This is a genomic window from Caulobacter sp. X, assembly GCF_002742635.1.
In the GTDB taxonomy this organism is placed as follows: domain Bacteria; phylum Pseudomonadota; class Alphaproteobacteria; order Caulobacterales; family Caulobacteraceae; genus Caulobacter.
Genome location: NZ_PEGF01000001.1, coordinates 1,414,506 through 1,524,575, shown reverse-complemented (window position 1 = coordinate 1,524,575; position 110,070 = coordinate 1,414,506). Strand labels below are relative to the sequence as shown.

At 68.5% G+C, this 110,070-nt stretch carries 110 protein-coding genes and 5 pseudogenes (2 of these 115 running past the window's edge); 67 read left to right on the top strand and 48 right to left on the bottom strand.

Annotated features, from left to right (window positions below; genetic code table 11):
* The 4 genes from uvrB to CSW60_RS07040 form a co-directional block, all read right to left on the bottom strand.
* Positions 1-1,328: the 5' portion of an excinuclease ABC subunit UvrB gene (uvrB, locus tag CSW60_RS07055; RefSeq protein WP_099536548.1), read on the bottom strand. 934 nt of this gene lie to the left of the window's left edge; 1,328 of the gene's 2,262 nt are visible here — the first part of the coding sequence; its start codon is at positions 1,326-1,328; the stop codon falls past the left edge of the window.
* A gap of 87 nt (positions 1,329-1,415) precedes the next feature.
* Positions 1,416-2,279 (bottom strand): DNA/RNA non-specific endonuclease, encoded by an 864-nt coding sequence (locus tag CSW60_RS07050; protein ID WP_099536547.1) that lies wholly within the window; start codon positions 2,277-2,279, stop codon positions 1,416-1,418.
* Between the two features lie 26 nt (positions 2,280-2,305).
* A complete protein-coding gene (locus CSW60_RS07045; RefSeq protein ID WP_099536546.1) occupies positions 2,306-2,725 on the bottom strand; it encodes a hypothetical protein in 420 nt (139 codons plus the stop codon).
* 18 nt (positions 2,726-2,743) lie between these two features.
* Complete coding sequence (locus CSW60_RS07040) at positions 2,744-3,163, bottom strand: hypothetical protein (RefSeq protein ID WP_099536545.1); 420 nt, start codon at positions 3,161-3,163, stop codon at positions 2,744-2,746.
* Positions 3,164-3,536: 373 nt separating this feature from the next.
* Here CSW60_RS07040 and CSW60_RS23615 point away from each other — a divergent pair, with 373 nt between their 5' ends.
* Complete coding sequence (locus tag CSW60_RS23615) at positions 3,537-5,642, top strand: HWE histidine kinase domain-containing protein (protein ID WP_201722981.1); 2,106 nt, start codon at positions 3,537-3,539, stop codon at positions 5,640-5,642.
* A gap of 22 nt (positions 5,643-5,664) precedes the next feature.
* Here the strand turns inward: CSW60_RS23615 and CSW60_RS07030 are convergent, their stop codons facing one another.
* Positions 5,665-6,012: a cytochrome c gene (locus CSW60_RS07030; RefSeq protein ID WP_099536544.1), complete on the bottom strand. Its 348-nt coding sequence runs from the start codon at positions 6,010-6,012 to the stop codon at positions 5,665-5,667.
* Positions 6,009-7,043, bottom strand: a complete 1,035-nt coding sequence (gene adhP / locus CSW60_RS07025; protein WP_099536543.1) for an alcohol dehydrogenase AdhP — start codon at positions 7,041-7,043, stop codon at positions 6,009-6,011. Before adhP ends, CSW60_RS07030 begins: the two co-directional genes overlap by 4 nt.
* A gap of 180 nt (positions 7,044-7,223) precedes the next feature.
* Here adhP and CSW60_RS07020 point away from each other — a divergent pair, with 180 nt between their 5' ends.
* The 3 genes from CSW60_RS07020 (at position 7,224) to CSW60_RS07010 (ending at position 10,115) form a co-directional block, all read left to right on the top strand.
* The gene (locus CSW60_RS07020; RefSeq protein WP_099536542.1) at positions 7,224-7,553 is read left to right on the top strand and encodes a PadR family transcriptional regulator; all 330 of its coding nucleotides are present in this window, start codon (positions 7,224-7,226) and stop codon (positions 7,551-7,553) included.
* Positions 7,554-7,585: 32 nt separating this feature from the next.
* Positions 7,586-8,557, top strand: a complete 972-nt coding sequence (locus CSW60_RS07015) for a hypothetical protein (RefSeq protein ID WP_236634229.1) — start codon at positions 7,586-7,588, stop codon at positions 8,555-8,557.
* A 409-nt stretch (positions 8,558-8,966) separates the two neighbouring features.
* Positions 8,967-10,115, top strand: a complete 1,149-nt coding sequence (locus tag CSW60_RS07010; protein ID WP_099536540.1) for a cell wall hydrolase — start codon at positions 8,967-8,969, stop codon at positions 10,113-10,115.
* On the opposite strand, the gene CSW60_RS07005 is transcribed toward CSW60_RS07010, so the two are convergent.
* On the bottom strand, positions 10,075-10,875 hold the full coding sequence (locus CSW60_RS07005) for an SDR family oxidoreductase (protein WP_099536539.1): 801 nt from the start codon (positions 10,873-10,875) through the stop codon (positions 10,075-10,077). The genes CSW60_RS07010 and CSW60_RS07005 overlap by 41 nt on opposite strands.
* 140 nt (positions 10,876-11,015) lie before the next feature.
* Here CSW60_RS07005 and CSW60_RS07000 point away from each other — a divergent pair, with 140 nt between their 5' ends.
* The 4 genes from CSW60_RS07000 (at position 11,016) to CSW60_RS23430 (ending at position 12,835) form a co-directional block, all read left to right on the top strand.
* Positions 11,016-11,573 carry a DUF1003 domain-containing protein gene (locus tag CSW60_RS07000; RefSeq protein WP_099536538.1) on the top strand — a complete coding sequence of 186 codons (558 nt, stop codon included), beginning with the start codon at positions 11,016-11,018 and terminating at the stop codon, positions 11,571-11,573.
* Positions 11,574-11,597: 24 nt separating this feature from the next.
* Complete coding sequence (locus CSW60_RS06995; RefSeq protein ID WP_099536537.1) at positions 11,598-11,963, top strand: VOC family protein; 366 nt, start codon at positions 11,598-11,600, stop codon at positions 11,961-11,963.
* A gap of 26 nt (positions 11,964-11,989) precedes the next feature.
* Positions 11,990-12,607, top strand: a complete 618-nt coding sequence (locus CSW60_RS06990) for a DJ-1/PfpI family protein (RefSeq protein ID WP_099536536.1) — start codon at positions 11,990-11,992, stop codon at positions 12,605-12,607.
* Between the two features lie 63 nt (positions 12,608-12,670).
* Positions 12,671-12,835 carry a hypothetical protein gene (locus CSW60_RS23430; protein WP_161495627.1) on the top strand — a complete coding sequence of 55 codons (165 nt, stop codon included), beginning with the start codon at positions 12,671-12,673 and terminating at the stop codon, positions 12,833-12,835.
* 7 nt (positions 12,836-12,842) lie between these two features.
* Here CSW60_RS23430 and CSW60_RS06985 read toward each other — a convergent pair whose 3' ends face one another.
* The gene (locus CSW60_RS06985) at positions 12,843-13,784 is read right to left on the bottom strand and encodes a GlxA family transcriptional regulator (RefSeq protein ID WP_099536535.1); all 942 of its coding nucleotides are present in this window, start codon (positions 13,782-13,784) and stop codon (positions 12,843-12,845) included.
* Positions 13,785-13,880: 96 nt separating this feature from the next.
* Between CSW60_RS06985 and CSW60_RS06980 the strand changes: the two genes are divergently transcribed.
* A complete protein-coding gene (locus tag CSW60_RS06980) occupies positions 13,881-14,561 on the top strand; it encodes a DJ-1/PfpI family protein (RefSeq protein ID WP_099536534.1) in 681 nt (226 codons plus the stop codon).
* 124 nt (positions 14,562-14,685) lie between these two features.
* On the opposite strand, the gene ygiD is transcribed toward CSW60_RS06980, so the two are convergent.
* A complete protein-coding gene (gene ygiD, locus CSW60_RS06970; RefSeq protein WP_099537586.1) occupies positions 14,686-15,456 on the bottom strand; it encodes a 4,5-DOPA dioxygenase extradiol in 771 nt (256 codons plus the stop codon).
* A 102-nt stretch (positions 15,457-15,558) separates the two neighbouring features.
* Here ygiD and CSW60_RS06965 point away from each other — a divergent pair, with 102 nt between their 5' ends.
* The 6 genes from CSW60_RS06965 (at position 15,559) to CSW60_RS06935 (ending at position 21,733) form a co-directional block, all read left to right on the top strand.
* Positions 15,559-16,701 carry an acyltransferase gene (locus tag CSW60_RS06965; RefSeq protein WP_099536533.1) on the top strand — a complete coding sequence of 381 codons (1,143 nt, stop codon included), beginning with the start codon at positions 15,559-15,561 and terminating at the stop codon, positions 16,699-16,701.
* A gap of 44 nt (positions 16,702-16,745) precedes the next feature.
* Positions 16,746-17,123, top strand: a complete 378-nt coding sequence (locus CSW60_RS06960; RefSeq protein ID WP_099537585.1) for a hypothetical protein — start codon at positions 16,746-16,748, stop codon at positions 17,121-17,123.
* 69 nt (positions 17,124-17,192) lie between these two features.
* Positions 17,193-17,966 (top strand): tyrosine-protein phosphatase, encoded by a 774-nt coding sequence (locus tag CSW60_RS06955; RefSeq protein WP_099536532.1) that lies wholly within the window; start codon positions 17,193-17,195, stop codon positions 17,964-17,966.
* A gap of 81 nt (positions 17,967-18,047) precedes the next feature.
* Positions 18,048-19,502, top strand: coding sequence for an MFS transporter (locus tag CSW60_RS06950; protein ID WP_099536531.1), 1,455 nt, complete (start codon positions 18,048-18,050; stop codon positions 19,500-19,502).
* A gap of 138 nt (positions 19,503-19,640) precedes the next feature.
* The gene (pabB, locus tag CSW60_RS06940) at positions 19,641-20,981 is read left to right on the top strand and encodes an aminodeoxychorismate synthase, component I (RefSeq protein ID WP_099536530.1); all 1,341 of its coding nucleotides are present in this window, start codon (positions 19,641-19,643) and stop codon (positions 20,979-20,981) included.
* Complete coding sequence (locus CSW60_RS06935; RefSeq protein ID WP_099536529.1) at positions 20,978-21,733, top strand: aminotransferase class IV; 756 nt, start codon at positions 20,978-20,980, stop codon at positions 21,731-21,733. The genes pabB and CSW60_RS06935 overlap by 4 nt, the downstream gene beginning before the upstream one ends.
* On the opposite strand, the gene CSW60_RS06930 is transcribed toward CSW60_RS06935, so the two are convergent.
* The 6 genes and pseudogenes from CSW60_RS06930 to CSW60_RS06905 all read right to left on the bottom strand — a co-directional run bounded on the left by CSW60_RS06930 (position 21,730) and on the right by CSW60_RS06905 (position 26,147).
* Positions 21,730-22,287, bottom strand: coding sequence for a TadE/TadG family type IV pilus assembly protein (locus CSW60_RS06930; RefSeq protein ID WP_099536528.1), 558 nt, complete (start codon positions 22,285-22,287; stop codon positions 21,730-21,732). The genes CSW60_RS06935 and CSW60_RS06930 overlap by 4 nt on opposite strands.
* Entirely contained in the window at positions 22,284-22,865 is a 582-nt protein-coding gene (locus CSW60_RS06925) for a TadE/TadG family type IV pilus assembly protein (protein ID WP_099536527.1), read from the bottom strand. The genes CSW60_RS06930 and CSW60_RS06925 overlap by 4 nt, the downstream gene beginning before the upstream one ends.
* Before the next feature lie 85 nt (positions 22,866-22,950).
* Positions 22,951-23,322: pseudogene (locus tag CSW60_RS06920) on the bottom strand (pilus assembly protein N-terminal domain-containing protein); the annotation flags it as partial.
* A 9-nt stretch (positions 23,323-23,331) separates the two neighbouring features.
* The gene (locus CSW60_RS06915) at positions 23,332-24,858 is read right to left on the bottom strand and encodes an IS66 family transposase (protein WP_099536525.1); all 1,527 of its coding nucleotides are present in this window, start codon (positions 24,856-24,858) and stop codon (positions 23,332-23,334) included.
* Between the two features lie 72 nt (positions 24,859-24,930).
* A complete protein-coding gene (tnpB, locus tag CSW60_RS06910) occupies positions 24,931-25,284 on the bottom strand; it encodes an IS66 family insertion sequence element accessory protein TnpB (protein ID WP_062095312.1) in 354 nt (117 codons plus the stop codon).
* Entirely contained in the window at positions 25,281-26,147 is an 867-nt protein-coding gene (locus tag CSW60_RS06905; RefSeq protein WP_062095314.1) for a transposase, read from the bottom strand. The genes tnpB and CSW60_RS06905 overlap by 4 nt, the downstream gene beginning before the upstream one ends.
* Positions 26,148-26,588: 441 nt before the next feature.
* On the opposite strand from CSW60_RS06905, the gene CSW60_RS06900 reads away from it, so the two are divergent.
* From CSW60_RS06900 to CSW60_RS06855, 10 genes and pseudogenes are all read left to right on the top strand, one after another.
* Positions 26,589-26,783, top strand: a complete 195-nt coding sequence (locus CSW60_RS06900; protein ID WP_099536524.1) for a Flp family type IVb pilin — start codon at positions 26,589-26,591, stop codon at positions 26,781-26,783.
* Positions 26,784-26,965: 182 nt separating this feature from the next.
* Complete coding sequence (locus CSW60_RS06895; protein ID WP_099536523.1) at positions 26,966-27,142, top strand: Flp family type IVb pilin; 177 nt, start codon at positions 26,966-26,968, stop codon at positions 27,140-27,142.
* A 131-nt stretch (positions 27,143-27,273) separates the two neighbouring features.
* Positions 27,274-27,786 carry a prepilin peptidase gene (locus tag CSW60_RS06890; protein WP_099536522.1) on the top strand — a complete coding sequence of 171 codons (513 nt, stop codon included), beginning with the start codon at positions 27,274-27,276 and terminating at the stop codon, positions 27,784-27,786.
* A 174-nt stretch (positions 27,787-27,960) separates the two neighbouring features.
* On the top strand, positions 27,961-28,830 hold the full coding sequence (cpaB, locus tag CSW60_RS06885) for a Flp pilus assembly protein CpaB (RefSeq protein WP_099536521.1): 870 nt from the start codon (positions 27,961-27,963) through the stop codon (positions 28,828-28,830).
* Positions 28,827-30,467: a type II and III secretion system protein family protein gene (locus CSW60_RS06880; RefSeq protein WP_099536520.1), complete on the top strand. Its 1,641-nt coding sequence runs from the start codon at positions 28,827-28,829 to the stop codon at positions 30,465-30,467. Before cpaB ends, CSW60_RS06880 begins: the two co-directional genes overlap by 4 nt.
* A 7-nt stretch (positions 30,468-30,474) precedes the next feature.
* Entirely contained in the window at positions 30,475-31,164 is a 690-nt protein-coding gene (locus CSW60_RS06875; protein ID WP_099536519.1) for a CpaD family pilus assembly lipoprotein, read from the top strand.
* Complete coding sequence (locus CSW60_RS06870; RefSeq protein WP_099536518.1) at positions 31,164-32,549, top strand: CpaE family protein; 1,386 nt, start codon at positions 31,164-31,166, stop codon at positions 32,547-32,549. Before CSW60_RS06875 ends, CSW60_RS06870 begins: the two co-directional genes overlap by 1 nt.
* A 1-nt stretch (position 32,550) precedes the next feature.
* Positions 32,551-34,032 (top strand): CpaF family protein, encoded by a 1,482-nt coding sequence (locus CSW60_RS06865; RefSeq protein ID WP_099536517.1) that lies wholly within the window; start codon positions 32,551-32,553, stop codon positions 34,030-34,032.
* A 6-nt stretch (positions 34,033-34,038) separates the two neighbouring features.
* Positions 34,039-35,013: a type II secretion system F family protein gene (locus CSW60_RS06860; RefSeq protein ID WP_099536516.1), complete on the top strand. Its 975-nt coding sequence runs from the start codon at positions 34,039-34,041 to the stop codon at positions 35,011-35,013.
* 8 nt (positions 35,014-35,021) lie between these two features.
* A pseudogene (locus CSW60_RS06855) lies at positions 35,022-36,002 on the top strand (type II secretion system F family protein); the annotation flags it as partial.
* A gap of 363 nt (positions 36,003-36,365) precedes the next feature.
* Here CSW60_RS06855 and CSW60_RS06845 read toward each other — a convergent pair.
* The gene (locus CSW60_RS06845; RefSeq protein WP_099536515.1) at positions 36,366-38,456 is read right to left on the bottom strand and encodes a glycosyl hydrolase family 5; all 2,091 of its coding nucleotides are present in this window, start codon (positions 38,454-38,456) and stop codon (positions 36,366-36,368) included.
* 45 nt (positions 38,457-38,501) lie between these two features.
* Positions 38,502-39,281, bottom strand: coding sequence for a tetratricopeptide repeat protein (locus tag CSW60_RS06840; RefSeq protein WP_201722980.1), 780 nt, complete (start codon positions 39,279-39,281; stop codon positions 38,502-38,504).
* 87 nt (positions 39,282-39,368) lie between these two features.
* On the opposite strand from CSW60_RS06840, the gene CSW60_RS06835 reads away from it, so the two are divergent.
* From CSW60_RS06835 to CSW60_RS06825, 3 genes are read left to right on the top strand one after another with little or no spacing between them, the layout of a single operon-like run.
* Positions 39,369-40,778: a M17 family metallopeptidase gene (locus CSW60_RS06835; protein ID WP_099536513.1), complete on the top strand. Its 1,410-nt coding sequence runs from the start codon at positions 39,369-39,371 to the stop codon at positions 40,776-40,778.
* On the top strand, positions 40,775-41,614 hold the full coding sequence (locus CSW60_RS06830; protein WP_099536512.1) for an NlpC/P60 family protein: 840 nt from the start codon (positions 40,775-40,777) through the stop codon (positions 41,612-41,614). The genes CSW60_RS06835 and CSW60_RS06830 overlap by 4 nt, the downstream gene beginning before the upstream one ends.
* Positions 41,611-42,396: an alpha/beta hydrolase gene (locus CSW60_RS06825; RefSeq protein WP_099536511.1), complete on the top strand. Its 786-nt coding sequence runs from the start codon at positions 41,611-41,613 to the stop codon at positions 42,394-42,396. The genes CSW60_RS06830 and CSW60_RS06825 overlap by 4 nt, the downstream gene beginning before the upstream one ends.
* A 4-nt stretch (positions 42,397-42,400) precedes the next feature.
* Here CSW60_RS06825 and CSW60_RS06820 read toward each other — a convergent pair whose 3' ends face one another.
* Together CSW60_RS06820 and CSW60_RS06815 are read right to left on the bottom strand one after the other, a co-directional pair.
* Positions 42,401-42,919, bottom strand: a complete 519-nt coding sequence (locus CSW60_RS06820; RefSeq protein ID WP_099536510.1) for a co-chaperone YbbN — start codon at positions 42,917-42,919, stop codon at positions 42,401-42,403.
* Between the two features lie 126 nt (positions 42,920-43,045).
* A complete protein-coding gene (locus tag CSW60_RS06815) occupies positions 43,046-43,738 on the bottom strand; it encodes a cytochrome c family protein (RefSeq protein ID WP_099537582.1) in 693 nt (230 codons plus the stop codon).
* 157 nt (positions 43,739-43,895) lie between these two features.
* Here CSW60_RS06815 and CSW60_RS06810 point away from each other — a divergent pair, with 157 nt between their 5' ends.
* The 3 genes from CSW60_RS06810 (at position 43,896) to CSW60_RS06800 (ending at position 46,118) form a co-directional block, all read left to right on the top strand.
* Positions 43,896-44,633 carry a 3-deoxy-manno-octulosonate cytidylyltransferase gene (locus CSW60_RS06810; RefSeq protein WP_099536509.1) on the top strand — a complete coding sequence of 246 codons (738 nt, stop codon included), beginning with the start codon at positions 43,896-43,898 and terminating at the stop codon, positions 44,631-44,633.
* On the top strand, positions 44,630-45,481 hold the full coding sequence (locus CSW60_RS06805) for a prephenate dehydratase (RefSeq protein ID WP_099536508.1): 852 nt from the start codon (positions 44,630-44,632) through the stop codon (positions 45,479-45,481). The genes CSW60_RS06810 and CSW60_RS06805 overlap by 4 nt, the downstream gene beginning before the upstream one ends.
* A 220-nt stretch (positions 45,482-45,701) precedes the next feature.
* Complete coding sequence (locus CSW60_RS06800) at positions 45,702-46,118, top strand: MAPEG family protein (RefSeq protein ID WP_099536507.1); 417 nt, start codon at positions 45,702-45,704, stop codon at positions 46,116-46,118.
* Positions 46,119-46,161: 43 nt separating this feature from the next.
* Here the strand turns inward: CSW60_RS06800 and nadC are convergent, their stop codons facing one another.
* Genes nadC through nadA form a run of 4 tightly spaced genes read right to left on the bottom strand, consistent with a single transcriptional unit; the run spans position 46,162 to position 50,153 of the window.
* Positions 46,162-47,010, bottom strand: coding sequence for a carboxylating nicotinate-nucleotide diphosphorylase (gene nadC / locus CSW60_RS06795; protein ID WP_099536506.1), 849 nt, complete (start codon positions 47,008-47,010; stop codon positions 46,162-46,164).
* Positions 47,007-48,554, bottom strand: coding sequence for an L-aspartate oxidase (locus CSW60_RS06790; protein ID WP_099536505.1), 1,548 nt, complete (start codon positions 48,552-48,554; stop codon positions 47,007-47,009). The genes nadC and CSW60_RS06790 overlap by 4 nt, the downstream gene beginning before the upstream one ends.
* Complete coding sequence (locus CSW60_RS23055; protein WP_143324130.1) at positions 48,551-49,006, bottom strand: hypothetical protein; 456 nt, start codon at positions 49,004-49,006, stop codon at positions 48,551-48,553. Before CSW60_RS23055 ends, CSW60_RS06790 begins: the two co-directional genes overlap by 4 nt.
* A 46-nt stretch (positions 49,007-49,052) precedes the next feature.
* A complete protein-coding gene (gene nadA, locus CSW60_RS06785; RefSeq protein ID WP_201722979.1) occupies positions 49,053-50,153 on the bottom strand; it encodes a quinolinate synthase NadA in 1,101 nt (366 codons plus the stop codon).
* Positions 50,154-50,827: 674 nt separating this feature from the next.
* On the opposite strand from nadA, the gene CSW60_RS06780 reads away from it, so the two are divergent.
* Positions 50,828-53,740: a TonB-dependent siderophore receptor gene (locus tag CSW60_RS06780; RefSeq protein ID WP_236634228.1), complete on the top strand. Its 2,913-nt coding sequence runs from the start codon at positions 50,828-50,830 to the stop codon at positions 53,738-53,740.
* A 79-nt stretch (positions 53,741-53,819) separates the two neighbouring features.
* Here CSW60_RS06780 and CSW60_RS06775 read toward each other — a convergent pair whose 3' ends face one another.
* Entirely contained in the window at positions 53,820-54,494 is a 675-nt protein-coding gene (locus CSW60_RS06775) for a LysE family translocator (RefSeq protein WP_099536502.1), read from the bottom strand.
* A gap of 106 nt (positions 54,495-54,600) precedes the next feature.
* Between CSW60_RS06775 and CSW60_RS06770 the strand changes: the two genes are divergently transcribed.
* Positions 54,601-55,983 carry a PLP-dependent aminotransferase family protein gene (locus tag CSW60_RS06770; protein WP_099536501.1) on the top strand — a complete coding sequence of 461 codons (1,383 nt, stop codon included), beginning with the start codon at positions 54,601-54,603 and terminating at the stop codon, positions 55,981-55,983.
* Between the two features lie 116 nt (positions 55,984-56,099).
* Here the strand turns inward: CSW60_RS06770 and CSW60_RS06765 are convergent, their stop codons facing one another.
* The 3 genes from CSW60_RS06765 to CSW60_RS06755 all read right to left on the bottom strand — a co-directional run bounded on the left by CSW60_RS06765 (position 56,100) and on the right by CSW60_RS06755 (position 59,596).
* Positions 56,100-57,935, bottom strand: coding sequence for a methyl-accepting chemotaxis protein (locus CSW60_RS06765; protein ID WP_161495626.1), 1,836 nt, complete (start codon positions 57,933-57,935; stop codon positions 56,100-56,102).
* A gap of 275 nt (positions 57,936-58,210) precedes the next feature.
* Positions 58,211-58,987 carry a hypothetical protein gene (locus CSW60_RS06760; RefSeq protein WP_099537581.1) on the bottom strand — a complete coding sequence of 259 codons (777 nt, stop codon included), beginning with the start codon at positions 58,985-58,987 and terminating at the stop codon, positions 58,211-58,213.
* Between the two features lie 81 nt (positions 58,988-59,068).
* A complete protein-coding gene (locus CSW60_RS06755; protein WP_099536499.1) occupies positions 59,069-59,596 on the bottom strand; it encodes a GNAT family N-acetyltransferase in 528 nt (175 codons plus the stop codon).
* Positions 59,597-59,678: 82 nt separating this feature from the next.
* Between CSW60_RS06755 and CSW60_RS06750 the strand changes: the two genes are divergently transcribed.
* Positions 59,679-60,209, top strand: a complete 531-nt coding sequence (locus CSW60_RS06750) for a class I SAM-dependent methyltransferase (protein WP_099536498.1) — start codon at positions 59,679-59,681, stop codon at positions 60,207-60,209.
* An 8-nt stretch (positions 60,210-60,217) separates the two neighbouring features.
* On the opposite strand, the gene CSW60_RS06745 is transcribed toward CSW60_RS06750, so the two are convergent.
* Positions 60,218-61,429: a YihY/virulence factor BrkB family protein gene (locus CSW60_RS06745; RefSeq protein ID WP_099536497.1), complete on the bottom strand. Its 1,212-nt coding sequence runs from the start codon at positions 61,427-61,429 to the stop codon at positions 60,218-60,220.
* Between the two features lie 106 nt (positions 61,430-61,535).
* On the opposite strand from CSW60_RS06745, the gene CSW60_RS06740 reads away from it, so the two are divergent.
* Entirely contained in the window at positions 61,536-62,297 is a 762-nt protein-coding gene (locus CSW60_RS06740) for an MOSC domain-containing protein (protein WP_099536496.1), read from the top strand.
* A gap of 3 nt (positions 62,298-62,300) precedes the next feature.
* On the opposite strand, the gene CSW60_RS06735 is transcribed toward CSW60_RS06740, so the two are convergent.
* Positions 62,301-62,591, bottom strand: coding sequence for a type II toxin-antitoxin system RelE/ParE family toxin (locus tag CSW60_RS06735; protein ID WP_099536495.1), 291 nt, complete (start codon positions 62,589-62,591; stop codon positions 62,301-62,303).
* Positions 62,588-62,854: a type II toxin-antitoxin system ParD family antitoxin gene (locus tag CSW60_RS06730; protein WP_099536494.1), complete on the bottom strand. Its 267-nt coding sequence runs from the start codon at positions 62,852-62,854 to the stop codon at positions 62,588-62,590. Before CSW60_RS06730 ends, CSW60_RS06735 begins: the two co-directional genes overlap by 4 nt.
* Positions 62,855-62,929: 75 nt before the next feature.
* On the opposite strand from CSW60_RS06730, the gene prmC reads away from it, so the two are divergent.
* The 7 genes and pseudogenes from prmC to CSW60_RS06700 all read left to right on the top strand — a co-directional run bounded on the left by prmC (position 62,930) and on the right by CSW60_RS06700 (position 70,545).
* Positions 62,930-63,799 carry a peptide chain release factor N(5)-glutamine methyltransferase gene (gene prmC, locus CSW60_RS06725; RefSeq protein ID WP_099536493.1) on the top strand — a complete coding sequence of 290 codons (870 nt, stop codon included), beginning with the start codon at positions 62,930-62,932 and terminating at the stop codon, positions 63,797-63,799.
* Between the two features lie 72 nt (positions 63,800-63,871).
* Positions 63,872-64,062 (top strand): annotated as a pseudogene (locus CSW60_RS23050) (hypothetical protein).
* Complete coding sequence (locus CSW60_RS06720; protein ID WP_099536492.1) at positions 64,059-65,153, top strand: DUF4167 domain-containing protein; 1,095 nt, start codon at positions 64,059-64,061, stop codon at positions 65,151-65,153. Before CSW60_RS23050 ends, CSW60_RS06720 begins: the two are co-directional and overlap by 4 nt.
* Positions 65,154-65,328: 175 nt before the next feature.
* A complete protein-coding gene (locus tag CSW60_RS06715) occupies positions 65,329-66,099 on the top strand; it encodes a M48 family metallopeptidase (RefSeq protein ID WP_099536491.1) in 771 nt (256 codons plus the stop codon).
* Positions 66,100-66,194: 95 nt separating this feature from the next.
* Positions 66,195-68,774 carry an ATP-dependent chaperone ClpB gene (gene clpB, locus CSW60_RS06710; RefSeq protein WP_099536490.1) on the top strand — a complete coding sequence of 860 codons (2,580 nt, stop codon included), beginning with the start codon at positions 66,195-66,197 and terminating at the stop codon, positions 68,772-68,774.
* A gap of 351 nt (positions 68,775-69,125) precedes the next feature.
* Positions 69,126-69,458 carry a hypothetical protein gene (locus CSW60_RS06705; RefSeq protein ID WP_099536489.1) on the top strand — a complete coding sequence of 111 codons (333 nt, stop codon included), beginning with the start codon at positions 69,126-69,128 and terminating at the stop codon, positions 69,456-69,458.
* A 103-nt stretch (positions 69,459-69,561) separates the two neighbouring features.
* Entirely contained in the window at positions 69,562-70,545 is a 984-nt protein-coding gene (locus CSW60_RS06700; RefSeq protein ID WP_099536488.1) for a lipase family protein, read from the top strand.
* Between the two features lie 10 nt (positions 70,546-70,555).
* On the opposite strand, the gene CSW60_RS06695 is transcribed toward CSW60_RS06700, so the two are convergent.
* The 3 genes and pseudogenes from CSW60_RS06695 to bla form a co-directional block, all read right to left on the bottom strand.
* Positions 70,556-70,933 (bottom strand): hypothetical protein, encoded by a 378-nt coding sequence (locus tag CSW60_RS06695; protein WP_099536487.1) that lies wholly within the window; start codon positions 70,931-70,933, stop codon positions 70,556-70,558.
* Positions 70,934-71,023: 90 nt separating this feature from the next.
* Positions 71,024-71,186, bottom strand: a pseudogene (locus CSW60_RS24350) (hypothetical protein); the annotation flags it as partial.
* Positions 71,187-71,213: 27 nt separating this feature from the next.
* Entirely contained in the window at positions 71,214-72,116 is a 903-nt protein-coding gene (gene bla / locus CSW60_RS06690) for a class A beta-lactamase (protein WP_099536486.1), read from the bottom strand.
* Positions 72,117-72,212: 96 nt separating this feature from the next.
* Between bla and CSW60_RS06685 the strand changes: the two genes are divergently transcribed.
* Both CSW60_RS06685 and CSW60_RS06680 read left to right on the top strand, forming a co-directional pair.
* Complete coding sequence (locus tag CSW60_RS06685; protein WP_099536485.1) at positions 72,213-73,082, top strand: LysR family transcriptional regulator; 870 nt, start codon at positions 72,213-72,215, stop codon at positions 73,080-73,082.
* A gap of 179 nt (positions 73,083-73,261) precedes the next feature.
* Complete coding sequence (locus CSW60_RS06680; protein WP_201722978.1) at positions 73,262-73,831, top strand: OmpA family protein; 570 nt, start codon at positions 73,262-73,264, stop codon at positions 73,829-73,831.
* Between the two features lie 115 nt (positions 73,832-73,946).
* On the opposite strand, the gene CSW60_RS06675 is transcribed toward CSW60_RS06680, so the two are convergent.
* Positions 73,947-74,741, bottom strand: coding sequence for an SDR family oxidoreductase (locus tag CSW60_RS06675; RefSeq protein WP_099536484.1), 795 nt, complete (start codon positions 74,739-74,741; stop codon positions 73,947-73,949).
* 99 nt (positions 74,742-74,840) lie between these two features.
* Here CSW60_RS06675 and CSW60_RS06670 point away from each other — a divergent pair, with 99 nt between their 5' ends.
* Positions 74,841-75,341 (top strand): helix-turn-helix domain-containing protein, encoded by a 501-nt coding sequence (locus CSW60_RS06670; RefSeq protein WP_099537579.1) that lies wholly within the window; start codon positions 74,841-74,843, stop codon positions 75,339-75,341.
* 75 nt (positions 75,342-75,416) lie between these two features.
* Entirely contained in the window at positions 75,417-76,796 is a 1,380-nt protein-coding gene (locus CSW60_RS06665) for a M20/M25/M40 family metallo-hydrolase (protein WP_099536483.1), read from the top strand.
* Here CSW60_RS06665 and CSW60_RS06660 read toward each other — a convergent pair.
* The 3 genes from CSW60_RS06660 to CSW60_RS06650 form a co-directional block, all read right to left on the bottom strand.
* The gene (locus CSW60_RS06660) at positions 76,793-77,062 is read right to left on the bottom strand and encodes a GNAT family N-acetyltransferase (protein WP_099536482.1); all 270 of its coding nucleotides are present in this window, start codon (positions 77,060-77,062) and stop codon (positions 76,793-76,795) included. The genes CSW60_RS06665 and CSW60_RS06660 overlap by 4 nt on opposite strands.
* Before the next feature lie 81 nt (positions 77,063-77,143).
* Positions 77,144-77,626: a hypothetical protein gene (locus CSW60_RS06655; protein WP_099536481.1), complete on the bottom strand. Its 483-nt coding sequence runs from the start codon at positions 77,624-77,626 to the stop codon at positions 77,144-77,146.
* Between the two features lie 83 nt (positions 77,627-77,709).
* Entirely contained in the window at positions 77,710-78,897 is a 1,188-nt protein-coding gene (locus CSW60_RS06650; protein WP_099536480.1) for an acetyl-CoA C-acyltransferase, read from the bottom strand.
* Between the two features lie 231 nt (positions 78,898-79,128).
* Here CSW60_RS06650 and CSW60_RS06645 point away from each other — a divergent pair, with 231 nt between their 5' ends.
* Positions 79,129-79,629 carry a helix-turn-helix domain-containing protein gene (locus tag CSW60_RS06645; protein ID WP_099536479.1) on the top strand — a complete coding sequence of 167 codons (501 nt, stop codon included), beginning with the start codon at positions 79,129-79,131 and terminating at the stop codon, positions 79,627-79,629.
* Positions 79,626-79,841, top strand: a complete 216-nt coding sequence (locus CSW60_RS06640) for a hypothetical protein (protein WP_099536478.1) — start codon at positions 79,626-79,628, stop codon at positions 79,839-79,841. The genes CSW60_RS06645 and CSW60_RS06640 overlap by 4 nt, the downstream gene beginning before the upstream one ends.
* Here the strand turns inward: CSW60_RS06640 and CSW60_RS23610 are convergent.
* Genes CSW60_RS23610 through flgK form a run of 5 tightly spaced genes read right to left on the bottom strand, consistent with a single transcriptional unit; the run spans position 79,838 to position 84,793 of the window.
* Positions 79,838-79,984, bottom strand: coding sequence for a hypothetical protein (locus CSW60_RS23610; RefSeq protein WP_201722977.1), 147 nt, complete (start codon positions 79,982-79,984; stop codon positions 79,838-79,840). The genes CSW60_RS06640 and CSW60_RS23610 overlap by 4 nt on opposite strands.
* The gene (locus CSW60_RS06635) at positions 79,981-80,430 is read right to left on the bottom strand and encodes a DUF4126 family protein (RefSeq protein WP_099536477.1); all 450 of its coding nucleotides are present in this window, start codon (positions 80,428-80,430) and stop codon (positions 79,981-79,983) included. The genes CSW60_RS23610 and CSW60_RS06635 overlap by 4 nt, the downstream gene beginning before the upstream one ends.
* Before the next feature lie 59 nt (positions 80,431-80,489).
* Positions 80,490-81,710, bottom strand: coding sequence for a tRNA 2-thiouridine(34) synthase MnmA (mnmA, locus tag CSW60_RS06630; RefSeq protein ID WP_099537578.1), 1,221 nt, complete (start codon positions 81,708-81,710; stop codon positions 80,490-80,492).
* Positions 81,711-81,754: 44 nt separating this feature from the next.
* Positions 81,755-82,678: a flagellin gene (locus CSW60_RS06625; protein ID WP_099536476.1), complete on the bottom strand. Its 924-nt coding sequence runs from the start codon at positions 82,676-82,678 to the stop codon at positions 81,755-81,757.
* Between the two features lie 3 nt (positions 82,679-82,681).
* Positions 82,682-84,793 (bottom strand): flagellar hook-associated protein FlgK, encoded by a 2,112-nt coding sequence (gene flgK, locus CSW60_RS06620; protein ID WP_099536475.1) that lies wholly within the window; start codon positions 84,791-84,793, stop codon positions 82,682-82,684.
* A 401-nt stretch (positions 84,794-85,194) separates the two neighbouring features.
* On the opposite strand from flgK, the gene CSW60_RS06615 reads away from it, so the two are divergent.
* The 12 genes from CSW60_RS06615 to CSW60_RS06550 all read left to right on the top strand — a co-directional run bounded on the left by CSW60_RS06615 (position 85,195) and on the right by CSW60_RS06550 (position 99,794).
* Positions 85,195-87,075 (top strand): flagellar hook-length control protein FliK, encoded by a 1,881-nt coding sequence (locus CSW60_RS06615; protein WP_099536474.1) that lies wholly within the window; start codon positions 85,195-85,197, stop codon positions 87,073-87,075.
* A 9-nt stretch (positions 87,076-87,084) separates the two neighbouring features.
* A complete protein-coding gene (locus tag CSW60_RS06610; protein ID WP_099536473.1) occupies positions 87,085-87,804 on the top strand; it encodes a flagellar hook assembly protein FlgD in 720 nt (239 codons plus the stop codon).
* A gap of 119 nt (positions 87,805-87,923) precedes the next feature.
* On the top strand, positions 87,924-89,696 hold the full coding sequence (flgE, locus tag CSW60_RS06605; RefSeq protein WP_099536472.1) for a flagellar hook protein FlgE: 1,773 nt from the start codon (positions 87,924-87,926) through the stop codon (positions 89,694-89,696).
* Between the two features lie 167 nt (positions 89,697-89,863).
* Positions 89,864-90,145 (top strand): CtrA inhibitor SciP, encoded by a 282-nt coding sequence (sciP, locus tag CSW60_RS06600; RefSeq protein ID WP_013080463.1) that lies wholly within the window; start codon positions 89,864-89,866, stop codon positions 90,143-90,145.
* A 265-nt stretch (positions 90,146-90,410) separates the two neighbouring features.
* Entirely contained in the window at positions 90,411-92,060 is a 1,650-nt protein-coding gene (gene fliF / locus CSW60_RS06590) for a flagellar basal-body MS-ring/collar protein FliF (RefSeq protein WP_099536470.1), read from the top strand.
* Between the two features lie 5 nt (positions 92,061-92,065).
* Positions 92,066-93,082: a flagellar motor switch protein FliG gene (fliG, locus tag CSW60_RS06585; RefSeq protein ID WP_099536469.1), complete on the top strand. Its 1,017-nt coding sequence runs from the start codon at positions 92,066-92,068 to the stop codon at positions 93,080-93,082.
* 10 nt (positions 93,083-93,092) lie between these two features.
* Positions 93,093-93,728 carry a flagellar assembly protein FliH gene (locus CSW60_RS06580; protein WP_099536468.1) on the top strand — a complete coding sequence of 212 codons (636 nt, stop codon included), beginning with the start codon at positions 93,093-93,095 and terminating at the stop codon, positions 93,726-93,728.
* Between the two features lie 15 nt (positions 93,729-93,743).
* Entirely contained in the window at positions 93,744-94,076 is a 333-nt protein-coding gene (gene fliN / locus CSW60_RS06575; protein ID WP_099536467.1) for a flagellar motor switch protein FliN, read from the top strand.
* A gap of 68 nt (positions 94,077-94,144) precedes the next feature.
* Complete coding sequence (gene flbD / locus CSW60_RS06570) at positions 94,145-95,512, top strand: sigma-54-dependent transcriptional regulator FlbD (protein WP_099536466.1); 1,368 nt, start codon at positions 94,145-94,147, stop codon at positions 95,510-95,512.
* Between the two features lie 137 nt (positions 95,513-95,649).
* Positions 95,650-97,752 carry a flagellar biosynthesis protein FlhA gene (gene flhA, locus CSW60_RS06565; protein ID WP_099536465.1) on the top strand — a complete coding sequence of 701 codons (2,103 nt, stop codon included), beginning with the start codon at positions 95,650-95,652 and terminating at the stop codon, positions 97,750-97,752.
* A gap of 433 nt (positions 97,753-98,185) precedes the next feature.
* A complete protein-coding gene (locus CSW60_RS06555) occupies positions 98,186-98,515 on the top strand; it encodes a multidrug efflux SMR transporter (protein WP_099536463.1) in 330 nt (109 codons plus the stop codon).
* Between the two features lie 235 nt (positions 98,516-98,750).
* Entirely contained in the window at positions 98,751-99,794 is a 1,044-nt protein-coding gene (locus tag CSW60_RS06550) for an NAD(P)-dependent alcohol dehydrogenase (protein WP_099536462.1), read from the top strand.
* Between the two features lie 54 nt (positions 99,795-99,848).
* Here the strand turns inward: CSW60_RS06550 and CSW60_RS06545 are convergent, their stop codons facing one another.
* Positions 99,849-101,177: an oxygenase MpaB family protein gene (locus CSW60_RS06545; protein ID WP_099536461.1), complete on the bottom strand. Its 1,329-nt coding sequence runs from the start codon at positions 101,175-101,177 to the stop codon at positions 99,849-99,851.
* 117 nt (positions 101,178-101,294) lie between these two features.
* Between CSW60_RS06545 and CSW60_RS06540 the strand changes: the two genes are divergently transcribed.
* From CSW60_RS06540 to CSW60_RS06530, 3 genes are all read left to right on the top strand, one after another.
* Complete coding sequence (locus tag CSW60_RS06540) at positions 101,295-101,909, top strand: TetR/AcrR family transcriptional regulator (protein WP_099536460.1); 615 nt, start codon at positions 101,295-101,297, stop codon at positions 101,907-101,909.
* An 81-nt stretch (positions 101,910-101,990) separates the two neighbouring features.
* Entirely contained in the window at positions 101,991-102,530 is a 540-nt protein-coding gene (locus CSW60_RS06535) for a hypothetical protein (protein ID WP_099536459.1), read from the top strand.
* A 115-nt stretch (positions 102,531-102,645) separates the two neighbouring features.
* Entirely contained in the window at positions 102,646-103,041 is a 396-nt protein-coding gene (locus CSW60_RS06530; protein WP_099536458.1) for a DUF4282 domain-containing protein, read from the top strand.
* Positions 103,042-103,044: 3 nt separating this feature from the next.
* Here the strand turns inward: CSW60_RS06530 and CSW60_RS06525 are convergent, their stop codons facing one another.
* Complete coding sequence (locus CSW60_RS06525; RefSeq protein ID WP_099536457.1) at positions 103,045-103,491, bottom strand: MarR family winged helix-turn-helix transcriptional regulator; 447 nt, start codon at positions 103,489-103,491, stop codon at positions 103,045-103,047.
* 10 nt (positions 103,492-103,501) lie between these two features.
* The gene (locus tag CSW60_RS06520) at positions 103,502-103,918 is read right to left on the bottom strand and encodes an organic hydroperoxide resistance protein (RefSeq protein WP_099536456.1); all 417 of its coding nucleotides are present in this window, start codon (positions 103,916-103,918) and stop codon (positions 103,502-103,504) included.
* A gap of 97 nt (positions 103,919-104,015) precedes the next feature.
* Between CSW60_RS06520 and CSW60_RS23885 the strand changes: the two are divergent.
* Positions 104,016-104,150: pseudogene (locus CSW60_RS23885) on the top strand (hypothetical protein); the annotation flags it as partial.
* Positions 104,151-104,156: 6 nt separating this feature from the next.
* Here the strand turns inward: CSW60_RS23885 and CSW60_RS06510 are convergent.
* Complete coding sequence (locus CSW60_RS06510) at positions 104,157-104,855, bottom strand: DnaJ domain-containing protein (RefSeq protein WP_099536455.1); 699 nt, start codon at positions 104,853-104,855, stop codon at positions 104,157-104,159.
* A 106-nt stretch (positions 104,856-104,961) separates the two neighbouring features.
* On the opposite strand from CSW60_RS06510, the gene pdxH reads away from it, so the two are divergent.
* Entirely contained in the window at positions 104,962-105,630 is a 669-nt protein-coding gene (gene pdxH / locus CSW60_RS06505) for a pyridoxamine 5'-phosphate oxidase (protein WP_099537577.1), read from the top strand.
* Here the strand turns inward: pdxH and CSW60_RS06500 are convergent.
* Positions 105,627-106,517, bottom strand: a complete 891-nt coding sequence (locus CSW60_RS06500; protein WP_099536454.1) for an MBL fold metallo-hydrolase — start codon at positions 106,515-106,517, stop codon at positions 105,627-105,629. The genes pdxH and CSW60_RS06500 overlap by 4 nt on opposite strands.
* Before the next feature lie 72 nt (positions 106,518-106,589).
* Between CSW60_RS06500 and CSW60_RS23045 the strand changes: the two genes are divergently transcribed.
* A complete protein-coding gene (locus CSW60_RS23045) occupies positions 106,590-106,736 on the top strand; it encodes a hypothetical protein (RefSeq protein WP_143324129.1) in 147 nt (48 codons plus the stop codon).
* A 3-nt stretch (positions 106,737-106,739) separates the two neighbouring features.
* Here CSW60_RS23045 and CSW60_RS06495 read toward each other — a convergent pair whose 3' ends face one another.
* Complete coding sequence (locus tag CSW60_RS06495; RefSeq protein ID WP_099536453.1) at positions 106,740-107,147, bottom strand: TIGR01244 family sulfur transferase; 408 nt, start codon at positions 107,145-107,147, stop codon at positions 106,740-106,742.
* 607 nt (positions 107,148-107,754) lie between these two features.
* Between CSW60_RS06495 and CSW60_RS06490 the strand changes: the two genes are divergently transcribed.
* Positions 107,755-110,070 carry the 5' portion of a carboxypeptidase regulatory-like domain-containing protein gene (locus CSW60_RS06490; protein ID WP_099536452.1) on the top strand. 831 nt of this gene lie beyond the right edge of the window, so only the first 2,316 of its 3,147 coding nucleotides appear in the window; it begins with the start codon at positions 107,755-107,757; its stop codon lies off the right edge, out of view.

Genomic DNA, 110,070 nt, shown 5'->3' with positions numbered 1-110,070 from the left:
GCCGGCGTGGCGCTGACATGCACCGATTGGGGCCGCATGGCGTCCCACTCCTCGAACTTGAGCGGGCGGTTATCCAGGGCCGAGGGCAGGCGGAAGCCATATTCCGCGAGCGTCCATTTGCGGTTGCGGTCGCCCTTGTACATGGCGCCGATCTGCGGAACCGTCTGGTGGCTCTCGTCGGTGAAGAGGAGGGCGTTGTCGGGGATGTATTCGAAGAAGGTCGGCGGCGGCTCGCCGGGTTTGCGGCCCGACAGGTAGCGGCTGTAGTTCTCGATGCCGGCGCACGAGCCGGTGGTCTCGATCATCTCCAGATCGAAGGTCGTGCGCTGCTCCAGGCGCTGGGCTTCCAAGAGCTTGCCGTTGGCGGTCAGCCACTCCAGGCGCTCCTTCAGCTCCTTGCGGATCTCGATGATCGCCTGGCGCAGGGTGGGGCGCGGGGTGACGTGGTGGCTGTTGGCGTAGACCTTGATCATCTCGAGGTCGGCCGTCTTCTTGCCGGTCAGGGTGTCGAACTCGGAGAGAGCCTCGACCTCGTCGCCGAACATGGTCACGCGCCAGGCGCGGTCCTCGTAGTGGGCGGGGAAGATTTCGATGGTGTCGCCCCGGCGGCGGAACGTGCCGCGCTCGAAGGCCTGGTCGTTGCGCTTGTACTGCTGGGCGACGAGGTCGGCGATCAGCTGCTTCTCGTCGACCCGCTGCCCGACCTCCAGGGTGAAGGTCATGGCGGTGTAGGTCTCGACCGAGCCGATGCCGTAGATGCAGCTGACCGAGGCCACGACGATGACGTCGTCGCGCTCCAGGATCGCCCGGGTGGCCGAGTGGCGCATCCGGTCGATCTGCTCGTTGATGGACGAGTCCTTCTCGATATAGGTGTCGGTCCGGGGCACGTACGCCTCGGGCTGGTAGTAGTCATAGTAGCTGACGAAGTACTCGACCGCGTTCTCCGGGAAGAACGACTTCATCTCGCTATAGAGCTGGGCCGCCAGGGTCTTGTTGGGCGCCAGGATCAAGGCCGGGCGCTGGGTGGCCTCGATGACCTTGGCCATGGTGAAGGTCTTGCCCGAGCCGGTGACGCCCAGCAGCACCTGGTCCTGGTCGCCGCGCTCGATGCCTTCGACCAGATCGGCGATGGCGGTCGGCTGGTCGCCGGCGGGCTGGTACTCGCTGACCAGCTTGAATTTCTTGCCGCCTTCGGTCTTGTCCGGACGCGCGGGCCGGTGCGGCGTCCACAGCATGGGCATGACGCCCGCCGCGACATCGCCGACGGTGGTGTCCATGACGAAGGGCGCGGAGACGTCCGAAACGCCGGGGGTCTGGCTGCGAGGCATGACCCCAAGTTAGGCGCGCGGGGGGCTGACGGCTAGGGGGCCTGCTGACAGGGGATGGCGGCAGAGTGGCGGGAGGGACTTCGCGGCCTACTCCTTCACCGTGTTCGAGCAGGCCTGGCCGTGGCCCCAGAAGACGCCCTTGCGGCGCTCCAGCAGGTTCTGGTCGCGGCGGGACAGGCTGGCGAAGAAGTCGAGGCCGGTCTCGACCTCGAGGTCCGCGATCGGGGCGATGAAGGTGTCGGTGGGCGTCTTCTTGTAGGCCTTGTTGTCCAGGCGGAAGCCCACGGCCCGGCCTGTCCGGACGTCGTAGAGAATCTTGAAATAGGCGGCCGGCGACAGAATCTTGGTCTTGTTCCGCCCGATCCAGGTTCCGCTGGAGCCATAGATCGGGCCGGTGATGACGATGACGTCCTCATGGCCGCCGCACAGCACCGCGGCCCGGACATCCTCTTCTAGGAACCGCCACTGGGCGCGGTTGAAGCCGGCGCCCACCTGCGGCGACATGTTGGTCATGTAGAAGCTGTCGTTGGTCTGGGGCTGGCTGAACTTGAAGTCGGCCGCCGGCGCCTGGTGGCCCCGGTCGCGCGGATTTGCGGGGTCGCTGTAGTCCTGCGCCGTAGGGCTGTAGCCCTGGGCGGCGAGGTCGGTCAGGAACTTGTCGGACCGCTTGGCGGTCCCCTTCAGCGCCGCGGGCGTCAGGCGTTCGACGACCCAGTCGGGATTGCGGGTGATCTTGTTGAACGACAGCGCATAGCCTGGACGGCAGATCAGGATCTGCTGGCCCGCCACGTCGTCGCCCCGGTGGACCGGCAGGGCCACGGGCGTGAACCGCGACAGGCAGGCGGCCGTCGGAGCGCCGTCGGGCGCGGCGTTCTGCGCGACCGCCGGCGAGGAGAGCCCGGCGACCAGGGCGGCGGCGAGGACGGCGCCGCCGAGAAGCGAGCGGATCATGGCGTGTCTCTCCCGGGCCGAGGCCGCTAATTGCTGCTGTTGGAGATGCCCTTGGAGATCACGAAGCTGCCGCCGCTGAGGCCGATCAGGCCCAGGACCGTCGGCGGCACCTCCACGAAGGCCCCGGCCTCGATCGACAGCAGCAGGAAGAGCCCCGCGACCACGAAGGTGAAGATCAGGAACTGGAAGCGCGACAGGCTGGCCTTGGCCGCGGTGCTGCGGATGGCGGTGGCCACCTCGCTCGGGCTGGCCGCCGGATTGGCGGCCTTCAACGCGTCGGTGACGGCCTTGACCACCTCGGCGTCGGTCGGCTCGGCGATCAGGCCGTCCAGCACGCCTTTCGTGGTGATCAGTCGCCAGACCACGACCGCGGCGAAGCCGAGGATGATCACGACGACGGCGATGCCGACGATGTAGGCGAGAGCGGCCCAGGGCGTGGCGAGCATGGCGGGTCTCCGTCAGGGTCAGGGTTTGGCGTCGCCGCCCGATTTGCGGCGGCGGGGCGGTTTGCGGCGGGTCTGGTTGTCGTCGGTGCTGTCGGTCGTCCTGGCCCGACGCGGGCGTTCGTAGAGCTTGCCGCCCAGATGGACGCCCAGGCTGGCGCCCAGGGCCGACAGCGCCTCGGGCCGGATATCCGGCAGGCTGGTCTGACCGCGCGACAGCGCGCCCAGACCCTCGGTGACGTAGTAGCCGGCGAAGGCGAGGGTGATCGCCAGCGCCTGCACGCGGGCGGGGCTGGGGCCGCCGCCGTAAGGACCGGCCACCAACTGGCGCAGCCGGCCGCTCGCCAGGCCGCGATACAGCAGCACGGCGGCCAGCGCGGCCAGCACGGTCAGAAGACCGTACTCTCCGATCTGCGCGACCTGCTTGAGCAGCATGCTCATCGGCGATCCGTGTGGAGGAAGGAGCGGACGCGGAACCTCACGCGCGCCATGGCGAAGCCATGCGCGGGCGAAGGCGACTGGACGCGGACTGAGTCGGCTACTTGTCGGGTACAGGCGCAAGACGACGGAGAATCTTCAGCTGGACGACGTCCAGCGCGACCCCACGCCCCCGCGCACTCCAAGCTTTGCGCGAATTAACTTTACTGTCAACGTAGGGATGCAGCGTCTGGCGCGACTTCGACAGGGCCGCCGCCGACTTTTCGCCGTCTCGGGAGAACGTCGCTGGCGACGCGGCGCCGGAAGGGCGTAGATTGACAGCGGTGGCTTGAGGGGACGGCATCTTGCGAGTGGGGACGGGCCGGGAGCGGAACGCGTGACGTCGTTACTCGGCGGACTGGAGCGCGCGAACCTCACGCCGCGTACGCTTCGCGAATGGCTGCTGGTCGCCAGTCTGGCGTTGATCTATTGCGTCGCCGCGGTGGTCAGTCTGCGCTGGGCCGTGGTGCCGGGCGCGGGGACGGCCTTCTGGCCCTCCGCCGGCGTCGCGCTCGCCGCGATCGCCTATTATGGCCCGCGGGTCTGGTTGGGCGCGCTGCTCGGCCGCCTGCTCACTTTCTGGGTGATGGCCGCGCCCCAGCCTCTGTGGAGCCAGTTGGCGATCGCCACGGCCACAGCGCTGGGCGCTCTGGTCCCGGTGCTGATCCTCAATCGGCTGAAGACCAACGCCAAGCTCGACAGCCTGCCCTCCGCCCTTTGGCTGGTGATCGGGGCCGGCGCCGGCGGGGCGACCATCTCGGCGGGCGCCGGGGCCTTGATGCTGCTGCTGAGCGGCTCTCCCGCCGGCAAGGTCGATCAGGCCTTCATCAACTGGTGGTTTGGCTTCCTGACCGGCGTCCTGACCTTCGCGCCGGTGTTCATGACCTGGCGCGGGGCGCTGGAGCGCTGGACGCCGACGCGCATCGGCCATCTGACGCTGATCTGCGTGGCCACCGGAGCGCTGGCCTATCTGATCTTCCTGCGCGGCGAGGGCGCCTATTCGCGGGCCTGGTTCGTGTTCCCGCTGCTGGTCTGGGCGGGCTTGGCCTTCGACGCGCGCGGGGCGGCCCTGGCCTCGCTGCTGGTCAGCCTGTGCGCCTTTCTCGGAACGCTGCAGGGCTTTGGCCCCTTCCACAAGGCCGGGCCGTCGGGGGCTATCCTGCTGACCCAGCAGTTCGTGGCGGTGATGGCCTCGACCACCCTGATCCTGGCGGCCGTCGCCAGTGAGCGGCGCGGCCGCGAGGCGCTGGAGCGCAGCGAGAGCCGCTATAGGGCCGAGAGCGCCGCCCTGGCCGTTCTGAACGAGACCGGCGCGGTGATCGCCGCCGAGCTCGACCTGGAGCGCGCGGTGCAGGTGGTGATCGACGCCGGCGCGGCCCTGACCCGCGCGCGCTACGCGGCCTTCTTCTACAAGGCTCCGGACGCCCACGGGCAGGCGATGATGCTCTATGCGCTGTCGGGCGCCCCGCGCTCGGCGTTCGACGCGTTCGGCCACCCGCGCCCCACCGATATCTTCTCGCCGACCTTCGAGGGCAGCGGGACGGTGCGTTCGGGGGACATCACCCAGGACCCCCGCTACGGTCACAACCCGCCGCATTTCGGCATGCCCAAGGGCCACTTGCCGGTGCGCAGCTATCTGGCCGTGCCGGTCCGTTCGCGCTCGGGCGAGATCATCGGCGGCCTGTTCTTCGGCCACTCCGATCCGGACGTGTTCGACGAGCGCGCCCAGTGGCTGGCCGAGGGCGTGGCCTCGCACGCGGCGATCGCCATCGACAATGCTCGCCTCTACCAGTCGGCCCAGACCGAACTGGCCCAGCGCCGCCGCGCGGAGGAGCTGCAGCGGCTGCTGATCAACGAGCTGAACCATCGGGTGAAGAACACCCTGGCGACGGTCCAGTCCCTGGCGGCCCAGACCCTGCGGTCGTCCGACGACCTGGCGACCGCGCGCGAGGCGTTTGATCGACGGTTGATGGCCCTGTCGGCGACCCACAACCTGTTGACCCAGTCCAGCTGGGCCAGCGCCGAGCTGGGCGACCTGGTCCGCCAGGCGGCCGAGCCGTTCGTGGCCGATCGGTTCATCGCCCAAGGGCCGCCGGTCAGCTTGTCGCCGGCCCGGTCGCTGGCTCTGTCGATGGCATTGCACGAGCTCAGCACCAACGCGCTGAAATATGGCGCGCTGAGCGTCGCCGACGGCGTCGTGCGCCTCACCTGGCGCGTGACGGGCGGCCAGCTGGAGCTGGTCTGGGCGGAGGAGGGCGGGCCGCCGGTCGTCGCGCCCGCGCGCCGAGGCTTTGGCACCCGCCTGATCTCCCAGGCCCTGGCTCGCGAGCTGCGCGGCCAGGTGCGGCTGGAGCACGACCCGGCCGGGGTCCGCTGCGAGATCAGCTTCCCGCTCGAGGCCGAGGACGCGCCGGGGCCGGCGCCGGAGATGCCGGAGGTCTAGGGGAGGGGGCGTTCGCGGCCCTCTACCGCTTCGGCTCCAGGCTCTTCAGATAGGCTTTCAGGTCCGCCCGCTGGTCGTCGTCGAACTTGGCCATCGGCATGCGCGGATGGGTGCGGGGCGAGCCCTCTTCGGGCGGCAGCGGCGGGGCGAGCATGCCCTCGTCCAGCAGGGCGTCAAGACCGCCCTTGCGATAGCGCTCATGCAGGCGCGCGAACGGCGGCGCATCGGCAAGCGGGCTCTTGGTCCCCCGCACCGCGTGACAGCCGCCGCACGCGCGCTGCGCGATCCGTTCGCCATTGGCGGCGGACGCCTGGGCAAGGGCGGACGAGGCCGCCAGCGCCAAGCTCGCGGCCAGCAGCGCGGTCCTCACGCCACGGCCTCGAAATCCAGCACCACGCGGCCCTCGATAGCGCCCTTTTCCATGCGGCTGAAGATGTCGTTGATCGCGTCCAGGCCCTCGGTCGAGACCGTCGCCTTGACCCGGCCGTCGGCGGCGAAGGCCAGGGCTTCCTGCAGGTCCAGCCGCGTGCCGACGATTGAGCCGCGCACGGTGATCCCGCGCAGCACGGTGTCGAAGATCGACAGCGGGAAGTCGCCGGGCGGCAGGCCGTTCAGCGACACGGTTCCGCCGCGCCGGACCATGCCCAGCGCCTGGCTGAACGCCGTGCGCGAGACCGCCGTCACCAGCACGCCCTGCATGCCGCCGACCTTGGACTGGAACACCGCGGCGGGATCCTCGCGGCTGGCGTCGACCGTCAGCTCGGCGCCCAGCTCGCGGGCCAGGCGCAGCTTGTCTTCCGCGACGTCGACGGCGGCGACCTTGAAGCCCATGGCCTTGGCGTATTGCACGGCGAGGTGCCCGAGGCCCCCGACGCCCGAGATCGCCACCCAGTCGCCGGGCTTGGCGTCCAGCACCTTCAGGCCCTTATAGACCGTGACGCCGGCGCAAAGGATCGGCGCGGCCTCGACATACGACAGGTTGGCCGGGATCAGACCGACATAGTCGGCGTCGGCCAGGACGTATTCGGCGAAGCCGCCGTCGACCGAGTAGCCGGTGTTCTGCTGCTTCTCGCAGAGGGTCTCCCAGCCGGCCAGGCAGTGGACGCAGCGGCCGCAGGCGGTGTGCAGCCACGGCACGCCCACCCGGTCGCCGATCTTCAGATACTCGACATCCTCGCCCAGCTCCACCACGGCGCCGACGCCCTCGTGGCCTGGCACGAACGGCGGGGAGGGCTTGATCGGCCAGTCGCCATGGGCGGCGTGAAGGTCGGTGTGGCAGACGCCGCAGGCGGCGATCTTGACCAGCACCTGGCCGCGCCCGGGCTTGGGTCGCGGCCGATCCTCGATCACCAGCGGCTGGCCAAAGGCGCGCACCACGGCGGCCTTCATCATCGTGTCCATGGCGTTCTCCGTCGGGGCGCTGCTCCCCCAGGGGCGGATAGTACGCCGCGCGCGCCACGATCGGAGTCGGGACGACTACCTACGGTTAGGCCGCAACCGCCAACTTGACTCGCTTTCATACTGTGTGACATACAGTGTGTGTCACACACCATGTGATGCACACTATGTGGCGCATAGCGAATGCCGACCGATACGGACATCTTTGAATCGCTCCGTCAGGAGCTGCGGCGGGGGACGCTGATCCTCGCCGTCCTCGCCCAGCTGCGGGAGGAGCGCTACGGCTACAGCCTGCGCCAGGCCCTGGCGTCGGTGGGCGTCGAGATCGACGAAGGCGCGCTCTACCCCATGCTGCGCCGGCTCGAGGCTCAGGGCCTGCTGGCCAGCGAGTGGCGCGAGGAAGACAAGCGCAAGAAGCGTTTCTACCAGCTGTCGGACGAGGGCAGGGCCGTGCTGGCCCGCCTGGCCGACGAATGGCGCGGCATCAACGCCGCCCTGGAGCCGTTGCTGTGAGCGCGGCGACCCTTTCCAAAGGACCCCATGACATGAGCGATCTTGTCGATCGTTACCTGGGCGCCGTGGCCGCCCTGCTGCCCAAGGGCTCGCGCGAAGATATCGTCGCCGAGCTGCGCGACCTGATCCTGAACCGCGTCGAGGACGCCGAGGCCGCGCGCGGCCGGCCGCTGGACAAGCGCGAGATGGAGGACCTGCTGCGCGAGATCGGCCACCCGATCGCGGTCGCTGGCCGCTATGGTCCCGCGCGGGCCTTGGTTGGGCCCGAGATCTATCCGTTCTGGCTGTTCGGCGTGAAGGCGCTGCTGGCGGTGGCGGCGTTCGCGGCGGCGATCCCCGCGATCCTGGCGGTGCTCATGGATCACGGCGACGCCCGGCTGGTCTTCCGCGCGGTCAACGACTTCATCCCGACGGCGCTCAGCCTGGTCGGCGCGGCGACCCTGATCGCGGCCGCGATCGAGCGCGGCTGGATCAAGACCGACAACCTGCGGCGCTGGAAGGTCAGCGAGTTGCCGCGCATGTCGGACGGGAAGGGGCTGTTCGTGAGGAGCCGGTTCGACGGACTATTCGAGCTGGTCGCGACCGGCCTGTTCATCGGCTGGTGGACCGGGGTGATAAGCTTCCCGTTCGGCCCGGTGATCCATTCGGGTCGCGGCGATGCGGTCCTGGCGATCTCGCCGGTGTTCCAGCAGCTGTATTGGCCGATCCTGGTCCTGGCGATCCTGCAGGCGGTCTCGTCGCTTCTCCTGGTGGTCAAGCCTGGCTGGACCGCGGCGCGGAACCTGGCCGAGATCGTCGGCGCGGTGGGCGGCGTAGCGCTGGTCTGGGCCCTGTGGCCGCATCAGCCGCTGGTCACGGTGGTCGCGCCGGACGCCTCGGCGGCGGGTCTGGCCAACCTGCAACGCTCCCTGAACCTCACCTTCGAGATCACCCTCTGGGCGGCGGCGGCCATCAGCCTGATCAAGGTCGCCGTCCATGGCTGGCGCCTGGCCCGAGGCCGCTGAAAAGGCGCCTTCTGGAAAGCTCAGCTTAAGGTTCCGTATTAACCTTTTTATCGCGACGGCTGCGGCGGGCGAGGTCGCGGCTCCAGCGCCACCATGGGTGGAAATCAGGCGGCGTAAGGGTTTTGAGGACGAAAAAAATCGTCGATCGCTCCTGTCGAGCTTTTTACGCGGATTCAACGGATTAACGATTTGACCCCGCGACGCGAGCGCGCAGCGGGGCTTTGGACGGGGGCGGAGCGCTTGCGAGTCGGTCACCAATCGTTCATAAGCCGCTAACAGCGGGATCTTGGCCACGTCGTGATACGGCCAATCCCCCGCTTCGAAGGCCTCCCCGACAGTGCTTTTCCGGGGATCTCGAAGCGGTTTTTGTCGGGGGGCCGGAGCGCCCTCGCCGCGCAGGACACGAGTTTTGTATATCAAGTCGCAGACGCGCGCGGACGCGCGCGGGCTGGTCGGCGCCGTATTGGTCGGATCCATCACGGGTCTGGCCCTGGGCGGCGTTTACCTGATGGGTGGCCTGGCCCAATCGGCCTCCACGCACGCCCGCGTCGCCCGCTTGGCCGATGGCGCCTCCGGAAGCTTTTCGGACGCGGCCCTGGTCAGCGCGGCTACGCGTATGGACCCCGGCGCCCTCGCCGTGGCCAAGCGTCATGATCCCTTCCTCTTCGCCGCCGTCGATCAGCGCGATCGTCAGTCGGCCCAGCTGGCCGCCCGCCTCGAAGGCGCCGGCGCCAGCCTGATGCCCGGCCAGAGCGGCCGCACCGGCCCCTTGATGCTGCGGGCCAGCTTCGGTTCGGCCTTTGGCCCCGGCGCCGCCGGTCCCTTCCAACTGGGCAACGCCCTGGAAAGCTCGCGCGAGCTCGAGTGCCTGGCCGACGCCGTCTACTACGAAGCCCGCGGCGAGACCCCCAGCGGCCAGGCGGCCGTGGCCCAGGTGGTCATGAACCGCGTGCGCCACCCGGCCTTCCCGAAGTCGATCTGCGGCGTGGTGTTCCAAGGCGCCTATAACCGCACCGGCTGCCAGTTCAGCTTCGCCTGCGACGGCTCGATGCGCCACGCCCGCGACGTCAGCGCCTGGAACCGGGCTCGCAAGATCGCCGCTCGCGCGCTGTCGGGCGCGATCAGCAACCAGGTTGGTTCGGCGACCCACTTCCACACCACCAACGTCTCGCCGGGCTGGGGCCCGCGCCTGCTGCGGGTGGCCCAGGTGGGCATGCACATCTTCTATCGCTTCGGGCGTCACAACGCCTCGGCCGCGCACCTGCCGACCGTGGACGACATCGCGCCTTCGGACATCGCCAGCCTGACCGCCGACGGCAAGCCGCCGGTCGTCTACGCGGCCAGCGCCATCGCCCATGTCGAGCCGGCCTCGACGCAGGGCCAGGGTGGTCCGCTGGGTCCGGCGACCGAGCCGGCCTCGGCTCCGATCGCCACCTCCAGGGCGCTGTCGCCGGCGGCCGACAAGCCGGTCGCCAAGCCGATCCCGATCTCGGCCGACCGCGCGCCGCTGGAAGGCCTCAAGTCGACAGTAGGGGCCGGGAGCGGAGCTGCTTCCTAACCACGCCCGGCATGTGGCTGGTGGCGAAGCGCATCTGCTTGGCCCGCTTGCCCACGAAGTAGTGCAGGGCCTTGCCCTGCGCCGCCTCCCAGACGACCTGGGCGGCGTCCTCGACCGGATAGACCTCCAGGCCTCCGGCGCGCAGGGCGTCGCTCATGTGCTCGTTCGTGCCTGACGCGCCCGCGTTCAGGATCGGCGTCTCGATGAACCACGGCATCACGCAGGCGACGCTGACGCCGTGGCGGCCGTATTCGATGTCGAGCGCTTCGGAGAGGCCCCGCACCGCGAACTTGGTGGCCGAATAGACCGCCAGCTTCGGCGAGCCATAGAGCCCCGCGCAGGAAGCGACATTGATCAGCCGCCCGCCGGCCGCCTTCAGCAGCGGAAGTCCGGCCCGGGCGCCGTTGATCACGCCCTTGATGTTGACGTCGATCTGGATGTCGCAATCGGCGTCGGACATGTCCTCCAGCACGCCGAAGCGGGCGACGCCGGCGTTGTTCAGCAGCACGTCGGCCTTGCCGCCCGTCTCGCGCCCGAAGTCGCCCAGGGCGTTCTCCCAGCCTTCCCGGTCGCGGACGTCCAGCGGGTGGATCGAGCCGTTGGCGGCGCCGACCGCCAGCAGGGCCGCCTTCAGCCCGGTCTGGTCGATGTCCGCGAGGCCGACGAACCAGCCCTCGGCCGCGAAGCGCTTGGCGCAGGCCAGGCCGATGCCGCTGGCCGCGCCCGTGATGAAGATGCTCTTGCGACCGTTGGCGGCCATGATCTCGCCCCCTCCCAATATCCTTGTTATCACTGATCAGATGCCGAGCCGCGCAAAGGGTCAAGCGCTCGTCGCGCGATCTTGCCAGGCTTGGCCTTGGGCGGGAAACATCCCGCCGATCGCCAGCCTCCGAGCCCCGCATGACGCACCAACATCTCGACCAGCTTTCCCAGGATCTCTTGGGCCGTTCCTATGACGAGCTCAACGACGTGCAGAAGCGGGTCATCGACCTGATCCTGGCCGAGCAGCCCTCGGACCCGCGCCTGTTGTTGGACGAGGAGGGGACGTTCTGGACCCGCCTGGCCGACCGCGTGGCGGCGGTGGGCGGTTCGTGGGGCTTTATCGGCGGCTTCAGCCTGGCCTTGGCGTTGTGGATCGGCTGGAACGTCCTAACCAGGCCGCTGGGCCTGGTGTTCGACCCCTATCCGTTCATCTTCCTGAACCTGATGCTCTCGACCGTCGCGGCCATCCAGGCCCCGGTGATCATGATGAGTCAGAACCGCCAGGCGGCGAAGGATCGCCTGACCGCCGAGCACGACTACGCCGTCAACCTGCGGGCCGAGCTGGAGATCATGCGGGTCATCGACAAGCTCGACGCCCTGCGCAGCGACGAGCTGATGGTGCTGTGCCGCGAGCACGCCGCCCGGTTGGCGGTGCTGCAGGACGAGGTGGCCCGGCTGCGGGCCGAGCGGAGCTAGAGCTGAACCCGAGGGAGCTGTCGCATGGCCATACTGGCGATCGAGCACGTGCAACTGGCCATGCCGGCGGGCGGAGAGGACGCGGCGCGGACCTTCTATCGAGACCTGCTGGGAATCGCCGAGAAGGCCAAGCCGCCGCGCCTGGCCAAGCGCGGCGGCTGCTGGTTCGAGGACGGGGCGGTGAAGATCCACCTCGGCGTCGAGGCCGACTTCCGTCCGGCCCGCAAGGCGCATCCGGCCCTGGTGGTCGATGACGTCCTGACCCTCGCCCAGCGGCTGAAGGCGGCGGGCGTCCGGGTGGTCCAGGATGAGCCGCTGGAGGGCTGGGATCGCGTCTACGCCGACGATCCGTTCGGCAACCGCATTGAGCTGATGACGGCGCGGTCGTAGTTAAGCGGCGAAGAGGAAAGCAGACCATGCGTATCGCGGTGCTGACGTTCGACGGCTTCAACGAGCTGGATTCCTTCGTGGCCGCGTCGATCCTGAACCGCATGAAGGCCAAGGGTTGGAAGGCCGAGATCGCCTGTCCCGCCGAGACGGTGACCTCGCTGAACGGGGTGACGATCCAGCGCCAGCAGCCGCTGGAGTTCGCCGCCGAGGCGGACGCGGTGCTGATCGGCAGCGGCTCCAAGACGCGAGAGATCGCCGCCGACGCTGAACTGCTATCGCGCATCCGGCTCGACCCGTCGCGCCAGCTGATCGGCGCCCAGTGCTCGGGAACGCTGATCCTGGCCAAGCTGGGTCTGGTCGGCGACCTGCCAGCCTGTACGGACCTGACCACCAAGCCCTGGGTGATCGAGGCCGGAGTCCAGGTGCTGGACGCGCCGTTTGTCGCCCACGGCAATGTCGCCACCGCCGGCGGATGCCTGGCCTCGCAATATCTCGCGACCTGGGTCATCGCCCGCGCCGCCGGACGGGCCGAGGCCGAGGAGGCGATCCGCTATGTCGCGCCGGTCGGCGAGAAGGACGCCTATGTCGAGCGGGCGCTGGCGGCGGTCTCGCCGTTCCTGCCCGCCCAGGCCGACGCCGCGTGATGGAATTCGGAACGGACGCGCGCCTCGGGTCTTAGTCCCCGCGTGTTGCGTGGGAGATTTCCGATGACCAAGCCGAACGAGGACGAGACGCGGGACGTCTTGGAGAAGGCCCCGACCGACCGCCAGGACCAGGGCGACATCGCCGCCGACGACGCCGGCGCCACGGCGATTGGCCACCGCCTCCAGGAGGCCCTGGAGGACGATGACGAGGTTCATTGCACCGACTGACGGCGCGCTATCCCGCTTTCGCCGCCCGCCTCAGCGCTTGCGGCGGCTGGCCGAACGCCCGCACGAACGCCCGTCGCATTCGCTCCGGGTCGCCAAAGCCAGTCTCCAGCGCCACGTCCTCGACCTGCAGCGGCTGGCTGTCCAGCAGGGCGCGGGCGGCCTCGACGCGCAGGCGCTCGATGGCCTTGGCGGGCGTGACGCCGGTCTCCTGGGCGAACAGGCGGGCGAAGTTGCGCGGGCTCATGGCGGCGCGGTCGGCCAGTTGCTCGACGCTGAGGGGCTCGGCGAGGTTCTGGCGCGCCCAGGACAGCAGGGCGTCGAAGCGGCCGGGGCGCAGGTCGATCAGCGCCGAGTGTTGCGATTGGCCGCCCGGGCGGTGGTGATAGACCACCAGTTGCTGGGCCGTGCGGCGGGCGATCGCCTCGCCCAGATCCGCGCCGATCAGGGCCAAAGACAGGTCGATGCCGGCGGTGATGCCGGCCGAGCTCCACATCTTGCCGTCCTGGATCCAGATGCGATCGGGCTCGAGCCGGATGTTCGGATAGCGGCGCTGGAAGTCCTGGGTCCGGCTCCAGTGGGTGGTGGCGCGCTTGCCGTCCAGCAGGCCCGCCTCGGCCAGGACATAGGCCCCTGAGCAGACCGAGGCGACGCGGCGCGCTTCGCGGCCGGCCTTGCGGACGAAGGCCAGGGTCTCGGGGCAGGCGGCCGGAACCTTCACCCCGTCGCCGCCCGCGACGATCAGGGTGTCGAGCGTCGGAGCGTCGCTCAAGGCCGTGGTCTGCACGACGAGGCCCGAGGAGCTGGGCGTAGGCTCGCCGCGCAGGGAAAGGAAATGCAGGCTGTAGGCGCCGGGCGAGAACCGCGCCGCGATCTCGAACGCGGCGATCGGGCCGGTGGCGTCCAGCAGCTGGAAGCCGGGATAGACGAGGAAGCCGATCGCGCGGGGCATGGGAAGCGCCTTGGCTGAATTCGCGGGAACTATGTCATTTCCGCCAGACGCTAATCGAACCATGTTCTCTCCGTCAATCGTGACGGAGACAATCGCATGAGCCAGCCGCTATCGATCGTGATCGCCCTGTTCCCCGGCGTGACCCATCTGGACTTCACCGGCCCGCACCAGGTGCTGTGCCGCCTGCCGGGCGCCAAGGTCACGGTCGCCAGCCTGGCGGGCGGCGAGATCGAGGCCGACGGCCTGGTGTTCGCGCATCTGCCGAAGCTGTCTGACATCGAGACGTGCGACGTGCTGATCGTGCCCGGCGGCTTCGGGACCACCGAAGCGATGGGCGACCGCGACTTCATCGCCGAGATCCGCCGGCTGGCGGATGGCGCGCGTTATGTCTGCTCGGTCTGCACGGGTTCGCTGGTGCTCGGGGCGGCCGGTCTCCTGAAGGGCAAGCGCGCGGCCTGCCACTGGGCTTGGCGCGATCAGCTCGCTTTGTTCGGCGCGATCCCCGACCCTTCGCGGGTGGCGCGGGACGGGCGCTACATCACCGGCGGCGGGGTGACGGCGGGCATCGACTTCGCCCTGACCCTGATCGCCGAACTCGCGGGCGACGAGGTCGCGCAAGGCATCCAGCTGGCCGTGGAATACGCGCCCGCGCCGCCGTTCGACTCCGGCCGTCCCGAGACCGCGCCGCCGAAGGTGCTGGGGCGGATCACGGCGCTCTACGGCGCGGCGATGGGAGAGCGGGTCGCGGCGGCTGAGAAGGCGGCGGCGGCTCTATAAGATCCTCCCCCGCGATGCGGGGGAGGTGGCCCAGAGGGCCGGAGGGGGCTAACGCAGCGTTCGCCCAGCTCGCCCCCTCGGTCGCTCCGCGACAGCTCCCCCGCATCGCGGGGGAGCAACTTACTCACCCCACCTTCACGCCCGTCATCGAGATCGCCGCCCAGACATCGTCGGTGAAGAAGCTGATCGGCTCGTCCTTCCCCGCCGCGCCAAGCACATAGAGCAGCGGCAGGTAGTGCTCGGCGCTGTTGATCGAGGCCTCGGCGTCGGGGCCGAGGCCGCGCCAGTCGATCAGGGCGTCGTGGTCGCCGGCCAGGATCAGGGCCTTGGCGCGGTCGTTGAAGCGCTCGGCCCAGGGCAGGGTCTCGGGACGGCGGAAGTCGATGGCGCGCAGATTGTGGACGATGTCGCCGCTGCCCAGGATCATCACGCCCTCGTCGCGCAGCGGAGCGAGGCGGCGGCCAGCCTCGTAGTGCCAGCGGTCCGGACGACCGCGATCCAGGCTGAGCTGGACGACCGGGATGTCGGCCTCCGGATACATCGGCTTCAAGACGCCCCAGGCGCCGTGGTCGAGGCCGCGGGTCGGATGCTGGACGACCGGGTCGGGCGACAGCAGCTCGGCGACCCGCGCGGCCAGGGCCGGATCGCCGGGCGCGCGATACTGGACGTCGAACAGCGCCTGGGGGAAGCCGCCGAAGTCGTGGATCGTCTCGGGCGCGGTCGCGGCGCTGACCGCCGAGGCCCCGCGCGTCTCCCAGTGGGCGCTGACCATCAGGATGGCGCGCGGACGCGGAAGCTCGCGGCCCAGGCGCGCCCAGTCGCGGCTCCAGGCGTTGTCCTCGATCGCGTTCATCGGCGAGCCGTGGCCGAGGAAGAGGACGGGGGTGCGAGACATGGTCGAGCTCATTAGAAACAAGATGAGTTACAGATAGGCGTCGCCGCCCCGCGTCGCAAGCAGGCGCTTTCCCGGCGCGAGCGGCTTTGGTATGCGCGAGCCGTGACCGCGCCGCCTACACCCCCCGCCTCGACCTCGTCGGAAACCGCCTCCGCGCCGTCCGGCAAGGAGGCCGTGCGCGGCGGCGCCTTGGATTTCCTCCGGTTTCTCGCCTCGCTGCTGATCGTGGTCTACCACTACGGCGCCGAGAGCCCGATGCGGATCGAGCGGTTCGCCCAGGTGTTCTCGCGCGGGTTTCTCGCCACGGACTTCTTCCTGATGCTGTCGGGCTATGTGCTGGGCCGGGCCTATGGCGGCTCGGTGCTGAAGGGGCACATCAGCACGCCGCGCTTCTGGGCGCGCCGCGCGGCGCGCGTGTGGCCGGGGCATCTGGCGGTGCTGGCGATGCTGGCGGTGCTGGTGCTGATCCTGAACAGCCTTGGCACCGACGCCCACAAGCCCAGCCGCTTCGCCTGGGACCAGCTGCCGAGCCAGGCCCTGCTGATCCATGCCTGGGGCTTTCCCAGCGACGGGTGGAACCTGCCGAGCTGGTCGCTGTCGGCGCTGATCGTCTGCTACGCCCTGTTCCCGCTGTTCTGGCGCAATGTCAGCAAGATCCGCCACGCCTGGCTGCTGCCGGTGATCGGTCTACTGATCCTGGCCGCCTTCGAGGTGCTGGCCGAGGTCGTGTTCAAGCATGCCCTGGCGGACCTGCAGTTCCAGTTCGGCGTGGTGCGAGCCCTGCCTCTGTTCATCCTGGGCGTCTGCCTGGCGCGAGCGGTCGACATGCGCTGGCCCTCCGAGGGCGCGGCCAAGGGCCTGCTGTGGGGCGGCGTCGCCCTGCTGGTCGTCACCCAGCCGCTGGACCGCTACGCCCTGCCGGACGAGTGGATGTTCGACGCGCCGTCGCTGCTGGCCATCGCCATGATCGTGCTGGGCGCCGGCCGCCTGCCCGTGAAGCGCCCCCAGGCCTGGATCGAGGAGGGCGCCAAGCTGTCCTTCGCCCTGTTCATCACCCACATCTTCGTGGGCGTCATCTACTGGAGCGCGGTGCACAAGCTGATCGACACCGTGCCGATCGGCATCGGTTGGCAGTGGCTGATGTGGCTGGCCGGCTTCCCGCTGGCCTATGGCGCGGCCTGGCTGTTCCACACCTATATCGATCAGCCGATCCAGGACCGGCTCCAACCTCTGCTTCGGCGATAGCGTCCAAGACGCGCTCTGCTGCGTAACGACGTTATTCCTCGTTGCTGGAGACGCCCATGCTCGCCCTGCTGCTCGCCGTTTCACTCCAGGCGGCCGCGCCGCTGGCCGGCGACTGGGTCGTCGATCTCTCGGCCAAGCCGGACCAGCCCTATTTCAAGGGCATGAGCCTGCGCCTTGAGGCCGATGGCCGCGTGACCGGCAGCTTCTATGACAGCGAGATCCAGGCGGGGCGTTGGAAGACCTCGAAGGGGCGGACCTGCGCCAGCTTCCGCACGACCGACGGCCAGGGGCCCTATCACACCAGCGTCTGCCAGGTCGCCGAGGGCCTCGAAGGCCAGACCTGGGCCGAGCATCGAAATTTCGTCTTCATCTGGCGCGCCAAGCCGGCGACCGAGGCGGACCGCAAGGCCAAATGGTGGTGAGCGGAAGAGGGGCGACTTTCCCCCGCGTCCCTCTCGCCATCCGGCCGCGTCGCCGCTAAATCCCCCGGCATGACCAGACTGATCCCCCTGCAAGGCGTCGAGAACTTCCGCGACTTCGGCGACTACGCCGCGGGGGCGGGACGGCTGAAGAAGGGCGTGCTGTTCCGCGCCGCCCATCAGGCCGAGGCCACCGACGAGGACCTCGACGCCCTGGCCGCCCTGGGGATCGTCACCCTGGTGGACCTGCGCCGACCCAACGAGCGCGAACGTTCGCCGTCGCGCCGGTGGCGGGGCTTTTCCGCCCAGGTGATCGACAATGATCTGGGCGTGACCGGGACCGATCCGTGGATCGAGTTCATCACCAGCACGGACCTCACCGAGGACGCCGTCCATGACTATATGGACGAGTACTATCGCCGCCTGCCGTTCAAGGAACGGCACATCGACCTCTTCCGCCGCTTCTTCCTGGCGCTGGCCGAGGGCAAGGGTCCGGCGCTGATCCACTGCGCGGCGGGCAAGGACCGGACCGGCGTGCTGGCGGCCCTGACGCACCACATCGCCGGCGTCGCCGACGATGACGTCATCGACGACTACCTTCTGACCAACGACCCCACGCGCTTCGAGCGTCGCGGCCACATCTTCATGGACCACATCCAGGACCTGACCGGCCGCCGTCCCGACGAGGCCGCCATGCGCGCGGCCATGGGCGTCGAGGCGCGGTACTTGGCCGCCGCCTTCGCGGTGATCAAGGAACAGTGCGGCTCGCTGGACGGCTATCTGGAGCAGGTGGTCGGGCTGGACGCCGGCGCGCGCGAGCAGGTGCGGGCGCATATCCTGCTCTAATCGGTAAGGTGACAAACGCTCGTTTAAGGTCCAGCCTCGTCGCATGGCCCCGTCAGAGGGCCGGCGACATTAGGGTGCTGTATGAGCGAGCTGGCGGGGACGCCTCCGGGCGTTAGCGAGGTGCTGGGTCAAGCGGGGGCCGAGGACGTCCTGGTTCCGGCGCCGCGAAAACGGCTCTCGCGCGGGGCGCTCAGCTGGATCCTGCACCAGGGCAGCCGCGACCCCTATGTCATCCTGGTCACCATCTATGTGTTCGCGCCGTACTTCTCGCGCGTGCTGGTCGGCGATCCGGTCAAGGGCCAGGCGGTCGTGGCCGACATCTCCACCGTCTATGGGATCATCACCGCCCTGACCGCGCCGCTGCTGGGCGCCTCGATCGAGCGCTACGGGCCGCGCAAGCCGTTCATGGCCGTGATCCTGGCGGTCATGCTGCCGATCCTGCTGATGCTGTGGTTCGCCAAGCCCGGCGGCCCCTCGGTCGCCCTGATCGGCGCGGCCCTGATCACCCTGGGCGTGGCCTATAACCTGGGCGACGTGCTCAACAATTCGCTGCTGTCGCGGGCGGCCGAGCCTGGACAGGAGCCTGTGCTGTCGGGCCTGGGCTACGCGGTCGCCAACGGGCTTTCGGTGTCCCTGCTGATCTTCGTGATGTGGGCCTTCGTGCTGCCTGGCCAGGTCCCGTGGTCGTTCGTCCCCGCCACGCCGCTGTTCGGCCTCAGCCAGGCCGACAACGAGCCGAGCCGCCTGGCCGGTCCGCTGTCGGCGGTGGTCATGCTGCTGGGCGCGATCCCGTTCTTCCTGTGGACCCGCGACGCGGCCCGCACCGGCGTGTCGATGCTGGCGTCGCTGAAGGAGGGCGTGCGGCTGATCATTGACACCTTCGCCAACCTCAAGGGCCACGCCGAGGCCGCCAAGTTCCTGGCCGTGCGGATGTTCTACTGCGACGGCATGACGGCGATGATCATCTTTGGCGGCCTGTTCGCCGCGGGGCTGATGCAATGGGGCGAGCTGGAGATGCTGGCCTACGGCATCCTGCTGTCGATCTTCGGCGTGCTGGGCGGCCTGGTGGCGCCGGTTCTGGACCGGACGCTGGGGCCGCGACGCGCGGTGCAGGCCGAGATCATCGGCTGCATCCTGATGCTGCTGGGCATGATCGGAACCAACCGGGAGAAGGTCCTGTACGTCTGGCCCTGGCCGACCGCGTCGCATCCGCCCGTATGGAACGGCCCGCTGTTCCAGAGCCTGCCGGAGCTGGTCTATCTGGGCTGCAGCCTGCTGATCGCCGTGTTCGTCACGGCGCAGTACGCGTCGAGCCGGACGCTGCTGGTGCGCCTGGCGCCGCCCGACCGCATGGCGGCGTTCTTCGGCCTGTTCTCGCTGTCGGGCACGGCGACGGTGTGGCTGGGCTCGCTGCTGGTGGCCCTGGCGACCAAGATCTTTCAGGCTCAGGTGGCGGGCTTCATCCCGATCGCCGCGCTGATGCTGATCGGGCTGGTGGGGCTGTCGACCGTGAAGGGCGGGGGACGGGAGGGGTAGAATGAATCCTCCCCCCAGCGGGGGAGGTGGTCGCGAAGCGATCGGAGGGGGAAGTTCTTCCGGTCCTGTCTCTTCCCTCTCCGTCGCCTGCGGCGACACCTCTCCCGCTAGGGAGAGGATTTTGATACTCCGGCCCCCATGCGCCGCGTCGCCATCCTCACCGCCCCGTGGCGAGAGCCGGTCTGGGCCATGGCGCCCTTCCGGGATGAGCCCTACGCCTGCGCCCTGATGTCGGGCGGGCAGGGCGGGCGGTGGTCGTATCTGCTGCGCGCGCCGGACCAGACGTTCAGCCTGACCGCCGACGACAAGATCGATCCGTTCAAGGCGCTGTCGGACCTGCTGGGGCCGCGCCAGGCGAGCGACCCGGACGGGCCGCCGTTCCAGGGGGGCGTCGTAGGCCTGGCGGCCTACGAGCTGGGCGACCGGATCGAGGCGCTGGGCCTTGCGCGCTCCGACTGGCCGGACCTGGCCTGCGCCCGCTATCCGGCCCTGCTGGCCTTCGACCACCACGCCCGCCAGGTGCTGGCGATCGGCCGGGGCGCGAGCGAGGGCGAGGCGGACGCCCGCGCCCGCGCGGCCCTGGCCTGGCTGGACGCGCCGGCGTCCGCGCGTCCGGAGCCCAAGGTCCCTTTGTGCCCCGACCTCGCCGCCGACGATCCGGCGACCTACGAAGCGGCCGTGGCCGAGGTGGTCGAGCGCATCCTGGCCGGCGAGATCTTCCAGGCCAACATCGCCCGGGCGTGGAAAGGGCGGCTCGCGCCCGGCGCCGATCCGTTCGACCTGTTCACCCGCCTGCGCGGCCAGAGCCCGGCGCCGTTCTCGGCCTATCTGCGGCTGCCGGGCCGGGCGATGGTCTCCAACTCGCCCGAGCGGTTCCTGAAGGTCTCGCCCGACGGGGCGATCGAGACCAAGCCGATCAAGGGCACGCGGCCCCGCCACCGCGATCCGGCGCGGGACCTGGCGCTCGCCGCCGAGCTCCTGGCCAGCGACAAGGACCGGGCCGAGAACCTGATGATCGTCGACCTGATGCGCAACGACCTGGCGCGGGTCAGTCCGCCGGGCAGCGTTCGGGCCCCGGAGCTCTTCCGGATCGAGAGCTTCGCCAACGTCCATCACCTGGTCTCGACGGTCACCGCGCGGCTGGCGCCGGGGCGGGGCGTCGCCGACCTGCTGCGGGCCGCCTTTCCGCCAGGCTCGATCACCGGCGCGCCCAAGGTCCAGGCCATGAAGGTCATCGCGGGCCTTGAGCCGCCGCGTGGCCCCTATTGCGGCTCCCTATTCTGGGTGGGTCATGATGGCGCACTCGACTCCAGCGTGTTGATCCGGACCGCCGCCTTGGTCGAGGATGCCGCCGGCTGGCGGGTCGAGGCGCGCGCTGGCGCGGGGATCGTCGCCGACAGCGACCCGCGCGCCGAGCGGCTCGAAACCGAAGCCAAGATCGCCGCCATCCGGCGCGCGCTGACGGAGAGCCTTGGATGATCGCTCACGACGCCATTCCCTTCGACGATCGCGGGCTTTTGCTGGGCGAGGGTCTGTTCGAGACCCTGCTGGCCTTGGACGGCGAGATCCGTCACCTCGACGAGCACCTCGATCGCATGGCCGGAGGCTGCGCTGTGCTGGGCCTGCCCTTTGATCGCGCCGAGGCGGAGGGGCTGTGTCGCCGCATGGTCCCGGCGACGGGCCGCGTGGCGCTGCGCTTGACCTTGAGCGGCGGATCGGGCGGCCGTGGCCTGGACCGTCCCGCCGACCTGACGCCCCGCCTGTTCGCGCGAGTCGCGGCGGTGGCGCCGGTGACGACGCCGGCGCGGGCGATCATCTCCAGCGTCCGCCGCAACGAAGGCTCTCCGGCCAGTCGCCTGAAGACCCTTTCCTATATCGACAGCGTGCTGGCCCGGACCGAGGCGGTCGCCGCCGGGGCCGACGAGGCGGTGATGCTGAACAATCGCGGCCATCTGGTCTGCGGCGCGGCGGCCAACCTCTTCTGGGTCGCGGGCGGGCGGCTGTTCACGCCGGCGCTCGACTGCGGCGTGCTCCCCGGGATCACCCGGGCGCGGCTGCTGGCGGCGCAGGCCGTCGAGGAGGTCGCCGCGGGGCCCGAGGCGCTGGAGCGCGCCGAGGCGGTGTTCCTGACCAACAGCCTGATCGGCGTGCGTCCCGTCTCGCGCCTGGGCGATCGGGCCTTCGAGGCCCATCCGCTGGTCGAGCGCCTGCGCTCGGCGCTTCCGGCCTAGCTCGCCGCCGACCACAGCACCGCGTCCACCCGGCGCGGGCGCAGATAGAGCGTGCGGTTGAAGGTCAGCGGCTTGGGTAGGACCAGCTGGATCGGCGAACTGTAGACATAGGCCACGCGCGCCAGGATCACGCTCTTGTTGGCGGAGAGCACGGCCTTCGGCACGTCGGTCAGCACCGCGCCCTGCGCGGGGCAGTTGGTCATGCCCGCCTCGGAGGCGCGCGACCAGGCCACGGTGTTCTTGCCATTGGCGTCGGACACGATGCTGGCGAGGCACATCTTCAGGCCGCTCGTCGGGAACGGCGTCATGATGATCGCGCCGATATTGAAGATGTCCGTCGTCCGAGCCGGCCCCGTCTGCGACGCCTGGGCGGTCAGGTCGCCGATCGAGGAGGTGATGTTCGACACCCGGCGCTGGGCCATCATCGCCTGGGTCAGCTCCGCCATGCCGCAGTACATGAGGATCAGCACCGGCGCGATCAGGGCGAACTCCACGGCCGAGGCGCCGCGCCGGTCGCGCCAGAAGCGCCGCGGGGATGGCCGGCGGGACCTCATTGCTCGTAAGGCTCGTTCATGAAGGCGGTGGCGGCGTAGATGATCCGCTTGCCATTGGCGCTCTGCAGGCCGGTGTTCATCAGCGGCGTGACCAAGGGCCAGGTGTAGTAGCCGCGCACCAGGACGATCGAACCGGCCTTGCCGGGATCCCAGGAGACGGGGTCGGGCACGGTCCCGCTGGCGTTCGAAGTGCTGACGCTGGCGAAGTCGGCGTAGGTGCGGACGTCCAGCGACAGGGCGCCGGCGCAGCGATCGCCCAGCCAGTTCATCCTGGCGCAGACGGCCGTCTTGAAATCCGCCGCCGTGATCTTGGCGCTTTGGGCCTCGCCGGTCCGGATCGTGCGGCCGGCGTCGATGATGGCGTTCTCGAGAGTCAGCGAGACCAGAAACACCAGCCCCAGCTCGATCATCGCCATGACCAGCAGCAGGAACGGGATCGAGACGAGAGCGAACTCGACGGCGGTCGCCCCGCGCTCGGCGCGCGCGAACCGCGTCGCGAGGCGGACAGGGCGCAGGCTCGCCAGCCGGCGCCCGACACGCTCAGCAAGCGCGCGATCGAGAAAGGGGCGATGGGCCATGCGGAGCGGCGCCTCGTGAACGAACCGCGAGCCTAGGCGGAACGACCCTAATCACTGGTTAGAAAGGGACGGCGTTTTCCGCCGGTCAGGGCGGAGATCCGGCCGCCGGCGGGCCAAGGCGCGTGCACTGACGACCGCAGGCGTAATTGCTGGCCGACGCGCCGCGATAGACGGTCACCGCGCCGCCGCCGCCTTCCGACACCACGACCTGGCGATCGGTCAGGGGGCGGCCGCCGGGCCCGAACGCCAGCAGGCTGGTGACGCCAGGCCGCTTGCCCAGCACGACCAGGGTGCGGTCGCTGACGACGCTGACGTCGGCGATGTCGGGGTCGCCGATGACCACGTCGCGCACCGCGCCCTCCATCGACAGGGAAATTGCCTGTCCGGCCGCGACCGGCAGGGGGCGCGACTGCGCCGAGGCGTCGACGCTCCAGGCGGCCGTAAGCGTCCGGCCGCTGCACGTCGGTCAGGTGTTGACGTGATTTCCGCTCTTCCAGGCCCAGGGCAGCAGCTCGTCGAGGCGGTTGACGGGGTGGCCGTCGACCATGCGCTCGAGCACATCGCGCAGGTAGGCGAAGGGCTCGACGCCGTTCATCTTGGCGGTCTCGATCAGCGATCCGACCACGGCCCAGCGGTCGCCGCCGCCGTCCGAGCCGGCGAACAGGTGGTTCTTGCGGCCCAGGGCGATAGGCCGGATCGCGCGCTCGACGGGGTTGTTGTCGAGGTCGCTGCGGCCATCGGGGAGGAACAGGCTGAGGGCGTCCCAGCGGCCCAGGGCGTAGCGAATGGCCTCGGCCAGGGCGCCGCGCGGCGGCACGCGGGTGAGCTGACGTTCGAACCAGGCGTGCAGGGCATCGACCAACGGACGGGAAGACTCCTGACGCGCCGCCCGTCGCAGCGCCGCCGACTGGCCGCGCACCTGGGCTTCGATGGCGTAGAGCTCGCCGATCCGGCGCAACGCCTCGACGGCCACGGGCGCCTTGGTGGACTCGGCGATCTCATAGAACTTGCGCCGAGTGTGCGCCCAACAGGCCGCCAGCTTGACGTCCCCGGACGCCGTCAGCGGTTCGAAGCCGGCATAGCCATCGACCTGGAGAACGCCCTTGAACCGGCCCAGATGGGCGGCCGGGCGCTCGCCCTTTCGGTCCGGCGCATAGACATAGACCGTGCCCGGCGGCTCGGGTCCGCCCCAGGGTCGATCATCACGGGTGTAGGCCCAGAGGCGCCCGGTTTTGGTCCGGCCCCGGCCAGGATCCAGCACCGGGATCGGCGTATCGTCGGCGAACAGATGGCCGCTGGCGAACAGGTTTTCGGCCAGCCTGTCGTGCAGGGCTTGCAGCCACCAACAGGCTCCGCCGACCCAGCCGGCCAGTGTCGAGCGTTCCAGATCCACGCCATGCCGAGCAAAGATCTTGGACTGCCGATAGAGCGGGGTGTGGTCGCAGTATTTGCTGACCAGCACCTGGGCCAGCAACGCTGGCGTGGCCAGGCCGCCGTCGATCGGTCGCTCCGGCGCCGGCGCCTGGACCACCGTGGCGCAGGCCCGGCAGGCATACTTGGGGCGCACGATCCGGATCACCCGCATCTGCGCGGGGACCCAGTCCAGCATCTCGCTGACGCTCTCGCCGATGCTGTGCAGCGCGCCACCGCAGGCGCAGACCGGGCTGGCGATATCGATCAACCGGTCTTCGCGCGGCAGGTGGTCGGGGAGCGATTTGCGCTTGGGCTGAGCCCTCGCGGGCGCCGGCAGGATGTCGGGCCGGCGCGCTTCGGCGGCGGCCAGATCGGTCTCGACATCCTCCAGGGCCAGCGCCAGTTGATCGGCGTCCAGGCGCTCGGACCGGCGGCCAAACTGGGCGCGCTGGAGCTGCTTGATGATGGCTTTGAGCCGCTCGATCTCGCCGTCCCGCTCACCGACGAAGCCAGCCATTTCGCGCACCAACTGATGCAGCAAGGCCGTGTCGGTAGGCAGGTTTTCGAGATCCAGCCGCATGCCCGATTCTACTATTTTCGGAGTCCGCGACCAAGCACTTTCCCCTTATTTGACAGGGGTTTTGGCGTGGTTTCAGCCGGCGATGGCGGGCCTCCAGGTGCGCTCTGGGAACCGCCAGTCGATGCCTTCGATCAGCATGGCCAGTTGTGCGGGCGTGAGCACGACGCAGCCGCCTGGCGTGGTGATATGGGGCCAGATGAAGCGCCCGCGTTGCAGTCGCTTGGTGAACAGGCACAGCCCCGTTCCGTCCCAGTAGAGCAGCTTGATGGTGTCGGCCTTTCGTCCCCGGAAGGCGAACAAGTGGCCCGAGAACGGGTCTTCCTTCAGCAGGTCTTGCACCAGCATCGACAGGCCGTCGAAGCCCTTGCGCATATCGGTTTGACCCAGCGCCAGATGCACCTTCACGCCGGAGGGGATGATCATCATCGCGCCGCCTCCCGCTGGGCCACGTACCGTCGGACCTCGTCCGGATCGCTCCCGGGCGGCGCGAAGACCCGGCGTCCGTCGCCAAGATCGACCGCCACCGCGCCTTCGGGAATGGGCAAGGGGATGCCCGCCGTGGGCGCCTGGCCCGCTGCCTTGAGGCCTTCGCCAACCAGGCGAACGCGAGCCAGCCGGGCGCGCTGGTCCTGGCCAAGGCCCATCTGGGCGCGCCACCGGAACACCATGCTGGTGACCACGCCGTGCTTCCTGGCCACCGCGCTGACCGTGGCGCCGGGCGCCTGTGTCTCGGCGACGATGGCGCGCCTTTGCTCGTCGTTGAACGTCCGGCGGCTACTCCGACCATCACCGTCGCGGACGGTCCTGGTCGCGCCCGTCAAGCCGGATTCCGGCGTCCGGGCCTTAGCACTAGTGCTTCGTCTGGGGCCCACATACGGGCGGGCGCTGGGATGAACGAGCTCTCGCCAATCGATCCCAAGGGGGTCTTCGTCCAGGCGTTGACGCCACTGACGCAGCGACGACGGTGTCAGTCGATGGGCGCTGGCGTACTCTGCGGCGCTCAGTCCGCTCCACAGTTGGGCCTCGACGTGCATGGCCCAGAACGCCTGCACGGCCCTGTTGCGGACCTCGCTGGCGGAGCGTCGCGGCGGAGGCTTTCGCTTGCTCGAAGGCTTGTGCTGCAAGGCGTCGGCGTCACCGATCTTCTTCAGCCAACTGCTGAAGACGCCGGGTTTGAGCTGGTGCTCGCCGCAGTACGCCGCGCGCGACAGACCGCTCAGCCGCCAGGCCTCGATGTGGACCGCCCAGTAGGTCCGCAGTCCTCGGTTTTGGTAGCGCTTCGACGCCACGGCCGACCTCCCTCGATCATCAGGAGCCCGACATGGTTCGTCTCATGGAAGGAGAACAAGAGTGCAACAACCGAACGCAAACAGGCGGCCAGAAGCGCGGCAAAGATGAACAAGGAGCGACGCATGGAGTGCCTTGGACGGGAGCAAACGCCCATCAGGATCGGACGGATTGGTCAATAAAGGCCTAAGGGGCGCCTTGCGGCACGCCGCGCATCTGCCGGAAAAGCCTCGATGAATCAGGCTCTTGGTGTCGATTTCTGCCTTATGGTTAAGTCCTGATAATAGTAAATTCCAATAAACTTAGCTAAATATGAAATAAACCATTTCTAATTTACTACCAATTAAGTGCAGGGCGAGAAGTTGGTCGTGTTCTCGGAGGGGTGGCAAGTCGAGCTGACTTGGAAACCTCAACTCACAAGCTCTGGTTTTGGAGACCAAGTCATGACCAAGTTCGTCACGCGCTTCCTGAAGGATGAATCCGGCGCCACGGCCATTGAATACGGCCTGATCGTCGCCCTGATCGCCGTTGTGATCGTGACCGCCGTCACGAGCCTCGGCACGAAGCTCAGCAGCTCGTTCGGCAAGGCCGGCGAGGCGATCGAAAAGACGTCGACGTCGACCCCGGCCGCTGGCTAAGCAAAGATCTAAAAGATCCGCACTGAAAAGGGCTGGGTTTATCCCGGCCCTTTTTATTTGTTCGAGCTCCAAAGTGTTTCGAACTCTATTCGGTAACTCGCAATTAACCTCGGTGAATAACGTGAAATTCACGGCGTGGGCGTAGGTTGAGCGTCATCGGATCACTCTCTGGAAAACGCGTCGTGACCCAACTGATCAAGGCCTTCGCCAAGGATGAAGCCGGCGTCGCGGGCATCCAATATGGCCTGTTCGTCGCCGTGATCGCGGCCATCACCATGGTCTGCGTGACCGGGCTGGGCGTCGTGTTCAGCCCCGGCGCGCGCGTCACCGGCGTGGGCGTCGGTCTGGGCGGCGAATAGACTTCAAGACTTCGCTCGGCAGCGAGAGGCCGCGACGTTCAGGCGTCGCGGCTTTTTTTGTCTTTGGGGAAACCCTTACTTCACGGGTCTCATCGCACGATGCGGCGGTTCCCATTCAGGCGCGCGACGCAATGCAGGCTCTCCAGATCTCGCTGCTGATGGTCTTTCCGGCCCTGGCTATCGTGGGGGCGTTGAAGGACCTGACCAGCTACACGATCCCCAACTGGGTTTCCCTGGCCCTGATCGTCGCCTTCGTTCCGGCCGCTCTCGCCAGCGGCGCCGGCCTTTCCGCGATCGGCCTTTGCCTGGCCGTCGGCTTCGGCGCGCTGGTGCTGGGCATGGGCATGTTCGCGGCCGGCTGGATTGGCGGCGGCGACGGCAAGCTGCTGGCCGCCTGCGCGCTGTGGATGGGCTGGCCGGCGGTCGCTCCGTTCCTCCTCTACACCGCCCTGGCCGGCGGGGCGCTGACCTTCGCGGTCCTGGCTCTGCGCTCGGGCTGGGTCGCGCCGCTCGTGGCGGGAGGCCCGGGTTGGGTGCGTCGACTGGGCCAGCAGGGCGGTGATTTGCCCTACGGCGTCGCGATCGCCGCGGGCGCCCTGATCGCCTTCCCAAAAGCGCTTTTGGCTCAAGGCGTTCTGGGCTGAGGCCGCGACAGCCCGCCGCGGGGGGACGGGCTGGCGTTAACCGGAATTTCAGTCCTCGTTAACTATAAGCGGACGACCATGCGCTTCGGCCAGAACGGCCGAGACTGAATCGCGCGTGCTCGCCCGGAGGCGGCCCCCGGTTTTCCAGAGTGACCGCACGAGTTCCGCCCGCGCATGAGCCCCGTCCGCCTCCTGATCGTTCTGATCGCCGCCGTCTCGGCCATCGGCATGGCCGTGGTGCTGCAGCGGGCTTTGGGCGGCAAGGCTGAAAAGCCCGGCGCCGTCGCCGCGCCGACCGCCGCGCCGGCCAAGCCGATGGTCCAGGTGCTGGTCGCCAAGCACGATCTCGCCGTCGGCGCGCGCCTGGGCGAGGCCGATATCGGCTGGCAGGCCTGGCCCTCGGACTCCGTCAACGCGGCCTTCATCACCAACGGCGCGACGCCGCCCAAGGCCGAGGGCGCGGTCGCCCAGGCCAAGGCCGCCGTGACCAGCCAGATCATCGGCGGCGACCCCGCCAAGGCGCTGGACGGCGCCATCGTCCGCGATCCCATTCTGTCCGGCGAACCGATCACCACCCGCAAGATCGTGCGAGGCGGGGAAGGCGGCTATCTGTCGGTCGTGCTCACGCCGGGCAAGCGGGCCGTGGCCGTGCCGGTTTCGGCCGACACCACCGCCGGCGGGTTCATCCTGCCCGGCGACCGGGTCGATGTGATCGCGACGCGCGACACGCCGATGGCCGCGGGCGGCGGGCGCGTGATCGTCGGCGAGACCGTGATGCGTAATGTCCGCGTCCTGGCCCTCGATCAGAAGACCGCCGCCGACAAGGACGCCAAGACCATGGTCGCCACGACCGCCACGCTGGAGGTCGGCGGGGCGGAGGCCGAAGCCTTGGCCGCCGCCAAGGCCGGCGGTCCCGTTACCTTGGCCCTGCGCGCCTATACCGACGCCGGCGCGCCGTCCGGCGGCGTGGCCGCGCCGGCCGAAGCCGCCGCCGTGCGGATCAATCGCGGCGGCCAGACCACTGTCATGGCGGTGCGACCGTGAGCCGCCGTCTGCTGACCATTCACCTCGCGGCGCTGCTGGGCCTGAGCACGGCGACGCCCGTCCTGGCCGACGGACCGGCACCGGGCACGCATGTCTATCCGACGGCGCCGCGCGCCGTGTCGCGCTCGGCGCCGCCCGCCGCCGCGCCGGCCGTCACGAACGGCCAAGTCTCGCGCGTCGTCCTGACCGCCGACCAGACCGCCGCGACCCTGGAGCTGGCCAAGGGCAAGTCGGCGATCGTCGAACTGCCCTCCGACGTCCGCGACCTGCTGGTCACCAGTCCCGCCGTCGCGGACGCCGTGCTGCGCGACCGCCGCCGCGTCTACATCGTGGGTCTGGCCGAGGGCGTCACCGACGCGGCCTTCTTCGACGACGTCGGCCGCCGGATCCTGTCGCTGTCCATCAAGGTCGCCCAGCCCGTCGACCAACTGGCCGACACCCTGAACCGCGTGCTGCCCGAGGCGAAGATCGAGGTCCGGCCGATCCGCGACAGCGTGGTCCTGAGCGGCGTGGTCCGCACGCCGGCCCAGTCCGAAGCGGCCGCCCGCATCGCCGCCCAGTTCACCGGCTCGCCGGACAAGGTGCTGAACATGCTCAGCATCGCCGGCAAGGACCAGGTGATGCTGCAGGTCCGCATCGTCGAGGTGCAGCGCAACGTCATCAAGCAGCTGGGCGTCTCGACCGACAATCTGCTGAACGACGGCTTCAAGTCCTACACCGTGGGGCGGGAGAACACCTTCGGCGTCAACGGCGCCTTGCTGGGCGGCGGCGGCGCCTGCTACGGCCGCGACAATCTTCGCAAGAGCAATTTCAGCAACAGCAGCAACGGTTCGACCCAGACCACGGTCAACGCTTCGACCGGCGACGCCGCGAACGGGACGACCAGCGCGGTGAGCAACGCGGTCAGCAGCGCGGCCTCCGCCGCCTGGTCGGCCACCACGGGCAACAGCCTGGGCGCCTGCCTGGCCGCCTTCGAGCGGGTGGGCCTGGTGCGCACCCTGGCCGAGCCGAACCTGACGGCGGTCTCCGGCGAGGCCGGCCACTTCCTGGTCGGCGGCGAGTTTCCGGTGCCGACCGGCAGCGACAACACCGGCCGGATCGCGATCGAGTTCAAGCCGTACGGCGTGGGCCTGGGCTACACGCCCGTGGTGATGTCCGGCGGCCGCATCTCGCTGAAGCTGTCGACCGAGGTGTCGGAGCTGTCCAGCCTGGGCGCCTTCACGCTCAGCAACGGTACGGCGTCGCGGTCGCTGACCGTGCCAGGCCTGTCGGTGCGCCGCGCCGAGACCACGGTCGAGCTGCCCTCCGGCGGGTCGCTGATGATCGCCGGCCTCCTGCAACAGACCACCAGGCAGGCGATCGACTCCCTGCCGGGCATGACCAACATGCCGATCCTGGGCTCGCTGTTCCGGTCGCGCGACTTCCTGAACGGCGAGACCGAGCTGGTCATCATCGTCACGCCCTACATCGTCGACCCGACCAAGCCGCGCGACCTGCAGACGCCGGCCGACGGCCTGGCGATCGCCGGGGACATGAGCACGGTGCTGATGGGTCGGCTGAACCAGGTCGTCAAGGCGCCGCCGGGCGCCAATGCGGGGCGCGCCTACCAGGGCCCCGTGGGCTATGTGATCGAGTAGGGCCGCCATGACGCGTCGCTTCCCCGTCAAGACCGTCCTGAAGACCAGCCTCTGGCTCGCCGCCGTGGCGGGCCTTTCGGCCTGCGCCTCGGCCCCGTCCGTCGCGCCCGCGCCCCAGGCCGCGACCGAGACGCAGGTCTGGGCCGAGCGGGTCAAGGTGACGCCGGCCGCGGACGAGATCCTGCTGGCGGTCCACGCCACCGGCCTTTCGGACAATCAACGCGCCGCCCTGCAGGCGCTGGTCGGCCGTTGGCTGCAGGCCGAAGGGCGCGAGCTGACGATCACCGCGCCCGCCAACGCCGGCGCCATGGCCGTTCAGGCGCGCGAGCGTCTGATCTTCCTGGGCGCGCCCGCCGCCCAGGTCCGCATCGTCGGCGCCGATCCGGCGGCGGCCGCCGAGCCTGTCCTGCGCGTCGGCTTCACGCGATACGAGGCCCAGATCCCCAAGTGCGGCCAGGCCTGGGAGAGCCTGACCGCCACGCGCGACAACAAGGCCTACGAGAACTTCGGCTGCGCCGTCGCCGCCAACATGGCCGCCCAGGTCGCCAACCCCGAGGACCTGGTCCGGCCGCGCGAGGCCACGCCGGTCGACGCCGGCCGCCGTGACGTCGTGATGGGCAAGTATCGCCGCGGCGAGATCACCAGCTCGCCGCGCGACAGCCAGGCCGACGGCTCGATTTCCAAGGCGATCCCCTGATGGCGCCGGCCGACAACGATCCCTTCAACCTGGGGCTCGAGGACGCCGAGAGCTATACGACGGGCGCGTCCGATCCCTGGCGAGCCTCCGCGCCGCCGGCGTTGGAGCCGACGATCGGGGGCTTCGAGGATCCGCTGGCCCCGCGCGGCGAGACCAGCATCCCGCAGCCCATTCCCGAAAGCGGCGTGGCCGAGGCGCTGATTCCGCGCGTGACGATCCACGCCTTCTGCGCCCGCTCCGAGACCGCAGGGGTGCTGGAGCAGGCCGCCAAGGACCGCCGCATGGCGCGCGCGACCACGGTGGTCCGGATGGGCGGCCTGGCCGCGGCCGTCGACGAATACCAGGACCATCCGACGCCCTCGCTGGTGCTGGTCGAGTGCCTGGACGACGCCCAGCGCCTGCTGCACCGCCTGGACGCCCTGGCCCAGGTCTGCGACGCCGGGACCAAGGTCGTGGTGATCGGCCAGGCCAACGACATCGCCCTCTATCGCGAGCTGATGCGGCGGGGCGTCAGCGAGTACCTTACCCCGCCGCTTTCGGCCCTGTCGGTGATCCGCGCGATCGCCGACCTGTACGCCGATCCGTCCGCGCCCTTCGTCGGCCGCCAGGTGGCGTTCGTCGGCGCCAAGGGCGGGGTGGGGGCCTCGACCCTGGCGCATAACTTCGCCTGGACGATGTCCGAGCGGCTGCAGACGGCGACCGTGCTGGCCGACCTTGATCTCGCCTTCGGCACCGCCGGCCTCGACTTCAACCAGGACCCGGTGCAGGGGGTGTTCGACGCCCTCAGTCAGCCCGACCGCCTGGACCCGGTGCTGATGGACCGGATGATGGTCCGCTGCGGCGACCGCCTGTCGCTGTTCGCCGCCCCCGCGACCCTGGACGACGACTACGAGATCGGCGCCGACGCCTTCGACGAGGTCACCCACCGCATCCGCGCCGCCGCGCCCTATGTGGTGCTGGACATGCCGCACGTCTGGAGCGCCTGGACCCGCAGGGTGCTGCTGGGCTCGGACGAGCTGGTGGTGGTGGCCACGCCCGACCTCGCCAGCTTGCGCAACGCCAAGAACATGATCGACCTGGTGCGCGCCGCCCGCCCCAACGACGCCCCGCCGCGCCTGGTGCTCAATCAGGTCGGCGTGCCGGGGCGCCCGGAAATCCCCGTGAAGGACTTCGGCGACGCCCTGGGCTTGCAGCCCTCGCTGGTGTTGCCGTTCGATCCCAAGCCCTACGGCCTGGCGGCCAACAACGGCCAGATGCTGGCCGAGATCGCGCCGCGCTCGAAAGCCGCCGAGGGCATCGAGCAGCTGGCGCGGCTGATCAGCCGCCGCGAGCCGCCGACGACCCCGAAGGCCTCGCTGCTGTCGGCCCTGTTCAAGAAGGGCTGAGATGTTCGGCAAGCGCGCCCCGTCCGCCGAACAGAAGGCGCCGCCGCCCGCTCCGGCGGAAGGCGCGGCGATCGCCACGCGCCCGCGTCGCGTCGAGGTCGACGCTCCGGCGCCCGCGCCCGTCGCGCCGCCGCCCAAGGTGACCGGCCCGCCGCCGCGCGCGGTCGCCAGCCAGGCCGCGCCGTTGGCCGCGCCGATCGTCCGTGAACAGAGCGACTACTACCACGTCACCAAGACGACGATCTTCAACGCTCTGCTCAACACCATCGACCTGTCGCAGCTGGCCCAGCTGGACCAGCGCCAGGCGGCCGAAGAGATCCGCGACATCGTCGCCGAGCTGGTGGCGATCAAGAACGTTTCGATGTCGGTCTCCGAGCAGGAGGCCCTGGTCCAGGACATCACCAACGATGTCCTCGGCTATGGTCCGCTCGAACCGCTGCTGGCCCGCGACGACATCGCCGACATCATGGTCAATGGCGCGCACCGGGTGTTCATCGAAGTCGGCGGCAAGGTCCAGCTGACCAATGTCCGCTTCCGCGACAACCAGCAGCTGATGAACATCTGCCAGCGGATCGTCAGCCAGGTCGGCCGCCGCGTCGACGAGAGCAGCCCGATCTGCGACGCCCGCCTGCCCGACGGCAGCCGCGTCAACGTCATCGCCCCGCCGCTGGCCCTGGACGGCCCGACCCTGACGATCCGGAAGTTCCGGCGCGACAAGCTGACGATGAAGGATCTGGTGGAGTACGCCTCCATCAGCGCCGAGGGCGCGCGGGTGCTGGGCGTGATCGGCGCCTGCCGCTGCAACGTGATCATCTCGGGCGGCACGGGCTCGGGCAAGACGACCTTGCTCAACACCATGACCGCCTTCATCGACCCCACAGAGCGGGTCGTGACCTGCGAGGACGCCGCTGAACTTCAACTTCAGCAGCCGCACGTCGTGCGCCTGGAGACCCGGCCGCCGAACCTGGAAGGGCAGGGGGCGGTGACGATGCGCGACCTGGTTCGCAACTGCCTTCGCATGCGGCCCGAGCGGATCATCGTCGGCGAAGTGCGCGGTCCCGAGGCCTTCGACCTGCTGCAGGCAATGAACACCGGCCACGACGGCTCGATGGGCACGCTGCACGCCAACAGCCCGCGCGAGGCGCTGAGCCGGGTCGAGAGCATGATCACCATGGGCGGCTATGGCCTGCCGTCCAAGACCATCAAGGAGATGATCGTCGGCTCGGTCGACGTGATCATCCAGGCCGCCCGCCTGCGCGACGGCAGCCGCCGCATCACCCACATCACCGAGGTGGTCGGGCTGGAAGGCGACGTGGTCGTGACCCAGGACCTCTTCGTCTACGACATCACCGGCGAGGACGAGCACGGTCGCGTGCTAGGCCGCCATCGCTCGACCGGCATCGCCCGCCCCAGGTTCTGGGATCGCGCCCGCTACTACGGCCTGGAGCGCGAGTTGGCCGAAGCCCTCGACGCGGCGGAGTAGGCGGCGATGCTGTTCATCCTCGCCGGGGTCCTGGGCTTCATCACCATCGCGGGCCTGGGCTTCGCGTTCGTGGGCGGCGACAGCCAGGCGGCCAAGGCCTCCAAGCGCGCCCAGACGATCGGGGCCGGCGGCGTGGAGCGGACGGCGCGCGGCAAGGCCGCTCCGAATCCGACCGACGTGCGGCGCCAGACCATCCTGAAGGCGCTGAAGGAGCAGGAGCGCAAGCAGAAGAAGGCGACGCTCAGCATCGCCGCGCGGATGCAGGCGGCGGGGCTGGGGGCGAACGTGCGCCTGTTCTGGCTGGTCAGCCTGGGGCTCGCCGGCGGCGTCATCCTGATCGTCCTGGCCCTGGGGCAGAGCCTGTGGATCGCGCTGGGCGCGGGCTTCGCGGCGGGCCTGGGCCTGCCGCGCTGGGTTCTGGCCGTCCTGGCCCAAGGGCGCATCCGCAAGTTCACCGAGGCCTTCTCGGACGCCATCGACATCATCGTGCGCGGGATCAAGTCGGGCCTGCCGCTGCACGACTGTCTGCGCATTATCGGCCAGGAGAGTCCCGAGCCTCTCGCCGGCGAGTTTCGCATGCTGACCGAGAACGTCGCCATGGGCGTGCCCATGGACGCCGCGCTGGAGAAGATGCACGAGCGCATGCCGACCAACGAACTGCGCTTCTTCGCCATCGTGCTGTCCATCCAGCAGAAGACCGGCGGCAACCTGGCCGAGGCCCTGGGCAACCTCTCGGCCGTGCTGCGCGCGCGCAAGATGATGAAGGAGAAGATCAAGGCGCTGTCGGCCGAGGCCATCGCCTCGGCCATGATCATCGGCGCCCTGCCGCCGGGGGTGGTGGTGCTGATCAGCGTGACCTCGCCGGCCTACATGCAGCCCATGTTCGTCGACCCGCGCGGCCACCTGATGCTGCTGGCGGCGGCGATCTGGATGAGCATCGGCGTCTTCGTTATGCGCAAGATGATCAACTTCAAGTTCTGAGGGGGGACATGACGCTCGTCGAGACCCTGACCGATCCCTCCAACCTCCTGACCGCGTTCATCGCCGTGGTGGTGTTCGCCACCATCATCACCCTGGCCTCGCCGCTGATGCGCGACAACGGGCTGGAGGGGCGGTTGAAGTCGGTGGCCAACCGCCGCGAGGAGCTGCGTCGGCGCTCGCGGGAGGCTCTGGCCCAGCGCCCTGGCGCTGGAGGCGTGACCAGCGCTCTGCGCCACCAGGACGAGGGCCTCTACAAGAAGGTCGTCGAGCGCCTGCAGCTGTCGCGCCTGCTGGAGGATCCCAAGGTCGTCGACAAGCTGGCCCAGGCCGGCTTCCGCGGTCCCCGGCCGGTTACGACCTTCTACTTCTTCCGCTTCGTGGCGCCGTTCGTGTTCGCCGCGGTGGTGGCGGCCTATCTGTACGGCGTCAACGACTTCGACCTGCTGCCGATCCAGAAGCTTTGCGCCTGCGTCGCGGCCCTGGCGTTCGGCTACTACGCGCCCAACGTCTACATCACCAACATCGCCCAGAAGCGTCGGGAGTCGATCGTCGCGGCCTTTCCCGACGCCCTGGACCTTTTGCTGATCTGCGTCGAGAGCGGCATGTCGGTCGAGGCCGCGATCCAGAAGGTCGGCTCGGAGGTCGGCGCCCAGTCGATGGAGCTGGCCGAGGAGCTCAGCCTGCTGACCGCCGAACTGTCCTACCTGCCCGAGCGCCGCCAAGCGTACGAGAATCTGGCCCGTCGCACCAACCATCCCGGCGTCAAGTCGGTCGCGACGGCCATGATCCAGGCCGAGCGCTACGGCACGCCGCTGGGCGCGGCGCTACGGGTGATGGCCAAGGAGAACCGCGAGCTGCGCCTGTCGGCGGCCGAGAAGAAGGCCACGGCCCTGCCGGCCAAGCTGACCGTGCCGATGATCCTGTTCTTCCTGCCGGTGCTGTTCATCGTCATCCTGGGTCCGGCGATCATCAAGGTGCAGGACGTCTTCGCCAGCACTGACGACGGGGCGTTAGACGGCGACCTTGCAGTCGGTCCGCAGCATGGTGGCCTTGCGGTAGTGGAAATAGCCGGTGCAGCGCTGGCCGTTCTGGACGGTCTCGTGCGGGATCACGTCGGTCGCGGTGATCACCTCGTGCAGCTCGGTGCGGCCGTCGCTGTTCCAGTCCATCACGCCCCAGTGGTAGCCGCGATCCAGAACCGTGCTGACGATGAAGGCCGCATACAGCACGGGCGGCGCCGCCAGGAGCAGCGCGATGAAGGTGAGCAGTTTTCGCATCGAGGTCCCCGGACGAGCGGGCGCTTACTACACTAATCCGGGATTGAACAAGCCGAGCCTTTTGCCGCAGGGGGCCTAAGGCGCCAGGCGACCGCGAACCACGGTCAGCGACCACGGCGGCAGGATCACGTCGCGGCGGCCGTCCTGGCGCGTCTTCAGCGCCGGAAGGGTCAGCGAGGGTCGGCTGTTCTCGCCGTCGTCCTTCCAGGCGTAGCGCGTCCTGTCGTAGCGCCAGACATCGACCTGGCCCGCCAGACGTCGTTCCTTGCCGTTCGCGTCGCGGAACGCCAGGCTGGCGGCGTGAGCCGCCTGGGCGTCGCGGTTGACCAGCATCAGCGCCCACTGGCCGTCCGGCCGCTTGACGGCGTAGGCGGCGACCGGCGCGCGGCCCTTGTCGTCGCGCACGGTCGAGGCGGCGGGCCAGACCTGGTGCAGGCCGTTCCCGGGCTGGCTCCAGGCGCTGGTGAGCAGGCGGGCGGCCTGGAAAGTCGGGCTGGGCCACTTGGCCTGGCCGTTCTCGTCGGTCTGCCAGGTCATCATGTTGCCATAGCCGGCGCAGGCCTGGTGCTGGTTGATCGGCTGGTTGGGCGTGTAGCCGAACAGGAAGGCCTGCTTGCCGCCCTTGGTCAGGAAGCGTCCGACGATGTCGGCGTTCAGCAGGGCGGCCGGGATTTCCGACATCACCCGCCCCGAATAGGCCGAGAAGCCGTACTCGCTGATCACCAGCGGCATGTCGGCCGGGACGCCATCGGCGCGCAGCCGGGCCAGGTCCCGGTCCAGCATGGCGTCGTGGTCCAGCAGCTTCTCGTCGATCCGGCCGCAGACGTCGTCGAACGGATAGCGCTCGAACGAGAAGAAGCCGAGGTCGGCTATTCGGCCCTGGTCGTCGAGCGCGCGCAGGAAGCGGCGGGTCCAGGAGCGATCCTCGCCGGCGGCCGAGGCCCACATGTCGGCGGGGGCGGCCTGCAGGCTTGGCCCGCCGGTGACGAGATGCGGATCGACGGCGTGGACGGCCCTCGCGACCTGGACGTAGAGCGCGGCGTAGTCCTCGGGCGAATTGTATTGGCCGTCGGCCTCCTCGCCGATCTCGACCTCCTTCAGGGGATAGCCGCGCCGCTTGTACCATCGGATCAGGGCCGCGGCGTTCTCGGGCGTGTCGTAGAGGGCGCCGACCGGCAGCATCATCGGCAGGCCGTTCGTCAGGCCGCTGCGAACCACCAGGTCCAGGCCCGGCTGTTCCAGGTCGCGGTTCAGGTCGACGGCGCGGTGCCAGGGATCGGTCGAGGACACCCGCATCATCGTCTGGGTTTCGCGCGAGCGACCCTTGCGGACGAGGTCGACGAAACGCCCGTCCTCCATCCGCCCGAACCCGACCTCGGCCACGGCGTAGCCCAGGCGGTCGCGGACGTCGGTCGAGCCCTCGGGCGCGGTGTTCGAGCCGCGGCTCATCACCACCCGGACCATCTGCGTGCGGATGGGCGCATCGGCCAGGCGCAGCAGGGCGACCCCGCCGCTCGCGCCTCGGATGTCGCCGTGCGGGAAGGTCACCCAGCGACCGTCGGGGTCCCAGTCGTCGGCGCCGGTCCAGTATTGCACCTGGTAGTCGATGGCGTAGGGCGTGGCCCAGACCAGGCGCGCCGTGTCGATCTCTTCGGCCGCGTCCAGCCGCGCCGCCAGCCATTGCGGCCGCGCGGGCGCGTGGGTGTAGCGGCTGTCGAGATAGGGATTCGACTTCCAGAAGGTCGCGTCGTCGCCGTCGTCCAGGCGCGAATAGCCATTGTTATTGGCGTTGTCGTTGGTCATGCCCCGGCGCGGCAGGTCGTAGCCGTGGGACAGCAGGATCGGCGCGCCCGGCTTGTCGTCCGAGGTCCAGTAGCCCTGGGCGTGGGCGGGATCGCTCCAGCGGCCCTCGGGATTCCAGTGCCAGGCCTGGCCGCCCAGCTCGGTGCGCAGGCGATAGCTGATCTTCTTGAGGCCGGCTTGCCGCATCGCCGCGACGTTGTGGGGCGTGTAGGTCGTCGCGACCTCGCCCCGCCCGGTCCCGTCCAGCCCGCCGCCGAACGCCTCGTCAGGTCGGAAGGTGTTGGCGGGCTTGCCGGCCGACAGGTCGACGACAATCCGATCCGCAACTGGCGCGGCGGCGAGGAGGGCGAGGAAGGCGATCACGGGGCGGCTTACGCCTCAGCTTTGCGGCGGATTTTGGGGCGCGCCCTACTGCCCGCCGCCGCTCTTCAGCGAGTCCCACGTCCGGCCGCTCCCCGCCTGGCCCAGCGCGGCGCGCAGATAGGCCAGGTTGTTGGCGACTTGCTCGGGCGGGAGATCGGCGCGGGCCAGCTTCTCGGCTTCGGGCAGGCGGCCTTGCAGGCCGACGACCAAAGCCAGGTTCTGGCGGGCCTGGATCCCGGCCGAGGGCAGGGCGACGGCGCGGCGCAACTGGGCCTCGGCGCCGACGAGATCCCCGCGCGCGGCCAGGTGCATCGCGTAGTTGGTCAGCGGCGCGGCCTCGTTCGGCGCCAGCGCCAGGGCCTGGCGGTGGGCGGCCTCGGCCTCGTCGTCGCGCTGCGCCTGCTCATAGGCCACGGCCAGCAGGGTCAGCGGACGCCAGTCCCGGGGCGACAGGCTGGCGGCCTTGCGGGCCGGTTCGATGGCGTAGAAGCCCTGGCCGCGGGCGATGTGGGCGCGGGCCAGCTCCAGCAGAAGGGGGACGTCGTCCGGACGGGCGACCAGCGCCTTGGCCGCGACCTCGGCGGCTTCGTCATTGCGGCCAAGGCCTCGCAGCGCCTGGGCCAGGCCCGCGCCCGCCTCGGCGTCGGCCGCGTTGGCCTGGAGCTCCGCGCCCCAGAACGCCGCGCGCGCCAGCGGATCCAGCCGGCCGGCCTCCGCGCGCTGTTGGGCGTCGGCCGCCAGGGCCGCGCCGCTCGCGCAAAGGCTCGCCAGCGCCAGGGCGGCGGGGGCGAGAACGGTTGCGAGGCGCGCGCGCTTGCGACACATGAAGGAGGCGTCTCCGGAAAAGAGCCCGGCCATGATCGGCCAGGCCCTTAAAGGAAGCGTTAAGCATAATTTTCGAAGAGGCCGCCGATGTCCGACGCGACGCATCCGATCCTCACCCAGGCCGAAGCTGGAACCATCCCGGTCCATCCGCTGGCGGAGGGCGAGGTCGAGGCCTTCCTGGCCCGCAAACGCGGCCCGGTGCGGACGTTCGCGGCCGCCAACAAGTTCACCGGCAAGCTGGGTCAGGTCCTGGCCGTCCCCGGCGCCAGCGGCGCGGTCGAGCAGGTGCTGCTCGGTCTGGGAAGCGGCCGCGTCGATCCGTCGCTGCTGCGCACCCTGGCCGGCAAGCTGCCCGCCGGGGACTACGCCCTCTCCAAGCTGCCCAAGGGCCTGGACGCCGAACAGGCGGCCCTGGCCTTCGCGCTCGGGACCTATCGCTTCGACCGCTACAAGAAGCACGGCGAGCCGATCGCCCGCCTCGTCGCGCCCAAGGGCGTCGACGCCGCCGCCGTCACCGCCATGGCCCACGCCTGCGCCCTGGCCCGCGACATGGTCAACACCCCGGCCAACGACATGGGGCCGCTGCAGATCGAGACCATCGCCGGCGAGATCGCCCAGAAGTACGGCGCGACCCTGTCGGTCGTGCGGGGCGATGATCTCCTGAAGGAGAACTACCCGGCCGTCCACGCGGTGGGCCGCGCCGCCGTGGCCTCGCGCGCGCCGCGCATGATCGAGGTGACCTGGGGCGACGCCTCGCACCCGGTCCTGGCGCTGGTGGGTAAGGGCGTGGTGTTCGACACCGGCGGCCTCGACATCAAGCCCTCGGCCGGCATGCGGCTGATGAAGAAGGACATGGGCGGCGCCGCCCACGCCCTGGCGCTGGGCCGAATGGTCATGGAAGCCAATCTGCCGGTGCGCCTCGTCATCCTCACCCCGGTCGTGGAGAACGCCATCGCCGGCGACGCCATGCGGCCGGGCGACGTGCTGGCCACCCGCGCGGGGCTCTCGGTCGAGGTTGGCAACACCGACGCCGAAGGCCGCTTGATCCTGGCCGACGCCCTGACCCGCGCCGCCGAGCTGAAGCCCGCCCTGACTCTGGACTTCGCCACCCTGACCGGCGCGGCGCGGATCGCCATGGGCCCGTTCGTGATCCCGTTCTGGACCCCCGACGACAAGCTGGCCGGCCAGATCGAGGCGGCCTCGAAGGCGGTCGCCGATCCGCTGTGGCGCCTGCCGCTGACCGAGGCCTATCGCGACGCCCTCGACAGCGACATCGCCGACCTGAAGAACGACCCCGACGGCTGGGCCCAGGCGGGCGCCACCACGGCCGCCCTGTTCCTGCAGCGGTTCGCGCCGTCAGGGGAGGAGGTCGGGCCGTGGGCGCACTTCGACGTCTTCGCCTGGAACCCCAAGAGCCGGCCCGGCTATCCGGTCGGGGCCGAGGTCCAGGCCATCCGCGCCGCCTTCGCCATGCTGCGCGCGCGGTTCGCCCGATGAGCTCCGGTGATCGCCGCCTGACGCTGCTGCGCGACGGCCTTGCTGACCGCCGCCTGGAAGGCCTGGTCGCGGCCGACCGCTTCGCCGACGTCACGCCGATGCAGGTCAGCGCCCCGGTCGCCGGCCTGCGCAAGGCGCCCTCGGCCGACGCCGAGCAGGAAGACCAACTGCTGTTCGGCGAAGCCTTCGACGTGTTGTTCGAGACCGGCGAGTTCGCCTTCGGCCAGGCCCGCCGCGACCGCTATGTCGGCTATGTGCCGATCGAGGCGCTGTCGGCGCCGGTGCTGACGCCCGAGCATCGCGTCTCGGCCCTGCGGACCTACGCCTTCGCCGAGCCGGACATCAAGTCGGCCATCGTCGGCCTCTACAGCCTGAACGCCCTGGTCACGGTCCAGGCGCGGGAGGGGCGCTTCGTGAAGGGCGCGCGAACCGGCTGGTTCGTCGAGCATCACCTGGCCCCGATCGGCCGCTTCGAGACCGACTATGTCGCCGTGGCCGAGCGGTTCCTGGGCGCGCCCTACCAGTGGGGCGGCCGCGAGAGCCTGGGCCTGGACTGCTCGGGCCTGATCCAGCAGGCGCTCTACGCCTGCGGTCGCGCCTGTCCGCGCGACACCGACCTGCAGCGCGGCTTCTTCCCGGAGATCGCCGAGGGCGACCGCCGGCGCGGCGATCTCGTGTTCTGGAAGGGGCACGTGGCGATCCTGCTCGATCCGGACACCATCCTGCACGCCAACGCCCACCACATGGCCGTGGCGATCGAGCCGCTGGCCGAGGCGATCGCCCGGATCGAAGCCGCTGGCGTCGGCGCGCCGCTGGGCTATAGACGCGCCGCATGAGCCAACCCGAAGTTCTCGCGCTGAGCCCCGGCCCCGCCAATGTCCTGGAGGGCTCGGCGCCCGACCGCGTGATCGAGACGGTCTCGCGCGGCGAGCTGTGGGCCTATCGCGTCGCCGCGCCCAAGGGGCGGGTGCTGGTCTGCCCCGGCGGCGGCTATCTGCGGCTGATGATCGACAGCGAGGGGAGCGAGATCGCCGCCTGGCTGAACGGCCTGGGCTACGACGCCTATGTGCTGGCCCACCGGCTGCCCGGCGCGCCCAGCGAAGAGGGCGTCTGGCCGTTCGACATCGCCCTGACCGACGGCCTGGCGGCCCTGGCGGCGATCCCGCGCGACCTGCCGCGGTTCGTGTTGGGCTTGTCGTCGGGCGGCCACCTGGCGGGCGTCCTGGCCTGCCAGCCGGACGTGGATCTGGCCGGCGTGCTGATCGCCTATGCGCCGATCAACGCCAATCACCGGGCCTACAAGGCGCCCGCCGGCAAGCCTGACTATCCGCCGCCCCAGAAGCAGGCCTTCTACGACGCCTGGCCGATCGGGATTTCAGGCGAGCCTCACGGCCTGCCGCGCTGCCCGACCTTCCTGGCCTACGCCCTGACGGACCAGGCCGTGCCGGTCGAGCATGCGATGAACCTGATCCTGACCGCCCGCGACGCGGGGCTCGACCTGGACGCCCACGTGTTCGGAACCGCGCCGCACGGCTTTAGTCTGCGCCAGTTGGACGGGACCCAGGCCGCCTGGCCTGGGCTCGCCGCCGACTGGATGGCGCGGAAGGCGGGGCTCTAGCCGCCTATTTCGCCGGCCACTGCGCCAGCCAGTCGACGATCGACTGCGGCGTCATGTGGCGAGCGTCGGTCAGGGCGAAGAACGAGCCGTCATTGACCAGCTTGCCCTTGGTGTCGACGACCAGGAAGCTCGGCACGCCCTTCAGCTTGTCGACGCCGTAGCGGGCCGGAATCTGCATGTTCTTGTCGTAGCGGCCGACATTGATCGCCACGACCTCGAAGTTCTTGTCGACCCACGGCTTGATGTCGGGCTGTTCGATGATCCCGGCGAAGACCCGGCAGTCGCCGCACCAGTTGCCGCCCAGATCGATCAGGACGAGCTTCTTGTGCTTCTTGGCCGCCTTGATCGCGGCGGCCAGGTCGGCCTCGGCGTCGGCCTGCTCATTGTAGGGATAGGGCAGGGGCGTCGGCAGGTCGGCGATCGATTTGAGGGCCGGGGTCGGCGCCTTGGTCGAGGCGAGCGCCAGGCTCGGGACGGCTGACAGGGCGATCAGGCTGGCGACGGCCAGGGCGCGAAGCTGCATCGGGTGGGACTTTCTGACAGACCAACGGTCTGCAATCCCTAGCTGGGCCATAGAAAAAGGGCCGCGAAGAAAACTTCGCGGCCCTTTCAGATTCAGTGATCGCGCGACCTGTTGATCGCGAAGCGATCAGGCCTTGGGCGCGGCCGGAGCAGCGGCGGCCGGAGCGGCCGGGGCGGCGCCAGCGGCGGGAGCCGGAGCAGCGCCCGCGGCCGGGGCGGCGGCGCCGTCGGCCGGAGCCGCGCCAGCCGCCGGAGCTGCGGCGGCGGCCGCCGGACGCGGCGGCGGAACCGGCAGCTTCGAACCCAGGCTGTGCAGGTAGGCGATGACCGCGATGCGGTCTTCCGGCTTCTTCAGACCCACGAAGGTCATGTTGGTGCCGGGGACGTCCTTACCCGGGGCCTTCAGGAAGGTGTACAGGGCGTCGTAGTCCCACACCGGCGTCTTGCCGGCGAAGTCCTTCATCGCGCCCGAATAGTTGAAGCCCGGGTGCGCGGCCGGCTTGCGGCCCACCACGTCCCACAGGCCGGGGCCGGTGGCGTTGGCGTTCGACGCGTCCAGCTTGTGGCAGGCGGCGCACTTGGCCGAGACGGCCTGGCCCGCGGCCACGTTGGCCGGCGTCAGCACGGCGTTCCAATCGGGCGGGGTGTCTTCGGCCGCCGCGGCGCCGCCGGCGCCTTCTTCCTGGACCGCGATCTCGTAGCCGGCCTTCTCGACTTCAGTCCTCTTGAAGACGATGTCCGACGCTTCCCGCAGACCGAAAATAACGAGGCCGGTCAGCAGCACGCCGCCAGCGATCTTGTTGAACGTCAGGTCGCTCATCTCAGCCTTGTCAGCCTCTTGCCAGCCCGCCAAGGGCGGGCTCGGATTCCCCGACGCGCGAGAGGCCGCAAGCGAGTCCCCGACGCGCGTCATGTTGCGCTCGCGTCTCTTACACGCTACCGCCCCTCGCGCAACCGGGCAGCAAAGATTTGACGCCATGAACCCTATCGTCCTGATCCCCGCGCGGATGGCGGCGACCCGTCTTCCGGGCAAGCCTCTGGCCGATATCGGCGGGCTGCCGATGATCGTCCGGGTGCTGAACCAGGCCCGCGATGCGGCGATTGGTCCCGTGGCCGTGGCGGCGGGCGATCCCGAAATCGTCGAGGCGGTTCAAAAGGCTGGCGGGACGGCGGTTCTGACCGATCCAGACCTGCCGTCCGGCTCGGACCGGATTCTGGCGGCGCTGGCCGAACTCGATCCGGGGTTCTCGCACGACGTGGTGATCAATCTGCAGGGCGACATGCCGTTCGTCGATCCGGCCGTCCTGTCCGATTGCGCGCGAATACTTAAGGAGTTTGGCGACGCCGATATCGCCACCGTCGTGGCGCCCGAAGCCTCGCCCGCCGACCGGTCGAACCCAGACGTCGTCAAGGCCGTGCTGACCATGGAGGAGGACGGCCAAAGCGGCCGCGCGCTCTATTTCACCCGCTCGACGCTCTATGGCGACGGCCCCGTCTGGCGCCATATCGGCATCTACGGCTATCGCCGCGAGGCGCTGGAGGCCTTCAACGCCGCCGCGCCCTCAGCCTTGGAAAAGCGCGAGAAACTGGAGCAGCTGCGCGCCATGGAGCTGGGCCTGACCATCCGCGCGGCGGTGGCCAAGACCGCCCCGATCTCCGTCGACAACCCTTCCGACCTCGAAGCGGCCCGCAAGCAGGCCGAGGAAACCCAATGAGCATCCTCAAGAAGATCGCCTTCCAGGGCGAGCCCGGCGCCAACAGCCACGAGGCGTGCCGGACCTATTTCCCGGACTATGAGGCCTATCCGTGCAAGACGTTCGAGGAGGCGTTCGAGGCGATCAAGACGGGCGTCGCGGCGCTAGGCATGATCCCGATCGAGAACTCGATCGCCGGTCGGGTCGCCGACGTCCATCACCTGCTGCCGGCCTCGGGCCTGAAGATCATCGGCGAACGCTTCAAGCCGATCCGCTTCCAGCTGATGGCCAACAAGGGCGTCAAGCTGGCCGACATCAAGACCGTGGCCTCGATGCCGATCGCGCTCAGCCAGTGCCGCAACAGCCTCAGGAAGCTGGGCGTCGCCACCGAGGCGGCCGGCGACACCGCCGGCGCGGCCAAGGACCTGGCGGCCAAGCCCGACCCGACGCGCGGCGCCGTCGCCCCGGCCCTGGCGGCCGAGATCTACGGCCTGGACATCCTGGCCCGCGACATCGAGGACGAGCGTCACAACACCACGCGCTTCCTGGTGATGACGGCCGACGCCAATCCGCCGGCGCCGGAGTTCACCCACCGCTGCGTGACCAGCTTCGTGTTCCGCGTCCGCAACCTGCCCGCCGCCCTCTACAAGGCGCTGGGCGGCTTCGCGACCAACGGCGTCAACATGACCAAGCTGGAAAGCTACATGGAGGGCGGCAACTTCACGGCCACCTTCTTCTACGCCGAGGTCGACGGCCGGCCGGAGGACCGCTCCCTGGCGCTGGCGCTGGACGAGCTGAAGTTCTTCTCGGAGAAGTTCGAGATCCTGGGGGTGTATCCGGCCGATCCGTTCCGGGATCGGGGGGCTTAGGGCTTAGCGCCCCCTCCGTCACGATGCTGCGCATCGCGCCACCTCCCCCGCTTCGCGGGTGAGGAGGGTGTCATCCTCCCTCGTAGCGAAGCGTACGGGGGAGGTGGCCCGAAGGGCCGGAGGGGGCGTCGATCCAGAGCTCCCCAAACGTCACCATTCCCCGTAACGGCGTTCTCTGATCTTCTCCCTCTCGCATAACAACATCCCGGGGAGGGAGCCCATGCAGAGTTCGATGATCGCGCCAGTGATGGCGCTGGTGGCCTGGTCTTTGGTGATCTGGGTCTGGATGTATATCCAGCGGATTCCGGCCATGCAGAAGGCCGGTATCAAGCCGCAGGACGCGCGGTTTCCGGGATCGCTGGACAAGCTGCCCGACGCCGCGCGCCAGGCGGCCGACAACTACAATCACCTGATGGAGCAGCCGACGATCTTCTACGCGGCGGCTCTGGCGATCCAGGTCGCGGGCCACGCCGACGGCATGGCCGTCCGCCTGGCCTGGGTCTATGTCGGCCTGCGCGTGCTGCACAGCCTGGTCCAGGTCAGCATCAACCTGGTGGCCATCCGCTTCTTGGTGTTCGCCGCCTCGACGGGCGTGCTGGCGGGGATGGTGATCCGGGAGTTGATGCGGATTTTCTGAGCGAGAAGTTTCTCCCCCGCATCGCGGGGGAGCATCCGCTTTTTCACGCCGCGTCCAGGCCGATATCCAGCACCGGCGCCGAGTGCGTCAGCGCCCCGACGCTGATCACGTCGACGCCGGCCTCGGCGATGGCCCGCACGGTCGTCAGGTTCACCCCGCCCGAGGCCTCCAGCACCGCGCGGCCCTTGGCGAGGCGCACCGCGGTCTTCAGGTCGTCGAGGCTGAAATTGTCCAGCATCACCACGTCAGGCCCATGCTTCAGGGCCTCTTCCAGTTGGTCGAGGCCGTCGACCTCGACCTCGACCTTCACCAGGTGGCCGGCGTGGGCGCGGGCGCGGCGGACGGCCTCGCCGACCCCGCCGCAGGCGGCGACGTGGTTGTCTTTGATCAGAATGGCGTCATCCAGGCCGAAGCGGTGGTTGACCCCGCCGCCGCAGCGGACAGCGTACTTCTCCAGCGCGCGCAGGCCGGGCGTGGTCTTGCGGGTGTCGACGATCGTCGCCCCCGTGCCCTCGACCAGGCGGACGTAAGCCCGGGTCAGGGTGGCGATGCCCGACAGGCGTCCCAGCAGGTTCAGACCCGTGCGCTCGGCGGCCAGCACGGCGCGGGCGTTCCCCTCGGCGCGGGCCAGGATCGCGCCCGGCGCGGCGTCGGCGCCGTCGGGCGTCACGACCTCGAAGGTCGCCGTCGGGTCGAGGGCGGCCAGGGACAGGCGGGCGCAGGAAAGCCCCGAAACCCTCCCATCCTGCCGGCTGGCCCAGACGACCGACAGGCGCGCGTCCGGATCGATGCAGGCCTGGCCGGTGATGTCGCCGGCGCGGCCCAGGTCCTCGGCCAGGGCGTGGTCGACGATCGGGCGGACGAGGATGTCGTCCAGGGGGATGATGCTCATTCGGCGGCGTAGCGGACGGCGGCGTCCGCGCTCTCCAGGGTCACGAAGGTGCGGACCGGCTCGGCGGTCGCCGGGAAATCGACGCGGTAGTGGCCGCCCCGGCTTTCCTGGCGGGCTAGGGCCGCCTCGACGATCAGGCGCGCGGCCACGACCGTGGGGCAGGGCCCGTAGGCCGGCTCCAGCGCCTCGATCTGCGCCAGCAGGCGGGTCAGGCCGGCGGCGTCGCGGATCACCCCGGCGTCGCGGCTCATGGCCTTGCGCAGGGTTTGCAGCGCGGCCTCGGGCAGGTCGGGCAGGGGCTCCAGGCTGACCGGTTCGCCGGCCAAATTTCCCGTATAGGGCTGGCCTTCGGCCGCCGCCGCGCGGCCGGCGCGGGCGCCGAACACGGCGGCTTCCAGCAGGCTGTTGGAGGCCAGGCGGTTGGCGCCCTGCACGCCCGTCGAGGCGCACTCTCCGGCGGCGTAGAGGCCCGGCAGGCTGGCGCGGCCGTCGAGGTCGGTGGCGACCCCGCCCATGTGATAGTGCACGGCCGGGACGACCGGGATCATCTCGCGGCGCGGATCGACGCCAGCGCTCTGGCAAGCCTCGAACACCGCCGGAAACTCGTGCGGGAAGTGGGCGCCGACGGCTTGCGTCGCGTCCAGGAAGGCGCCGCGACCCGCCGCGCGCTCGGCGTGGATGGCGCGGGCGACGACGTCGCGCGGCGCCAGCTCCTTGGCCGGATGATAGTCAGCCATGAAGGCGCGGCCGTCCTCGTCTTTGCTTAGGGGCGCATTGCGCAGGATCGCGCCTTCGCCGCGCAGGGCCTCGGTGGCCAGGGGCGCGGGGTCGCGGCCGATGTCGATCGCGGTCGGGTGGAACTGGACGAACTCCGGATCGGCGATCGTCGCGCCGGCCAGGGCGGCAAGTCCCAGACCCTCGCCGCGCACTTCGGCCGGCGTAGTGGTCACGGCGTAGAGGCCGCCGACGCCGCCGGTCGCCAGGATCACCGCCGTGGACCGGATCTCGACCAGCGCCCCGTCGATCTCGGCGAGCACGCCGACGACACGGCCGGTGGCGTCCTGTAGCAGCCGACGGGCGCGAGCGTGCTCGCGGATCTCGATCGAGGGCGTGGCGCGGACCGTGGCGATCACCGCGGCCATGATCGCCGCCCCCGCCCCGTCGCCGCCCACGCGGGCGACGCGGGCCTTGGCGTGGGCCGCCTCGAGGCTGAGGACGAAGCTGCTGTCGGGCTTGCGATCGAACGGCGCGCCAAGAGCGGCCAGGTCGCGGACGGCTTGCGGGCCCTCGCGGGTCAGCAGGTCGACGGCTTTCGGATCGCAGAGGCCAGCCCCGGCGGCGATGGTGTCGGCGGCGTGCAGTTCCGGCGAGTCCTCGCCGGAGAGGGCGGCGGCCATGCCGCCTTGCGCCCAGGCGCTGGAGCAGCCGGTCGCCAGCGGTGTTGGCGACAGGACCAAGGCCATCTTCGCCGCGAGGGCCGCCGAGAGACCAGCCAGACCGGCGCCGAGGACGACGGGGCCGTCGAAGGTGATGCGTTGGATCATGGCAATGAGATCCCGAAGTCACGGAGGCGCTTGTGCGCAGCTGATCGGGCTTCCGCGGAAAAACGGTCAGGGTGTTCCGCAATGATGTATTCAAACACTAAGTGTGGCAGACTGTAATCGACAAGAATGGTGAAGCCGTCACTTGGCTTCGGCTTAAGCGCCATTGACTCCATTGTCGCCACCACGCCGTCCTTGGCGACCTTCTGCCGAGTACGAGATAGACGCGTCGTTTTTCCGTTTTGCTCGCTCTTTATCTGCTCGGCGGCATGCACCGCTTTCCAAAATTTCTGGACAAGAACGTCATCTAGAAGGTCTTCGGACCCGCCATTCGGCAAAATAGCGCAAAGCCGTGCGAAGGCTTGCGCATACAGAGTCTCGTCACCCAAGCGCCTTGCGTTAGCCATGAGGTTACGCAGTTTTTCGGCATCCAGCTTTTCAAGATCGAGTGGCATTTTTGCTTTCACCTGGCGAGCTGCGCGCGGGGCTGGGTTTCAATCGCTAGATCAGCTCGACGTCCACATGGTGGCGCGCCTTGACCAGGTCGTACCGCGCCGGAACGACCGGCGGCGGCAGATCGATCATCCGCTGCACGGCCAGGCGCGCGCGGTCGAGGATGTCGGCGTCCACCGTCACCTCGTACTGCTCGTGGACGAGCGAGTCATAGATGTTCTGCAGGGTGATCCGCTTCATGTGCGGGCACATGTTGCACGGGCCGATGAACTGGGTCGCCGGGCTTTCGGCCTGGACGTTGCTGGCCATCGAGCACTCGGTGATCAGCACGACCTGGGCCGGCTTCTTGGCCGCCACATAGTCATTCATCGCCGCCGTCGAGCCGGCGAAGTCGGCGGCTTCCAGGATCTCGGCCGGGCACTCGGGGTGGGCCAGGACTTCCGCGCCCGGCCAGGCCGCGCGCATGTCGGCGATGTCCTGGGCGGTGAAGCGCTTGTGGACCTCGCAATGACCGGCCCAGGCGATGATCTTGACGTCGGTCTGGCGGGCGACGTTGCGGGCCAGGAACTCGTCGGGGATCAGGATGACCTTGTCGGTCCCCCACTCCTTGGCCGCCCATTCGACCACCTGCACGGCGTTGGCGCTGGTGCAGCAGATGTCGGTCTCGGCCTTCACGTCGGCGGTGGTGTTGACGTAGGTGACCACCGGCACGCCCGGATAGCGCTGCTTGATCAGCCGCACGTCGGCGCCGGTGATCGAGGAGGCGAGGCTGCAGCCGGCCTTCAGGTCGGGGATCAGGATCTTCTTCTGGGGCGACAGGACCTTGCTGGTCTCGGCCATGAAGTGCACGCCGGCCTGGACGATGATCTGGGCGTCGCTCTTGGCGGCTTCCTTGGCCAGCGCCAGGCTGTCGCCCACGAAGTCGCCCACGCCGTGGAAGATGTCCGGCGTCATGTAGTTGTGGGCCAGGATCGCGGCGTTTTTCTCGCGCTTGAGGCGGTTGATCTCGGCGATCAGCGGCGCCTGCGTCCGCCATTCCAGCGGCGTGACGTGGTGCTTGACCTTCTCCCAGATCGGCGCGGTCTGCGCCTCGACCTGCGCGGTGAACTCCCCCTTGAACGCGTGGGGGGCGGCGAACCCGTCGGCCATCTGATCCTCCGTTATGCTCAAAGTGAGCATTTCCAGGGCCTCAAAAAACGCCGGGCGTCGTTTCCGTCGCTCCGACGTCGGGGTTATGCTGAAACTGAGCATAACTGACGCGTCACATATAGCGCTTAAAGCGCCAAATGCAAACCGCGCCGCGAGGCGCCTTGCCTTCACCCCGGCGGGCTTTGCCGGGTTTTCGCCTTATTCGGCTCTGCGGTTGCGTCGCCTCCAGTAGGCTTGAGATATGAATCTTACATATCGGCAATGAGCAGGAAAAAATCCGCCACTGGCTTAGATGCGTAAAAGCTTAATTTCTGCAACGTTGCGTACAGTTTTAAATGTACATTTTGTATTACGCTCATTCCTTATCGATTGCCGGAAAAATATGCAGCCATAGTTTCGAATCTAAACTTGGTGGTCAATTACAGATATTAGAATAATTCATAAAAGTAACAGCGTTACATGTGTGTAATGATGTGGCTTTAATGCGACAGTCTTTTTAGAGTCTATTTTGTGACAGCAATGTTCGTTGACCTGACACGGAATGGCTTCGTAGCTCCCTGACTTCGAACTCGAGAGGGGTTCGGAGTGCGCTTCTTTTCGGCGCACACCGTTATATTAGGGGAGTCCCGATAATGAGAATGAGCTCCGTGAGAGGGCGCCTGCTCGCGTCTTCCATGATCTGCACCGCCGCCGTTTCGGCGTTCGCCGGTCAAGCCGTCGCGCAGACCGCTCCGGCTTCCGACCAGACGCAGGTCGAGGAAATCGTCGTCACCGGTTCGCTGTTCCGCCGCACCGACACCGAGACCCCGTCGCCGGTCACCGTGCTGACCACCGAAACCCTGCAACGCGCGGGCATCACCACGGCTTCGGACGCCATCCGTTCGATCTCGGCCGACGGCGCCGGCTCGATCGGCACCGGCTTCCAGAGCGGCTTCTCGGCCGGCGGTTCGGCCGTGTCGCTGCGCGGCCTGGGCGTGTCCTCGACCCTGGTTCTGGTTGACGGCCTGCGCTCGACCAACTTCCCGATCAACGACGACGGCCACAACGCCTATGTCGACCTGAACACCATTCCGTTCAGCCTGATCGACCGGATCGAAGTCCTGAAGGACGGCGCCTCGTCGTCGTACGGCGCTGACGCCATCGGCGGCGTCGTGAACCTGAAGCTGAAGAAGACCTTCGTCGGCGTCGCCGGCAGCCTGGAAGCCGGCGAGAGCGACCGCGGCGACGCCGAGCACAAGCGCGCCGACATCACCCTGGGCTTCGGCGACTACCAGGAGACCGGCTGGAACTTCTACATCAACGGCGAGTACCAGAAGGACGGCCGCGTCACGACGCACAGCCGCGGCTTCCCGTTCAACAACCGCGACCTGACCTCGATCGGCGGCATCGACAACAACTCGGCCGACAACAGCATGGCTGTCTCGACGCCGAACGCGATCGTCTATCGCACCAGCGTTCGTGACCTGAGCGATCCGCGCACGGGCACCGGCACGGTTCTGGACCCGGCCAAGGTCTACACCTCGCTGAACCTGAACTGCGCCAACGGCACCTTCACGCAGGTCAGCGCCAACGTGAACGGCACCGGCTGTAAGTGGAACCTGGTCGACGCCTACAACCAGATCCAGCCGCTGCAAAAGCGTTACGCCTTCAACGGCCGCCTGAGCATGCGCCTGAGCGACAACATCGAGTCGTACATCACGGGCAGCTACTCGAGCAACGAAGTCGACATCAAGAACGCCCCGCGCGGCGTCCAGAACACCCAGCCGTTCGGCGCCGCTCCGGCCCTCTCGGCCCTGCAGATCACCCTGCCGGTCTGGATCTGCCCGACGGGCGTCAACTGCGCCGCCACCACCACGGCGGGCCGCACGCTGAACCCGAACAACCCGTACGCCGCCGCCTACGCCAACGATCCGGCCAACGGCGCCGCGCGTCTCTACTACCTGTTCGGCGACATCCCGGCCGGCAGCAACCGCGTCAACGAAGTCATCCGCGGCACCGCCGGTCTGAAGGGTGAGTTCGGCGACGGCTGGAACTGGCAGGTCGACGCCGTCGGCGCCCGTGACAACCTGCGTATCCGCCAGCGCGGCTACCTGAACATCAACGGCCTGATCAACGCGATCAACACCGGCTCGTACAACTTCGTCGATCCGTCGAAGAACACCGCCGCCGTTCGCAACGCGATCTCGCCGGACGTCGTGACGAACTCGCACTCGTCGATGATGTCGCTGGACGGCTCGGTCACCCACAAGCTGTGGACCCTGCCGGCTGGTGACATGATGCTGGCCGTCGGTGGTCAGATCCGTAAGGAAGTTCTGGAAAACAACAACCAGAACGCCCGTCTGGACACCTACAACCTGACGACCTCGTCGGCCTTCGGCAAGCACACGGTCAAGGCCGCGTTCTTCGAAGTTCAGGCTCCGATCACCGAAGACCTGGAAGTCAACGTCTCGGGTCGTTACGACGACTACTCGGAAGGCTTCAGCCACTTCTCGCCGAAGATCGGCGCCAAGTACACGCCGATGAAGCAACTGGCTTTCCGCGGTACGTACTCGGAAGGCTTCCGCGCTCCGACCTTCGCGGAATCGGGTCCGCGCTCGCAGTACGCCGGTTTCGCGACCTACGTGCCGCCGAGCTCGTTCGTCACCGCCCACGGCGGTTCGACCAACCCCTACGCCAACTCCTACTCGCTGGGCTCGGGTCTGGTCGGTAACCCGAACCTGAAGCCGGAAACCTCGCGCAGCTTCACGCTGGGCACGATCGTGCAGCCGACCCGTTGGCTGTCGCTGACCGTCGACTACTACAACGTCAAGAAGAACAACCTGATCGTCAGCGGCTCCAAGGTCGCCGAGGCCAAGGCCGCCTACTTCAAGGGCGCGACCCAAGCCGAAGGCTGCGCCCTGGTGGCCGCCGTTGGGCCGGGTTACTCCTGTAACGTCGTCGACGTTCCGGACCCGCTGTTCCCGAACGCTCTCCCGCGCGTCTTGATCATCAACGCGCCGTTCGAGAACGCCAACTACTCGCAGACCTCGGGTGTCGACTTCTCGGCTCAGGCCAACATCAACGTCTGGGATGACGTGAAGTGGACCAGCCGCGTCGAAGTCACCCACGTCCTGAAGTACAACCTGCACACCGCCGATGGTAAGGTGCAGGAATACGCCGGGACCCTGGGTCCGTACGAGCTGTCTTCGGGCAACGGTACGCCGGACTGGCGCGGCAACTGGCAGAACACCCTGGCGTTCGGCCGTTACACGATCTCGGCGACGACCTACTTCGTCAACAAGATCAAGCAAGTCGCGGCTGATGACTACGGCACGACCGACTGCGTTGCTGGCAACACCTACGCCAACAACAACCAGACGATCGCTCCGAAGTTCTGCCACATCAAGAAGTTCATCTACACCGACATGAACGCCACGGCCCAGATCAACGACTCCGTCCAGATCTACGGCAACATCGGCAACGTGTTCGACCAGAAGTCGCCGCTGGCGGCGGGTTCGTACTCGTCGAACCCGAACTTCCTGACCACGTTCCACTACGCCGGCGCCATTGGCCGGACGTTCAAGATGGGCGTGCGCTTCACCTACTAAGACGGGCGGACCTTCGGGTCCCTCGTCTGGAGACGGGGCCGGTTCCGAAAGGAGCCGGCCCTTTTTCTTTGTCCGCCGCTCAGCCGCGCCAGGGCGTGACGACAATCGGCGGCGCGCCGATCGCCAGGTCCCGCGCATCCAGCCTGGGCGGCTTGCCGTGCTCGAAGATCATGGGCAGCAGCGACACGACCAGGAGGACGGCCATGGTCACGTTGAAGGTCCGCAGGACCGCCGGACGGTCCAGGAACGGCCTAAGCCCTTGCCCAAATCCCGCCCAGGCGGCGCTGCACGGCGCGCCGACCAGCATGAAGGTCCCGGCCAGCAGCGGCACGATCGTCCACGAGCCGCCCTCGGGCGCATAGGTCGTCACCGCGCCCAGCGCCATCGCCCAGGCCTTGGGGTTCACCCACTGGAACGCCGCGGCCTGCAGGAAGGTCATCGGCCGGCTGGCCGCCTCGCGGTCGCTGACCTTGTCCGAGGTCCCGATCTTCCAGGCCAGCCACAGCATGTAGCCCGCGCCCACCCAGCGCAGGATCTCGTGCAGCACGGGGAAGGCCTTGAACACGCTTCCCAGTCCAAAGCCCATGCACAGCACCATGAAGCCCAGGCCGCAGCTGATCCCCAGGATGTGCAGCACCGTGCGGCGGAAGCCGAAGTTCGCGCCCGAGGCCAGCAGCATCATGTTGTTCGGGCCCGGCGTGCCGGCCGTGGCGAAGCAGAACAGGACGTAGGCGAGCAGCAGTTCGGAAGTCATCACGGCCTCTTTGTCTCGGTCGGTGAGATCGGAATGTCATCGTGATGATTTCCATTGTATCGTGAGTCAAACTGCATATTGTCACTGTATCAATTCGGAGATCGTCTTGGCCTCGCCCTGGACCCCCATCATTCCCGACGGCGACGGGCCGCTTTACGAGCGGCTGGTCGCGGCCTTGCGGGCGGACGTCGCCAAAGGCGCGCTGGCGGCGGGGGCGCGGCTGCCGCCCCAGCGGGACCTGGCCTACCGGCTGGGGATCGGCCTGGGCACGGTCACCCGCGCCTATGTCGAGGCCGAGAAGGCGGGGCTGGTCAGCGCCCATGTCGGCCGCGGCAGCTTCGTCAACGCGCCCGCCGATCACCGCGCGCCGGTCCGCGAGGGGCCGATCAACCTGGCCCAGAACATCGCGCCGGCGGGCCCCGCCGCCAGCCGGATCGCCGAGGCCTTGGCTCGCTTGCGCCGCCGGCCGGACCTTCTGGAGCACCTGGCCTACGCCCCGGCGGCCGGTCACGAGGCCCAGCGGCGAGCCGGCGCGCTATGGCTGGCGAGGTTCGGCGGTTTCGACGGCGCGGACTGGTCGCGCCTGGTCTGCTGCAACGGCGCCCAGCAGGGCCTGGCCCTGGCCATGGGCGCGGTCGCCCGAGGCGGGGGCACGGTCCTGTGCGAGGCCTCGACCTATAACGGCGTCAAGGCGCTGGCGGCGCACATGGGTCTGCGCCTGAAGGGCGTGGCGCTGGACGAGGAGGGGCTGAGCCCCGACGCGCTGGAGGCGGCCGTGAAGGCGACCGGCGCGCGCGTGCTGTCCGTGATCCCGACCCTGCAGAACCCGACCGGGCGGATCATGAGCGTGTCGCGGCGCGAGGCGATCGCGGCCCTGGCCCGGCGGCTCGACCTGACGATCATCGAGGACGACATCTACGGGGCCTACGCCCCGGACGCGCCGCCGCCTCTGGCCCTGCTGGCGCCCGAGCGGACCTTCCATGTCTCGGGCGTGTCGAAGACGCTGGGGCCTGGCCTGCGCGCCGGCTTCCTGGTCGCGCCGACCCAGGCCGCCTTCGAGCGCGTGCTGGATGCGGTGCGGGCCCTGACCTACGCGCCCTCCGGCTTCGGCGGCCTGGTGGCGACCCAGTGGATCGAGGACGGCGCGGCCGACCAGATCGTCGAGGAGGTCCGCGAGGAGGCCGCGGCGCGCCTGTCCCTGGCCCGCGAGATCCTGGGTTCGGCGATCGAGCCGCCGCGCTCGGACTGCGCGCCCCACGTCTGGCTTCCCATGAGCGAGCTGGAGGCCGAGCGCCTGGCGGGCCGAGCCCTGCGCGGCGGGGCCGAGGTGACGCCCCCCGACGCGCCGATCGTCGAGCCGGGTCTCGTCACCGGCGTCCGCGTCTGCCTGGGCGCGGCGCCAGACCGTCAGGCGCTTCGCCAGGGCCTGGAGATCGTGGCCGGGGCGCTGTCCAGCGAAGTCGGCGAGCGCTCGCGCGCGGTGATCTAGCGCTAGAGCCCTTTCCGATCTGACTGAATCAATCAGATCGGATAAAAAGGGCTCTAATTCAAAAGTTTAGAGCATTTTTCGATCCGATAACCGTTTCACACTTATCGGAAAATGCCCTAGGCGCTGGCGCGCAGCGGCTCGGCGCCGGCGTCGCGCGACGAGTCATCGACATCGAACTGACTGACCAGTTTCGCCAACTGGTTCGTCTCGTTCTTCAGCGAGTGGACCGCGGCGGTCGCCTCCTCGACCATGGCGGCGTTCTGCTGCGTGTTCTGGTCGATCTGCGACATGGCGATATTGATCTGCCCCAGGCCTTCCGACTGGTCCGCCGCGAGGCTGGCGATGCCGCCCATCAGGCCGTCGATTTCATCCACCTTGCCGACGATGCCCTGCATGGCGTCGCCCATCTCGCGCACCAGGGTGACGCCTTCGTCGATCTGCCGCGACGAGGCCCCGATCAGGCCCTTGATCTCCTTGGCGGCCTCGGCCGAGCGCTGGGCCAGGGCCCGCACTTCCTGGGCGACGACCGCGAAGCCCTTGCCGCTCTCGCCGGCCCGAGCGGCCTCGACCCCGGCGTTCAGCGCCAGGAGGTTGGTCTGGAAGGCGATCTCGTCGATGACGCCGATGATGTTGGTGATCTGCTGCGAGGAGTCCTCGATCTGGCCCATGGCGGCCACGGCCTTGTCGGCGACCGCGCCGCTGTGCTGGGCCTGCTCCTGGGCCACGGCGACCGCGGCGCGAGCCTGACGCGCGCCCGTCGCCGAGCGCTGGACGGTGTTGGTCAGCTCGCCCAGGGCGGCCGTGGTCTCTTCCAGGGTGGCCGCCTGCTGCTCGGTGCGACGCGACAGATTGTCCGAAGCCGAGGCGATGTCGTCGGCGCCGTGCTGAATGCCCAGGGCGTTGTCGCGCACGGCCTTCATCGCCGAGGCCAGCTGCGCCAGCGCCGCGTTCAGGTTCTCGCGCAGCTCGGTGTAGTCGGCGGGGAAATCTCGCGCCAGGCGCACGGTCAGGTCGCCCGCGGCCAGTCGCGCCGCGACGGCGGTGACGTCCGTGACCACGCGGCGCTGAACCTCGGCGGCCGCGCGTTCGGCTTCCGCGCGCTTCTGGCTTTCAGCGGTCGCCTGGTCGCGCATGGCCGCGGTTTCGGCCTCGAGGCGCTCGCGGTCCAGGGCGGCTTGACGGAAGACGGCCAGGGCGCGGGCCATCTCGCCCGTCTCGTTGGCCAGGTCGGCGAAGGGGACGGGGCTGTCCTTGTCGCCTTCCGCCAGGCCGCTCATCCGCTGGGTCAGGGTCATGATGGGCCGCGTGATCGTCTGGCCCAGAAGGGCGGCCCCGACGCCGACGATCAGCAGAAGCACAAGCCCGATGGCGGCCAGCTTCAGGGCCTCCTTGCCGATCGCATCCTGAATGTCGTCCACATAGACGCCGGACCCGACGATCCAGCCCCAGGCCGGCATCAGCGCCACGTACGAGATCTTCGGCTGCGGCTGATCATGGCCGGGCTTGGGCCACATGTAGTTCACGAAGCCGCGCCCATCCGCCTTGGCGACCTTGGTCATCTCGGAGAACAGCGCCTTGCCCTTCGGGTCGCGCTTCTCGGAGACGTCCGTGCCGTCCAGCTGCGGCTTCATCGGGTGCATCACCATCCGGGTGTTGAGATCGGTGATCCAGAAGTACTCCTGGCCGCCGTAACGCATGGCTTTCAGCGCGCCGATCGCGGCCGCCTTGGCCTCGTCTTCGCTCATCCGCCCGGCCTTGGACTCGGCGTAATAGTGGTCGGCGACCGATACGGCCGTCTCGACCTGGCTGCGCGTCTTCGCCGCGATGTCGGCGTGCATCGAGCCGGACAGGTTCAGCAAGCCGACGCCGATCGCGATCGCCAGGCCGATACCCGAGAACAGCACCACCAGACGCAGGCGCGCCATGATGGAGAGATTGCGCAGCCTCAACATGACTATTGCCTTCATGCGAAGAGCGCGTTGTTGCCTCTCTTCGATGAGCATCAGATATTAGAGGTATTAACCCCCATATAATCGGCCAAGCCGTTGACAAAATGTCGCGGGTAGAGGTGTTCGGAGTCCCTGGACTCGCGCCTTTCCTGAGACTTCATTGTATTTGTCTGACTTTTGGTAGCGGAAGCAGTGCGATCAATTCGCACGTGCTGAGTAACCAAGATCGATGACCTGAGGTCGAGGCGGCGCCCGTGAGGCGGCGGATCGTCCGGAGTTCACCAGAGCAGGGTCTTGACCCAGGTCGATCCGTCCGGCGCGGGCGAGACGACCTTGACGACCACCTGGCTGTCCTTGGCCAGCCAGAACCGGGCGACCGGCCATTCGGGGTGGTTGTAGTCGGTGGTGACCACCCAGCAGTCGACCTTGCCGCCGGCCGAACTGGTCAGGGTCTCCGAGCCCGCGACCTTGAACAGGTAAGGCGCCGGCGCGCCGCCGCCGGGATGGTGGAAGACGATCCGCGCCTCATAGCCCTTCGCCAGCGGCAGGGCCTGCAGGGTCTCCATGTCGGTCTCGAAATTGAAGGCCGGCTGGGGCGAGGCCATGTCGTAGGCGGCCTGGGCGTTGCCGGGCAGATCCTTCAGGCCGACGATCCGGTCGGGCTTGAAGTCGAAGCCCTCGATCTTGGTCTGGCCGTCCTTGCCGGTGGTGCTGCGCTGGTGGGTGAAGGGGCGGAAGGTGTCGAGCTCGAACCACGAGTCGAGCTGCTTGACCGTTCCCGGCGTCGCGCCGTCCCAGTGCTGGACGATGTGCAGCCGCTTCACGCCCGAGGCGTCCGGCTCGATGCGGATTTCACGCGTCCAGACGTCCAGCGGCGTGATGGTGTCGCCGACCTGGCGATAGCGCAGATAGTGGTGCGTGGCGGGCTTGATCTTGTCGAAGCGGGCGAGGGGCTGGCCCACCGGGACGGGCGTCGGCGCGGCCCAGGCCGGGGCCGAGGCGACGAAAAGGACGGCGAACGCGGCGCCGACGGTCGCGCGGAACGGAAAACGCATGGAAAACCCCTGGGCGGAAAGCGACCGCATGTGATCGCGCCGCGCGGCGGGGAGCTACTTAAGCTTCGGTAATGCGATCGCTTACAGCGCCTTTTCCAGCACCACGAACGCCAGGTCGTCGCGCTGGGGCTGGCCGAACCGCTCGTCGCCATAGGGGAAGGGCTGGGTCTCGCCGGTCAGCTGGTAGCCGCGGCGCTGGTACCAGGCGATCAGGGTGTCGCGGACCGAGATGACGGTCATCCGCATGCGCCGGCCGCCCTTCGCCTTGGCGTGCGCCTCGCAGGCCTCCAGCATCGCGCGGCCCAGGCCGCCGTCCTGGCGCAATGGCGAGACGGTGACCATGCCGACGTACCAGGCCTCGCCGTCGGTGGGCTCCAGCCAGGCGCAGGCGTAGGGCTTGTCTTCCGGCCCGTCGCGGAAGGTCAGGATCGTCGCGCCGGGCTTGGCGGCGAGGTCGGCGCGCAAGGTCTCCTCGTCGGTGCGCTGGCCGCCCAGAAGATAGCTCTCGCTGGTCCAGCCCTTGGCGGCCAGCTCGCCCCGATAGGCCGAGTTCACCAGGGCGACGATGTCGGCCAGTTCGTGGTCCGCATAGGGCGTGGGCGGGGGCATATCGTTTCCGTGCAGCGAGAGCGCTCGAATCGCTTAGCGTGAAGTAAGCCCCCAACTCCAGGGGCTGACCACGGGGGTGGGCATGCCGGAACTTCTGATCGGCTGCGGCAATAGCCGCGACAAGCGCGTCGGCGATGCGTCCAATCCGGGATGGAACGACCTGACCACGCTGGACATCGATCCGCACTCCGGCGCCGACGTCATCCACGACCTCAACATCCTGCCCTATCCGTTCGCCGACGACCATTTCGACGAGATCCACGCCTATGAGGTGCTGGAGCACACCGGTCAGCAAGGTGATTGGCGCTTCTTCCTGGCGCAGTTCAGCGAGTTCTGGCGCATCCTGAAGCACGGCGGCCTGCTATGCGCCACCTGTCCGTCGGTGACCTCGCGCTGGGCGTGGGGCGATCCGGGGCACACCCGGGTGATCCAGCCCGAGACGCTCGTCTTCCTGCAGCAGCCTCGCTACGAGCAGGTCGGCCGCACGGCCATGACCGACTACCGCGCCTTCTACCAGGCCGACTTCGATCTGGCGTTCAGCGAGGACAATGGCGAGGGCTTCAAGTTCGCCCTGCGGGCCATCAAGCCGTCGCGGATCCAGCCGAAGGGCTAAAACGGGGGCTAGCGCCCGCGCACGCGTTTCCACGCGCCGCCGGTCATCCGCTTCACGACCCCGGCCTCGCGGCGGATCAGCTCCCAGGGATGGAAGGCCAGGCCCACCGTGTCGGCCATGGCCGCCCCGCGCGCGCCCATCGGCTGCTCGGGGCCGGTGGTGGAGTCGACGGCGGTCTGGTGCTCGATCTCGGCGTTCAGCTCGGCGCCGATCAGGATCGCCATGATCGAGAACCACACCCAGACCATGAAGGCGATGATCGCCCCCAGCGGCCCATAGGTCGCGTCGAAGTGGGCGACGCGGTTGACGTAGGTCGAAAAGCCCAGCGAACCGACCAGCCAGCCCGCCGACGCCGTGACGGCTCCGATCCAGACCCACCGCCACCGCGCCTGCGCCCGGCTGGGGGCGAAGCGGTAGAGCACGGCGAAGGCGACCGCCGTCATCGCCATCACCATCACCCAGCGGATCGGGCCCCAGAAGGCGTCCAGCGCCGGCAGCCGCGCGGCCTTCATCAGCCACGGCGTGACGATCAGGACGCTCGACACGGCGGCGGCATAGACCAGGGCGCAGACGGTGAAGCCGTAGCTAAGCAGGGTGCGCCGCACGATGTGGCGCTTCTCCTCCTCGTCATAGGCGATGTTCAGCCCGTCGAAGAGCGTTCGCATGCTGGCGTTGGCGCTCCACACCGACAGCAGCAGCGAAAAGCCGAACGCCACGCCCAGCTTGGTCTCGCCCTGGCTGGCCAGGCGCAGCATCTGCTCGCCGACGATCTTGACCACGGACGGGGGGAAGACGCCGGCCATGTCGCGCAGTTGCTGCTCGACCGTGCGCACGTCGGCGAACAGGCCGTACAGCGACACGAAGGCGCCGATCGCGGGGATCAGGGCCAGCAGGGTGTAGAAGGTGACGCCTCCGGCGACGGCGGGGAGCCGGTCGACGCCGATCTCGCGCCAGGTCCGCCAGACGATGTCGCGCCAGCCAAGCAGGGGAATATGGACCGGATGATGCGCGGCCCGGCCTCGGCGCGGCTCGGCCGCCTCGAAGTCGTGGGGCGGCATGGCGCGGGCTTCTGACAGGCCCGGCGGGTCGTCGATCGGCGTCTCGGTCCGCTTGCGGGGCAAGGCGAACGGCGCGGCGGCCAGCAGCACGATCCACGGCGCCAGGTGGTAGGGCCGGGATCGCAGCCAGGACAGGATCGGACGCGGCTTTGCGTCGCTCATGAAGCGCCCTCCGGAGTTGCAAGAACCCCGATCGCCGCGCTCCGTTCCGGCCCTGGGACCAGCCAAGCCTTGCCATGGCGCGAGTCGAGCCGGATGGTGCCGCGCCATGGACGCCAAGATCGCCTCGCTGTACCGCCACCCCGTCAAGGGGTTCACGCCCGAGCGGCTGAGCGCCGTCACGCTGGAGGCGGGGGCGTGTTTTCCCTGCGATCGGCTGTACGCCGTCGAGGACGGGCCGAGCGGTTTCGATCCGGCCGCGCCGGACCACATCTCGAAGATGAAGTTCACGGTGCTGGCCAAGATCCCGGCGGTCGCCCGCGTGCGCACCGCCTATGACGAGGCCAGCAGCGTGCTCTCCGCCAAGGCCCACGGACATCCGGACTTCGCCGGCGACCTGCGCGCTCCGGCCGGACGCGCGGGCTTCGAGGCCTGGCTGGCCGCCTTTCTGGGCGAGAAAGCTTCGGGGCCTCTGAAGGTGATCGAAGGCCCGGGCGCGCACCGCTTCATGGACAGCAAGTCCGGCTTCGTCTCGATCGTGAACCTGGCCAGCGTGCGAGACCTTGGTCAGCGTATCGGCCGCGCGCTGGATCCCCTGCGCTTTCGCGCCAATCTCTATGTCGAAGGCTGGCCGGCCTGGGTCGAGAACGACTGGACCGGCCGGACGCTGAGCATCGGCGGGGCGACCGCGCAGGTGCTGAAACCCATCGTCCGCTGCGCAGCCACTCACGTCGATCCGGGCGCCGGCGAACGCGACGCCGACCTCGTCAAGGCGCTGTTCGACCTCTACGGCCACATGTTCTGCGGAATCTATCTGTCGGTGACGGTCGGCGGCGCGGTGGCGGAGGGGGATGGGGTGGCTGTGGGCTAAGCGTCAGCTCAAAAGCGCCCTCGCGTTCATGCTCTGGTGCAGCACCCGGACAATCTCGATCTGGGCGCCAATTCTATAGAAAATCACATGCGAACCGGCGGCGCGGCGTCGGTAGCCGGGGCGAAGGCTGTCGTCGGGCCATCCCAGATCGGGTCGCTCGGCGATCATCTCGATCGACATTCGGATCTGGCGCACATAGTCGGCCGCCTGCTGGGCTCCCCACCGGTGTTCGGAGTAGTCCCAGATGTCGTCGAGATCGGCCCTGGCGCAACGTGACAGCCGGTATGGTTTCATTCTTCGTGGAAGCCTGGGGGAGCCGAGGCCCGCAGCTTCTTTTCAATGAAAGCGTCGAAGTCGAAATCCTCGATGAAGCCGCTTTCCTCGCCCTCGATCAGCGCGGCGCGCAGCGCCTTCAGCTTGGCTTCGTTGTCCTCCAGCAGGCGCAGTCCAGCCCTTATGACCTCGCTCGCGGAACCATACCGCCCATCAGCGACCTGGCTGTCGATGAAAGCCTGGAAGTGGTCGCCCAGGGTCACGGAGGTATTTTTGCTGGCCATGCGCGGATCAATACCAAAAACTGGTATCGCATTCAATCTCGCCTCCCGCCGCCCAACGCGCTAAATGCCCCGCCCATGACCCAGACCCTCGTCAAAGCCTGGACCGCCGCCAAGGATCGTCTGAAGGACGCCGGCATCGATCAGCCCTCGATCGACGCGCGCCTGATGCTGGAGGTCGCCGCCGGCGTCACCCGCACCGAGATCGTCACTGATCCCTATCGCGAACTGACCGCCGAGCAGTCGGCGATGCTCGAAGAGTTCCTGACCCGCCGCGCCCGCCGCGAACCGGTCAGCCACATCATCGGCCGCAAGGGTTTCTGGAAGATCCTGCTGCAGGTGAACAAGAACGTCCTGACCCCGCGTCCCGAGACCGAGGTCATCGTCGACGAGGTGCTGAAGGCTTTTCCCGAGAGCATGCCGTTCTCGATGCTGGATCTGGGCGTCGGCTCGGGCACGATCCTGCTGGCGGTGCTGGCCGAGCGGCCGGCGGCCAAGGGGCTGGGCGTGGATGCGTCCAACGAAGCCCTGGCCGTGGCGCGCGACAACGCCGCCAACCTCGATTTGAACAACCGCGCGGCGCTGATGCACGGCGACTGGACGGCGGGCCTGGCCGACGCCAGCTTCGACCTCGTGGTCTCCAACCCGCCCTACATTCCCTCGGCGGTGATCGAGACGCTGGAGCCGGAGGTTCGCGACCACGAACCGCGCCTGGCGCTGGACGGCGGCGCCGACGGCCTGGACGCCTACCGCCTGCTGGCGCCGGAGATCCTGCGGGTGCTCAAGCCCGGCGGCATGTTCGCCGTCGAGATCGGCTACGACCAGTCCAAGGCCGTCGAGGCTCTGTTCCGCGCGGCGGGCGCGCAACAGGTTCGGACGATCAAGGACCTGTCCACGCACGACCGTGTGGTGACCGGGGTGAAAAATCCCTTGGAAACCGGGGCGTGAACCGCTAGACGAGTCCTGTCTCCTTCCAGATCGCCGGGTGATGGGAAAAGCAAGCGCTGACGCCTAAGGGCGTTGGGTGCTGGCGAGGCTCCCCCGGCAGGCGCGCCCGGTCCGCCGGTCGCCGCGCCGCAAAGAGCAGGGCGGGGGCTCTACGGAAACCAGTGTCTCTGACATCGACGAGGGGTCGACCCGCCTAGAGACCAGCAAGGCCGGATGCGCCAGCTCAAGACTGACCTCCCGGACAGGTTCAGAAGAGAACATGAGAGATTTCAAAGGCATGAAGCGCCAACGCGGCCGCAACAATCGCGGCGGCAACGGCGGCAAGCCTCAGCAGCACAACGCTAACCGCGCGTTCGACTCGAACGGTCCGGAAGGCGTGAAGGTGCGCGGCGCGGCCCAGAGCGTCTACGAGAAGTACCAGCAGCTGGCTCGCGACGCCTCGTCGTCCGGCGACCGGGTGCTCGCGGAAAACTATCTGCAGCACGCCGAGCACTACTTCCGCGTCCTGCGCGCCATCCAACCGAATCGTCCGGTGGCCGACATCGTCGGCAAGGACGTCTACGCCGCCTACGAGATCGACTTCGAGGCCGAGCCGCCGGAAGAGCCGGAAGTCGCCGAGACGCCGGCCGAGGGCCAGGCCCAGGGCGAGGGCGGCGAGGGCGAGGGCGGCGAGCAACGCCGCGACCGCTTCGAAAGCCGCGACCGGGACCGCAATCGCGATCGCGACCGCAACCGCGATGATCGCCCCCGTGACGATCGTAACCGAGACGATCGCAACCGTGATCGCGACCGCTGGCGCGACCGTGACGATCGCGACCGCGATCGGGATCGCAACCGCGACGACCGTCCCCGCGATGATCGTCCCCGTGACGACCGCCCCCGTGACGACCGCCCGCGCGACGACCGTCCCCGGGACGACCGTCCTCGCGAAGACCGCTTCCGCGACCGTGACGATCGTCCCCGCGACGACCGGCCCGCCGCCGAGGGCGACCAGCCTCAGGGCGAGGGCGAATTCCGCGAAGGCCGCCGCCGCCGCGACCGCAATCGCGACCGCGACTGGCAGCCGCGCGGCGAGCGCGATCCGATGGCCGTGATCGAGCCGGAAGCCTCGCCCCTGACCGCCGAGGCGTCGGCCAGCGAGGGCTCGCCCCTGCTGCGCGGCCAGGACGGCGCCGTCAGCCACGCCCCGGCGTTCCTCGGCCGCAAGACCGAACGCGCCGCCCCCGAGGCCGCGCCCGCGCCCGAAGCCTCGGCCGACGGCGAAGAGGTCAAGAAGCCCCGCCGCCGCCGCGCCCCGCGCAGCTTCGAGTCGGGCGAAGGCGCTCCGGCCGAGAGCGGTTCCGACGAGGGCTGATCCTTCGGGGACAGACGCCGAGACATACGAAAGGGAGCCGTGAAAGCGGTTCCCTTTTTCGTTGGAGGCGCGATGTTGTCGCCTCGGCCTGCGACGGTGGTGCTTGAGTTGTTGCGCGTCTCGCGATCGCTCGCGATAAGCTTGTGTCGTGTTGGAAACATTCGCCGCCGAGCCCATGGCCTTTCTTCGTCGCCTGACCCTGCCGCTGCTCCTGGCCGCCGCGACCGCGTTGGGCGGCTGCGCGTACAACGCCGACCTCGGACGCGATCAGCTGCTGATCGTCAACGACGACAGCCTGGCCCGCGATGGCGAGAAGGCCTGGGCCGACACCCTGCGCACCGCCTACATCTCCAAGGAGCCGCGCAAGAACGACCGCGTGCGGGCCGTCGGCCAGCGCGTGATCGAGGCGGCGGGGCTTTCGAACAGGCCCTGGGACTACGCGGTGTTCCTGGACGAGGCGCCGAACGCCTTCGTGTTGCCGGGCGGCCATGTCGGGGTGACGGTGGGGCTGCTGTCCATGGTCCAGAACGACGACCAACTGGCCGCGGTGATCGGCCACGAGGCCGGCCACGTCGTCGCCCACCACGCGGCCGAGCGCGCCTCGCAGCAGACCACGGCCAAGGTGCTGCTGGGCATCGCCGGCGCGGCGGCCGGGAGCAGTGATTTCGGCAAGCTTCTGAAGGACCACGGCGACGACGCGGCCAGGTACGGCGTGCTGCTGCCGTTCTCGCGCAAGCAGGAGCTTGAGGCCGATCGCCTGGGCGTCGACTTCATGCAGCGCGCCGGTTACCGCCCGCGCGAGGCGGTGAAGCTGTGGCGGAACATGCAGGCCATGGACGAGGCCCAGAACGCCAAGGGCGCGGAGGGCGATCTGGGCTCGACCCACCCGTCCGACGCGGTGCGGATCCAGGCCCTGGAAAGATATCTGGCGAGCAAGGGCTGGTAGGCCTTGTGTGGCTAATCAGCCACACCTAAATCCCGCTCGGACCTATTGTGCTTGATCAAGGCGATGGGCTCCGATCCGCCTAGGAAGGGGACATTATGAACATCGATCTCTACTCTGACCGCGCCAAGCAGGCCGTTCAGTCGGCCCAGAGCCTGGCCCTCGCGCGAGGGCATCAGCAATTCGCGCCCGAACACATCCTGAAGGTCCTGCTCGAGGAGAAGGACGGCCTTAGCCGCGCCCTGATCCAGAGCGCCGGCGGCCGCCCCGACCAGCTGGATGGCGGCGTCGAGACCCTGCTGGCCAAGACCCCGCGCGTCGACGGCGCCGGCGGTCAGCTCTACATGAAGCCCGACACCGCCCGCGTCTTCGCCGAGGCCGAGAAGGCCGCCAAGGCGGCGGGGGATGCGTTCGTCACCACCGAGCGCCTGCTGATCGCCATCGCCAAGGAAGGCGGCGAGGCGGCCAAGCTATTCAAGGAAGCCGGGACCTCCGCCCAGGCCCTGGAGACCGCCGCCAACGCCATCCGCAAGGGCCGCACCGCCGACAGCGCCAACGCCGAGGAAGGCTATGAAGCCCTCAAGCGCTACGCCCGCGACCTGACGGCGGCGGCGCGCGACGGCAAGCTCGACCCCGTGATCGGCCGCGACGAGGAAATCCGCCGCACGATCCAGGTCCTGTCGCGCCGCACCAAGAACAACCCCGTCCTGATCGGCGAGCCCGGCGTCGGCAAGACCGCCATCGTCGAGGGCCTGGCCCTGCGCATCGTCAATGGCGACGTGCCGGAAAGCCTGAAGGACAAGAAGCTGCTGTCGCTCGACATGGGCAGCCTGATCGCCGGCGCGAAGTACCGCGGCGAGTTCGAGGAGCGCCTGAAGGCCGTGCTGGCCGAGACCACGGCGGCCGAGGGCTCGATCATCCTGTTCATCGACGAGATGCACACCCTTGTGGGCGCCGGGAAGAGCGACGGGGCGATGGACGCCTCGAACCTGCTCAAGCCCGCCCTGGCGCGCGGCGAGCTGCACTGCGTCGGCGCCACCACGCTCGATGAATACCGCAAGCACGTCGAGAAGGACGCGGCCCTGGCCCGTCGCTTCCAGCCGGTGTTCGTGCAGGAGCCGACGGTCGAGGACACCATCTCGATCCTGCGCGGCCTGAAGGAAAAGTACGAGGTCCACCACGGCGTGCGGATCAGCGACAGCGCCATCGTCGCCGCCGCGACCCTGTCCAGCCGCTACATCGCCGACCGCTTCCTGCCGGACAAGGCGATCGACCTGGTGGACGAGGCCTCCAGCCGCGTGCGCATGCAGATCGACAGCAAGCCCGAGGAGCTGGACGAGATCGACCGCCGCCTGGTGCAGCTGAAGATCGAGCGCGAAGCCCTCTCCAAGGAAACCGACGCCGCCTCCAAGCAGCGCCTGGAGAACCTGGAGGTCGAGATCGACGACCTGCAGTTCCGGTCGGACGAGATGACCGCCAAGTGGAAGGCCGAGAAGGAGAAGGTCGGCGGCGCGGCGCAAGCCCGCGAGGCCCTCGACCGCCTGCGCGCCGACCTCGCCAACGCCCAGCGCGCCGGCGACTTCGCCCGCGCCGGCCAGATCCAGTACGGCGAGATCCCGGCCCTGGAGAAGCGCCTGGCCGAGGCCGAGCAGGGCGACACGCAAGCCCTGACCCCCGAGGTCGTCGACGCCGAGCAGATCGCCGCCGTCGTCAGCCGCTGGACCGGCGTGCCCGTCGAGAAGATGCTCGAAGGCGAGCGCGAGAAGCTGCTGAAGATGGAAGACCAACTGCGCGGCCGCGTGGTCGGCCAGGACGAGGCCCTGGAAGCCGTCTCCGACGCCGTCCGCCGCGCGCGCGCCGGGCTGCAGGATCCGTCCAAGCCGATCGGCTCGTTCCTGTTCCTGGGCCCCACGGGCGTGGGCAAGACCGAGCTGACCAAGAGTCTGGCCGAGTTCCTATTCGCCGACGAGGCGGCCATCACCCGGATGGACATGTCCGAGTACATGGAAAAGCACTCGGTCAGCCGCCTGATCGGCGCGCCTCCCGGCTATGTCGGCTATGACGAGGGCGGGGCGCTGACGGAAGCCGTGCGCCGACGTCCCTACCAGGTCGTGCTGTTCGACGAGATCGAGAAGGCTCACCCCGACGTCTTCAACGTCCTGCTCCAAGTGCTGGACGACGGTCGCCTGACCGACGGCCAGGGCCGCACGGTCGACTTCCGCAACACGCTGATCATCATGACCAGCAACCTGGGCGCGGAGTTCCTAGCCAACCAGGAAGAGGGTGAGGACGTCGAGGCCGTCCGGCCGATGGTGATGAACACGGTGCGCGGCCACTTCCGCCCCGAGTTCCTGAACCGGATCGACGAGATCATCCTGTTCAAGCGCCTGTCGCGCTCGAACATGGGCGACATCGTCCGCATCCAGCTGCATCGCGTCGAGAAGCTGCTGGCCGATCGTCGCATGAGCTTGGCGCTGGACGCCGAGGCCCTGAACTGGATCGCCGACAAGGGCTACGACCCCGTCTATGGCGCGCGCCCCCTGAAGCGCGTGATCCAGAAGGAGCTGGTCGACCCGATCGCCAAGAAGCTGCTGGCCGGCGAGATCGAGGACGGCGGCGTGATCGCCGTCGGCGTGCAGGACGGTCAGCTATCGTTCGGCAAGGCGGTGCTGCAGTAGGGTTAGGTGAGCCCCTCTCTCTGTGAGAGAGGGAGGGGCCCATCGCCCCCGGCGATGGGAGGGTGAGTGGTTTCACGGCTGGCCGGCGAAATCCGGATCTAAGCCGTCATCCCGCGCTTCATGCGCGGGACCCATTTGTCCGCCGCACGTGTGGAGATCACCCACGCTCTCACATGGAAGCTGAACCATGGGTCCCGCGCATAAAGCGCGGGATGACGATGGTGGGCTTGCTGGAACTGACGTACCCACTCACCCTCCCACCGCTCCGCGGCGGGCCCCTCCCTCTCTCCATGAGAGAGGGGATTGGAACGCGGCCCTTTTTCTTGAAGCCGTGTCGCGGTATCTCCCCGCATGGCCAAGACCACCAAGCTCATCACGGAATTCGACATCGAGGTCGACGGAGACCCCTATGTCTGGCGGCTGCATCGTCTGCCGCAATGGTCCTACGACCCGTCCGAGCGCCACGGCAAGGTGCTGGCCGTCCGCCACAAGGAGGGTCAGCGCGAGGCGATGATCGAGTTCCCGCCTGGCCCCAAGCCCAAGTTCAGCGCCCCGCCGCTGAAGCCCTCGCAGATCCCCGTCCGCGTCGTCGCCAAGGCCATCGCCTCGGCCATCGAGGCCGGCTGGGAGCCGCTGTCGCGCGGCAAGCCGGTGGTGATCTACGTGGACGAGGAAGGCGCCTGAGCGTTCCGCCGCTCGTCCTTGACGATTGCTTCCCGGCGCGAGTTGTGGCTGCCTTGAATGCTCCCTAGGCGTGTTGGCGCGCCGGCGGCAGCGAGGCGAGGGCATGGCCGTCAAGACGAAGAAGGCCGGAGCCGCCACGGGGGCCGCCCCGGACGACGAAGCCGAGGTCCGTCAACTTCAGGCGCGCTTCGACGCCGTCGTCTTGGAGGCCAAGGCGCTGGCCGAGCGCCTGACGCCGATCACGGACGCCATGGTCGCCGCCGCGCCGACCTGGCGAGCGGCCTATTCCGACCGCACCTGCGCCCTAATGGCCTCGCTGTGCGCCATCGCCTACGACAACTTCGAGGACCCGACGGGCGTCAGCCTGGGGACCATGCGGGCGCGGCTCAAGAAGGGCGGCTTCGAGCTGGTGGCCACCTACACGACGTCGATCGGAACCCAGGCCTATCTGGCGACCAGCGACCAGATGACGGTGCTGGCGTTTCGCGGCACCCAGGACCTGGCGGACTGGGAGGTCAATCTGGCGTCCGGCCGCCAGCCGCTGCGCGCCGGGGACGACACCGTCCGCGTCCACGAGGGCTTCCTCAGGGCGTTCCGGAGCGTCGAGGACGCGATCGCCAAGGACCTCGCCAGCGCGCGCGTGCCCCAGGACAAGGGTCTCTACATCACGGGCCACTCTCTGGGCGGCGCCCTGGCGCAGATCGCCTCGGCCGCCTTCGAGCGCGACATCCTGGCGGCCTGCTACACCTTCGGCTCGCCGCGCGTCGGCCAGCGCAGCTTCGACGCCCAGGTCAAGTGCCCGCACTATCGCCTGGTCAACGGGCTGGACATCGTTCCGGCCGTGCCGCCGCCCTATCTCGGCTACCAGCACAGCGGCGACGTGCGGGTGCTGGGGCGTCTTGGCGACCCGCCCAAGCGCTATGATCGCACCCCGTTCCTGCTGGGCGTCTGGCTGGGCGTCTTCAGCGTGTTGTGGCTGGTCACGCGCAAGTTCCCGCTGATCGACGACCACATGATCGGGATCTATCGCAAGAAGCTGATCGCGGCCGCCAACTTGCGGGCCCCGGGGTGGACGGATCCGGGATAGGGCGGCGGACTCAGCGCCGCTTCATCTTCCGCAGGGCCGCGCGCATCGCCACCGCCTGGGCGGCAGCAGGCTTGCCATCCTCGGCGGCGTCCTTGCGCGCGGCCGCCGCCAGGATCGGCGCGGTGGCGGCGTCCAGCCGGTCAAAGGCCTCGTGGATGAAGCCGGGCGGGCTGGCGGGCTTGGGCTGGGGCGGATCCAGCGCCAGCACCTTGCGGGCCATGCCGGCGATGTGGCCGGCCAGGCGCGACTGGTCGCGCGCCTGGGCGATGACGGCGGGGTCGTCGGTCCCCTCGGCCATGGCCCAGGCCGCGTCGATCGCGTCCATCAGCTTCTGTTGCAGGGCGTCGCACCAGCGACGGGCGGCGGTGGGGGAAGGGACGGTGCTCATGGGACTAAAGCATGAGGCCGCCGCGACCACCGTGCGTAAGAAACCCGCGTTTTTGCGTAAGCGGGCGTGGGGTAACGGAAATGGTGGTTTCTAGGCGGGGAAAGGTACGGGCGTAGCGCCCCCTCCGTCACGCCGCCTGACGGCGTCGCGCCACCTCCCCCGCTTCGCGGGTGAGGAGGATCGTCATCCTCCCCCGTGGGAACGGGGGAGGTGGATCGGCGCGGATACGCGTCGAGACGGAGGGGGCGCTACGGCCCGCCCCTGTGGATAACTTTTCCCGCTAAGCCCCGAACCCGGCCGCCACGATCGCCCGCGCGACCTCCGCGTGCACGCTGTTCCGGGCGTCGTCGTCGCCGCCGCGATCGTGGAAGGCGGCGATGATCACCGGCTCCCGCCCCGGCGGCCAGGCGATGGCGACGTCGTTGGTGATGTCCTTGCCGTTGTTGCCGGTCTTGTCGCCCACCCGCCAGCCGCGCGGCAGGCCGGCCCGTAGGCGTCGGTTACCGGTCTTGTTGGCGATCAGCCAGGCCCGCAACTGTTGGCGCGAGGCGGGCGAGAGGGCGTCGTCCAGCAGCAGCGCCTTCCAGGTCGCGACCATGGCGGCCGGCGTCGTGGTGTCGCGCGGATCGTCGGGCGCGCCCGTGTTGAGTTCCGGCTCTGGCCGGTCGCTGCGGGTGGTCTGGTCGCCGACGGCGCGCAGGAAGCGGGTCAGGGCCGCCGGCCCCTCGGCCGGACCGCCCAGGGCCTCGAACAGCAGGTTGGCCGCGGCGTTGTCGCTGAGGGTGATCGTCGCCTCGCAGAGCTGGCCGATCGTCATGCCGTCCTGGACGTGCTTCTCGACGATCGGCGAATTGCCCATCAGCACTTCGGGGCCATAGGTCACTCGCCGGTCCAGCCGTTCGCGGCCCTGGTCCACGCGACGCAGGATGGCGGCGCTGAGCGGCGCCTTGATCGTGCTGCACATGCGGAAGCGCTCGTCCCCGCGCCAGGCGAAGCGGCGGTCGTCGTGGGTGTCCAGCACCGCCACGCCGATCCGCCCGCCGCTGGCGCGCTCCAATTCGTTAATACGTGAGCTAAGGGCTTTTGACGTCGCGACGCGGTCGCCGGCCAGGGCGGGGCCGGCGACGGGCAGCAGGGCGGGCGCGGCCGCCAGGGCCGTGATCAGGGTTCTACGATGCAGCATGTGGGGTTCTCCTCGGCCGCGAACCTGCCCAGGCCTGGCTTTCCGCGCAAACGACGATAGCTTGGCGGAGCCATTAGCTGAACTAGGGTCTCTCGCGTGAGCCGCGCCCAACTGCCCCTCAACGCCCTGCGCGCCTTCGAGGCCTCGGCCCGCCACCTGTCCTTCACCAAGGCCGCGATCGAGCTGTGCGTGACCCAGGCGGCGATCAGCCATCAGGTGAAGGGGTTGGAGGCCCGGCTGGGCGCGGCCCTGTTCCGCCGCCTGCCGCGCGGCCTGGCCCTGACCGACGAGGGCCTGGCCCTGCTGCCCAGCGTGCGGGAGTCGTTCGACCGGCTCGACGACACCCTGGCCCGCTTCGAGGGCGGCCGGGTCACCGAGGTGCTCAGCGTCGGCGTGGTCGGCACCTTCGCGGTCGGCTGGCTGTTGCCGCGCCTGCCGGCCTTCCGCGAGGCCCATCCGTTCGTCGACCTGCGCCTCTTCACCAACAACAACCGCGCCGACCTGGCGGGCGAGGGGCTGGACTGCGCGATCCGCTTCGGCGACGGCGCCTGGCATGGCACCGAGGCCGCGCCTCTGTTCGCAGCGCCGATGAGCCCGCTGTGCGCCCCGGCGGTGGCCGAGCGCTTGGCCCAGCCTCGGGATCTGTTCGGCGAGACCCTGCTGCGCAGCTACCGCGCCGCGGACTGGCCCGACTGGTTCGCCGCCGCCGGCCTCTCGCCGCCGCCGATCCGGGGTCCGGTGTTCGACAGTTCCTGGGTGATGGTGGAAGCCGCGATCCAGGGTCTTGGCGTGGCGCTGGCGCCGCCCAATATGTTCAGTCGGGACCTCGCCCAAGGCCGCCTGGTCCGGCCCTTCGACATCGAGGTTGGTGCGGGCCGCTACTGGCTGACCTGGCTGAAGTCGAAGACCCCGAGTCCGGCCCTGAAAGCCTTCCTGGCGTGGCTGTCAGGCGCCGACGACGGATAATTTTTCATCGGAACCAAAGTCCGTCGTCGGGGTTCGCGCGCGGCTATAATGTGCTTGTAATTCAACGCTCAAGCTTGGCTCGGAAGCGCCGGAATCGCGCCCATCTTTGGCCAAGTTCGGCTGTCCGTTTTGACGATGCGAGCGTTGCAGGACGCCGCGTCACTACGGACGAGACCAAGATGATAGCAAGCTCCAAGACCATGATGGTCGCCGCCGCCCTGGTGATGGGCGGCCTTACGGTCAGCGGCTGCGCGACCAAGAAGTACGTCAACACCCAGGTCGGGGCGGTCAGCGAGCGGGTCAGCGCTCACGACACCCAGATCGGCGAGTTGGACCAGACCGCCAAGGAAGCGCTGGATCGCGCCACCAAGGCCGGCAAGCTGGCCGAGGGCAAGTTCCAGTACGCCCTGGTGCTCAGCGATGACTCGGTGAAGTTCCCGGTCAACGCCGCCACCCTGTCGCCGGAAGCCGAGCAGCGCCTGGGCGAATTCGCCGAGAAGCTGAAGGCCGACAACAAGAACGTCTACCTGGAGATCCAGGGTCACACCGACAACTCCGGCTCGAAGGAATACAACGACGAGCTCGGCGAGAAGCGCGCGGAGACGGTGCGCAAGTTCCTCAGCCAGCACGGCGTCGCCCTGAACCGGATGGCGACGATCTCCTACGGCCAGGACGCCCCGGTCGCCCCGAACGAGACGCGCGAGGGCCGGGCCCAGAACCGCCGCGTCGTCGTGATGGTCCTCAGCTAGTTCCCCCAGCGTTCCGGATGGGCTCTTCGGTCGGCATCAAGCCGGAGCGCCGATCCTGGGCGGACTCGCCGGCGCGGGAGTGAGCGCCGCGCCGGCGAGGATTCCGTTTTCAGGCCTACCTGAAACGCTCGGCCGGCTGGTTGCGCGACAGGTTCGGATAGAGCTTGGCCTTGGCCGCCAGGGCGGCTTCCCAATCGGCGGCGTCGGGCAGCGACGGGATCGTCACCAGCTCGCCCTGGTCGAAGCCGGCCAGCGCCGCGTCGACCATGTCGTCGACGTCCATGACCATGTTCGGATCGACGGCGTTGATGTCCTGGCCCGAACGGTCCCAGATCTCGGTGCGGGTGGCGCCGGGCAGCACCGCCTGCAGGCGCACGGCGGAGTCGCCCAGCTGGAAGCGCAGGCCCTGGGTCAGATAGATCACGAAGGCTTTGGTCGCGCCGTAGACGGGCATGTTCAGCTCCGGCATCAGGCCGACCACCGAGGCCAGGTTGATGATCGTCCCGGCGTTGCGCGGAACGAAGTTGCGGGCCGCCGCCGAGGCCAGGCGGGTGACCGCCACGATGTTCAGCTGGATCATCTTCTCGAAGGCGTCGGGATCGGTGCTGACGAAATCGTTCGCGCCCGCGACGCCGGCGTTGTTGACCAGGGCGGTGATGGCCGTGTCGGTCGCCAGGCGCTGCTCCAGCTTGGCCAGATCGGCCTTGTTCGTCAGGTCCGCCTTGATGACCTCGACCTTCACGCCGGTCTCGGCGCGCAGCCGCTCGGCCTGGGCGTTGAGGCGGGCCTCGTCGCGGGCCACCAGGATCAGGTCTTGGCCGCGCTTGGCCAGGCGGTCGGCATAGGTCGCGCCGATGCCGGTGGAGGCGCCGGTGATCAGGGCCGCGCCTTGGATGTTGCTGTCGCTCATGGTCGTCTCAAGTCCTTTGCCGAGGCCCCATCGGTCCGGCTCGGGACTCTAGCTATGAGGTAACTTGCATTTCGCAAGTGAGTGGCCAAATATTTCGTCATGAGCAGATCTGAACGCGCCCTCACCCAATGTCCGGTCGCCCGCACCGTCGATCGCGTGGGCGATGGCTGGACCTTCCTGATCCTGCGCGACGCCAACCAGGGCCTGACCCGCTTCGATCAGTTCGAGAAGAGCCTGGGCGTGGCGCCCAACATCCTGACCAAGCGCCTGGCGGCCCTGGTCGAGAACGGCCTGCTGGAAAAGCGCGCCTACAGCACGCGGCCGCCACGCTACGAGTACGTGCTGACGGACCTGGGCCGCGACTTCGGCGGGGTGCTGACGGCGATGCTGGCCTTCGGCAACCGCCACTTCGCCGTCGAGGGGATCGCCGGCCAGTTGGTCGATCGCGAGACTGGCCAGGCCGCCGAGCCGATCCTCGTCGACCGGATCAGCGGCAAGCCGATCACGCCGGAGCACTTCACCTACGCGGCCGGACCGGCGGCGGGGCCCGAGGTCCTGGATCGGGTGGCGTTCATGGCCGCGCAGGCCTCGCAGGCCTAGCGTTCAGTATCCGGAAAATGTGTTGTCGGCGATCGCTGGTATCGGCAACGTTCGCGCTCCTGATCCGGAGTCGCCATGCGCCTGTCCCTCGTCCTCGCCGCCGGCCTGATGGCGGCCGGCGTCGCTCACGCCGAAACGCCCGCTCCCTCCACGGACCAGCCGCTGCTGCGGACCGTCGCCGCCGATGTCGACGCCAAGGCGCTGGAGAGCACGATCCGCTCGCTGGTGGGCTTCGGCACGCGCCACACCCTGTCGGACACCAAGTCCGAGACACGCGGGATCGGCGCGGCGCGCCGCTGGGCCAAGGCGCGGTTCGAGGCCATTTCCAAGGACTGCGGCGGCTGCCTGACCGTCGAGACCCCGTCCCAGGTCGTGACCGGCCGTCGCGTTCCAAACCCGACCGAAGTGATGGACGTCCTGGCGATCCAGAAGGGGACCTCGGACCCGAACCGCGTGATCATCATCGCCGGCCATATCGACAGCCGCGTCACCGACGTCATGAACTTCACCAGCGACGCGCCGGGCGCCAATGACGACGGCTCGGGCGTGGCGGCGGTGATCGAGGCCGCGCGGGTGCTGTCCAAGCACAGGTTCCCCGCCACCCTGGTGTTCGCCGTGCTGTCGGGCGAGGAGCAGGGCCTCTTGGGCGGCAAGGTGCTGGCCGACTACGCCAAGGCCAACGGCTGGAAGGTCGAGGCCGACCTCAACAACGACATCGTCGGCAACAGCCGCGGCCAGAGCGGGGTGATGGACAACACCCACGTCCGGGTCTTCTCGGAAGGCACCAAGGCGGTCGAGACGCCCGAGCAGGCCAATGGCCGACGCTACAACGGCGGCGAGGTCGACAGCCCCTCGCGCAACCTGGCCCGCTACCTGGACGGTCTGGCTGACAAGTACCTGACTAATTTCGACGTGGTGATGGTCTATCGCACTGACCGCTATGGCCGCGGCGGCGACCAGGTGCCGCTATTGGAGGCTGGCTATCCAGCCGTGCGGGTGACCGAGGCCGTCGAGAACTACGACCGCCAACACCAGGACCTACGGACCGAGAACGGCAAGGCCTATGGCGATACGATCGAGGGCGTGGACTTCGCCTATCTGGCGCAGGTGACGCGGCTGAACGTGGTGGCGATGGCTAGCCTGGCCTCGGCCCCGCCGCCGCCGTCGGGCGTCAAGATCGAGGGCGCGGTCAGCCCGGACACCAAGGTCTCGTGGGCTCCGACGCCCGGCGCGGCCGGCCATCGCGTCTGGTGGCGCGTAACCACCGACCCGACCTGGCGCCTGAACCGCTGGGCGCCGGGCCCGGCCGCGACGACGACCCTGAAGGACGTGGTGATCGACGACTACTTCTTCGGGGTGTCCTCGGTCAGCGCCGACGGCTGGGAGAGCCCGATCGTGTTCCCGGGACCCGCTGGCAGCTTCGAGAGCCCGCCGCCCGCACCCAAGCAGCCCTAGGCGATCAGGTCCGGGTCGTTCCGCTTCAACCAGGCGGCCGCGTAGGAGCAGAGCGGGGTGATCCGCATGCCCTCGGCGCGGGCGGTCTCGGCCACCTTGGTCATCAGCCGTCCGGCCGCGCCCGTGCCGCGCAGGGCGGGATCGGCCTCGACGTGCGGGATCACTAGCCGGTGGCCGGACCGCTGATAGTCGGCGAAGGCCAGCAGGCCGTCGACCTCCAGCTCGTAGCGGCTGAGTTCGGGGTTGTGGCGGAAGGTGTCGGTCATGACCTTTCCAACGCGGGTGAGGCGGCTCGCGTTGCCGACGAGCCGCCTCGTTGCTCCATCACCGGTATCGAAAGCGGACGGTTACTTGATCGCCTCGATACGCTTTTCGTAGTCATCCCAGAGGGCCGTCTTCTCGCGACCGACGGCGTTGTAGGCTTCGGTCTCCTTGGGCGCATAACCCGATTGCTCCATGGGCCCCTTCAAGGCCTCTTGCTTCTTTTCCAGTTCGGCGATCTTGGCGTCGCGCTCGGCGGCAAGCGCGTCGCGCCGCTTGGCGTTGGCGTCGAAGGCCTTCATGACCTCGATCGCCTCGGCGACGGTCGCCGGGTCCTTGCCTTGGGCGTTTGTCGGAGAGGCCCCCAGTCCAGTCTTGGCGCTGATCGTGCGCCCGAGCACGTAACGGCCAAATAACTCCCGGTCCGCCGGCTCCAGGCGGTTGGCGACCTTCTGGATCTTGGCCGGATCCTCCAGGAGTTCCGGTGTGATCTTGGTCGCCTTTGGATCCGGACTGCAGCCCGACAGGAGGCTGGCGGCGGCGATGACCAGTATGGCTTTGCGTAGCATTCGATGGTGTCTCCCAACCCAAGGTGGAGACGCTATCGTGCGCGGGTCGCGCTTGTCGATTGCTGATCCGCCGCCGTCCGGTCTCAGACCAACTCCACCGCCATCGCCGTGGCCTCGCCGCCGCCGATGCAGAGCGACGCCAGGCCCTTCTTGCCGCCCCGCGCCTGCAGGGCCGAGATCAAGGTGCAGAGGATCCGCGCGCCCGAGGCGCCGATCGGGTGGCCCAGGGCGCAGGCGCCGCCGTTGACGTTGAGTTTGTCCTCGGGGATGCCGAGCTCCTGCTGGGCGATCATGGCGACGACCGCGAAGGCCTCGTTGACCTCGAACAGGTCGACGTCCTCGACGCTCCAGCCGGCCTTCTTCAAAGCCTTGCGCATGGCCGGAACCGGGGCGGTGGTGAAGAGGCCCGGCTCGTGGGCGTGGGCGGCGTGGCCGGCGACGCGGGCGACGATCGGCAGGCCCAGGGCCTTGGCGACGCTCTCGCGCGTCATGACCAGGGCGGCGGCGCCGTCGCTGATCGAGGAGCTGTTGGCCGCCGTGATGCCGCCGTCGCGGGCGAAGGCGGGCTTGAGGGTCGGGATCTTGGCCGGGTCGGCCTTCAGCGGCTGCTCGTCGGTGTCGACGACCTCGCTGCCCTTGCGGGTCTGGACCGTCACCGGCGTGATCTCGGCCTTGAAGGCGCCGGTCTCGATGGCGGTCTTGGCCTTGGCGAGGCCCTTGGTCGCGTAGGCGTCCATGGCCTCGCGGGTGAACTGGTACTGGGCGGCTGTGTCCTCGGCGAAGGCGCCCATCAGCTTGCCGGGCGTGTAGGCGTCCTCGAGGCCGTCCAGGTACATGGAGTCCCAGATCTGGTCGTGGCCGATGCGGGCCCCGCCGCGGTGCTTGGCCATCAGATAGGGCGCGCCGGTCATGCTCTCCATGCCGCCCGCGACCACCAGGTCGACAGAGCCGGCCGCCAGGGCGTCGTGGGCCATGATCGCGGCCTGCATGCCGCTGCCGCACATCTTGTTGACGGTGGTGGCCTCGACCGAGAGCGGCAGGCCCGCGCCCAGCGCAGCCTGGCGGGCCGGCGCCTGGCCAAGCCCGGCCGGCAACACGCAGCCCATGATGATCTGCTCGACCTTGTCGCCCGCCACCCCGGCGCGCGCGATCGCGGCCTTCACCGCCGTCGCGCCCAGCTCGGTGGCCTTCACCCCGCCCAGGGCGCCCTGGAAGCCGCCCATCGGCGTGCGGGCGTAGGAGACGATGACGACGGGATCGGCGGCGGACATGAATTTCTCCCTGGAAGGCTTTTGAGGTGGGATAGGCCCTCATCGCCGCATCCCGCGCAAGGGGCTTGCGAGATCGTGATGGGAAAGGGGCGAGCGACCGCTGGTGGACGCCAGCGGCCGCTCGCCAGTTCGCAATAACCGAGAGAGTCAATTGCAAATAAAAACCTACATTGGTTCATCTTCAAACGCAACGCTCTTGCTTTCCCTCGCGGAACGCCGCACCCTCCGTCCATGGGTCGAACCGCTGACTACACCAACGAACGCTGCTCGGTCGCCGCCACCCTCGAGGTCGTGGGCGATCCGTGGACCTTGCTGATCCTGCGCGACGCCTTCGCCGGGGTGAAGCGCTTCGAGCAATGGCAGGAGCGGCTGGGAGTCGCCCGCAACGTGCTGGCCGCGCGCCTGAAGAGTCTGGTCAGCCACGGCGTCATGGAGACCCGCCGCTATTCCGAACGACCGCCGCGCCACGAATACTGGCTGACCGAGAAGGGCCTGGCCCTGTCGCCGGTGCTGCTGACCATGGCCGAGTGGGGCGACCGCCACGTCTATGGCCGCGACAACTCGCCGGTGCTCTTCACGCACAAGACATGCGGCTGCGCCTTCCATCCGGTTCTGGCTTGCGAGGCGTGCGGCGAGGTGGTGGGGCGCCGCGACCTGGAGCGCACCTCGCGCCAAGCCGACAGCCTGACCGTGGGCGAGGCGCTGGAAGCGGCGAACATGGCGGCGGAGTGAGCTACCGTTTTCACGTCCACCGGACGAAGCCAGCCTATCGACTGGTGATCGCCGAGGGCGCCGGCTTTCCCGCCGAGGCGCGTGAAGAGGACTGGCGTCACACCTTCACGCGAGGGCGCGAAGACACCGCCGCGGACGTCGCCCGGCTCGTGGACGAGACCGGTTATTGCCTCTTCAAGATCGGCTTGGCTTTCGAGGAGATGGACGACTAGTCCGCGACGCCGCCCCGCAGCGGGTCCTCGCCGGTCAGTTCCTTGATGTGCTGGCGCTGACGGCGGACGCCTTCGGCCGTGACCTTCACGGGCTTGAGCGTTTCCGGCGGCTTCGGCGCGGTGGTCTTTTCCGGCTTGCTCACTTGGCGCCTCGCACGACCCATTGGGCCGCGCCCAAGGTCAGGGCGTCCTCGACCAGGCCGGTCGGCGTCTGGCCCCAGCGGCGCAGGGCCTTCATGCGGGCGCCGAAGGTGACGTAGGACGCCGCGACCGCCGCGCCGGCGCCGAGGGCCGCGCCCAGCACGAGATGCCTGCGTGGGGCAAGGGCCGCGCCCGCAAGGCCGCCCGCCAGCAGGCGCGCGACGATCCCGGCGGGTACGATGCGGTCCGGCGCCGACTTCAGCTTGTCGCCCCACAGCTCGCCCGCCGCCAGCGCCTTGGAGCCCGCCGAGAACAGCGGATGGGCCAGCAGGCGGACGGCCGGATTGGTCTCGGCGAGCTGGCCGCTGCGGGCCGCCTCGCTGACGGTGGCCAGCGGCGTCAGCGCGCGGGAGCCGGCCGAAAGGCCGATGAGCAGGGATCGAAGCATGCGGGTCCTCCAGGGCGTGTCGTTTGCACAACCCCGGAGGCCGTCTTTCGATCCTTGAGTCAGGCCGTCGCCAGATCCATCGCCCGCACGGCCCGCGCGATGAAGCCGCCGCCCAGGACGCGCGTGGGATCGGCCGGGTCGTAGAGCACGCAGGCCTGGCCCGGGGCGACGCCTTCTTCCGCCCCGTCGAAGGCCACCGCGACCTCGCCGTCCATCAGCGTCAGGCGGCCGGGGACCGGCTCGCGGGTCGAGCGGACGCGGGCCAGCACCGGCTGGCCGTCCTGGGCGGCCGCCTCAAGATCGTCCTGGCCGCCCAGCCAGTTGGTTTCCTTCAAGGTCAGGGCGGCGGTCAGCAGGGCTTCGCGCGGACCGACGATCACCTGGCGCTTGTCGGCGTCGATCTTCACAACGAACAGCGGATCGCCGACGGCGACGTTGAGGCCTCGGCGCTGGCCGATCGTGTAACGGGTCACGCCCTCGTGGCGGCCCAGCACGCGGCCGTCCAGGTGCACGATGTCGCCGGCTTCCGCGCCTTGCGGTCGGATGCGGTCGATGACGGTCGTGTACTTGCCCTCGGGCACGAAGCAGATGTCCTGGCTGTCGGGCTTGTCGGCAATCGAGAGGCCCAGGCCCGCGGCGACGGCGCGGACAGTCGGCTTGTCCATGCCGCCCAGCGGGAAGCGCAGGAAATCCAGCTGCTCGCGCGTGGTGGCGAACAGGAAGTAGCTCTGGTCCTTGGCCGGGTCGGCGGCGCGGCGCAGCTGCGGGCGGTTCGTCCCGGCGGGCATGCCGCGCTGGACGTAGTGGCCGGTGGCCATGGCCTCGGCCCCCAGGTCGCGGGCGACGTCCAGGAGGTCGCGGAACTTGACGGTCTGGTTGCAGCGCACGCATGGGATCGGCGTCTCGCCGCGCAGATAGGCGTCGGCGAAGTCCTCGATGACCTGCTCGCGGAAGCGGCTTTCGTAGTCGAGCACGTAGTGCGGGATGCCGATCCGCTCGGCGGCCATGCGGGCGTCCAGGATGTCCTGGCCGGCGCAGCAGGCGCCTTTGCGCGAGATCGCCGCGCCATGGTCGTAGAGCTGCAGGGTGACGCCGACGACGTCATAGCCGGCGCGGGCCAGCAGGGCGGCGGTGACGGTCGAGTCCACGCCGCCGGACATGGCCGCGACGATCCGGGTTCCCTCCGGCAGGCCGACGGCGGCGCGCGCCTGTTCGACGGCGCGGGCGATCAGGGCGTCGGCGTCTGCGGTGTCGGTCTTGGTCGGAAACTCGGCGGTCATCGCCGCCATATAGCGGCGGAACGTCGGATTTGCGAGGTTCGCCCCTATTTCAGCACGTTCAGCAGCGACGACTGCTGCAGGCTGCTGAACACCTGGGCCGAGGCCTGGACGGCCAGCTTGGCCGACTCCAGCCGGGTCACCGCGTCGGCCATGTCGACGTCGACGATGTCGCCGACCATGCCGGTCAGCAGGTCGGCCTGGTTCTGGAGATCGGTATGGGCGGTCTCGAAGCGCTTCTGGGTGACGCCGTTCTTGCCCTGGACGTCGACCACACCCTTGTAGGCGGAGTCGAAGGTGGGCAGCAGGCCCTTCAGGAAGTTCACCTGGGTGTCGTTCAGCTTGCCGGTGAACGCCCCATTGGCGTCGACATAGGCCTGGATCTGCTTGAACGCGTCGAACACGGGCACGCCGAAGGCGTCGCCGAGCACGCCGGTCTTGGCGCTGGTCTGCTCGTCGATCCGGTTGGTCGCGATGTACTGGTCGTTGTTGAACAGCGAGGCCGTGGTGGGCGCCAGGGTCAGGTCGGCCATGCTGGTGGCCGAGGTCGTCTCGGTGTCAGTCTTTGCGCCCGAGAAGACGTAGAGGCCGTTCGACTTGGTGTTCAGACCCTGAACGACATCGCCAAACGCGGCCTGGAGTTGCTGCATCAGGGTCTGGGCGCTGCCGGAGGCCAGGGCGTTGGCGATGGCCTCGCGCGCGGCCTTGGTGGAGTCGGCGACCTTGCCGAGGCCGGTGTCCTGCATCTGCAGCCGATTGGTGACCAGTTTCGACTGGTCGATCAGGCCGTCGAGGCGCGCCTGGGTGCTGCGCATGGCCGTCAGCATCTCGGCGTTCTTGGCATAGCCCTTCAGGTCGGTGGCGACCTTCTGGCTGGAGACCTGCGCGCCGACGTCGCTCTGGCGGATTTGGGCCCGCATGAGGTTGGACGTCATGACGTTGTAGTTCTGGACGGTGGAAACTCGGGTCATGGCTTAGCTCACAAGTCCGGTTAGCACGTCGTACATGTCCTTGGTCGCCTGGATCAGGCGGGCCGAGGCGTTGAACGCCTGCTGGTATGTGGTCAGGTTGATCAGCTCTTCGTCGAGGTTCACGCCCTCTTCGGACTGGCGCTGGCTGTCGACTTCGGTGGCGACCGCCTCGGCGGAGTCCTTGCGGCTTTCGGCGGTGTTGGCTTTGCGGGCGATGGCGCCGCTGAAGTCGGCCGCGTAGCGCGAGACGCTCATGGTCGCGGGCGTCGCGTCGCCGGCCGCCGAGAAGTTGGTGACGGTGTCGCCAGACTTCGCCAGGGCCAGGGCGCCGCGGCCGTCGCCGATCGCCAGGGCGGCGGCCCCGCCGACCGCCTGGGTCAGGTCCAGCTTGGCGAAGGGCAGCAGCGTTGGGTTCTGGTCCATCGCCGTGCTGACGAAGAACTTCTCGCCCCGGGTGCTGCGCTCGGCGGGACCCACGCCGAACAGCTGGCTGACCGAAGGGCCGCCGACGCCGCGCTCGGTGGTGTCGCCGACAACGGACATGGTCACCGGCGTGGTGGTGTTCGATGTGAAGGTCATCTGGCCTTTGGCGTTCAGCGTGAACTGGCCATAGAGCCCGACCCCCGAGGCGCGTGAGTTCAGCGCGTCGAGCAGGTTCTGCACGGTGCCGCCGACGGGCGCGTCGACCACGACGTCGCGGATCCGGCCGCCTTCGACGTCGGTCAGGCGGATGGTCATGGTGCCCGAGGTGAAGCCGTGCGGGTCCGCCGCGGTCAGGCCCGTCTCATAGGGCGAGTAGCCGTTGGTGCGGATGATGTCGTTCAGGCCGAAATAGTGGCTGAAACCCTTGCCGGCCTTGTCGGCGGGCGTGGTCGGGTCGTCCGCGACCGCGACCCCCAGGCCGCCGGTCCCCGACAGGTTGAGGGCGCCGCCCGAGAAGCCGGCGCCGCCCATGCCGCCCATGGCGGTGTTCAGCTGGGTCATGAAGTTGGCTGGGGTGAAGGCCGGACCCGCCGCGCCGTTGATGCTCATGGTCCCGGCGTCGAAGTCGATGTCGATCCGGCGTTGGATCACGCCGCTGCTGTCGGTCAGGGCGATCGTCGTCTTGCCGGTGAAGCCGGTGATCGCCGCCTGGGCGTCGAGGCCCGTGTCGCGGCCGTTCAGGGTGGTCGGTGCCGGCACCGCCGAGGCGGCGTTGGCGGCGCGGTTGATCTCCTCGGCCGCGCGCGAGGTGAATTCGCCCAGCTGGTCGGACAGATTGACCAGCTCGGTGTTGCGCACCTCCATCAGGCCCCGGATCTCGCCGCTGGAGATATTGAGAGGGGTCGGCATTTCCGAGCCATTGGCGAGCTGGACCGTCAGGTAGCCCGTGGCCGTCGGCGAGGTCTGGTAGGTGACCCTGGCCGCGCCGTCGCCCGCCAGCGGCAGGCCCTCGGTCGACCGAACGACCACGCCGCCCATGGTGCGCGGCGTGACCTGGACGTTCATCAGCTTGGACAGCTCGTCGACCAGGCCGCTCTGCACGTTCTCGGCGCCCGTCGCGTCGGCGCCCGCCACCCTGGCGCGGGTGATATCGGTGTTGAGGGCGTCGATCTGGCTGAGCAGGTCGTTGACGCGATCGACGTCGCCCGAGATGCGCGTGTCGGCGTCCTTGCCAAGCTTGGAGATCGACGAGGTGATGCGGCTCGACTCGCTGAGGAATTGATCCACCCGCGTGAGGGCCTGGGTCCGCAGCAGCGACGAGGAGGGATCGTCCTGCGCCTTGGAGAAGGCGGTGAAGATGTCGTCCAGGCGCGAGAAGAAGCTGGTGTCGCCTGTCGGGTCCCCGAACAGCTGCTGCACGTTGTTCAGCGACTGGGCGATCACGCCGGCGCGGCTGCTGTCCGAGGCCGCGTTCAGGCTGGCCGTGGTCAGGAAGCGGTCCGTCGCGCGCTTGATGGCGTCGATGCTGACCCCGACGCCCATGCCGTTCGACAGCATGTTCGACTGGGAGATCGTCTTGCGGACATAGCCCTTGGTGTTGACGTTGGCGATGTTGTCGGACGTGATGCGCAGGCCCGTCTGGGCCGCCATCATGCCGGACGTCGCCGTGCCCATGATCGAGTTCAGCGACATGCGAACGATCCTTTCAGCTCGGCAAACCGCGCAACGCACGACGCGTCCTTGCCCGGCGAAACTTGCCGGGGCGGGGTGGGGATCAGGATCCCGATATATGCCAAGCCATTGAATTTCATGGCGAAGAGTTCCGTGGGTCGGATATTCGACGAGATGTCATGCGCAAGGAGGGCGCCAAGTCGGGGCGCGACCCGCCGACGCGGCAACTCCGGTCCCCAAGCGCCCGTCGAACTGGGCAAAAAGCGCCGCTCGGAGGCAGGTTCGCGATCGTAAACGAGCGATTAACTTCAATAAAAACAGCATTTTGATGGTGTTTTTCGGAGTTGGCCCAACCATTGCTGGGGAGGAGCGGCAAAGGCGCGTTCGTTATGGACCGCCGCCCAACCGAGCTTCGACTGCGAATGACCGCGATCGCCGCACCCACCGCCGCTCTTCCCGCCGCGCCGACCCCGGCCGTCGGCGCGAAGTCGGCCAATGACGGCTTCGACGCCCTGATGGCCATCGCTGGCCGCAAGGACGACACGCCCGCCCCCCGCGCTTCGGCTCGCGCCGAGTCCAAGAGCGACGCCCGCGACGAGGACGTCCGTTCGTCCAAGCCGGCCGACCGCCCCGCCAAGACCGAGGCCAAGGCCGACTCCGCCGCCGCCGATCGGGCCGAGGCTCGAGCCGACGCGCGATCCGACGCGGCTCAGGACGCTCGCGCCGATCAGGCCGATCAAGTCGCCGCCGACAAGGTGGCTGACAAGGCTGCCGACAAGGTGGCCGCCAATGCTGACGCCAAGGCGGACGCGGCCGCGGATCACACCGAGGCCAAGGCCGACAAGGCGGACGCCAAGGCCGATCAGGTCGCCGACACCGCCGCCAACGTCAGCCAGGACGCGGCTCAGATCGACGCCGCCGCCCAGGCCGCCGCCGCCGCGGCCCTGATCGCGGCGATGGCCGCGCCCGTGCAAGCGCCGGTCCAGGCTCAGCCCGAAGTCGCCGAAACAGCGATCCCGGCCGAAGCGCCGGTTGTCGAAGCCGGGCAAACGCCGACCTTCGCCGCCCTGGCCCAAGCCGACGCCCAGGCGGCGACGCAAGAGCCGCTTCTCGAAAAGACCGCCAACCAGGCCGAGGCCAAGCCCGCCCAGCCGGCCGCCACCGCCCCCCAGACGGCCGCCGCCGCTGTCGCCGAGAGCGCGGCTGTCGACGCCGCCGCGCTGGAGGCTCTGTCCAAGCTGAACGCGGGCGAGGCCGCGCCGACGCCCGTCGCCGCGCAGGCGGTTGCCGAGCAGGCCGTCACGGCGCAGGCCGCCGAAGCGCCGGCTGTGGCCACGGCCAAGCCCGCCGAGACCGCCAAGCCGGCCGCTGACACGGCCAAGGCCGCCGCCGCGCCGATCGTCCAGGCGACGATCGCGCCCGCCGCTCCGCAGCCTATCACCGCGCCGGTGCTCGCCGCGCCGGAGGCCGACGCCGCCGCGACGCCTGGAGAGGCTGTCGCCGCCCAGGTCGCGGCCGACGCCGCCGAGACGGCCGAGGCCGCGCCAGCCGCCAAGCCGGTCGAGACCGCCAAGGTCTCCGCGCAGAACCAAATCCAGGCCAAGCTGGCCGACGCCGCGCCGGTGGAGACCGCTCAGGCCGTGACGGCGGTGGTCAGCGCCGAGGCGGCGACCTCCGAGGCCGGCGGCGACGCCAAGACGCCGAACGCGGCCAGCTCCGTCGCGGTCGAAGCGCCGGCCCAGGCCAACGCGCCGGCCCCCACGATCGCCCCGCCGCCGGTCGCGACCGCGCCGGTTGTCAACGCCTCGACCCAGGCCGCCGCGCCCGCGCCGGTCCGCGGTTCGCCCGAGACCGTCGCCGCGCTTTCGGCGGAGATCGTCAAGAAGGCCGACGCCAAGACCACCCGCTTCGACGTCGCCTTGACGCCCGAAGGCCTGGGCAAGGTCGATGTGCGCATCGAGATCGCTCGCGACGGGGCCCTGACCGCCTCCATGCGGTTCGACACCGTCCATGCGGCGCAGGAACTGCGCAACAAAGCCGGCGAACTGCGCCAAGCCCTCGCGGACGCTGGCTTCAATGTGGCCGACAACGCTCTGTCCTTCGACGTCTCCAGCCAGAACAACGGCCAGAACCCCAACGCCTTCTTCGCCTTCGACGGCTGGAACGATCAGGGTCAGCGCGCCTTCTCGGGCCGCGCCTTCCAGGCGGCGATGAACGCCGAGGAAGAGATTGTCGTCACCCCCTCCGACCTGCTGCCCGGCCTGAAGACGGCCGCCGACAGCGGCCTGGACATCCGGATCTAGGAAGCGCCCATGGCCAGCACCGTCTCCTCGCAGAGCACCACCTCGGTTCTTGACCGTATCAACAACGGCAAGAAGTCGGTGGCGTCCAACACGGAAACCTTCCTGAAGCTGCTGACCACGCAGCTGAAGAACCAGGATCCGCTGTCGCCGACCGACACGACCCAGATGACCCAGCAGATCACCCAGATGACCGGGGTCGAGCAGCAGCTCGTGACGAACGACCTGCTGGCGGCCCTGGTGGGCATGAACACCGGCACGGGCCTGTCCGAAGGCGTGTCGATGATCGGCAAGCAGGTCACCGCGACCACCGACAACTCGACCCTCAAGAACGGCAAGGCGACGTTCTCCTGGACCCAGGCGGGCGGCTCGACCTCGCTGACCGTCGAAATCAAGAACGCGGCCGGCAAGGTCGTCCGCACCCTCAAGCCGGACGACCAGAAGAGCGGCGACCACACCATCACCTGGGACGGCAAGGACGACTCCGGCGCCCAGCTGGCCGACGGCGGCGTCTATACGGTCAACGTCAAGGCCGTCGGCGCCGACGCCAAGGACATCAAGGTCACGAACATCAAGGGCCGCAGCGAGGGCGTCGTCACCGCCGTCGACAACTCCACCGGCCAGGCCAAGGTCATCGTCGATGGCCAGGCCATTCCCATCGACAACGTCATCGGCATCACCGCCGCGGCGACCGCAACCACCAGCGACCAGACGACCCCCAAGGCCGCCTGATCAAACTATCGACCGGGCGTTAGAACGACGCCGACGCGATCCTCGGAAGACGGTCTTCCCCGGGATCCAAACGCAAACCGCGCTGAACCCTCGAACCCTTTCAACGCAGGATTACCGTTATGAGCATCAACAGCGCCATGCTCGCCGGCGTTTCCGGTCTGGTCGCCAACTCTTCGGCCCTGGCCGCGATCTCGGACAACATCGCCAACGTCAACACGGTCGGCTACAAGCGCTCCAGCGCTAACTTCTCGACTCTGGTCACCTCCGGTTCGAAGAACCAGACCTACAGCGCCGGCGGCGTGAAGGCCCAGACGCACCAGTTCATCAGCCAGCAGGGTCTGACCCAGTCGACGACCTCCAACCTCGACCTGTCGATCTCGGGCGCGGGCTTCTTCGTCGCCACCGAGAAGCCCGAGAACTTGACCGCCACCGACACGCGCTCGTTCACCCGCGCCGGTTCGTTCCAGCTGGACAGCCTGGGCTACCTGCGCAACGACGCCGGTCTCTATCTGCAGGGCTGGCTGGCCGACCCGGTCACCGGCACGATCACGCCCGACCCGTCGGACCTGATGCAGCTGTCGTCGATCAACGTCGGCACCGTTGGCGGCACCGCCGAGAAGACCACCCGCGTCGGCATCAACGCCAATCTGCGCTCCGAGCAGCCGGTGGCCGCCGCCGTGTCGTACAAGGTCGGCACCGCCGGCAATCCCTCGTTCACCAACGTCGCGACCGTTCCGGCCACCACGCCGCGCTCGTATGACGTGGTCTACAGCTCGACGGGCGTCACCAATCCGGCGGCTTCGGGCAACAACGAGTACCAGGTCGACGTCAAGGAAAACGGCGTGGTGATCGCCACCGGCATCATCGGTTATGACGCGGCCGGCAATATCGCCACCTCGACCCTGAAGCCCAAGGCGGCCGCCACGGCTTCCGGCTCGCTGACCGACTTCGATATCGACACCAACGCCACGCCGACCACGGTCAGCCTGGCGGCCCTGGGCCTCACCACCGACGCCGACGCCAAGACGGGCAAGCTGTACGACCCGGCCACCTGGTCGATGTCGGACTACGCCAAGGACAACACCAAGGGCGTCAAGCCGGACTTCGAGATCCAGATCCCGCTGTCGGACTCCAAGGGCGGCCAGCGCACCGTCACCCTCTCGCTGCTGAAGGCCCCGGGCCCGAACCAGTGGTACGCCGAACTGCGCGCCAAGCCGGGCGACCTCGCCAACAACGGCAACGGTCAGATCAGCACCGGCATCGTCAGCTTCACCACCGACGGCAAGCTGCAGAGCACCGGCGGCCTGTTCGGCACCACGGTTCCGACCTCGATCTCGATCCAGGCCTCGGGCACGCCGCTGGTCGTCCAACCCGCGCCGCCCGCCGCGCCGCTGCCCCAGCCGCCGGTCTGGGCCGACGGCCTGGGCATCGACACCCAAGACGTCCAGATCGACCTGGCCAGCGCCGCCGGCGGCCTGACCCAGTACAACAGCCAGTCGGTCGTTCAGTCGGTGAACACCAACGGCACGGCCTTCGGCAACCTGACCAACATCGAGGTCGACGAGGACGGCTACGTCTCGGCCATCTTCGACAACGGCGTCACCCGCCGGATCGCCCAGGTGGCGGTCGCGACCTTCTCGAACCCGAACGGTCTGAAGGGGGTTAACGGCAACGCCTATCGCGTCACCAACGAGAGCGGCACCTATAGCCTTAAGGCTCCGGGGCAGGGCGGAGCCGGCGCGCTGGCGCCTTCTACTCTGGAAGCTTCGACCGTCGACCTCTCGACCGAGTTTACCGGCTTGATCACCACGCAACGTGCTTACTCCGCCTCGTCGAAGATCATCACCACCGCCGATCAGATGCTTGAGGAGCTTCTGAATATTAAGCGCTAATCAGCGGGTTTAACCTTCTTTAATACTCGTGTCTCACGTTGAGACACGGCGGAGTGCTAAGAGCCGTCTTGTTTAGGCCTTTCTTTACTATTGGGATTAAGCCGCTGTTATTAGGCGGCGCCTATAGTGGCCTCCAACAGTGATGGTTGTGGGAAAGGCGTAAAGCCATGTTGCAGCAGCAGCGCACGAACAGCCGGGGTGAGAAGTATGTGATCGGGCCCACCGGCGCGCCGCTCACCCTGTCCGATTTGCCGCCGCCGGAGACCCAACGTTGGGTCATCCGTCGCAAGGCCGAGGTCGTGGCCGCCGTTCGCGGTGGCCTGCTCTCGCTGGACGAGGCTTGTGACCGCTATAAGCTGACCAACGAGGAATTCCTCGCTTGGCAGCAGTCGATCGATCGCCACGGCATGGCGGGCCTGCGGACCACCCGGATCCAGCAGTACCGTTAACCTGGGCTTGGGGGTGCGTCGCCTTGACCGTCCCCGCTTACATCGAAAACCTCGAAGGCCTTGCGCCAGAAGGGTTTGACGACGTTCAGCGGCCGCGCCCTCCGGGGCGCGGCCGCGACGTTTTGGCGCCCCGGAGCGCCGCTTCCACGGCCAAATATAAACGCCTCGTTTACCTTATACTGGGTAAATCCTGCCTACCGACAGGCGCTTCGTCAGCGCTCGCCGGGCGTCCCCTTTGGGGTCGTTGATCAGGGGATGGGGCTTCGTGGAAAGCTTTCTGGGTTCGATTCAGAGGTTCGGCGTCGGTCGGTTGGCCGCGATGCTGGGCGTCGGCGCTGGCGTCGTCGCCGTGCTGGTGGCCCTCGTCATGTTCATGGGCAGGGAGCCCAATGAGCTGCTGTATTCGAACCTCGATCTGAAAGAGGCTTCCGAAGTCACCCAGGCCCTGAGCCAGGCGGGCATCAAGTACGAGACCAAGGGTGATGGTTCGACCATCCTGGTGCCGCGCGACAAGGTCGCCAGCGCCCGCCTGATGGTCGCCGGCAAGGGGCTCGTGAGCTCCGGCTCCATCGGCTACGAGATTTTCGACGGCGGCAACGCCCTCGGCCAGACCGACTTCGTCCAGCAGTTGAACCGTCAGCGCGCCCTGCAGGGCGAGCTGGAGCGCACGATCAAGGCCATGCAGGGCGTTAATAGCGTCCGCGTCCACCTGGTTCTGCCCAAGCGCCAGCTGTTCGAGGAAGACGCCGAGCAGCCCTCGGCCGCCGTTACGATCGGCGTCGGTTCGCGCGAGCCGTCGAGCGACATGGTCCACGCCATCCAGAACCTGGTGTCGTCGGCCGTCCCGAACATGAAGGCCGAGAAGGTCGCGGTCATCGACCAGCACGGCAAGACGCTGTCGGCGCCCAGCGACGAGAGCCTGGCCGGCAAGGAAGCTCAAGACCGCAAGACCGAGGTCGAGCAGCGCATCGCCAAGACCGTGAAGGACATGATCGAAGGCGTGCTCGGCCCGGGCAAGGCGCGCGTCAACGTCACCGCCGATCTCGACCTGAACCGCGTCACGACCCAGGAAGAGCGCTTCGATCCGGACGGCCAGGTCGTCCGCTCGGAAAGCACCAACGAGTCGAACAGCCAGGAAAACAAGAACGAGGACAATTCGGGCGCGACGGCCACGGCCAATGTGCCGGGGCAGGGCGCCAACGGCTTCCAGCAGCTGGGCTCGCGCGCCGGCGCCAACGAGAGCGTCACCAACTACGAGATCTCCAAGTCGGTGAAGACCACCGTCCAGGAGCCGGGCACGATCAAGAAGGTCGCGGTCGCGGTCGCCATCGACGGCGTCACGGCCCCTCCCGGCAAGGACGGCAAGCCCGGCGCCTACACGCCGCGCTCGGCCCAGGAAATCCAGCAGATCGAGGATCTGGTGAAGACCGCCGTCGGCTTCGACGCGACGCGGGGAGACCAGGTCAAGGTCACCAATATCAAGTTCCCGCAGCCCGAGGACCAGGGTCTGGAGAAGCAAGGCCTGCTGTCGGGCTTCGACAAGAACGACATCATGCGCGCCGCCGAGCTGGGTGTCCTGGGCATCGTGGCGATCCTGATCCTGCTGTTCGCGGTCCGGCCGTTCATCAAGAACCTGTCCGAGCCTAACGTCGTGGCGGCGCTGCCCACGCCCGGCCAGCCCGTGACCCGCATGGTCACCCTGTCGGACGGCACCCAGCAGCAGGTCGTGGTCGACGAGAGCGGCGAGCCCCTGGCGATCGCCGGTCCGGTCAGCGACATCGACCAGCGGATCGACATCGCCAAGATCGAAGGCCAGGTTAAGGCCTCGTCGATCAAGCGCGTGTCGGAGTTCGTCGAAAAGCACCCCGAAGAGTCGGTCGCGATCCTTCGCAACTGGCTGCATGAGTCGAGCTGACGGCCATGAAAGTCGCGGTCAACGACGTCAAGAAGCTTTCGGGGCCTGAAAAGGCGGCCATCGTGCTGCTGGCCCTGGGCGAAGAGCATACCCGCATCTGGGAAGCGCTCGACGACGAGGAAATCAAGGAAGTCTCGCAGGCCATGGCCGGCCTGGGCACGGTGTCGGCCTCGGTGGTCGAAGACCTGCTGGTCGAGTTCGTATCGGGCATGAGCTCGACCGGCGCGATCATGGGCTCGTACGAGCAGACCCAGCGCCTGCTGGCGTCGTTCATGCCGCCCGACAAGGTCGACGCCCTGATGGAAGAAATCCGCGGTCCCGCGGGTCGAACCATGTGGGACAAGCTCGGCAACGTGAACGAGGCCGTGCTCGCCAACTATCTGAAGAACGAATACCCGCAGACCGTCGCGGTGGTTCTGTCGAAGGTGAAGAGCGACCACGCCGCGCGCGTGCTGGCCTGCCTGCCCGAAGACTTCGCCCTGGAATGCGTGACGCGGATGCTGCGCATGGAGCCGGTGCAGCGCGAAATCCTCGACAAGATCGAGATGACCCTGCGCACCGAGTTCATGTCGAACCTGGCGCGCACGTCCAAGCGCGACAGCCACGAGATGATGGCCGAGATCTTCAACAATTTCGACCGTCAGACCGAGGCGCGCTTCATCGCCGCCCTGGAAGAGCGCAACCGCGAGGCGGCCGAGCGCATCCGGGCCCTGATGTTCGTGTTCGAGGACCTGTCGAAGCTGGACCCGGGCGGCATCCAGACCCTGCTGCGCGGCACGCCCAAGGAGCAGCTGGCCCTGGCGCTGAAGGGCGCTTCGGACAAGCTGCGCGACCTGTTCTTCTCGAACATGTCCGAGCGCGCGGCCAAGATCATGCGCGAGGACATGGACAGCATGGGCCCCGTGCGCCTGAAGGATGTCGACGCGGCCCAGGTGGGCATGGTCCAGGTCGCCAAGGACCTCGCCGCCAAGGGCGAGATCATGCTGGCCGGCTCGGGCAGCGAAGACGAGCTGATCTACTGAGGCGGATGGCATGATCGACACCCCTCGCAAATTCGCCTTCGACACGGTCTTCGACGACCGCGGCGGCGTCGCCTACGAAGCGCCCAAGGTGAAGAAGAACTTCACGCTGGAAGAGGTCGAGGCCGCCAAGGCCCAGGCCTATGCCGAGGGCGAACGCTCGGCCGTGGCCCGCGCCGAGCAGGAAGCCGCCATGGCCTTGGGCGATATCGCCGGCCTGGTGCGCGAAGCCTTCGGAGCGCTGACTCAAGTCGCCCACGAGCACCGCGAGGGCTCGGCCCTGCTGGCTCTGGCCTGCGGCCGCAAGATCGCCGACGCGGCGCTGACCCAGTTTCCCGAGGCGCCGGTGACCGCCGCGCTCGAGGCCCTGGCTCGCGAGGTCGAGGCCCAGCCGCGGATCTTCATCCGTGTCGCCCCGGAGATGGAAGAGCGCATCCAGCAGGCGCTGGAGACCGTCGCGGCCCAGATCGGCTACCAGGGCCAGATCGTCGCCCGGGCCGACGGCGCCATGGCGCCCGCCGCCTTCACCTTCGACTGGGGCGAGGGCCGCGCGGCCTTCGACCCGGACGGCGCCGCCCAACGCGTCACCGAAGCGCTGGAGGCGGCGATCGCCGCCGAAGGCCTCCACGCCGAACCCATGTTCTCATAAGCAAGGCTGACCCCCATGGCCGAAGACAACCTCACACTCGACGAATTCGGCGGCTCGATGCTGGCCTCCGAAATGCCGGTCGAGATCGCCGACAAGACCGCGTCGGACCTGGCGCCGGTCTTCGACGTCCCGGTCAACATCTCGGCGGTGCTGGGCCGCGCCAACATGTCCGTGGCGCAGCTGCTGCAACTCGGCCAAGGCTCGATCCTGGAGCTTGACCGGAAGGTCGGCGAGGCGATCGACATCTACGTCAACAACCGCCTGGTCGCCCGGGGCGAGGTCGTCGTCGTCGACGAGCGCCTGGGCGTGACCATGACGGAAATCATCAAGGACGGCGACCAGAACTAAGGTTCTGAAACGCCAGCGACTTCAAGGTTTTAGGTTCTTCCCTCGGAAGGGCTTCGGGAGAGTTAGAGATGCGGCTTCTGGTCGTCGGAAAACTGAACGGGCAGCTCTCGGTCGCCGTGAAGATGGCGATGAACGCGGGGGCCAAGGTCTCGCACGTCGAAACCACGGAGCAGGCGACGAATGCTCTGAGGGCGGGGCAGGGCGCCGACCTGATGATGGTCGACTATGCTCTCGACATCGCCGGCTTGATCGCCGCCAACGAGGCCGAGCGGATCCGGGTGCCGGTGGTGGCCTGCGGCGTCGACGCCGATCCGATGCGCGCCGCCGCCGCCATCAAGGCCGGCGCCAAGGAGTTCATCCCGCTTCCGCCCGACGCCGAGCTGATCGCCGCCGTCCTGGCCGCCGTCACCGACGACGAGCGCCCGATGATCGTCCGCGATCCGGCCATGGAGCAGGTCATCAAGCTGGCCGACCAGGTCGCGCCCTCCGACGCCTCGATCCTGATCACCGGGGAAAGCGGCTCGGGTAAGGAAGTCATGGCGCGCTATGTCCACGGCAAGAGCCGTCGGGCCAAGGCGCCATTCATCAGCGTCAACTGCGCCGCCATCCCCGAGAACCTGCTGGAAAGCGAGCTGTTCGGCCACGAGAAGGGCGCCTTCACCGGCGCCATGGCCCGCCGCATCGGCAAGTTCGAGGAGGCCAACGGCGGCACCCTGCTGCTGGACGAAATCAGCGAGATGGACGCCCGCCTGCAGGCCAAGCTGCTGCGCGCGATCCAAGAGCGCGAGATCGACCGCGTTGGCGGCGCCAAGCCGGTCAAGGTCGACATCCGCATCCTCGCCACCTCAAACCGCGACCTGGCCCAGGCCGTGAAGGACGGCACGTTCCGCGAAGACCTGCTCTATCGCCTGAACGTCGTGAACCTGCGCCTGCCGCCCCTGCGCGAGCGCCCGGCCGACGTGCTGAGCCTGTGCGAGTTCTTCGTAAAGAAGTACTCGGCCGCCAACGGCATTCCGGAAAAGCCGATCTCGGCCGAGGCCAAGCGCCGCCTGGTCGCCCACCGCTGGCCGGGCAACGTCCGCGAGCTGGAAAACGCCATGCATCGCGCGGTGCTGCTGTCGACCGGCGCGGAGATCGAAGAGTTCGCTATCCGCCTGCCGGACGGCCAGCCGATGGCCCCGGCGCCGGACGTCGCGGTCGCCCGCGGCGCCCAGATGGCCGCCGACGCCGTCTCGCGCACCTTCGTCGGCTCGACGGTGGCCGAGGTCGAGCAGAAGCTGATTATCGACACCCTGGAGCACTGCCTGGGCAACCGCACCCACGCGGCCAACATCCTGGGCATCTCGATCCGCACCCTGCGCAACAAGCTGAAGGAATATTCCGACGCCGGCGTGCCGGTGCCGCCGCCGCAGGGCGGGGTCGGCGCGGCGGCTTGAGGCAGGCGCCAAGATGCCGCGGCGCCGCGACCATCGGTCCGGCGCCGAACATGGCTAATTTTCATTAAGGATATGGCGGCGGACCGCAAATCGCTTCAATCGCTGGTCCGCTAGACCTTCACCGTCCAAGGTTCCGAATGGCCGACGCCGCCGCCCCGACCGCCAGCTCGATGCCCAGCGCCAAGTCGCTGGTCGACGGGTTCCTGCGCGGCGAGATGGGCCTGGCGCTGGGCGTCGTCGGCATCATCGTCCTGCTGATCCTGCCGGTCCCGTCGTTCCTGCTGGACCTGCTGCTGGCCATTTCGCTGACGGGATCGGTGCTGATCCTGATGACGGCGATCCTGATCAAGAAGCCGCTGGAATTCACCTCGTTCCCGACCGTGCTGCTGGTCGCGACGCTGTATCGCCTGGGCCTGAACATCGCCTCGACCCGCCTGATCCTCGGCCACGGCCAGGAAGGCACGGGCGGCGCGGGCGCGGTGATCGAAGCCTTCGGTCACCTGATGATGCAGGGCAACTTCGTCATCGGGGTGATCGTCTTCATCATCCTGATCGTCGTGAACTTCATGGTCGTGACCAAGGGTTCGGGCCGGATCGCCGAAGTGGCGGCTCGCTTCACCCTGGACTCCATGCCCGGCAAGCAGATGGCGATCGACGCCGACCTGTCGACCGGCCTGATTGACCAGGAAGGCGCCAAGCTGCGCCGCAAGGAGCTGGAGCAGGAAAGCACGTTCTTCGGGGCCATGGACGGCGCCAGCAAGTTCGTGAAGGGCGACGCGATCGCCGGCCTGATCATCACCGGCATCAACATCGTCGGCGGCATCATCATCGGCGTCGTGCAGCACAAGCTGCCGATCGGCGAGGCGGCCTCGACCTACACCATCATGACCATCGGCGACGGCCTAGTCAGCCAGATCCCGGCCCTGGTGATCTCGATCGCCGCCGGCATGGTCGTCTCCAAGGCGGGCGTCGAAGGCTCGGCCGACAAGGCCCTGACCACCCAGCTGGCGATGAACCCGGTCGGCCTGGGCATGGTCTCGGCCTCGGCCGGCGTCATGGCCCTGATCCCGGGCATGCCGATCATCCCCTTCGCGGCCGTGGCGGTCGGTTCGGGCATGCTGGCCTACAAGCGCATCCAGGACGCCAAGGCGCCAAAGGCCCTGGATCCAGCAGACCTCGAGGCGGCCGCGCCCGCCGAGGCCGAGGAGGAGCCGATCAGCGCCTCCCTGGCCATCGACGACGTCAAGATCGAGCTGGGCTACGGCCTGCTGACCCTGATCAACGACCTGGACGGCCGCAAGCTGACCGACCAGATCCGCGCCCTGCGCAAGACGCTCGCCAGCGAGTACGGCTTCGTCATGCCGCCGGTCCGCATCCTCGACAACATGCGCCTGGCCAACCAGGGCTACGCCATCCGCATCAAGGAGATGGAGGCCGGCGCCGGCGAGGTGCGGCTGGGCATGCTGATGTGCATGGATCCGCGCGGCGGCCAGGTCGAGCTGCCCGGCGAGCACGTGCGCGAGCCCGCCTTCGGTCTGCCGGCCACCTGGATCGCCGACGACCTGCGCGAAGAGGCCACCTTCCGCGGCTACACGGTCGTCGATCCGGCCACGGTGCTGACCACGCACCTGACCGAGATCCTCAAGGAGAACATGGCGGACCTGCTCTCCTACGCCGAGGTCCAGAAGCTGCTGAAGGAGCTGCCCGAGGCGCAGCGCAAGCTGGTCGACGACCTGATCCCCGGCACGGCCACCGCGACCACCGTCCAGCGCGTGCTGCAGTCGCTGCTGCGCGAGCGGGTCTCGATCCGCGACCTGCCGCAGATCCTGGAAGGCATTGGCGAGGCCGCCCCGCACACGGCCTCGGTCACCCAGCTGGTCGAACAGGTCCGCGCGCGTCTGGCCCGCCAGCTCTGCTGGGCCAATCGCGGCGACGACGGCGCCCTGCCGATCATCACCCTGTCGGCCGACTGGGAGCAGGCCTTCGCCGAGAGCCTGATCGGGCCTGGCGACGACAAGCAGCTGGCCTTGCCGCCCTCGCGCCTGCAGGACTTCATCCGCGGCGTCCGCGACGCCTTCGAGCGCGCGGCCCTGGCCGGCGAGGCGCCGGTGCTGCTGACCAGCCCTGGGGTCCGCCCCTATGTCCGCTCGATCATCGAGCGCTTCCGCGGCCAGACCGTGGTGATGAGCCAGAACGAGATCCACCCCCGCGCGCGGCTGCGGACTGTGGGGATGGTGTAGGGCCGGAGCGGTCCGAGCGTCGGAGATCGGTGCTGAAGGCTAGGCGCGTTTCGGCTCCCGTCTGACTTTTTCAATAAACCGACCTCCCCGGCGAATGCCGGGCCCAGATTCATCCGGAGCGTCTGGGGATGATGCGATCTCGCGCCGCGCTGAACGACTGGGTCTCAGTGGGTTCGATCTGGGTCCCGGCGTTCGCTGGGAAGGTCGGGTTTCTGGATTCAGACTGGAGACTGGAAACGACGCTAGGAGGACTTTGCGCCCCCGGCGCAATTGATCTCGACATCCGCCGGAACTATAGGTGCCGGGCCGAAAATAGAGTTGCAGGGTGGTGTCTCCTGCGCCCGTTCGCGGGTTCTTCTCAGCCACGGCGTCACCTCAATTGAGGGGCGCCCGCTATCGCGAATGCGCCCCTCGTCCAAGGACGCTGAGCGCCATGCACTACCTCTATCTACTCACCGCTATCGCAGCCGAAGTCACGGCCACTACCTTCATGAAGCCGTCGGAAGGGTTCACGAAGCTTGTGCCATCCCTTGTCGTGGTCGCCGGATATGCGGTGGCGTTTTACTTTCTGTCCTTGACGCTCCGCACCTTGCCCACCGGCATCGCCTACGCAATCTGGTCAGGCGTGGGTGTTGTGCTCATCACCGCGATCGCTTGGATCTTTCAGGGCCAGAAGCTCGACGCAGCAGCCATCCTTGGCATGTCGCTCATTGTGGCAGGGGTCGTCGTGCTAAACCTCTTCTCAAAGGCCAGCGCTCATTGAGTTGAGGTTGCGGGCTGTCTCAGGTCGGATCGTGAATGATCCCGGCGACCGGAGATGGTCCACCATCCACCCCGAATAGCCATCCAGCCCGTCCGCTCTGTGCCACCATGCCACCTCTGGAGGATCGTGCAATCGGTCCGGCGAACTGGTCTACCGCTGGCGCGGCCCCATATGGCAAATCTGCCGCGCGCGGTCCTCCCCGACCGCGATCTCCAAATCCAAGGATCTATCCCGAATGGCCACCGCTAAAGGCTATGCGGCGCCCGCCGCTGGCGCGCCCCTGGCGCCGTTCACTTTCGAACGCCGCGACCCCAATCCCGACGACGTCGTCATCTCGATCAAGTACTGCGGCGTTTGCCACTCCGACATCCACATGGTCGACAACGGCTGGGGCCAGAGCGTCTACCCGATCGTGCCGGGCCACGAGATCGCCGGCGTGGTCACCGCCGTCGGCGCCAATGTCACCAGGTTCAAGGAAGGCGATCCCGTCGGCGTCGGCTGCTTCGTCGATAGCTGCGTGACCTGCAAGGCCGCCCGCGACCTGGATCGCGAACAGTACCAGCCGGGCCTGGTCCTGACTTACAGCGCCTTCGAGCCCGGTTCGGACACCCCGACCTATGGCGGCTATTCCGACCACATCGTGGTCAAGGAAGACTACGTCCTGTCGATCCCCGAGAACCTGCCGCTGGACGCCGCCGCGCCGCTGCTGTGCGCGGGCATCACGCTCTACTCGCCGCTGCGCCACTGGAACGCCGGTCCTGGCAAGAAGGTCGCGATCCTGGGCATGGGCGGCCTGGGCCATATGGGCGTCAAGCTGGCCCACGCCATGGGGGCCGAGGTCACGGTGCTGAGCCAGACCCTATCCAAGCAGGCCGACGGCCTGCGCCTGGGCGCGGACCACTACTACGCCACCAATGACCCGAAGACCTTCGAGACCCTGGCCGACACCTTCGACCTGATCATTTGCACCGTCTCGGCCGGCATCGACTGGGGCGCGTACCTCGCCTTGTTGAAGGTCGACGGGACCATGGTGATCGTCGGCGCGCCCGAAGAGCCGGTGCCGCTGAACGCCTTCGCCCTGATCCCCGGCCGCCGCACCCTGGCCGGCTCGATGATCGGCTCGATCAAGGAAACCCAGGAGATGCTCGACTTCTGCGGCGAGAACAACATCGTCGCCGAGATCGAGACCATCTCGATCGACCAGATCAACGAGGCCTATAAACGCATGCACAAGAGCGACGTGCGCTACCGCTTCGTGATCGACATGGCGACGCTGTAGGGCGCTTCTCGGATCCGATTTCCCCGGCATTCGCCGGGGAAGTCGGGTTAGGGTTTAGGCCACCGCCGCCGGCTTGGCTCCCGTCGCCGGCCGGTACTTCTCCGCGTCTGAGGTGAACTCGGCGTGGCCGTAGCGCTTCAACTGCCGCTTCAGCCGCCCAACCAGCCGCGCGTCGGCTAGGTCCGATAGCCCGGGCACCCGCCGCGCCAGGCGATAGGCGGTCAGTTGGCCGGTCACCAGCGTGGCCACCAGGCCGAACATCATGAAGTCGCGCGGGCCGATCTCGACCCCCATGCGCTTGGCCGCCGCCACGTCGCCGTTCATGAAGTTGCGCAGGAAGAACACCTTGGAGAAGCCGCGCTCGACCTGGTCGAACAGGCGGTTCTCGGGGCGCTCGTCCGGAAGCAGGTAGGCGTTCAGCGTGGCGCGGACCAGCTCGCCGCAGGTGGCGTCGTCGAAGCCGGCGCGCAGGGTGGCGCTACGGGCGTTCATGGTGTCGACCACGCCTTGCGGCGTGTCGGCCAGCAGGTCCTCGGGCAGGCCCAAGAGGAAGCAGCGATAGCGGGCCAGCTCGACCCGGGCGCGCTCGTCGGCGGTGAAGACCTTCCGGCCCTCGCCGACGATCTTGTAGCTCATCAGGAAGATCGGGATCAGGCCGGCCGGCATCTGGTCGACCTGCGGGATCGGGATCCCGTAGACGCCCACGTCCCAACGGTTCGAGCGCTTCAGGGCGTTGAACCGCACCATCGAATGCATCAGCCGCACCATGGCCGCGGCGCGGAAGCCGGCGCCATGCCGCTCTAGCGAGCCGGGCAGCAGGGTGGCTGTGAAGAAGGTCGCCGTCTCGTTCACGCGCCGCGCGGCGGTGTCGTTTGACAGAGTCCCGGTCAGCGCCATCGGCAGGGCGGCGTACTTGTTCATGAAGGTGGCGATGAACGCGCCGCGGATCGCGAAGGGCCCCAGGTTGGCCGCGGCGTTACGGTCCAGCCGCTGGCCCTCGCGCACCAGGTCCATGTCCAGCCAGTCCGGGATGCGCTCCATGTCGGCGATGAAGGCCGCCAGTTCCGGCGGGGCGTCGGGCACGGCCGCGATCCCCTCGTCGCAGGCCTTGGTCAGCATCTCGACCAGAGGCCGGAAGCCATGGCGCGGCATCAGGGCGGCGTAGGCGTCGGCCACGACGTCGCCCAGCATGGTGTAGGCCTTGATCAGGGCGATCTTGTCCGGATCCAGCTTGGCGCGCGCCAGCCTCGGCGCGACGCTTTGCCTGGGATCGGTCGTGAACCGCTCCGGCGTGATGTCGAAGTCGACGTCGCCATAGAGCGCGGGCAGGGCGGTCTTTTGCGAGGCGACCTTGGCCAGGACCTGGTCCAGCGTCGTGTTCATCTGATCCTCGTGACGTCGCGGACCCGTGACGGATCCGGTTTTCGCATCATAGGTTACGCTAACCGTAGGCCTCGGCTACTCGCCTTGGCCCTGATACGGAAAGGCGGCGCGGCGCGGATGCAAGGCCCTGAAAAGACAAGGCGAACGCCAAGACAGCCGCGCTCGGAAGCGACGGTCGAGGCCATTCTCGAGGCGACCTTTCAACTTCTGGAGCAGGGCGGCGTCGAGGCCCTGACCACCAACCACATCGCCGAGCGGGCGGGGGTCAGCGTCGGCACGCTCTACCAGTACTTCGGCGGCAAGCAGGCGGTCCTCGCGGCCTTGGCGCATCGCAGGGCCGAGGCCGCGCGCGACCGGATCGCGGATCTCGTGATCGCGCGGCCGGACATCGGCGCGGTGCGGCTGATCGTACGGACCCTGGCGACCGCCTTCGAAGGCTCGCCCGCCACGCGTCGCGCCCTTCTGGACGCCCTGCTGCTGGACGAGGGCGAGGCGGTGATGGCGCGGCATCATCAGTCGTTCTTCGCCGCCATCGCCGGCAAGGCGGCGCTGGGCTTTGACCTGTCGCCGGAGGCGGGTTTCGTCCTGACCCACGCCGTGGTCGGCCTGCTGCGCGCGGCGACGGTCGAGCAGGGTCTGGGCCTTGATCCTCAGCGCCTGGAGGACGAACTGGTCCGGTTGATGGAAAGCTATATTTCGGCGCTGGCCGTCACGAAAAGCGCGTCTCGGTAGAGTTCGTGTCGACTCCCTGACGGAACCGCCACGCCAAGGTCACGTTGTTTCCGCCGGGAGGGGCCTCGACGGAGAGTTTAGATGACCAACAAGCTTGCCTTGCTCGCCGCCGCCGCGTCCCTGACGTTCGCCGGCGCCGCTTTCGCCCAGACGACGACCACCACCGGCTCGACCGCCACCGGTACGCCCTCGACCGGCGCCGCCACCGCGCCGACGGCGCCCGGGCAAACGCCTCCCGGCCAAGCGGCCACGGCACCGGGCCAGACCATGACCACGCCAGGCTCGACCATGACCACGCCGGGCGCCGCCTCGACCGCGCCGGGCGCCGCGATGACCTCGCCGTCGGCCAGCACCGCCGATAGCGCCGCGACGCCGAGCTCGGCCACGGTCGCCAGCTTCAAGGTCGGTTCGGCCGTGAAGGACGCCCAAGGCGTGCCGGTCGGCCAGATCAGCGGCACCAGCACCGGCGCCGACGGCTCGACCAACGTGATTGTCACCAATGGCGGCGTGAAGTTCGCCCTGCCGGGCAACAGCCTGACCGCGGGCGCGGACGGCAGCGTCTCGACCACGGCCACCAAGGCCCAGATCGACGCGACCGTCGCCGGCGCCAAGCCGCAGTAAGCCATCGTTCTGAAAGACGATGATAACGTTCGCCCGCTCGGCATTGCCGAGCGGGCCTCTCGCTGCTAGCGATGGCCTGCAAAGGGGCGGTTTTCCGCCGACTTGGGGTTCCCGTATGCCTCCGGCCAATAAGACCAAGCGTGGGTCCAACTCGCTGCTTTGGGATCTTCTGACGTTCGATCGCCTGGTCACCGGGCCGGTGATTCACTTCATCTACTGGGCCGGCCTGGGCGTCGTGGCCCTGTTCGGCTTCTCGGTCGTCGGCGCGGCCGTGGGCCTGGCTTTGAAGGAGCCGGGCGTCGGCTCCCTGCTGCTGGCTTTCCCGGTCCTGGTCGCCGGCCTGCTGGTCGCCGGCGCGCTCGTCCTGCTGTGGCGGGCTTTCTGCGAGTTCTACGTCGCCATCTTCCGGATCAGCGAGGATCTGCGCGCGCTGCGCCAGACCAGCGACGCCGATCACGCCGCCTTCCTGGCCCGCCGTCAGGCGCAGCCGGCCGAGCCTCCGCAGCCGTAATCCTCAGCGGGCGACCGTCTTCAGTCGCTCGCGCAAGGTCGTGAGCTCGGCCAGCGGCATGTTCAGCGCGCAGAACAGTTTTTCCGGCACGCTGGCCGCCTGCTCGCGAAGGGCCTGGCCTTTTTCCGTCAGCGCCACGATCACCCGCCGCTCGTCGTCCGGGTCGCGGTGGCGCTCGACGAGGCCGCCCGCCTCCAGCCGCTTGAGCAGCGGGGTCAGGGTGCTGGAATCAAGGTCCAGCGCGTCGCCCAGGGCGCCGACGGTGCGCGGGCTCTGCTCCCATAGCACCAGCATGGCCAGGTACTGCGGATAGGTCAGGCCCAGGGCGTCCAGGATCGGCCGATAGAGCCGCGTCATCCGGTTGGCCGCGCCGTAGAGGGCGAAGCACAGCTGGTTGTCGAGGCGCAGGATCTCGACAGGGCTTTCGGATGACGCGGGTTTCTCTGTCATGTCGACTGGCTTACGCCGCCTTGACGCTGATCGCCACATCGACATTGCCGCGCGTGGCGTTGGAGTACGGGCAGACCTGATGGGCGGTGGCGACCAGGGCCTCGGCCTCGGCCTGGCTGAGGCCTTGGGTCTCGACTTCGAGGGCCACTTCCAGGGCGAAGCCCGCGCCGGCGCTGGCGAGGCCGACCTGGCCGGTCACGGTCGAGCCGGTCAGCGGAATCTTCTGGGTGCGGGCGACGTGGCCCATCGCGCTCTGGAAGCAGGCGGCGTAGCCGGCCGCGAACAGCTGCTCGGGGTTCGTGCCCGTCTCCTTGCCGCCCAGCGACTTGGGCATCGACAGTTGCACGTCCAGCAGGCCGTCCTCGCTGCGGACATGGCCTTCGCGGCCGCCGACGACGGTGGCGCGGGTGGTGTAGAGGGTGGTCATGGCGAAACTCCTCGCTCTGGAATGATATGAACGATTTAATCGTGCACGATTTAATTGCAAGGGCGAGGGGATGAAAAAGATCGCGCGCGATGGAATGAGCGCCCCCTCCGTCTCGGCGCGTATCCGCGCCGATCCACCTCCCCCGCTCCGCTAGGGAGGATGAGCCGCGTCCTCCTCACCCGTGCAACGGGGGAGGTGGCGCGATGCGCAGCATCGTGACGGAGGGGGCGCTAAACCTCTAAGCCGCCCAGGCGGCCGCGAAGCGGCGCAGAAGGGAGCGGGCCAGGCTGTCCTTGTCCTTCTCCGCCGCTTCCAGGCGCAGGAAAAGGTCACCCGCGCGGTGGTGGGCGCGGGCGGGCAGGCCCTGGCCGGCCAGGCGGACCAGGCCGCGCTCGGCGGCCTTGGTCGAAATCCAGGCTTGGCGCGGACCCAGAGGCGTGTCGGCCTCGACCCGGCCGCCCTCGGCCAGGACGCGAGGGGCGACCTTGCCGGTCAGCCACAGGTCGTCGCCGCGCACCAGGGCGCCGTCCAGCGGCCGGTGGCGGACCTCGAACAGCACGTCCAGCAGCCGGACCTTGTCGCCGGCGCGCAGGCCGGCGGGTAGTTTTAGCCGCAGGCGGCGACCGTCGATCGACAGTTCCTCGGAGCCGCCGAACACGGCGGTGGCGATGTCGATGTCCAGGAACGCGTAGTCGGTCACCGCCGGCGCGGTTACGGCCGGCGCGAAGGTCGTCGGGCGCGCCAGGGCGTCCTGCAGCAGGCGATAGGCGGCCTGGACCTCGCGGAACAGGGCCGCGTCGCCGGTCGGACGGTCCGGATGGGCCCGCTTGGCGGCCTCGCGATAGGCCTTGCGCAGCGCGCGTTCGTCCGCGTCCGGCCCGACGCCGAGCAGGGTGCGAGCAGCGAAAAGCGTCAGGACGGGGCCTTTGGCGGTCATGGCGGCGACCCTGCCGCCCGGATGGTCAACGGGGCGTTAAGTTAAGACTTTCGCTTACGGGACCGGCGCTGTGGCTCGTCGCCGCTGAGGGGCCTATATGGACATCATGAGCGCCGACCAGACCCTGATCCCCGCCTCGCCCAGCGAGGACGACTATGTCCGCCAGGTCACCGAGGCCACGCCGCCGCCGCTGCTGTCGGAGGAGGATCCCTTCGCCCTGTTCGCCGAGTGGCTGGAGGACGCGGGCAAGAAGGAGCTGAACGACCCCAACGCCATGACGGTCTCGACGGTCGACGCCGACGGCATGCCCGACTCGCGCATGGTGCTGCTGAAGGACTTCGATCAGCGGGGCTTCGTCTTCTACACCAACACCCACAGCGCCAAGGGGCGGGAGCTGGCGGCCAATCCGAAGGCCGCCATCCTGTTCCACTGGAAGTCGCTGCGCCGCCAAGTGCGGATCCGGGGTCTCGTGGAATCGGTGACCGACGCCGAGGCCGACGCCTATTTCGCCAGCCGCGCCCGTCACAGCCAGATCGGCGCGTGGGCCAGCGACCAGTCCCAGCCTTTGCCCGATCGCCTGGCGCTGGAGAAGCGGGTGGCCGAGATGGGCTTGAAGTTCGGCCTCGGAAAGGTGCCGCGTCCGCCGCACTGGTCGGGCTATCGCATCGTTCCGGTCGCCATCGAGTTCTGGCGCGATCGCCCGTTCCGGCTGCACGAGCGCCTGGTGTTCGACCGGGTGGCCGAGGGCTGGACGACGAAGCGGCTGTTCCCCTAGGCGAGGCGATACTGGCCGCTTAGGCCTTCGCCCTCGGCGATCACCCGGCCTTCCTTCACCAGCTGGTTCATGTGGGCCAGGACCGACAACGCCGCGGCCGGATGCAGACGCGGATCGACCGCGGCGTACAGGCTGGGGACCATGGCCGGGATGGACGTGAAGCCCGCGCCCAGTGCGTGCAGGATCTGCGCCTCGCGCGCCCGGCGGTGGGCGATATAGGCGTCGATGAACGGCCCGACCTCGCGCACCGGCGCGCCGTGGGTCGGCCACAGGGTGTCGAAGTTCCGCGCCCGCACCTTGGCCAGACTGGCGAAATAGTCGCCCATGTCGCCGTCGGGCGGGCTGACCACCGTCGTCGACCAGCCCATGATGTGGTCGCCCGAGAACAGGGCGTTCTCTTCCTTCAGCGCGAAGCAGACGTGGTTGGAGGTGTGGCCTGGCGTGGTCACCGACTCCAGCGTCCAGCCCGGGCCGTTGATCACGTCGCTGTCCGAGAGTTCGACATCGGGACGGAAACGCTCATCCGCGCCTTCCTCCAGGCCGGGCGCGGCCGCCTCGCCATGATCCGCCGGCGCGGGTCTGCCATACACCTTGGCGCCGAACAGATCGGCCAGCGGGCGGGCGAGAGGGCTGTGGTCCAGGTGGTGGTGAGTGACCAGCACGTGGGTCACCCGCTCGCCGGCCAGGGCCGCCTTCAGCGCCTCGAAGTGCTCGGGCAGGTCGGGACCGGGGTCGATCACCGCCACCTCGCCGCGGCCGACGATATAGACGCCGGTGCCGGTATAGGTGAACGGGCCGGGATTGCGGGCGATCACCCGACGGATCAGCGGCGAGACCTGGTCGCAGCGGCCATATTCGAACGCCAGCTCGCGGACGAAGGGAATCATGGGGTCGCTCCGGTGTGATCGCGGCGCCGGTCTTGCGCTGAGGGTCCTCGAGTATCCCAGGGGGACCGGATCATGGCGACGGACGCGGCGATTTTTGTTTCAAAACGGCTTCAGCGCGCGGTGTTCGCCGTTCTCTGTATCATGCTGGCGCAGTTCGTCCTGACCAGCTGCCAGGCCGAACCGACGCCGATGGCCGCGCGCGAGGCCTCCCGCTTCTAGGCGTCAGGCCGGCAGCACGCCCGAAAGGTCGTAGCCGGCGCCCAGGCCCTGCTCGATCAGCGTCCCACGATCCGCGCCGGCCAGGGCCTGACCAATCGACCAGGTGACGATCGAGCGGGTGCCCGAACGGCAGAAGGCCAGCACCGGCCCGCTCGCCGCCTCAACCGCGGCCCGCACCGTCTCGACCTGGTCCGGCGTGGGGCCGCCACGCACCGGGACATACAGATAGTCCAGGCCCGCCGCCCGCGCGGCCGCCTCGATCGCCGCGCTGGACGGCTGGTTGGGGTCTTCGCCGTCGGGGCGATTATTGATCACCAGAACGAACCCTTCTTCCGCCGCGCGAGCCATGTCGGCTTCCGAGACCTGGGGGCTGACCGAAAGAGAATTGGTGACGCGTCGAAAATCGCTCATGGCTCCGCCGAACTGACTGGTCGCGACGCCGTTCGCCGCGTCGACATCTTTGCGGCCAAGGGGCGCCTAGACAATGGTCAGTTCGCCTCGAGGGATGCATGGCCTCGCGGCGCCGTAAGGGGCGATCCGCCTGAAGATGTGACGAGATTGTGAAAGTATATTGCCGTTAACAAAGCGGCTCTAGGTATTAAAGTGCGGTCGTCAAGGTCTGGCGCGCACTTTTCGGCTGTCTTGGCAGTGTGTTCGCCTTTTCGAGAACGGCGATCTCTGAAGAGAAAATAATTCTGTTCAATCAATTATCTTGAGCTGGCGCTGGCGCTCACGCTTCGAGGGCGGGGCCATCCTTGAGCGTTGGTTGCTGGAAATTGGTCGCGCCTGTGGCGTTTTTGCGACACGTCTTCGGCTTGTGCATTACAATTTTGCAATGGCAATTGACCCCCGGCTCCGGCGGCTCCTAACGTCCCCTTAACCGGGGAATTTGTTTCCGGGACACCAGTAGGCTGGTGGCGCATTTCAGCGGTTTTCCGCTCCAGGCCGGACAAACTTTCTAGAGGGGTTGTTTGTCCCGCTTGCCGCTGGCGCCACTCTCAGAGGGGACACTTTCAGCATGAAATCCACCAAAGGTAGCGCGCGCGCGCGTCTGTTGACGACGACGCTGCTCGCGGGCCTAGCGACGATCGCGACGCCGCTGGCCATCGGCGCTGTCGCGACGCTGGCGCCGACGATCGCCAGCGCCCAGGACTACACCAGCGGCACGCTGAGCGGCCGCGTGCTGGATTCCGGCGGCGCGCCCTTGGCCGGCGCGGCGGTGACCGTGAAGTCGCAAGCGACGGGCGTGTCGCAGAATTCCACGACCGACGCCAACGGCGTCTTCCGCGCTCCGCTGATCCCCACCGGCGCCTACACGGTGACGATCTCGAAGGATGGCTATCAGCCGTCCAGCAACGCCGGCTTGGCCGTGCGCGCCGGCGGCGAGTCGAACTACGCCTTCACCCTCGTCGCCACCGGCGAAGTCTCTGAGGTGGTGATCACGGCCACGGCTCGGCCGGAGCTGGACTTCTCGCAAACCACGACCGGTCTGGCCGTGGACGTCGAGCAGTTGGTGAAGTCGGTGCCGGTGGTTCGCAGCGTCCAGGGTCTGGCCCTGCTCGCGCCCGGCGCGGTCGCGGGGGGTGCGGGCAACTATGCCAGCCAGACGGCGATCGGCGGCGCTTCGGTGTCGGAAAACGCCTTCTACATCAACGGCCTGAACATCACGAACTTCAATACCTACCTCGGCGGCGCGACCGTGCCGTTCGACTTCTACAAGACGTTCGAAGTGAAGACCGGCGGCTATCCCGCCGAGTTCGGCCGCGCGACCGGCGGTATCGTCACCGCCGTGACCAAGTCCGGCACCAACGACTTCATGTTCGCCGTCCACGGCAACTATGAGCCCAACAGCCTGCGGTCCGATCAGAAGGACAGCTATCTGAACGCGGGCAACCACCTGAAGCGCGACTATCGCGATCTGGTGTTCGAAGCCGGCGGCCCGATCATCAAGGACCACCTGTTCTTCTACGGCTTGGCTCAGATGCGTAAGCTTGAGCTGAACCCCGCGAACCAGGCCACCCGTTCGACCGCCGCCACCACCGCGCGTGAAACGGCCAACCCGAACGGCGCCGAAAACCTGACGGTCGACCGTTCGGGCCAGCCATTCTGGGGCGCCAAGCTGGACGCCTACATCACCTCGCGTCAGCACCTGGAAGCGACCTACTTCCGCACCACCGACGTCACCAAGCGTCGCGTGTACGGCTACAACCAGTTCACCGACAAGGTCGGCGGCTTCAAGTCGGGCTCGAACTTCCCGACCGGCGGCGAGAACTTCGTGTTCAAGTACACCGGCTCGTTCACCGACTGGCTGACGCTGTCGGGCGCCTATGGCCGCAACACCGACAACCAGGCGACCCTGCCGCTGAACACCACCGATCCGCTGGTTCAGGATCAGCGTAGCGGCACCGCCTCGACGATCAGCCAGCAGTCGGTTTCGGCTATCGGCGCGCCGTACAACACCAAGCGCAATTTCTGGCGCGCGGACGCCGACCTGTACTTCGACCTGCTGGGCAAGCACCACATCCGTGGCGGCTATGACCACGAAGACAACTATCTGAAGCACTTCTCGCTCTACACCGGCAACGCGGCCTACACCTACAAGGTCGCCGCCGCTGGTAACGCCCTGGGCCTGGCCGCGGGCACGCAGTTCATCGAAGCCCGCACCTTCATCTCGGGCGGCGCCTTCGACGGCAAGAACCACGCCTGGTATGTCCAAGACTCGTGGACGCCGTTCCGCGGCCTGACCCTGAACCTCGGCGTTCGTAGCGACAGCTTCCAGCAAGCCGGCTCGAACGGCGTGGTCTTCGCGGACCTGAAGAACAACATCGCGCCGCGCATCGGCGTCACGTGGGACCCCACGGGTGAAGGCCGCGACAAGATCTTCGCTAACTACGGCAAGTACTTCCTGCCGATCGCGGCCAACACGGCCTATCGTCAGGCCGCCGGCACCTACGACTTCACCGCGCGCTACTACAATCTGGCCGGTTACACCCCGGACGCGCGCACCGGTCTTCCGACCGGCGGTCTCGGCACCCAGTTGGTCGGCTATTCGGGCGCTCGCGCCTGCGTCGCCGGTGGCGCTTCGGCCGCGGGCGTGGTGGGCTGCACCTATCAGAATGACGGTTCGTTCTACACCGCCGATCAGCAGCACAGCAAAGAGCTGAAGCCGACGGAGGAGGATGAATTCCTGGTCGGTTACAGCCACAAGTTCGACAACCTGTGGACTGTTGGCGTCACCCTGACCTACCGCAACCTGGTTGAGGGCGCCGACGACGTCGCCATCGACTACGCGGTTCGCGCGTACTGCAAGGAAAAGGGCATCGTCTGCGATAAC

Excerpts from the sequence above, each read along its gene's own strand:
- CSW60_RS07050 (WP_099536547.1), bottom strand. The coding sequence starts at position 2,279 with ATGATCCGCTCGCTTCTCGGCGGCGCCGTCCTCGCCGCCGCCCTGGTC.
- CSW60_RS07045 (WP_099536546.1), bottom strand. The coding sequence starts at position 2,725 with ATGCTCGCCACGCCCTGGGCCGCTCTCGCCTACATCGTCGGCATCGCC.
- CSW60_RS07040 (WP_099536545.1), bottom strand. The coding sequence starts at position 3,163 with ATGAGCATGCTGCTCAAGCAGGTCGCGCAGATCGGAGAGTACGGTCTT.
- adhP (WP_099536543.1), bottom strand. The coding sequence starts at position 7,043 with ATGGACACGATGATGAAGGCCGCCGTGGTGCGCGCCTTTGGCCAGCCG.
- CSW60_RS07020 (WP_099536542.1), top strand. The coding sequence starts at position 7,224 with ATGCCGACCGATACGGACATCTTTGAATCGCTCCGTCAGGAGCTGCGG.
- CSW60_RS07015 (WP_236634229.1), top strand. The coding sequence starts at position 7,586 with ATGAGCGATCTTGTCGATCGTTACCTGGGCGCCGTGGCCGCCCTGCTG.
- CSW60_RS07005 (WP_099536539.1), bottom strand. The coding sequence starts at position 10,875 with ATGGCCGCCAACGGTCGCAAGAGCATCTTCATCACGGGCGCGGCCAGC.
- CSW60_RS07000 (WP_099536538.1), top strand. The coding sequence starts at position 11,016 with ATGACGCACCAACATCTCGACCAGCTTTCCCAGGATCTCTTGGGCCGT.
- CSW60_RS06995 (WP_099536537.1), top strand. The coding sequence starts at position 11,598 with ATGGCCATACTGGCGATCGAGCACGTGCAACTGGCCATGCCGGCGGGC.
- CSW60_RS06990 (WP_099536536.1), top strand. The coding sequence starts at position 11,990 with ATGCGTATCGCGGTGCTGACGTTCGACGGCTTCAACGAGCTGGATTCC.
- CSW60_RS23430 (WP_161495627.1), top strand. The coding sequence starts at position 12,671 with ATGACCAAGCCGAACGAGGACGAGACGCGGGACGTCTTGGAGAAGGCC.
- CSW60_RS06985 (WP_099536535.1), bottom strand. The coding sequence starts at position 13,784 with ATGCCCCGCGCGATCGGCTTCCTCGTCTATCCCGGCTTCCAGCTGCTG.
- CSW60_RS06980 (WP_099536534.1), top strand. The coding sequence starts at position 13,881 with ATGAGCCAGCCGCTATCGATCGTGATCGCCCTGTTCCCCGGCGTGACC.
- ygiD (WP_099537586.1), bottom strand. The coding sequence starts at position 15,456 with ATGTCTCGCACCCCCGTCCTCTTCCTCGGCCACGGCTCGCCGATGAAC.
- CSW60_RS06955 (WP_099536532.1), top strand. The coding sequence starts at position 17,193 with ATGACCAGACTGATCCCCCTGCAAGGCGTCGAGAACTTCCGCGACTTC.
- CSW60_RS06950 (WP_099536531.1), top strand. The coding sequence starts at position 18,048 with ATGAGCGAGCTGGCGGGGACGCCTCCGGGCGTTAGCGAGGTGCTGGGT.
- pabB (WP_099536530.1), top strand. The coding sequence starts at position 19,641 with ATGCGCCGCGTCGCCATCCTCACCGCCCCGTGGCGAGAGCCGGTCTGG.
- CSW60_RS06935 (WP_099536529.1), top strand. The coding sequence starts at position 20,978 with ATGATCGCTCACGACGCCATTCCCTTCGACGATCGCGGGCTTTTGCTG.
- CSW60_RS06930 (WP_099536528.1), bottom strand. The coding sequence starts at position 22,287 with ATGAGGTCCCGCCGGCCATCCCCGCGGCGCTTCTGGCGCGACCGGCGC.
- CSW60_RS06925 (WP_099536527.1), bottom strand. The coding sequence starts at position 22,865 with ATGGCCCATCGCCCCTTTCTCGATCGCGCGCTTGCTGAGCGTGTCGGG.
- CSW60_RS06915 (WP_099536525.1), bottom strand. The coding sequence starts at position 24,858 with ATGCGGCTGGATCTCGAAAACCTGCCTACCGACACGGCCTTGCTGCAT.
- tnpB (WP_062095312.1), bottom strand. The coding sequence starts at position 25,284 with ATGATGATCATCCCCTCCGGCGTGAAGGTGCATCTGGCGCTGGGTCAA.
- CSW60_RS06900 (WP_099536524.1), top strand. The coding sequence starts at position 26,589 with ATGACCAAGTTCGTCACGCGCTTCCTGAAGGATGAATCCGGCGCCACG.
- CSW60_RS06890 (WP_099536522.1), top strand. The coding sequence starts at position 27,274 with ATGCAGGCTCTCCAGATCTCGCTGCTGATGGTCTTTCCGGCCCTGGCT.
- cpaB (WP_099536521.1), top strand. The coding sequence starts at position 27,961 with ATGAGCCCCGTCCGCCTCCTGATCGTTCTGATCGCCGCCGTCTCGGCC.
- CSW60_RS06875 (WP_099536519.1), top strand. The coding sequence starts at position 30,475 with ATGACGCGTCGCTTCCCCGTCAAGACCGTCCTGAAGACCAGCCTCTGG.
- CSW60_RS06870 (WP_099536518.1), top strand. The coding sequence starts at position 31,164 with ATGGCGCCGGCCGACAACGATCCCTTCAACCTGGGGCTCGAGGACGCC.
- CSW60_RS06865 (WP_099536517.1), top strand. The coding sequence starts at position 32,551 with ATGTTCGGCAAGCGCGCCCCGTCCGCCGAACAGAAGGCGCCGCCGCCC.
- CSW60_RS06860 (WP_099536516.1), top strand. The coding sequence starts at position 34,039 with ATGCTGTTCATCCTCGCCGGGGTCCTGGGCTTCATCACCATCGCGGGC.
- CSW60_RS06840 (WP_201722980.1), bottom strand. The coding sequence starts at position 39,281 with ATGTGTCGCAAGCGCGCGCGCCTCGCAACCGTTCTCGCCCCCGCCGCC.
- CSW60_RS06835 (WP_099536513.1), top strand. The coding sequence starts at position 39,369 with ATGTCCGACGCGACGCATCCGATCCTCACCCAGGCCGAAGCTGGAACC.
- CSW60_RS06830 (WP_099536512.1), top strand. The coding sequence starts at position 40,775 with ATGAGCTCCGGTGATCGCCGCCTGACGCTGCTGCGCGACGGCCTTGCT.
- CSW60_RS06825 (WP_099536511.1), top strand. The coding sequence starts at position 41,611 with ATGAGCCAACCCGAAGTTCTCGCGCTGAGCCCCGGCCCCGCCAATGTC.
- CSW60_RS06820 (WP_099536510.1), bottom strand. The coding sequence starts at position 42,919 with ATGCAGCTTCGCGCCCTGGCCGTCGCCAGCCTGATCGCCCTGTCAGCC.
- CSW60_RS06815 (WP_099537582.1), bottom strand. The coding sequence starts at position 43,738 with ATGAGCGACCTGACGTTCAACAAGATCGCTGGCGGCGTGCTGCTGACC.
- CSW60_RS06810 (WP_099536509.1), top strand. The coding sequence starts at position 43,896 with ATGAACCCTATCGTCCTGATCCCCGCGCGGATGGCGGCGACCCGTCTT.
- CSW60_RS06805 (WP_099536508.1), top strand. The coding sequence starts at position 44,630 with ATGAGCATCCTCAAGAAGATCGCCTTCCAGGGCGAGCCCGGCGCCAAC.
- CSW60_RS06800 (WP_099536507.1), top strand. The coding sequence starts at position 45,702 with ATGCAGAGTTCGATGATCGCGCCAGTGATGGCGCTGGTGGCCTGGTCT.
- nadC (WP_099536506.1), bottom strand. The coding sequence starts at position 47,010 with ATGAGCATCATCCCCCTGGACGACATCCTCGTCCGCCCGATCGTCGAC.
- CSW60_RS06790 (WP_099536505.1), bottom strand. The coding sequence starts at position 48,554 with ATGATCCAACGCATCACCTTCGACGGCCCCGTCGTCCTCGGCGCCGGT.
- CSW60_RS23055 (WP_143324130.1), bottom strand. The coding sequence starts at position 49,006 with ATGCCACTCGATCTTGAAAAGCTGGATGCCGAAAAACTGCGTAACCTC.
- nadA (WP_201722979.1), bottom strand. The coding sequence starts at position 50,153 with ATGGCCGACGGGTTCGCCGCCCCCCACGCGTTCAAGGGGGAGTTCACC.
- CSW60_RS06780 (WP_236634228.1), top strand. The coding sequence starts at position 50,828 with ATGATCTGCACCGCCGCCGTTTCGGCGTTCGCCGGTCAAGCCGTCGCG.
- CSW60_RS06775 (WP_099536502.1), bottom strand. The coding sequence starts at position 54,494 with ATGACTTCCGAACTGCTGCTCGCCTACGTCCTGTTCTGCTTCGCCACG.
- CSW60_RS06765 (WP_161495626.1), bottom strand. The coding sequence starts at position 57,935 with ATGTTGAGGCTGCGCAATCTCTCCATCATGGCGCGCCTGCGTCTGGTG.
- CSW60_RS06760 (WP_099537581.1), bottom strand. The coding sequence starts at position 58,987 with ATGCGTTTTCCGTTCCGCGCGACCGTCGGCGCCGCGTTCGCCGTCCTT.
- CSW60_RS06755 (WP_099536499.1), bottom strand. The coding sequence starts at position 59,596 with ATGCCCCCGCCCACGCCCTATGCGGACCACGAACTGGCCGACATCGTC.
- CSW60_RS06750 (WP_099536498.1), top strand. The coding sequence starts at position 59,679 with ATGCCGGAACTTCTGATCGGCTGCGGCAATAGCCGCGACAAGCGCGTC.
- CSW60_RS06745 (WP_099536497.1), bottom strand. The coding sequence starts at position 61,429 with ATGAGCGACGCAAAGCCGCGTCCGATCCTGTCCTGGCTGCGATCCCGG.
- CSW60_RS06740 (WP_099536496.1), top strand. The coding sequence starts at position 61,536 with ATGGACGCCAAGATCGCCTCGCTGTACCGCCACCCCGTCAAGGGGTTC.
- CSW60_RS06735 (WP_099536495.1), bottom strand. The coding sequence starts at position 62,591 with ATGAAACCATACCGGCTGTCACGTTGCGCCAGGGCCGATCTCGACGAC.
- CSW60_RS06730 (WP_099536494.1), bottom strand. The coding sequence starts at position 62,854 with ATGGCCAGCAAAAATACCTCCGTGACCCTGGGCGACCACTTCCAGGCT.
- prmC (WP_099536493.1), top strand. The coding sequence starts at position 62,930 with ATGACCCAGACCCTCGTCAAAGCCTGGACCGCCGCCAAGGATCGTCTG.
- CSW60_RS06720 (WP_099536492.1), top strand. The coding sequence starts at position 64,059 with ATGAGAGATTTCAAAGGCATGAAGCGCCAACGCGGCCGCAACAATCGC.
- CSW60_RS06715 (WP_099536491.1), top strand. The coding sequence starts at position 65,329 with ATGGCCTTTCTTCGTCGCCTGACCCTGCCGCTGCTCCTGGCCGCCGCG.
- clpB (WP_099536490.1), top strand. The coding sequence starts at position 66,195 with ATGAACATCGATCTCTACTCTGACCGCGCCAAGCAGGCCGTTCAGTCG.
- CSW60_RS06705 (WP_099536489.1), top strand. The coding sequence starts at position 69,126 with ATGGCCAAGACCACCAAGCTCATCACGGAATTCGACATCGAGGTCGAC.
- CSW60_RS06700 (WP_099536488.1), top strand. The coding sequence starts at position 69,562 with ATGGCCGTCAAGACGAAGAAGGCCGGAGCCGCCACGGGGGCCGCCCCG.
- CSW60_RS06695 (WP_099536487.1), bottom strand. The coding sequence starts at position 70,933 with ATGAGCACCGTCCCTTCCCCCACCGCCGCCCGTCGCTGGTGCGACGCC.
- bla (WP_099536486.1), bottom strand. The coding sequence starts at position 72,116 with ATGCTGCATCGTAGAACCCTGATCACGGCCCTGGCGGCCGCGCCCGCC.
- CSW60_RS06680 (WP_201722978.1), top strand. The coding sequence starts at position 73,262 with ATGATAGCAAGCTCCAAGACCATGATGGTCGCCGCCGCCCTGGTGATG.
- CSW60_RS06675 (WP_099536484.1), bottom strand. The coding sequence starts at position 74,741 with ATGAGCGACAGCAACATCCAAGGCGCGGCCCTGATCACCGGCGCCTCC.
- CSW60_RS06670 (WP_099537579.1), top strand. The coding sequence starts at position 74,841 with ATGAGCAGATCTGAACGCGCCCTCACCCAATGTCCGGTCGCCCGCACC.
- CSW60_RS06665 (WP_099536483.1), top strand. The coding sequence starts at position 75,417 with ATGCGCCTGTCCCTCGTCCTCGCCGCCGGCCTGATGGCGGCCGGCGTC.
- CSW60_RS06660 (WP_099536482.1), bottom strand. The coding sequence starts at position 77,062 with ATGACCGACACCTTCCGCCACAACCCCGAACTCAGCCGCTACGAGCTG.
- CSW60_RS06655 (WP_099536481.1), bottom strand. The coding sequence starts at position 77,626 with ATGCTACGCAAAGCCATACTGGTCATCGCCGCCGCCAGCCTCCTGTCG.
- CSW60_RS06650 (WP_099536480.1), bottom strand. The coding sequence starts at position 78,897 with ATGTCCGCCGCCGATCCCGTCGTCATCGTCTCCTACGCCCGCACGCCG.
- CSW60_RS06645 (WP_099536479.1), top strand. The coding sequence starts at position 79,129 with ATGGGTCGAACCGCTGACTACACCAACGAACGCTGCTCGGTCGCCGCC.
- CSW60_RS06635 (WP_099536477.1), bottom strand. The coding sequence starts at position 80,430 with ATGCTTCGATCCCTGCTCATCGGCCTTTCGGCCGGCTCCCGCGCGCTG.
- mnmA (WP_099537578.1), bottom strand. The coding sequence starts at position 81,710 with ATGACCGCCGAGTTTCCGACCAAGACCGACACCGCAGACGCCGACGCC.
- CSW60_RS06625 (WP_099536476.1), bottom strand. The coding sequence starts at position 82,678 with ATGACCCGAGTTTCCACCGTCCAGAACTACAACGTCATGACGTCCAAC.
- flgK (WP_099536475.1), bottom strand. The coding sequence starts at position 84,793 with ATGTCGCTGAACTCGATCATGGGCACGGCGACGTCCGGCATGATGGCG.
- CSW60_RS06615 (WP_099536474.1), top strand. The coding sequence starts at position 85,195 with ATGACCGCGATCGCCGCACCCACCGCCGCTCTTCCCGCCGCGCCGACC.
- CSW60_RS06610 (WP_099536473.1), top strand. The coding sequence starts at position 87,085 with ATGGCCAGCACCGTCTCCTCGCAGAGCACCACCTCGGTTCTTGACCGT.
- flgE (WP_099536472.1), top strand. The coding sequence starts at position 87,924 with ATGAGCATCAACAGCGCCATGCTCGCCGGCGTTTCCGGTCTGGTCGCC.
- sciP (WP_013080463.1), top strand. The coding sequence starts at position 89,864 with ATGTTGCAGCAGCAGCGCACGAACAGCCGGGGTGAGAAGTATGTGATC.
- fliG (WP_099536469.1), top strand. The coding sequence starts at position 92,066 with ATGAAAGTCGCGGTCAACGACGTCAAGAAGCTTTCGGGGCCTGAAAAG.
- CSW60_RS06580 (WP_099536468.1), top strand. The coding sequence starts at position 93,093 with ATGATCGACACCCCTCGCAAATTCGCCTTCGACACGGTCTTCGACGAC.
- fliN (WP_099536467.1), top strand. The coding sequence starts at position 93,744 with ATGGCCGAAGACAACCTCACACTCGACGAATTCGGCGGCTCGATGCTG.
- flbD (WP_099536466.1), top strand. The coding sequence starts at position 94,145 with ATGCGGCTTCTGGTCGTCGGAAAACTGAACGGGCAGCTCTCGGTCGCC.
- flhA (WP_099536465.1), top strand. The coding sequence starts at position 95,650 with ATGGCCGACGCCGCCGCCCCGACCGCCAGCTCGATGCCCAGCGCCAAG.
- CSW60_RS06555 (WP_099536463.1), top strand. The coding sequence starts at position 98,186 with ATGCACTACCTCTATCTACTCACCGCTATCGCAGCCGAAGTCACGGCC.
- CSW60_RS06550 (WP_099536462.1), top strand. The coding sequence starts at position 98,751 with ATGGCCACCGCTAAAGGCTATGCGGCGCCCGCCGCTGGCGCGCCCCTG.
- CSW60_RS06545 (WP_099536461.1), bottom strand. The coding sequence starts at position 101,177 with ATGAACACGACGCTGGACCAGGTCCTGGCCAAGGTCGCCTCGCAAAAG.
- CSW60_RS06540 (WP_099536460.1), top strand. The coding sequence starts at position 101,295 with ATGCAAGGCCCTGAAAAGACAAGGCGAACGCCAAGACAGCCGCGCTCG.
- CSW60_RS06535 (WP_099536459.1), top strand. The coding sequence starts at position 101,991 with ATGACCAACAAGCTTGCCTTGCTCGCCGCCGCCGCGTCCCTGACGTTC.
- CSW60_RS06530 (WP_099536458.1), top strand. The coding sequence starts at position 102,646 with ATGCCTCCGGCCAATAAGACCAAGCGTGGGTCCAACTCGCTGCTTTGG.
- CSW60_RS06525 (WP_099536457.1), bottom strand. The coding sequence starts at position 103,491 with ATGACAGAGAAACCCGCGTCATCCGAAAGCCCTGTCGAGATCCTGCGC.
- CSW60_RS06520 (WP_099536456.1), bottom strand. The coding sequence starts at position 103,918 with ATGACCACCCTCTACACCACCCGCGCCACCGTCGTCGGCGGCCGCGAA.
- CSW60_RS06510 (WP_099536455.1), bottom strand. The coding sequence starts at position 104,855 with ATGACCGCCAAAGGCCCCGTCCTGACGCTTTTCGCTGCTCGCACCCTG.
- pdxH (WP_099537577.1), top strand. The coding sequence starts at position 104,962 with ATGAGCGCCGACCAGACCCTGATCCCCGCCTCGCCCAGCGAGGACGAC.
- CSW60_RS06500 (WP_099536454.1), bottom strand. The coding sequence starts at position 106,517 with ATGATTCCCTTCGTCCGCGAGCTGGCGTTCGAATATGGCCGCTGCGAC.
- CSW60_RS23045 (WP_143324129.1), top strand. The coding sequence starts at position 106,590 with ATGGCGACGGACGCGGCGATTTTTGTTTCAAAACGGCTTCAGCGCGCG.
- CSW60_RS06495 (WP_099536453.1), bottom strand. The coding sequence starts at position 107,147 with ATGAGCGATTTTCGACGCGTCACCAATTCTCTTTCGGTCAGCCCCCAG.